Here is a 115,343-nt window from a genome sequence, read left to right as displayed (position 1 = left end):
TTGACTTGGTAGCCAAGCCGTAATTGTTGGAGATTGGAAGGACAAGGCGACAAACGCTTCAGAAACTGTTGGTAGAACATTTAAGGGATTGTCGAATTGAGGAGATGTTCAAGGAGTTAATTTGGGTGAATTGGATGGTTTAATTTTGGACAGAATAGACCGAATCTCTATAACTTCAGAAGGAGTAAAAGACTCTAGAGGACATTTCATAAAGTGAAATTCAAAATACAACCCAACAATCAAGATTAATTAAAGATTCTTGCGGAATTGTTACCAATTCAATACTTTTTGCCTTTGGTAATAATGGGTGTAGGAGGAGCTTTTGTAGCAGGTACCTTTAATAGATTACAAACTGAAACTAGAATTGATAGATCAGAATTTGAAAAAACAGATTCTGTAACAGATATACATAAGGTAACGTCATCTACAGTTAAATGATTTCTTGGAAGAAACACTAAAGCGAAAGGCAAATAACGAGCTAAAGAAGAAGATAGTTTTATGAAGATAAGTGCTTTATCTTTATTCTTTGCTTCAGGCGGTGCTATTGCAGGAGGTAGTTTTGTACTTCCAGAAATATTGAGATTCGATGACAATGTAATCATGCAAATTTCTGGAGCAGGCATAAGTGATTCTTCAGGAAAAAATTGAATTAAGATAGGGGGAAAAGAGGGAGAGGGAATTTTTGTCCAAATTAAGGGAGCTTACAGCACTAAGGGAAATCAATTTAGTGACAGTACTTTGTTTGGGCCTGCTCGAATCGGTTCCAAAGTAGGAAATGAATCAACTTTAGCTGATGAAGAAAAACCAATTATGATTTGGTCAGGAGAGAAAGGGATTGTGATATTTAGAGGCAAGAGATTTTTTAAAAACAATAGAGATGAAAATACTTTAAACGAAGCTAAAGCAATACTAAGTGAGGCTTGAAATAAAGGGCATAGCACTAAATGAGGAGATGAAAAACCAGATTATTATTGCAAGCAAAGAACTGAAAATTGGAAAAAGCTATTGAACGAAAATGTTGTAGTTTATGCAAAACACACAAACTCTACAGAAGGGTCTTTGGGAGTAATCACTCCAATTGAAAAGAAGCAAACTACTTACAGATGGTCTCAAAAGACATTCAATACTCCCTGCTTGGGGACCGAAATATTTTCCCCAGAAAAAGTAAGTTTATTGACTAAAAATTCTTCAGCAACAACAATAGAGGTTCAAGCCAAAACCAATCAACAAAAATTAGGATATAAATTCGATATCGGAGAAGTTACAGCAGTTTTATACGGAAGAAATAAAGATTTGAGAATAACTGAAAAGGGAATCGAAGATAGTCTTGGAAATAGAATCGATTGAGGGAATTTTCTTCCAAAGATTGAATTAAAGCCCGCTTAATAACAATTTTTTAATTTATAAATTGTTACCTGTCAAATATTTTTTACCTATGATAGTAATGGGAATTGGGGGTGTTTGCGTGTTTGTTTATAACAGAGAAGGTGTTGTTCCGAGTATTGATTTAACAGGAGCTCAGAAAATAGAAAGTACTCAAATTCAAAGAATTAATAATGGTAATTCTTTAGAAAGTAAGGACTTTACTAATAACAGAAGTGTTTGAGATTTGAGTTATGTTAATCAAATCACGGGGCTTTAGTCAGCCCTTAAGGGGGCTGAATTAATTACCCCTTTAAACCAACTGAACTAGAAAAGATCCTTCAGAAGTCTTTAGAAGTCTAGTATACCCACCTTTTCTATTTCTATATTTCTTAGATAGTTCTTCAAACAATTTTTTCACTAATTCTTCCCTAGTAAATTTAGAAGTTCTAAGAACTATAGAATAAGCCTTTCTTTTTGTAACTAAAGTATTCTCTTTAGCTAAAGTTATTAATTTTTCAAAATATCTTTGAGTCGCTCTTGCGCAACTCAATTTTGTAATAATTTGACCATAAGAAATTAAATCTGAACATTGTTGTCTAGTAATCATTTTTCTTCTAGCAGTATCTATTCCTTTTTTCTGAATATAAGACATACTATTTACTTACTAACTTAACTAGGGAGTATCCTTGGTTAAGTTTATTAAATCTTTTATTCTCAAAATCTGGAAAATTAAAGATTTCTATTGATTTAGATTTAAGTCATTGACCTACAGGATAAGTCACTAAAACCAAAAAGATAAGTAATTTAAATAATGAAACTATTAAATTACTTGGTTGTTTTCCTTGTTCTGAAGAATTTCCTAAAAATAATGAGATTACATTATTAACTAAAAAGTACAAAATGGCAATAAAAATTCCTATAGAAGTCAAGTAATTAGTCTTCTTTCCTTCTCTAGATTTTCACAATACTACTCCTAATATTCCAAAAATAATTAAGGAATTTAATTCTGCCAATATATCATTAATAACTCACAGTAATTCTGTTTGACCCAACAATCAATAAATTAATTGAGAGATTGTAGCTATTATCAAAGAGATTCCTATAATTTGCTTCATCAAATGAAGTCAAATAGATAATTTAATCTCTAAGCTATACTTACGATTTCCAGCATTTAAAAATCTATTTCTTATTAAATTAATTTCTTTAAAGTTGTACTTATAGTGCAACTGAATTAATTGATTTTGCCCACACATACAAGTCACATTTAAGCTAGATAAGAAAGTTAAAAAGATAAGAGTTATCAACACATCTTTGAAATTCTTATCTTCTACTAATTTCTTAAATTTCATAAAATCCCCTGTTTTCTTGTCTCCCAATAATGTCACACTTATTACAAAAAAATAAATTAGAGTAATTGTTATGAAAGACAGAGAAACTATCTTTCTAAATGAAGTCTTTTTTTGAGTTTTTTCTTTTAAAGACAGTATTGAATAGAACCCATCATACATAAAGAAGATAGAGGGAAGGCCAGATAACAAAATAGTTCATCCACTTAAACCATTTATTCCAAAATGAGAAGTTTGTGCTTGTTGTTCTTGTTGTCCGCCATTTCCAGAAAAATAGGAATGTATTCCGAACCCTAATGTATAAAGTATTGCCAAAAATATGGAAAAAGACAAACATTTTTGCAATATGACTGCACCTTTAAAAGAAAAAACATTCAGACTAACAACTAAAAAGCTAATTAAAGCAGCACATATACAGGTTTCTCAAACTCATAAAAAATACTGACCATTAATTCACTTAATTAGATAAACTGCAGTAGTTATTACTCCTATTGGGTGTAATAACTTAGTGGTAAATAAAACAACTCAATTTTTAAATCTAGTTCCGCAATATTCTTCCACTCACTCTATAAATCCTCTACTACTATTAGTATTTCTATCTACTAGCCTTGTAAAGGCTCAGCACATAGAAATAATCAAACAAGCAGAAATACAAAAGAGAACTAATATAGGTCAAAAATTGCTATGAGAGAGCTCAATTAGAGTTTTTGATTTGAGGAATATTCCTACTCCCAACATAGAGCAAATGGAAATAATGAATAGCTTCCTGCTATTCAGTTCCTTAGAAATTGAATTAAAAGAAAAGGATTGAATCATCTCTAGTAATGGCCTAGTATAAAGTTTTTAAATTCTTTGGTTTGAGGGGCAGTGAATATTTTTGGAGTTAGACCTTGTTCAACTATTTTTCCATCCTTAAGAAAAATTGTGTAATCAGCAATATGTTTAACCTGTGATAGTGAGTGTGAAACTATTATCACAGTTATCCTATTGGCAATTTTCAAAATTAATTTTTCAATCTTAGAGGCAGAAGACGGATCTAGAGCGCTAGTTGGCTCATCCATTAACAATAATTCTGGCTCCAGAATTAAAGCCCTAGCGAAGCATAACTTTTGCGCCTGACCTACAGATAAAGTACCTATGGGACAACTATCCAGCCTGTCTTTTAATTCTTCTCAAAGATCACATTCAATTAGTATCTTCTTTAGCTTAATTTCCAGTAGCTTGGAATCATAAAGTCCTCTCGCCTTTAAAGCGAAAAGAATATTCTCTCTTATTGTTAGTGGAAATAAAACTGGTAATTGACTAATTAAACCTATTTTTCTCTTCAATACTTCAACTGGAAAGGAGGTGGAAAGTAGTTCTGTTCCTTTATAAACTATTTGTCCCTCTCAACTATATTTGGAGCTATTTTCACTTTCTAATAATCCCTTAGTAATTGAATTGAGCAACAGTGACTTTCCTGCGCCAGAAGGCCCAACAATACCAAAAACCTTATTCTTGGAAAAAGACAAATTAATATCTGTTAACATCGTTTTTTTCTTATTCTTCTCTTCTTCCAGAAAGAGAGAAAAATTTTTTAAATATAGAAATTCTGATTCTTCTTCGGAATTAAATAACTTGTAAGGTGGAGGTTGTTCAACTCTTTTTCTTTTAGTAAATTTCACAAATTACTGCAAAATTCTTGACTGTACTAAGAATTGAACTTTTTTCTTAGTATTTCAATTCCAGTAGTAATTTAAATTAATTCTCAAATAGGTTTTCTTGCAACACTTAATAAGTTTTTTGAATAACCTTATTCAAAAAGTAGTCAAAAGAGAATAAAGAAATAATGAGAAAACAAATATAAAAAAGATAGTTTCATAAACTATTGACTTTATTTCCACTACTCTGTATTTGTAAAAAGTTGCAAATACTTTAGTTGTTAATGTTTGTCCGGGGCCTCAAAGAGTGAATCTATCTGAGGGAGAAGCACCCATAGTAATAAATAACAATCCACTTTCCCCATTTAATTTTGTGGCTAGACCAGATAAATGTTTTTTGATCTTTTCCCTTCCATCTCTAAGTATTAAAAAAATTAAGTTGAAATTCTGTAAACCTAGATAAGACAAGGTTTTACTGTATTTCTGTGAATAAATTTCAAATAGATTAGAAAATCTATTAAACAAAAATGGAAAGCTCAATATAGTAAAGGAAAGAATTCCTGACAATACAGAAACTTTTCCAACTCCTAATTTCAGATAACTAATAAAAAATAAAGAGCTAAACATAGCTCAAAGCATAGGTGGAGCTGTTCCTATACCAGAAATAACAGAAATTAAAAAATTTTTAATTTTTCTATTTTTTATGAAATAAACATTTACAAAAAAAGCCGATAGAAAGCTTATAGGTAGTGATCAAGAAATAGAAAAAAACAATAAAAGGGCGGTGTTCCAAGTTGGAACTACTATTCCCTCTAAACTATATGTTTCATAAGAGCCGATTGCGATGTTATAAAAAATAAAGTAAAGTCCCCTAAATATTATTACTCCAAAGATTGAGAGAAAAAAAGAAAAAACTAAGAAAGAGAAGATTCTTTCTCTTCATTTTCTAAAGATACTTAAAAACTGCTTGTACTTAAATGTTTTCTTGTTGTAAATTTCCTTTTGTAAATATCTAGAAAGATATACAAAGGAATTGGAATACTTAAGTTTTTCAAAAAAATTTTTAAATCTGCAGGATCATTTTTCTAGTCTTTTGCTTAATACATTTTGCTTGTAAATGATTGCTGAAGATTTTCTCTTAAGAAATCAATTAATAAATATTGAAAATAACAATAAAACTGAACCAAACACAAACATAGATTCTTTATTTTTTTTGCCTCCTCCTTCTGAAAAATAAAAAGAAGAAATCAAGCTAGAAATGGTATGGCTACTTGAACTTAAAAAGTGTTTTAGAGATTTAAAGGGATTGTCATACCTATCGCTAGATAGAAATCAACTTAAAGCTACACTTTCCCCTAAAGCTTTTATTAAAGAGGTTGCTCAAGTTAAATAAATTATTTTTTTTGAGCAACGCAAGTAAATTTTTTCTCTATATTTATCATCTAAAGCTAAACTCAGCAAAGCTGAGTTCATGGTTTCTATTTCTCTAGAGTTAAACCAATCTATGTAAGTTAAGCAGGAAGATGGAAATAATATTGAGAAAAAACAAATAATTACTCAAATTAATGAGTGATTAGGGACAAATCAAAATGCTTTTATCAATAAAGGGGATATGGCCTCAAACAGAACAAAAGAAGTTATAAAAGAAGGTAATATTGAAACTAATCTAAGCAGACCAATAAATATTTTTTTGTAAGAATCTTTAAGCTTTACAAGATTTTTGGCTAGTTTTAGAGATAATTTATTAGTGACTCAAACTGAAATTACAACAAGAATTAAGGTGTATATCAAAGGGGCATAAACTGAAACAAAGGGCGCTCCTTTTTCAGTTTTTCAATTTCAAAAAAAATTTTTAGGACCAAATTCAATAACAGAATTAACTGATTTGTGAAAAATAAACCCTAAGAAAAGAGCTAAAGAGCCAAATAAAAATACAAAACAAATGAAGCTGGCAGATTTAAGTATTGTATTTCTCCCCTCCTCAGGGGAGAAAGTTAAGCTGGCCTGCCTAATTAGAACACTTAATTATTAGACCACTAGGTAAATGTGATATCCAAACAGTAGTAAGAATAGAGATGAACTTACTAGCATAGTGTAGAAAGGTCAACCAGAAATATCGAATTTATAAATAAAACTTCAAACTAACAAAAAAGCATAGCTTAATAGTAGTAAGAGCAAATTAACCATTCACTTAGATAGAGGTGAAGAGAACATTCAAAATAATCCTCAATTCAAAGTTTTAAGGTTTTGAGGTGGTTTGAAGTATTGTGAGCTCATGGCAAAATTAGAGGCTGGAATAGCCCTAATTACTCGCTTTGGTTTAGGTGCTAATAATTCAGCTCAAGCTTTTCCGAGTTTGGCATATAGCTTAACTCAATGTTTTCTGAAATAATTATCTCAACCAAACCAAGAAAGTATCATAACATGTCAAACAATTAATGCATAGAAAGCTCAGCTAAATGCTCTCCCAACACCGATACTTACTGTATAGGAAGAGCCAATTAAATCATCGAAATCATAAGCATAACCTCAAATCGTAATCAAACCAAAGGAAATTAATAATAGGCAAGAATTAACTGCTTTTCTATTTGATTGTGCGCTTATAGCATTAAAGAAAGCATTATTAATTCTTCAAATTCCCTTAAAAGGCTTTAAAAATACAGTTGCAACAGCTAGCTGAGCTGTTGAAGCTATATAGCTGAAAATATGTAAATCTGACCAAAGTTTTTTAAGAAACTTAATGCTTCTTCCCAATCAACCTGCAGAAATCGCACTCAGGGATTCTATTTGGTTCCATTCTTTAGTTCTCTTTAAAGCTCATCATTTATTGAATCTTTCGCTCTCATTTCTCATTGATAATCAATAAATGTACATAGGAAATAGTCCTCCTGACAATATCGAAACAACAAAAAAGAAAATATTTCTAAATGAGGGTTTTCTCAAGAATTTTGTTTGGATCGTTGAAGATAATGCAACCTCTCTGAAGGCGCATTTCAAACAATAGTTAATATTGTGAATACTGTCAAATTCATATTTCTGTCTAATTAATTCAGTTAAATATTTTTCAAACCTTTCTCCTTCAACAACATGTTTCGTTAAAGCGCTATCTAAAAACCTATATTGAGGATCTCTACTTTTTTTGAATATTCAATAAAAAGTTATGAATCCTCCTGTAAACAAAAAAGCAATAACAATTGCATAAATATGAAGAAACCTTATGTAAGGATCTTTGTTCTTTTTTTCAATAATTTCTTCATATTTGCTGAATGGCATAGAAGTTAAGGAATAGGAAACTATTTCTTCTGATCAAGGCTCTAATTCTTTTTCCTTATTTCTGGCATAGCCTTGTTCGTTATCTTGAATTTTTTGAAAGTAATTCTTAGCCTCTTCAATTTCCTTTCTTCTAGATTCCAGAGACTTTAACTCTTTTATAGAAGAAGATCCTCTTATCCTTGGATTAACTAATAAAGAGATAAATGGAGCTAATCCAAAAGTACTGAAGAATAAACCAATATTTTTAAGCTGTCTAACTAAAAATCGTGACTTATTGCTGACGATCTTTTTGTCATTTGTTAATGAAAGAAAATTAGCTGAGTTACTTAATCAATCGCTCCTAAGCTCCCATTCTCTTTCACTTAGTTGACTTAATACTTGATTTTTTTGCTCTTCAAAAGCCCTTCTTCTGAACCTAAATACAAGTCTCTTAAGAGTCCTATACATTTACTAATTCTTTGAACAAACTAAGAGACTGGTACTTCCAGCAATAATTCCAACACCTATGGAAAAGAAGATTAAAGTTCCTATTGCATCCAATATAGTAGTTAACGCAGGAGTAGTCATAGAAGCCGGATCTTTAAAGAATTTGTATGCAAAAAAGGGAATAAACACTCCTGTTAATTTAGAAAGAATAATAACTACGAATAAAGATAATGAAGAAATTGCAGAACCAATATAACCCATTGACTTTGGGTTATATGTTTTTTGTTGAGCTTGAAGAAATATAGGAAAATGCTTCCATTGTTCCGAATGAATAGGAAGCAAGGATGAGCTATTTGCTTGTAATTTAACAACTTTATCCGTCGAGATTGGAAAAACAGCAAAATAAGCCAAAAGTCTTAAAAAATTAACTATTGAGACTATTCCTCCCACAATTACAGAAACTTTTAATTCTTTTTTTGTTACAAATCACAAATCTTTAGAGCTTAACTCATTACTCGCAAAAGACTGAATTATTGAAGTTGCAGTCTGACTTCCAGAATTCCCACACATATCCGTTATCAGCGGAATTAAAGGGACTAATATTGCCGAAGAGAGCCCAGTAGTTCACTGTACTCCTAAATGTTCAAACTTATCTATTATTAGTGTAGTTAAGGTTGTTGAAAACAACAACACTATTAATCAGAAAAGTCTAGATTTCACCACTTCTCAAGCAGTGGATTTAATATACGAATGTTGTAGGCTAACAATTCCATAGAATCTATGAACATCTTCCATACTTTCATCAACTATCTCTGGAAGAATGTCTTTGCTAGTAATAACTCCTAATATTTGGTCTTTTTCATTCAATACAGCTGCAGAAGTGAATGGATATTTCTGAAATAGATCAACTGCCTCTCCAATCTGACCGCTCGCGGAGATAGAGATATAGTCTTTATCTACTATTTCACCAACAGATAAAGAATTTTTAGTTGAGAAAAAGAGATTTTGAATATTTACGGAACCAACAACCTCTTGATTCAAATTGACTACAAATAATTCATCACCAATTTCAATCTTGTTTCTCTTTTTTTTGATATAGTTAAGAGCTTGTGGAATCTTAAAGTTTTCAGGTATTGTCAATATTGAAGTATTCATGATACTACCCACTTGAGAGTGGGAGAAACTACTTATTATGTTTAGTTCTTTTCTTTGTTGCGGGGAAGAAAGATAAATTATTTTTTTAGATAAATCGCTATCTACTATAGAAAGAATTTCTGCAATCTTGTCGGGTTGTAATTGAGTGAGAAGTTTAGAAAGTAATGCTGGTCTAATAGTTTTTAAAATGGTTAACCTGTTGTATTCTGAGAAAGAAAAGAAAAAGTCTTCTAATCTTTCTTCACTCAGAGTTATAAAGATAATGTTTATTAACTCAAAGTTAGAAAGTTTTTCTAAAGCTTTAACTAGAGTTGGAACGGAGTAGGCTCTTGAAAGTTCTTTAATCGAAGCGTAATTTTTTAATTCGAAAGCCCTTATTAATTTAGTTGAGAGTCTACTAGAATATTTATCCCTTTCTAGGGATTTATTTTTACGGAATAACACCTATCCAAGGTCGCGTAGACAATAATCCCCTTTTCCCCAAATTCATTTTAAGTAAAAATTGACTTATTCTATGTAGTAACTAAGAACCTGAGAGAGTGATTTTGCCAATAACTTAACATTCTCGCTCTCAAGTTCTTGAAATTTTCCCCCCTCAGAGAATAATATCTTTCCAGTGGTTTCAGAAACTAATAATGCTATCGCATCAGTTTCTGTTGTAATTCCCAAAGCTGCTCTGTGTCTTGAGCCGTATTCATGTGGAATATTTCTATGAGAATAAATTGGAAAATAACAAGATGCAGATTGAATTTCAAGTCCCCTAATAATTACTCCTCCGTCATGCATTGCAGACTCTTTATTCTGAAAAATGTTGTACAAAAAATCTGAAAAAAAATTTGCTTGAACTTTGTATCCAGTATTAATGTAATCCTGTAAATTTTGAAATTTTTCTATAACTATCAAAGCGCCTACTTTTTTCTTTGAAAACTTAAGTAGTGCAGAACTTAAAGAGAAAATAAAGTTTTCAAATTCTGAAACTGAAATATTTCTTTTTCTAAAGAACTTTCAAATATATTTCTTAAATCAAACTTTTTTGATGGAAACATAGCAAAAAATCAGAATAAATGTAAAAAAAGAAATAATAAATGTACCAACTTCTAAGCCCATAAAGATCTATTTTTTAATTCCAAAATAATCTCAATAAATTTTTAGATATTTCACAAAAGACTTAAAGCTGAATAAAAGAGAAATAATGAAAAACACGTTTAATATCTCTTTTCCTCATGAACTTGATACTAAAAATCCTAGTACTACTCCTGCGAATTGAATTGTGGTTTTTCACTTAGCAGTTTTGCTAGCCGCCAATCAAACTCCTATTTTTTTCAATTTATATCTAATGAACTCTATAGAGATTTCCCTATAAATAGACAAAACAGGTATTATTCAGTGAACTAAAGAGGAAGCGCTAAATAAGACTAAAAAAGATGAAACTAATATCTTGTCTGCCAAAGGATCGAAAACTGCTCCAAAATTAGATTCACATTTCCATTTTCTAGCCAAAACTCCATCATAATAGTCAGTTATTATGGAACAAATTAAAAAAATAAAACTGACTATTAAAAAGGCTCCTGCTTGTTTGTGATTAGAATAACTTACGCTAAATAAACCTTTTTGTTTTTCACCTAAAACAACAAATAAAAAATAAAAAAATATTGAAAGAAAACCTAAAAAGAATCTAGACTTTGTTAATAAATTTGGGATTGATTTTTTATCTAAACTAAAAACTCTAAACTCTCTTTTTAACTCTTTTTCTTGTCTGAACTAGAATCCTTATTTTTTTCTGAATCATCAGACTCTCCTTCTTTCTCCTCCTCCTTAATTTTTTTATTAAAAGAATCAAACAAATCCATTACATCAACTCCTCTATCTTTTAAGGTGTCTAAAACACTTTGCATTCTTTCTTCAATCTTCTTCATTTTTTCCTCTCCGGCGGAAAAATGTTCTAAATAAAAAACAATTAACTGTTCAATGGTTTCAATGTCTTCAAGACCTTGAACATTATTATCCTTTAAGAGTTTTAGTTGATCTTTTAACTTTTCATATAGTTCTTTGGAAATTGAAATTTGAAAATTTAACATGTTTTTTTTGGGTGAGCCGTCAGTCATCTTAAGAAAATTAAAAACTTATCAATTTTAATTTAACTTTAAATACCAAAGTAATTTTTAATATCTTGGGATTATATGTAAGTGAAAGTGAAAAATTACTTGCTTAGCTTTCGAACCTTGATTAGAAACAAAGTTAAATCCCTGAATTTTGGGATTTTCTTTTTGCAATTGTTTTGAATATTCCTTGGCAAGAATAACTGCCTCTTTTAGAGCCTCATCAGAACAAGAGCTAAAGTCTTGATAATGTTCCTTAGTTATTACCAAGGAGTGGCCCTCAGTTACAGGATGCTTATCTGGTATTATGAAAACATGTTTTCCCTCTTTAATTAGATTTGATTGTTCAGATAAATTTGAAGATATATCGCAGAATATACACATAATCTATCTATTACTGAATATTTAAATTAAATTTTCATTTCTTTTATTATTTTTATTCACTTCTAACTTAAAAATAGATGAAAACCTTTAAATATAAATACTTAGAAATTTAAAATTTTTTAGGAATTTTTGTATCAAATGAATACTTTTAGAAAAATTTAGTTGTTTTTTATAGAAAATTTTTAATTATTAACTATTCCTACATTAGCACAAATAGCTAAACACGGGAGGCAGAGAAAGAAGAAAAAGTCTAAATCACAAGCTTTACAAGAGAGCTGAAATTCTCTTAGAAATAGATCTATAAAAAGACCTAATCCCTTGAAAAGAGGGGTTTGTATTAAGGTTTCTACTATGACACCAAAGAAACCTAACTCCGCTCTAAGAAAATTTGCTAAGGTTAGAGTTTCCAATAACCATGAGGTTCTTGCATATATCCCTGGCGAGGGGCATAACCTGCAAGAACACCATGTAGTAATTATTAGAGGTGGTAGAGTTAAGGATCTTCCTGGAGTTAAATATCACATAGTGAGAGGAAAGTTGGATGCCGCTCCAGTAGATAAAAGGAAAAAAGAAAGATCTAAATATGGAGTTAAAAAAGAAAAAAAGAACTAGTCGACAATTAGAAAAAAAAGAAAGCTTAAAAAAAGAGAGATTCTTCCAGATATTGCCTACAACTCTCTTGTTGTCGCCAAAGCTATCAATTTGGTAATGTGAGAGGGAAAAAAACAATTAGCTAGAAGAATTATCTATAACGCTTTAGAGAGAGTTAAAGAAAAAACTGAAAAAGATCCTTTAGAAGTTTTTGAACAAGCTATTAAAAATGTTGCTCCTAGCATTGAACTCAAAAATAGAAAAGTTAGAGGGGCTAACTATCAAGTTCCTGTAGAGTCTAGTAAAGAAAGGAGAGAGGTTTTAGCTTTAAGATGGTTAATCAAATATAGTAGAAAAAGAAGTGAGTTGACTATTGTTGAAGCATTAGCGGCTGAAATTATTGATGCTTCAAACAATACTGGACTGGCCATAAAAAGAAAGATAGAAGTTATTAAGACAGCTGAAAGTAATAAGGCTTTTGCATATTATCGCTTTTAGATAATGTCTGATAAGTTACTAAATCTTAGAAACTTTGGGATCATGGCTCACATTGATGCTGGAAAGACAACTACTAGTGAAAGAATACTTTATTACACAGGGAAGATACACAAAATGGGAGAGGTGCATGAGGGTAGTGCAACTATGGACTGAATGGAGCAAGAAAGAGAAAAGGGGATCACTATTACTTCCGCAGCTACTACCACTGAGTGAAAGGGAGTTGTACTTAACTTAATTGACACACCGGGTCATGTAGACTTCACAGTTGAAGTTGAAAGATCTTTGAGAGTTCTTGATGGTGCTGTGGTGGTACTTGATGGTGCAATGGGAGTTGAACCGCAAACTGAAACTGTTTGGAGGCAGGCGAATAAGTATGCGGTGCCGAGAATTATCTTCTGCAACAAGATGGATAAAGTTGGTGCTAGTTTTCAATCTTCTATGAAATCTCTTAAAGAGCGATTGAATATTAAATTCTCTCCAATTCAACTAAATATTGGGAATGAATCTAGTTTTAGAGGGATTATTGACCTAGTAGGGCTTAAAGCTTATACATTTAAAGCTGGGGTGGATGAGGAATTTGAAGAAATTCCAATTCCAGAAGATCAAATAGATGAAGTTAAAAGTTTAAGAGAAATTCTCTTAAATGAAGTATTGGTTTATGATGATGAAATTCTTAATAGGTTCCTGTCTGGTGAAGAGGTTAAAGAGAGTGAAATCAAGATGTGCATTAGAAAAGCAACATTAACTGGTTCTTTCTTTCCAGTTTTATGCGGTTCTTCTTTTAAACATAAGGGAGTTAAGTTTTTACTGGATGCAATAGTTGATTATCTACCCTCTCCTCTTGATATTCCCGTTACAAAAGCCTTTACTAGAGGCGGGGAAGAAATAACTATTGCAAATAAAGATGAATCTGGTTTAGTGGCTGTAGCTTTTAAGATTGCCACAGACCCATTTGTGGGGAGACTTACTTTTATAAGAATTTATGCAGGTAAGTTGAAGAAGGGAGATACTATCTACAACTCTACTAGAGATGTGAAAGAAAGAGTTGGTAAGTTAGTGAAAATGCACTCAAATCACAAGATTGAAATTGATGCAGCTAGCACTGGAGAAATTTGTGCTTTGGTGGGCCCAAAAAGCTTAAAAACCGGTGATACTATCACTGAATCCCCTCAATCAGATTTCTTACTTGAAGCAATGGCATTCACTGAGCCAGTTATCTCTTTGGCTATTGAGCCAAAGACTAAATCAGACCAAGAAAAACTCTCAATAGTATTGAAAAAATTAGCAGATGAAGATCCAACTTTCAAAATCTCTTCAGACTATGAAACTGGTCAAACTATTATTTCGGGGATGGGTGAATTGCACCTAGAAATACTTATAGATAGAATGCAAAGAGAGTTTGGGCTTCAAGTAAATGTAGGGGCTCCACAAGTTGCATACAGAGAAACCTTTACTTTAACGAAAGAAGTTGAGGGGCAATATATTAAACAAACTGGCGGTAGAGGTAACTATGGACATGTATGAATTAAGTATGAACCAAATCAAGAGAAAGGATTTGAATTTGTAGATAAGATAGTCGGGGGAAAAATCCCTAAAGAATACATCAAGTCCATTAGAGAGGGATTAGTAGATGCTATGAAAGCTGGTCAACTAGCTGGTTATCCAATAATAGACATAAAGGCAACTCTTTATGATGGATCCTTTCACGAAGTTGACTCAAATGAAATGGCTTTCAAAATAGCAGCATCTCTTTCTCTCAAGGAAGCGAGTAAAAAATGTGGGTCTATCTTATTAGAGCCAATTATGTCTATTGAAATTAATTCTCCTCCGCAATATTTTGGTTCTGTAATGGGTGATGTTACATCTAAAAGGGGATTAATAACTTCTACAGAATTGTCTTCTTCTGTTAGCACTATTAGCTGTAAAATACCCCTGAAAGAAATGTTTGGATATGCAACTACTTTAAGATCCTTGACTCAAGGTAGAGGTGTTTATTCAATGTCTTTCTCACACTATCAACCTCTTCCAAAACATCTATTGAAAGATATTCCAGGATTTATAGCAGAAACCAAGTAAATATTTAAATAGTTCTTCTTTCAAAATTTGTTTGAGATTAATAATTAATTAGTTAATTATGAGTGGAGATTTTTATGAGGTCTTAGGTCTAAATAAAAATGCCACTCAAGATGAGATTAAGAAAGCCTACAGAAAACTAGCTAAACAGTATCACCCTGACATAAATAAATCTGCAGGAGCAGAAGAAAAATTTAAGAAGATAAACGAAGCTTATGAGGTTTTAAGTGATCCTCAAAAGAAATCCAATTATGACAGATTTGGTGCTGGTTTTGAAAATGCGGGTGGAGCCCAAGGATTCGAAGGAGGGGCTAATCCTTTTGACATCTTCAGTAGTTTCTTCTCTAGACAAGAAGGAGAAGACTCTTTCTTCTCTTCTTTTCAAACTTCTGGACATAGACAAAGTAGAAGAGAAGCTGAAGCCCCTAGAAAAGACGTAACTATTAGTTTCTTGCAGTCAGTTAAGGGATGCAACTATGAATTAAGCTATAAGGCAAACAAATTATGTAGTGAATGTAATGGAATTAGAACTTTTCAGGGAAATAAAAGTTATATTTATGATTGCTCCGCTTGCAGGGGTTCAGGGTATGAAGTTATCAGAACAAAGAGTTTATTTGGGATTATAGAGCAAAAAAATGTCTGTAGATATTGTAGAGGATCTGGAGAACAGATTACAAAATTATGTACAACTTGCAGGGGACAAGGATATAACACGGAAAATAAGAGAGTTACTATAAAAATCCCAGGGGGCGTTAAAACCGGAGACACTCTTTGGTACAGAGATAAGGAATCTTATGATGAAGGGAGAATTTATCTAAAAATTAATGTAAAAAGCTCCGATATCTTCACTAGAGAGGGAGATAATCTTTACACTAAAGTGTTCATTAACCCTTTGGTGGCAATACTAGGAGGAAGTATAGAAGTTCCAACCCCATATGGAATAAGAAATGTTAAAATTCCTCCGAATTCTAACAGTAAAGAGTTATTGAAACTTAAGGGACTTGGAATAAATTTTGAGAAAAAGGGGATAGGAAATTTATTCGTAAAGATAGAGATAGCTACTTTAAAGCTTTCTCCAGCAGAAATAGAGAAAATAAAATCAATAAAGTTGACTGATTCTAAGGAATCGAAGGATTGAATCAAACTTTTTAAAAAAGAATACGAAGAAATTTAATTCTTTTTTGATTGAATCAATAAATCTTTTATAAGTTCAATGTGTTTTAAAAAGAAAACTAAGGAGGAAGAGAAGAAGACAAAGGCTAAAACAACAGAAAATTTAGATCTTGAACTTTTAAGTGAAAAATCTGAAGACATAAAAGACAAGAAGATTCAAGAGTTAGAAAAGAGGATTAAAGAATTGGAGGCAAGGGAAGAACAGTTTAGAGAAGATTTAAATAAAAAGTTTTTGGACACTATTCAAAAGAAAAGTGAAGAGGCTTCGGCACTTATTAAGGAAAAAGAGAAGGAAATAGAAAAGAAATATAGTCTTCAGCAAGAAGAGCAGAAGAAATACCTTTATGAATCTCAATTAACTGAATTAGTAAATATTGTTTCTAGATTGGAGAGTGTGTTATGCTCAGCCCCTAGCAGTGAAGAAGTGAAAAAATATCTTTCTGGATTCAAAATGTTCTTAACTCAATTTGAATCTTTATTTCAGTCTTTTAACATAAATCAAATAATTCCTGTAGTTGGTCAAGAGTTTGACTCAGAAATTATGGAAAGTTTGGAAACTGATAAAGTTGAAGAGGGGAAAAGAAACAAAATACTAGAGGTTTTTAGTAAAGGTTATAAGTTAAATCAGAGAGTAATTAAGTTGGCTCAAGTTAAGGTGGGAATATAAGAATATGCCAATAGTTAATGCAATAGAAGTTTCCAATAAGGCTTTAAAAGAGGGATATGCTATTGCACAAATAAATACAAATAATCTAGAGTGAACAAAAGCTATTTTGTTGACTGCTCAAAAATGTAATTCTCCAGTAATTGTTGGAGTTTCTGAGGGGGCGGCAAAATACATGGGAGGATACAAAACTGTTGCTTCAATGGTTAGGGGAATGACCGAAGACTTAAAAATTACTGTTCCAGTAATATTGCACCTAGACCATGGAACTTATGAAGGTTGTTTTAAGGCATTGGAGGCTGGTTTTTCTTCAGTAATGTTTGATGGCTCTCACTTGCCTTTCCAAGAAAACTGTCAAAAATCTAAAGAAGTTATAAAGGCTGCAAATGCAAAGGGAGCTTCAGTTGAGTTAGAAGTTGGAACTCTTGCAGGGGAGGAAGATGGAGTTATTGGGCTTGGAAATCAAGCTGATGTTAACGAATGTGTTGAAATAAGTAAGTTAAATCCAACTTTATTGGCTGCTGGAATTGGAAATATGCATGGTCCTTATCCAGAGAATTGAAAAGGACTAAATTTAGATCTTTTGAGCAGAATTTCTAAAGCTATTAATAGACCTTTAGTTCTCCATGGGGGGACTGGGATCAAAGATGACATTATTAAGAAGTCTATTTCTTTAGGAGTGACAAAAATCAATATAAATACAGAGTTGCAAATGAGATTTGCATCCGAAACTAGAAGATATATTGAAGAAAAGAAAGATCTAGATATGAAGGGAAAAGGTTTTGATCCTAGAAAATTACTTAATTATGGTTTTCTAGGTATTATGGAAGTTATTGAAGAAAAATTTAATTTGTTTGGTTCAGTGAATAAGGCTTAATTAAGTAGTGGGATTAGCGATAACTCTTGGTTTCAACTCTACTAAATTTACAGGCATATTTTTCATAAAGTAATTTTTCAAATTACCAATAGAATCTTTTTGGGCTATTAAGAACACAGTATCTGATCTTTCTAATTTATCAGAGATAGCAACAGGAATTATCGTCTCTCCTCCCTTTTGTCTCTTTATGCTCACAATAACTGATTTGTTTTCCCTCAAAAAAATCATTGAACCTACAGGTCTACCTCACAAGTGTGGGTTATAAACTGGCAATCTGGCACAGAAAAAGTCACTCTCTTGAAATTCTTCTTTATTGCAAGGCAATCTTTCTACTTCTAAATCAAAAATTGTTTGATATGCAAGATTTTCAACTACATACAATTCTGGAATAATACTATAAGAGACTCCTAATAGTTTTAAGATTCTTTTATGCAATTCATCTTTAGCTTTTGCAAGTATTCTACCTACTTTTAATTCCTTTAGATTGGAACAAATAATAATAGATGTTCTCATGTCATCTATTCCTACAATGACATAGTCAAAATCTTTAATTCCTACGTCTTCTAAGTCCCTTATATCTGTGGCATCGCAACTGATAGAATTGACAAATTCAGGTCCTCAACTATCTATAACGTTAGTGTCATTATCTATGACAGTAACGCTTTGATCTTCCTTTATTAGTATTCTTCCAATTTCTAAATTGAACTTACTTAGTCCAATTAAGCAATAATCTTTCTTTTGACTTTGTTTTTTTTTGCCTATCACCAAAACTACCCTAAATACTTATAGAGAGTAACTCTTTGACCAAAATATTTAATAATTTAATAGAGTTTACTAGATAAAAATTTAGTGCTAAGCAACTAAATTAAGTGAGGAGGAATCGGGCAACAAAGTCCTCTTTCGGTGAAATAGTAGGTGGGTGAATTTTTGGATCTACTGTTTCTCAGCGAATTGCCAGAATCTATATCCTTATTATTTTAGCCGGTTTTGGAGCCCTAAATCTTCCTTGAGTAAAGACTACAAATGGTCAAAATGGAAGCGATAACTGGTTTTCAAAACTTTTTACTTCAGTTAGTGCTGTAACTACAACAGGATTACTCTCAGGTTCTTCTCTCAACTGTTCTTTTAATTTTGCTGGTCAATTAATAGTACTTATTCTAATTCAGATTGGTGGTTTAGGTCTTGTAACTATCTGAACGATTTTAAAGCAAACATTTCTTAAGAATAAGAAATATTCTATAGAAGATAGGATAAATATCCACTCAGAGAGAGGTGGAGTTATCCAAGGAAGTTCTTATGTAGTAACTAAGTCAGCATTAATTACTCTTCTTTGAATTGAATTATTTGTTGCCTCTTCATTAACTTTTTTTTTTTACTTTGTAGACACTAATTCAGATTCACAAAAAACAAATCTTAAAGGAAATTTCTTAAGTTCTTTCTGAGCTGGAATTTTCCATTCCATCTCTGCAATTAATAATGCTGGCCTAGATACTCTAGATAAAACTTCAATTAGCTCCTACTCTAGAGGTTGGGGGGTTGTTCTCTCAATTGTTTTTGCAGCTTGTTCTATGGTTGGCGGGATTGGTTATTCAGCCTTATATGAAATTAAAGAATGATTACACAGAAAGAGAAATAGGGAAAAAACAAAAAACATATTGAGTTTGTTTACAAAAATTTCAATACTAATGTATTTATCTATTACATTATTAGCTGGTGGTGGGGTTGTATTAACAGAATTATTGGCTAATGGAGCACAAACAACAAGTAATGGAGCTTGCTCTGATAACTGTACCAAACTTAAAAAGTCTGAAAAGATTTGACAATGAATATACCTAGTAATTTCCAGCAGATCTGCTGGGTTTTATGGAATAGATCCTAAATGTCTTCATGAAAAATCTCAATGAATTCTACTAATACTAATGTTTATTGGGGCTTCTCCTGCTTCAACTGCCGGTGGTATTAGAAGTATTACTCTTTTCTTAATGATGGGAAAGATTTGAACTACTATGAGAGGCAGAAGAACTCTATCTATATTTTCTAGATCTGTTGAAGATCAAACTATAGATAATTCTTATATGGTATTCTTTGTATCTTCAGCATTAATAACTTTATGCTCATTGGGAATAACGCATAGTGAGGCGGGACAGGGGAAAGGAGGATTTAGTCATGCCTCACTCTTTGAAGCCTCTTCTGCATTTGGTACTGCCGGATTATCCTTGGGAGTTTCCAGCAAAACTACTTGAGTGGGTCACATTTTACTGATGTTCTTAATGTTCATTGGTCAATTAGGAGTTCCTAATTCTCTTGTATATTACAACAAGCCTAGGGCAGCTAGACAAAATTTCTCTTATCCTGAAGAGAAACTAAGAATTGCTTAAATTTAATTTGATTCTTAACTTTCTTCTGGAGTCTCTATGTTTAAAAATATTTCAGGACAATAATTAAGGTAATTTTTTTAGACAATTAGCAACCAAGAATTACTGTTAATAGATTTAGGATCCCAATATAGTTCTGTTCTTGAAAGGAAGCTTCAAAATTTTCAAATAAAAATTCAAAGACTGATAGTAAATAGTCAGATAATACCAAATTCTTCCTTTTGTTTTTCAAATTACAAAGCCATAATAATCTCTGGAAGTCCTTTTTCAGTAATTAATTTTTCTAAAACTCCATTTTTTGGTTGAATTAAAGAACAAATTATTAATTACCAAAATACTCCTATTTTTGGAATTTGCTTTGGAATGCAATTAATTCACTATATTTTTGACGGAAAAGTATCTTCTTCTCTTGGTCCTTGATATGGACCGATAGAGGTAACTAGAGATAGAAATCATCCAATATTTCACAATGTTCCACTTAAATTTAGAGGTTGAGCATCTTTTACAGATAGTGTAACTAAATTAGGTTTAGGATATTATTCTTTAGCTACTGGAGAAGGAAAAAACTTAATATCTGCTCATACTACTAAACCTATTTATACTATTCAGTATCATCCAGAATTAGATGAATCTGATTATGGGGAACAGATTATTAGAAATTTTCTGATTTTGTCTGGATTAAATACTGAAACTACAGCAATTACTGATTTAACAAAAGAATCAGAACAACAATTAGATGAATTAGTAAATAAATATTCAGAACAATTAAGAAATAAAAAAATTCTTATTGCTGTTTCTGGAGGATTAGATTCTAGTGTACTTATTCATCTTTTAGGAAAAATAATTCCCTCAAAAGATATATATCCAATATATATCTCTACAGGCCTGTATCCCGAAAACTATGAAAAAGAAGTGATTGATTATTTTTCATCAAAATTTGAAAATTTTGAGGTAATTAATTGGGGAGATAGTATTTTTGAAAGATTAAAGGGAGTTAAAGTTGCTGAGCAAAAGAGAAAAATAATCTCTGAAGAGTATTGAAAGAGTATTAGTTCTGTTGCTAAAGAACTGAAACTTAAAGGAGTTGATTCATTTGCTCAAGGAACATTGCGTTCAGATAAAGTGGAGACTGGCAAAGAAGGGGAAGAGAGTGACACTATTAAATCTCATCACAATGTTTTACATTCTGAGCTACTACAAGATATTGAGCTTGTAGAGCCTTTTTCTAGTTTATTTAAAGATCAAGTCAGAAAGTTAGGGTTACTTCTAAACATTCCTAATTTTTTAACTTATAAACAACCTTTTCCCGGTCCAGGCTTGGCTATTAGAGTTATTGGTGAAGTAACAAAGGAAAAAGTTGAATTACTTGGTTCAATTCAACAATTTCTTGAAAAAGAATTTTTAATTAGAAAGTTAGAGAAATATAGTGATCAGTATTTCCCTATATTACTATCTGATAAGTCTGTAGGGGTTAAGGGAGATCAGAGATTATTGGGCTATTCTGTTGTAATTAGAGCAATTAAGACTAGAGACTTTATGAGTGCAAATGTAAGTCATATTTCTATAGATAACTTAATAACTACAGGAAATAAACTGGTTTCTTCTTTTAGTGAAGTGAGTAGAGTTCTTTATGACTTAACTACTAAACCTGCAGGAACTATAGAGTGAGAATAAATTAATTAATAATTTCTTTAATAAAACAAAAGATTTAGACCTTAAGAATAACTTTCTAACTTTTGTTCTTTAAGGTCACTGTTCTCGGGAACTCATAGAAAATCTTTCCATCGCTGGTCCCGATTTTTCGATCACCGACTCTAATATTACTTAGACGATCTCCATATGCTCCTTTAAATGCACCTCAGCCACTGCTTCCTGCTTGTCACTTTTCTCCTGTTCCATTTTTTGTGTAAATAGTCATTACTTGATTGCTGAACACCTGATCTTTACAATCAGGAAAGCTATTTAATTTAATTTTTCTATTGTCATCATCTTTAATTTTTTCATCTGAAAAGGCTTTTTTCAATGGTTCACTCAGAAGAGGCAATTTCTTATTAAAACACTTGTCATAAGGCTTTAAATCGATTTCATTTGCTTGCTCTGATTTTCATTTTCCAACTTTATCATCTCAGCTAATTCATTCCTTTTGTCCCTTTTTGTGTTCATTTGTATAGGTTCCGACTTGCAATAGCTCAACAACAACATTTTCGTAATCCAGAACTCCATACCAAAAATTAGCAGGATTTCCAGCAATTTCCAATTTACTCTCTTTTGTGCAACCGACAGGAACCAAACCTCCTTTAATTAAGTCACCTACTACTTGTTTGCTATTAATTTCTGACAACAGACCTATTCCAAACAATTTTTTCTGATTTTCAGATTTTGTGCAATCTATACTTCCATTTCCACTCTTAATCTTGTTATTATTCGCCACTAATATTGCTACCTTTTTCTGGCCAGTCACTTGGGTTGCCTCGTCACTCATAACCTCCAGCTTCGCTCCTTTGCTGTAAAAGTCTGAAAAAACTAAAGAGACTGGAGCGCCCACAACTCCTCCCAAAATAAGAATTTTTTTAAGAAATAACAATCCAAATGCCATAAGCACTCTTTATTGTAGTGATAACTAAAAATTCAGTTCTTCAAAGTGAATTTTGAAAAAAAGAAGATGAATTACTAAATTTTCGCCAATAAATTTTCTTTTAAAAGCAGTTTTAAAGCTAAACTAAAACTTTTTGATGTGATTAATTTACCTTTTATTTCAGTGTTATTTGTTGCCTCCCAAAAACCTTTTAATCCCCGCTCCTTGTGCTTTATAAATATTGCTTACGGAGATTCCTTGTTCAAACTCTGATCTATCAATTCTAGTTTCAGTTTGTAATCTATTAAAGGTACCTGCTACAAAAGCTCCTCCTACACCCATTATTACCAAAGGCAAAAAGTATTGAATTGGTAACAATTCCTAAAGAATCTTTAATTAATCTTGATTGTTGGATTATATTTTGGATTTCACTTTATGAAATGTCCTCTAGAGTCTTTTATTCCTTCTGAAGTTATAGAAATTCGATCTATTCTGTCCAAAATTAAACCATTCAACTCACCTAAATTAACTCCTTTGACTGCATCAATTCCTCAATTTGTTAATCCCTTAAATGTTCTACTTACATTCTTTGTAGCATCTTTTGTTCCTTTCTCTCAATTTCCAACAATTACAGCTTGACTACCCAATCAAGCAAATCCTTGTGCATAATCACAACCAGTTTTCCCGAAATTCACTGAAGAAGTACCACTATTCTTATTTGCAAAAATCTTAATTTCTCCTCCATTTGTATTTCCGGCAAAAATTGGCTTTTCCTTCTGAATAACTATCTTCAAAGGACCAGTCAAAAATCCTTTGTATTTTTCAAAAGCTTTATCACATCATACATCTGGACCCACACTATCTTCATTTTTTGTAAATGTTGTACCCATAAATCAGTCTTTTCAAGTTTTGTATTGCCTATTAATTTTTCTCGCAGCTCCTGTTCAATCAGTTACTCTTCAACCAGGTATGTAGAACATACCGCCTTCAGCACTTCCGATCATCACTCAAGGCTTACTTTCTTCTTTGGTCTGATCTGTAACAGAACTTAATTTAATTCCTAAAGCTCCCTTTAACTCTGAACCTACTCCACCAAATCGTTCTGTTTTAAGTGTGGTTTTTATGAATAAGCCTGAATCGTGATCGGAACTTCCGTTAAAGTCTTTAAAAAAACTAATATACTGTTTATCTCCATTACTTGAATCTGAAGAAATCTTTATTTCTCTAGAAAAACTTCCATCCAATACGCCCCCCCCAGCGAAAGCTAGAACAGTAACTGGCACCCCACTTGCAGTAAGAATTCCAATTAACTTACTCATGTTGAAAATATTTACAGGTAAACCTATATCTTTTCTATAATTCTTAGAAACTTCTAATTAACGCCCTTTTAAATTCCGTGTTCTGCTAGTATATTAACCAATGAATTAGATAATTCTTCTTCATCTTCCCCTTCAATATGAAATACAACTTTGGATTTACCAGTAACGCCCAAGGACATTAGATTAATAATAGATTTAGCATTAGCTCTCTTCCCTTCAAATTCCAAAAATACAGCTGATTGATATTTAGAAAGAGATTGAACTAATTTAGAAGCAGGTCTTGCATGAAGGCCCACTTCATCCTGAATTACATATTCAACTGCTTTCATAGGCTATACTAGTAGTTTATCAACAGATAACAAGAAACTTCGAACAATTACTAGTAGAATTTTCTTCTCATGTCAGCTCTTTTCTTTTTTTCTTTCTTTTGAAGAGCAGGTCTTAAGTGAAAAAGATATCTCATAGCCGTTCTCTTAACTTCAATAGCAAGTTTCTTGAATTCAATTAAAGCTTGTTCTAATTCACTGTCTTTGACCTTTATTACTGGCATATTTATTTTTTAGTTTTAGGTTGATTAACTGTTTTAGCCTTTAATCTTTTTAGTTTAAGAGGAAGAGATTCAGGGTTTCTTAAATAGGAAAGGTAAGCTCTTCTAGATCTTCCATCTCTTATTTTTTCAATCTTGTGAACTAAAGGGGAATGAATGAAAAAAGCTTTTTCAACTCAATGGTTCTTTAATTTTTCTCTCAAAAGAATATTTTCCGCTAACAAAGAACCCCTTTTTCTTATAAGTATTCCCTCAAATTTTTGAATTCTTTCTTTTTTCTTTTCATCAATAATTTTTTCTTGAACTAAAACAATATCTCCCGATTTTATTTTCTTAAAGACTTTGCTTTTTTCTACATCTCCTTGCAGGTTGTAGAAATTTTTTTTAGTCTCTAGAAGCAAGTCCATACAACTAGATCTTAATTTACCTTAATTTGGGTATTTTTTTGTTTTTCCCGAGATGCCCTTTTCGAAATAAATGGAGAAATTAATATATTCTCTCTAGGATATTTCCCCAGTGACAACTCCTCCTTGAATTAAATCAATTTATCAAAAAAAGGTTATTTGTGGACTCATAAAAAACTTATAAATGAATGAATTTAAAGAATCACTTTAAGACAAAAAAACTAATCGATCAGATTATTATGTTTTTTTCTTCGTAGCTTCAGGAATAGTACCTTCTTTTAAAAATTTTTTCATATGTTCTAATAATGTTTTTCCGTCCTTACAAATAAAACAAATACCTAAAGGAAGATTTGCCTCTTTCCCCTTTTTTCCTTTCTTTCCTGCCCCGTTACATTTCAATTTATCCTCTTCGACTTTTCCATCTTTCGTTCCTCTTTTTAAGATATTAATGGTTCGTCTGGGATTAACCATCAATCTCAAATATAGTCAGTTAATCATATCTTTTTCTCCATTTTTCGCAACTTCCGTTTTACTAAGAAATTTTGCAAGAACTTTAAACGTTTTAAAAGCATCGGGAAATTTAGACAAAGATTCTGAATCAAATAGTACTCCAAGTCACGCGCGAACAGACGTGTGGAAATTAAAAACTATATTTTTTGCAAAACTGAAATTTCAAAAGCTTTTAAGAAAATCTACCAAAAACTTAGAATTGTCACTTTCTTGGATCCATTGATAACTTGTGGGAACGATCCCAACCACACTCTTCGTCACTTCAGATAATTTACCTCAAGCTTCTTTCATAGGAGTTATGGGATCCAGTGGCTTAGAAGATGTTGTTGAAGATGATGAAGATCCTTCATAGTTAAATACCTTGGCAACTCAGCCACCAAGTTTTCCCAAAGCACTAGATACTCCTTGTTGATAAATTTCTGTACAGGCCAATCCTGTAACAGTAGTGCCACCCAACAATAATATGCAACTTCCGGCAATCTTTTCCTTTATAAATGCCCCCCCCGAAAACCTCAAACTATTTATTAATTAATTTGTTTCTCTTGTATTGAAAAACTAATTAAAGACCCTTAGAAAATTAGTTTTTCCATGCGCTATAGTCGCTTATTTGTAAAAGGAAGGGAAATCCCTGATAAGCGCTGAATAAGACATGTTAATAAATCCTCTTTTTCGGCCAGTCAGTTGTTTATTTCCCCTCCCCACAATATTCTAGTTGGGGACATAATTATGAAAAAATCTGACGTAGAAATATAAGTCTTGAAGATATAAAAATTATCCAGAAAAATATCAAAACCAAGATATTTTTTGTAAATTAACAACTATTGAAGAATTAAGAAAATTAGTAAAGAATATTTCTTATTCCCGAATCAATATGTGCCTTATGAACATAATTGGAAAAAAAGAAATAGAACAATTTCTTAGATCTAAAAAATGAAATTAAAAAAATCAGTTAAAGCCTAAACTAACCTTTTTAAGTTATAAAAGTTCTTCTGATCCGCAATCACTTAATTCTCCAAATACATAAATATTACTTTGTGTATCTTTTTGTAAATTTGTGGTTAATTTAATTGCTTCTTCATCCTGCTTCAAATCTTGTCAAGTAGTAATTAGTAGGTTTGAATCAGTAAATTTATCACTTTTGAAGACTACTTGATTTTTATTTCAAACAACTTCATAAGTCATATCTATTTCGTTTTCAACATTTTCTCCTACAGCAACATCATCCTTAAATAAAGATTTTGGAAATCATGCCATTAAAACATCCCCCTCTTCTTCATTCAAGAATTTATTAGAACAAGAAAATAAGAACAAATCGCTAGAAGATATTCCAACGACCTTTGGAAATGATTCAGAAGATGCGATGGTTTCCAGTAAAGTGCATGCACCAGAATCTTCATTACTAATTTCCGTTTCCCGACTATATAAGTTGCTAGAATCAACTTTATTTCCAAAAAATGTAATGGGTAAAGTTAATAATCCAACGCCAAAAATAGAAGAAAATAGAAAAAGTTTAGATCCTAGAAAAGACAAGAAATAACTCTAAATTTCGAGGTTTCTTAAAGAAACTTTATTCCTGCAAGTTTAAGAATTTTAAGAACAATTCTATTAATTAACCTAGTTTTGTTTTCCAAATATTGTTCGTTATAGATATACAGCGAAAACCAATTATCTTTTTAATTGTTGGAAATCAACTCATCCTCAAATAACAAAAAGATTTCTGGAATATTTTCTTTCATTTTTACAACTGTAACTTCCTTTCCACTTATAACCTCTGACCTTTGAGAACATTCTCCAACTAAAGAAGAATGTTCAAATTTATTTCCACTAAAGATGATACTTAAATTTCCGGAATCCAATAAAGTAGTTTTAGTTGTAATATCAAATGTATTTCCTGACCTCAAATTTCAAGAATTGGTTATTACCGATTTTGGCAATAATCCTAACCAATCACTAGGGATTTTGCTCTCTTCTTCATCTGATTGGTTGGTATTTTTACACACAATTGTTAAATAGTCATCTTGTCGTTTATAAGAGTGATTTCAAAGAATATTAGATTTTTCTTCGGAAGTGTCAATAACCTTGCAATTCCCACCCTTCCCAATAATATTGGGTTGCACAGAATCTTCTGTAGGTTTTTGAACTTCTTCCAGTTTAGTTTCAGCTTCTGTTATAGGTTCTTGCCCTTTAGCTTCTACTTTTTCTCCTCGAGAACTGTTTTCCTCATGAGTTTGTGGATTGTCTTGTTGAAGTGTAGAGCTCACAGAACTATCAGTTTTTCAAAATAGTAATGGTGCACCTACACTTCCTCCTAGGGTTGTAACGGTGGCTACGACTTTAGGAAGAACAGCCATATTAAAAAATAAAACCTCTTATGGAAGTTTTGAGTGTATGTTAATAAAAATAAGGATTTATTTTATATTTTTAATACTTAACTAACAATTATTAAAAAAATCTTTATTTAATTCTTTTTAAATCGGAATATCTAAGAAAAAAATTAAAAACCTTTGAGTAGAAAATTAAGTCATTAATTTTTAATTCTTGACTTTCTTTGATGTTCTCAAAAAGAAATAGATTTTGCGATCATTATTTTCTAAATCGAGAGGTGTTAGTAGGTATGCCACATCATTTAAAACTTCTATAGATGTTTCTCCCCATTTTCCATATATAGATTTTTTAAATTGTTGACTTTCAAACTTAGTGTAATTTGTATCTCCAGTTAAGTCATCGTAAAATTCAGCACTTCTGTCTTCAGTTGTTGTTTTAACTTCAAACTTCTTATTTTCTGTAAGTTATTCTCGTTTTTCTTTAAATATCTCCTTAGGAAATCATCCTGTCCATCTAGAAGCTTCCAGCACTTTATCTTTATTTTTGTTGCCATTCTCACAATAAACAACAAGATATTCAAGAGATGTTTCAGATAATTTAACCTCTTTTAGATCAATTCATTCAACAAACGAACAATTTTCTAAATCCTGTTTACTTAATGTTTGTTCTAGCGACTTAACTCCTTCAGCTTGGCTTGTCGAAGGAACAGTAGAAGTTTGTTTTTGTTGAGAATCACCCTCTAGAGTAGTTTGATATTTTGGTGTACTAGAAATTTCTGATAAGGAACTTTCTCCTGTAACAGTTTGAAGGGCTTGCCCATCTTTTCCAGTTGATGTATTAAATAAGCTAACTTGATTATTAATCAAAGAAAAGGCTCCCGCAGAAATACCTCCGGCAATCACAGAATTTAAAAATAATGTTTTTAAGCTAAACAAATCAAAAAACTAACTGTTGAAAGTCAAAAATTAAACGGAATCTTAAATAACTAAAAAACTAATAAATTCTTATTCTTCAGTGAGGGGAGGGAGGAGGAGATATATTACATTATCTTTTCAACCTCCTTCTTGTATTGTTACCGAAACTGCTCTTTTATTTTCTAACTTCTCATCCGTTTCTTCCCATTTCCCTTTTACAGTATCTTTTAACCCTTTTCCACTAAAAATAGCTACCATAACACTTCCTGAAACACCCTCTTCTTGTTTTGTCTCAGCACTTATATCTAATTTTTGATCTGAACCACCTCCAGCAGTTTGTGCAGAAAGAATAATTTGCGGGAATAATCCTGTTCAAGTGTTGGGAAGAGTTATATAACCATCATCTTCAACGCTAGAATTTTTACAAATTACTTCTTTTTAATCCCCTTCTCTTTTGTGTTGTTTTGTAAGAAAATCTCCGACTCCGGCTTCAAAGGAGGTAATATCGCATCTTCCTTTAACGACACTCTTTTTCTCTTTAGGTGTGTCAGTAGTTCTCGCCGTTAAAGAAGTTCCGCTTAAAGGCTTGAGGGATTGCGATAAGTCCATTGAAGAACTTTGTGCCCTCCACAGACACAGAGGCACCCCGATACAACCACCAGCCATAGAGGCTACTGCAATTAAAGCTTTTGGACTAATAGTCAAAATAAAAATTATTTGTATTAACTAGTTCTTTCCCCCTAGAGACTTTAATTATATTTAGTCCTACGAACGAACTAATCTAAAGTCTCAACTATACATTTTTGCAATCTCAAACATTTAGTAATTATCTGTTCATTATTTTTTTGTAGTTCAAAAATTGGATTGCAAATTTGGTTGAATTTATTGATTAAGTTTTTTTTTTTGGGGGGGGCGTTTAATGGGGTGCAAAAATAATTCATCTTTGCGGATAGTTTCCATGGTCGTGGAAGCTGTTGACTTTCTCAAAATGCATTCAACATTTCTTTTCAAAGAATAAAAGAGAAAGGGAAGACCAACGTTTGAATTTGTCATAAGACCTCATAATTCTCCTGCTAAACATACTTTTATTTCGTTTATAGTAATGTTTTGAATAGTTTTGAAATTTCCATGATGACAAAAAATGAAATGCCCCCCCCAACAAGAGTACCTTTACATTTTTTAAAGCCTTCCTCCGTTAATTGTTCTGAAGTTGAACTTACAAATTTGCATTTAGATTTAGAAATATCTTTTACTTGGAGGAAGGGGATTCCTCCTTCTTTGCAGAAATAAAGCTTTTCCAAATATTTATTAGATCTTGGAGGTCTCCCTCCCTTCACGATTGCAAACAAATTCCCAAAAGTTTCATTGGTGAATTCTTCTAAATTGTCAAACAAAATATGGTAGTAAGCTTCCATTCACTCTTCAAGTTTCTCGTTTATTTTTTTCTTTAGTTGAATGATTTTATCTAGAGTTTCGTATTTATTAACTACTTTTTTTTGAACCTCCAAGGGAGGTACTGAAATGGGCAGTTTTATGAAATTCTGTCAAGAAAGTTCACTCCGAACTCCTCTACCTGCCATATACAGTGCTCACGAATTATTCAAAGTGCTTTTTAAAATCATCATTAGATATTTGCTCAAAAGTAATGGGTTATTCACCTTGAAAACTAGATAATTCGGACTAGTTATTGCATCGCTTTTTCCCTCATAAAGAGCAATTGCTAACCTCCTGTCCCTTCCGGCATTCATCAAATCTGAAATGAAAAAGTTGGTCTCGACAATCTTGGAGCTTTTTAAATTCAGATCATTAACTATTGTTTTTCCAGAAATAATTTCCTTATCCGCGACCCCAATCCTCGTATATTTTTCTAAATTCTTATTCTTCTTATTAACTAAGGAGATGAAATCTCCTAAAGTGAAAATATTATCGTTAGAGCTTAGACTAAAAACTACTGTTGAATTCCTAAATAAACATTAGCTTTAGAACTAAAGTATCCTGTTGTCTGTTCTTCTATTATCAAAATTTATAGGTAAAGATTTTTATATCTAGAGGAGAAGTCAGTTAATTTATTAATAATTAATAAAGCAAGAATCTTTTATCTTCTTACTCCTTTTCCCGCGGAACTTACTAATTGGTTAATTCACTTTGTCGCTTCAAAAGCTTTTTAAGATCTCCCTGTTGAATACATGGTTCTAAACATCAGGTAGCGATGAAATAAACAAGTTGATTCTCCTTGTTATGCTCAGCCCAAAAATTCTTAAATTTAAAAACTCTTGAAAATCTAGTAAATCCTTCCAAAAAAAGAATCTAATTCTAAACCCACAAATAAAAAAGAAATAATGAGTTAAAAACTTTTGAGGGATCTTAAGCAAAAATAAAAGAAACTGTTTTATAGTAAACTCACTCTTTCGAAATTCTATTTTGAATCTACTTCTTCCGTACGAGGAAAGACTAAATATATTACGTTAGATTGGTAATTCCCTTCTTGAATTGAAACAGAATCTACTCGCTTGCCTTTTGGAGATTTATCATCTCAAAGATCCAGTCTTCCTCTAATGGTCTCTTTAACTCCTGTTCCACTAAAAGTTTCTCATGTAATGCTCCTTTTTTCTAAATCGCTTTCTTCTTGACTTTCTTTAATTGTTAATTCAAATTTCTCTCCGCCCCCTTCAAGAGATTGTTTCGACAAAATGACCTTGGGAAATAAACCTGTTCAAACATCTGAAAAAATAGTATCTTTCTCTTTGTCAACACCAGTACTTTTGCAAATAACTTCGACATAATCATCTTGTTTTTTACTCTTATCTTTAAGGAATTGTTCTAATTCCCTCTCTAAATTAGTGATATTACACCCTCACCAAACAATACTTTTAACCTCTTCATTTTCACTAGTATTTCCCGAACTAAAAGTGGTGCTAGTTGTAGATTGAGAGGAAGTTGATTGGAGACTAGGTAGCTTGGCTGAATCTTCTTGAGTTGGGGTAGTCGATGAACGAAGAAAAAGCGGAAGACCTATACAACCTCCAACGGCACAAACTACAGCAGAAGTAGAAAGGAATTTTACAGCTACAGACATGTTAGAAAAGGTATTGTAACAACTCTTTTATATTTTCTATCAATTGTAGTTAGTCCCGAAAAGATTTAATCAAAGGTTTGTATATATTTGTTTAACTTGTAAAATTAAGTTTTCTAATTAATTCATGAAGGACATGAGTTTATTCCGGATTTATATTTTCAACTAGTATTAGCTATTAATAACCTTTCCGAAGATCCACAAAAGACCAGTTTTATTTGTTGTAAATTAATTCTTATTATTAAAAGAGCCTTAGTCTAAACAAAATAAACTTTCTCCGTTACTTCACTTTATTTGAATAACTGAGACCATAGCAAATAATGAAAAGAATTTTTTAATCTTCCTAAAATACTACCTTAAACTCAAAAACATTGACTGGAAGAGTTTTTTTCCAAAGAAAGATAAATATATCCCTCTACTAATAAATTTCTTTACTTTTTAAGAAAGTTTGTGAAAATTTAAGAAGTTTTGTTGCTTTCCAAAATGACGATACATAAACTCTTTAGTATTTCTCTCCTCCTTTTAAAAAGTTATTAATAATTCCTTTTTTAAAAGTAAACGACTAGTAATAGTTGTTTATAACACATAAAGGCATTTAATTAATTTTTTAAATACAAAAAACAAATTAATTAATAAACAGTTTGAGATTTTCGGGGGGGGCATTCATAAAGGAAAAGATTGCCGGCAGTTGCATATTATTGTTGGGTGGAACTGCTGTTACAGGATTGGCCTGTACAGAAATTTATAAAAAAGGAGTATCTAGCGCTTTAGAAAAACTTGGAGGATGAGTTGCAAAGGTATTTAACTATGAAGGATCTTCAACTTCTTCTTCATCATCTTCCACACCTTTGGATCCTATCGCTCCTATTAAAAAAGCTTGAGGTAAATTATCTGGATTAGCGACAACGGTTGTTGGAATCGTTCCGGCGGGTTATGAGTGAATCAAAAAAAGTGAAAATTCACAATTTTTAGCTACTTTTTTTAAAAGCTTTTGAAATTTCAATTTTGCAAAAAATATAGTTTTTAATTTCCACACTACTGTTCGCGCATGGTTGGGAGTACTATTTGATTCAGAATCTTTATCTAAAATCCCCGATGCTATTACAAAATTTAAGTCTCTTGCAAAATTTCTTAGCAAAAGTGAATCTTTGAAAAATGGAAGTAAAGACATGATTAATTGACTCTATCTAAGATTTTTTGTTAATCCTAGAAGAACTATTAATGTCCTTTGGAGAGGCCAAAAAGCAAATGAAAAGGAAGGAGAAGACGGCCTTAAATGCAATGGCAAAGGAGGAAAAAAGAAGAAAGGACAAAATTTACCTTTAGGAATTTGTTTTATATGCAGTACTGGACAACAATTAATAGATCACATGATTAATTTCCTGAAAGAAGGAACAATGCCACCTAAGGAACAATAATATTTGGAAGACAATTAATGCATTAATTTAATAATTATTTGTATAAATAATTTCTGTAATTTCAATTTATAGCTCTATTAATGTAGAATTTCCTTCAAATTTTTTTGTACAAGATTTTTATTGATTGTTTCTTCTAAAGTAGGGAAAAACAAAAAATTATTAAAAGACGTTAAAGGCTACAACTAATGGGCGTAGCTAGTATTATTGTCTCTGTAGACTAGAGTTAAAGCGAGGGAAATAAAGGAAATTAGAAGAGACAATGATTATTCTTTAAAACTACTCTTTGGTTTATAATATAGATAACGTCTTTTAGGTAATAATTATGATTCTTGCTCTTAAGGCTCTTATTGGAGTGGCCGTTACAGGCATGGGAGCTATTGTTCCTATGGCGATTAAACAGGCGGGGGGGGACATTGGTGTCACTCAACAGGTTGCTGAATTCCTTAGGGGATCTAAAACTTTACAAGAAATACAAAAACAAGTTGCTGAAAATAAAGCTTTAAGTAAGAAACATGCTAATATCTCTTTGGCTCTTGGCACGTTAAGTGTCAAAAAATGTCAATTAATGCAAAATCATAAAAATCCAAACAATTGATTCAATTCTCTATATGGTTGTAAGTTAGATGACAATAAGTTTGAGTTTTACTATCTTGGATCTGAGCATTCAATCGCCAATGCCGATAGCTCTTCTTTAATTAAGAAGGTTACTTCTGTTGATTATCAAAGAAGCTGGAATTGAGATGGTTCAGACGCTCATCTTCAATTAACTTTGGAAGACGGAAGTAAGGTTGATTGATTAATTTTTGCTAATAGCGGTTGGGAATACTTCAAGAATGTTAAGTTGGAAGATAGTTGTAAGATTGTAACCCCTATGGCTGGTAGGGACCTTCTTAGATGTGAACTAAAAGATTCTAAAGATGGCTCCTCTTTTGTTTACGCTTTTTCAATTTTTTAGTTAATTCAGGTTTTTAGTAAGTTATTTTTTCTAATCACTTTGAATAGTCTCAAAGAAAAACTAAAAAGCTCTGGTCTTTTATTAAATATCTAATTAGATAGTTATTTATTTTGTTTTCTCTAAGAACTTTTTTGTTTCTCGGAACTATAGGAGTTCCTGCAGTAACTTCAACTGTCTTTTTCGGCACTAATTTGTTTGGAAACTTTTATACACCTCCTGCAACGAGAATATTTCAAACTTCTACAGAAACCACTCAGCAAGGAGACTGTAAAGCAATAAAGTTATCTGATTCCGCAAAATGAAATAATCTAAAGTTGTGGGTATGTTCTGATGAGAAAAGTCCAAATATTCCTGTCTTCTATCTTTTTTATAAATAACACTCTCAACAGAGAGATACACAAATACTAGAGAATCTTACAGCGCACAAGGTTTCCAAGATAGAACTAAAACAAGTCAAAACTTCTTCTCATCAACTCGGAAAATATGAGTTAAATATTTTCTTATCTAATGGAGAAAAAACATGAGCTAGACTATATCCTTCGCCAATTTACGATTATGAAGATGAGGTAATGACGGAAGAAGAATTTAATGAAAAAGATGGTTTCTTTCTGAAAAATTCCTTAGATGTTTTAAATGTAAAAGACTGTCAAATGGTTACTACACAACCGAGCGGAAACTGAAATTCAATAAAGTGTTTGGAGAAAGAATACTCCCTAACTGATAACAATCAAGTATTTTTCTAGTTATCTCGAAAGATAAGAATTAATTACTTTAAGAATCTCCCTTTGTCGGGAGAGTTCTTTTAATGCATAGAAAGTTTATGACTTAACTAATAAACCTAAAGTAACTGTAAAGTGATAATAAATTAATTAATAATTTTTTTAATAAAGCCAAAGATTTAGACCTTCGAAATTACTTTTTAATTCTTGCTTCTTAAGGTAATCTTTCTTGGGAATTCATTAAAGATCTTTCCATCACTAGTTCTTATTTTCCCATCACCAACTTCAATATTATTTAGACGATCTCCATATGCTCCTTTAAATTCGCCTCAACCATCACCCTCTTTTCATGTCTCACCATTTCCATTTTTTGTATAAATAGTCATAACTTGATTGCTGAATACTTTGTCCTCACAATCAGGTAGGCCATTTAATGAAACCTTTTTAGTCTCAACCTTAATTTGTTCTCCTGAAAAAGCCTCTTTTAGCTTTGCTCCCAATAAAGGTAATTTTTTATTAAAGCACTCATAATATGGTTTTAAAACAGATTCGCTTTCCTTTTCTGTTTTATAAGTCTTCGCTTGCAATCATTCCACGACAACATTCTCATAATCCAAAACACCATACCAAAAATTTTCAGACTTTCCAATTACTTCCAATTTATTGCTTGTTCCGCAACCAACTGCAACCAAACCTCCTTTAATAAAGTCACCTACTAATTGTTTGCTATCAATTTCCGATAACACTCCTACTCCCAACAATTTCTTCTGTTCGCGGGAACTTTCACAATTTAATGAACTTAAATCAACAGACTGAATCTCGTTCTCCTTTTTTACTAATATTGCTACTTTTTTCTGGCCAGCAACTGTAGTTGCCTCACCACTCATTACCTCCAATGTTGTTCCTTTGCCATAAAAGTCTGAAAAAACTAAAGCTACAGGGGCTCCCATAACCACGCCCAAAATAAGAACTTTTTTAAGAAATAATCAAAATGCCATAAGCCTTCTTTATTTTAGTGATAACTAAAAATTCAGTTCTGCAAAGTGAATTTTGAAAAAAGAAGATGAATTACTAAATTTTTGCCAATAAATTTTCTTTTAAAAGCAGTTTTAAAGCTAAACTAGAGTTACTGACTTTTAAAACAAAAAAACCTAAAAATAAAACTTACTAAAACTTTTTATGTAAACTAATTTATCCTTTATTTATCTTTTGATTTAACTAATTTATTTTCCTCCTAAAAACCTTTTAATCCCCGCTCCACTCACTTTATAGATATTATTTACAGTACTTGTTTTTTCAAATTTTGATCTATCAATTCTAGTTTCGGTTTGTAGTCTATTAAAGGTACCTGCTACAAAAGTTCCCCCTACACCAATTAGTACTAGAGGCAAAAAATATTGAATTGGTAACAATTACGAAAGAAACTTTAATTAATCTGGAATGTTGGGTTATATTTTGGATTTCACTTCATAAAATGTCCTTTCGAATCTTGTATTCCTTCTGAAGTTATAGAGATTCGGTCTATTCTGTCCAAAATTAAACCATCCAATTCACCCAAATTAACTCCTTGAACATCTCCTCAATTCGACAATCCCTTAAATGTTCTACCAACAGTTTCTGAAGCGTTTGTCGCCTTGTCCTTCCAATCTCCAACAATTACGGCTTGGCTACCAAGTCAAGCAAAACCTTGTGCATAATTACAACCAGTTTTTCCAAAATTAACTTGAGAATTTCCAATTGCCTTATCTGCATAAATCTTTGCTCCTTGATTAGTGTTTCCTAGGAAAATTGGCTTATTTTGTTTAATGACTATTTTCAAAGGACCAGTCAAAAAACCTTTGTAGGATTCAAAAGCCTTATCGCACCATACATCCGGACCAACGCTATCTTCATTCTTGGTAAATGTTGTACCCATAAACCAATCTTTTCAAGTTTTGTACTTCGGAGAAGAATAGACTTTTCTCGTAACACCCGTTCAATCAGTTACTCTCCAACCTGGTATATAGAACATACCGTTCTTGGCACTTCCAATCATTACTCAAGGCTTATTTTCATCTTTGGTTTGATCTGTTGCTACAGAACTTAACTTAATCCCTAAAGCTCCTTTTAACTCTGAACCTACGCCACCAAACTTCTCTGTTTTAAGTGCGGTTTTTATGAATAAACCATTATCGATAGAAAGTCCATTAGAGTCCTTGAAAAAACTAATGTAATTTTGACTATGACTGGAATCTGAAGAAATTTTTATGTCTCTGGAAAAACTTCCATCTAGAACGCCCCCCCCAGCGAAAGCTAGAACAGTAACTGGAACTCCACTTGCAGTAAGAATTCCAATTAACTTACTCATAATTGGAATTATTTTATCACAACTTCTTTGTTATTCAAAATTTAGAAAAAATTCATCACTTTTATCTTTTAAGACGTATTAATAAATTGGGATGTATCACATTAAACACAATCTTGGAGCTTTTGTGGAGAAGATTATGTCTCACACTGCTGAGTACTACATTAACAACAATATAGCTTACTTCAAAAAGTCTCATCCAGAATATATTCATGTATCAAAAAAATCAATGAAACACACTAATTTATTTGATGTATCAGAACATACATACTCAATGAAAGTGTGTTCTAAAGGAGACTTAGACTTCTATGGAGTATACAAGGGTAGGTATTTTTCCATAGAACTAAAAGAAACTAAAAAAGAAATATTCACTCTTTCTTTGCTAAAACAACATCAATTAGAAAAACTAGAAAAAATTAACTCCTGTGGGGGTGTCTCTTTACTTTTAATTCACTTTTTTCTACAAAATTCTCACTTTGTCTTAATAAGTTACACAGAGCTTTTAAAGTTGTTGAAGCTCAACAAATCTAAAAGATTTTCTTTGTCTGATTTAAGAAAAATAAAAAGTTATGAGTTAAAAATAATATTTCCCAGTATTTTTAACTTAAAAGAAACATTAGATCAAATTTTGTTAGACAACTAAATATTTTTTGGAGAAATTATTTTTAAGTTTTCAAATAATTTCAAAAGACTCACATTTAACTTAATTCTAGACTCTAAATCGGCTCTATCCTTATATATTCCATTTCTTTCTCTTTCTTCCTCTAATTGAGCGGCTGTTATTGCACCCAATCCGAGAATAGCTGAAAAAGGTATTAGTATAGTTTTGTTAACTCTGTCAGGCTTAAAAGTTGAAGCTAAAGATTCATTTAGCTCAACCATTCTAAAACTAATTCCCCTGCAAATCATTTCTAAAGCCACTTCATAAATCATTACTAGGTATTTGGATTTCTCTGCATTTTCCCTACTTGCCTTATTTTTGACTATTATTTTGTATTCTTGATGTTTTCTCTTAATCTCTAATAAATCATTAGTGATTAGAGTCTCTATATCAAAATGTTTGTTAGTGATTGTGAAATAAGCTGCATAGAATTCCACGGGGTAATACAACTTAAAGAAAGCTATTTTTCAACACATCAAAACATATGCAGTTGCGTGTGCCTTTGGAAAGATATAGGTTATCTTGTTTGCACAAGCTATATATCACTCTGGAACTTCAACTTCTTTTAGAGTTGGAAGATCCTCTGCGGGAATTCCCCTTCCACTTCTAACACTTTCTGCTATTTTGAAAGCCTTATCAATTCCTATTTTTTTCTCCAATAAATAGTTCATAATATCGTCTCTACATGTAATAACCTCACTCAGTGTTAGTCCATGATCAGAAATTAGTCTATCTATATTACCTTTCCAAACATTTTTTCCGTGGCTAATTCCAGATATTCTGATCAAATCTGAGAAATGACAAATCTTATTTTTGCAAGATTTAACTATTTCTCTAGTTTTTTCTGTTCCAAATTCTGGTAGACCTAAAGTTCCAACTGTTTCTCCAAGAATTTCTAATTTTTCTTGTGGTATTTCAAGAATTGAAATATCACTAAACATTTGCAAAATCTTTTTATCTCTATAGCTAATGGTCTCTAAGTTCAAATTTGTGAACTTAGAGAGTAAGGCGAGTATAGTTGGATCATCTTGACCCAAGATATCGAACTTAAATAATGAATCTTTTAGTGCATCTTTTTCAAAGTGAGTAGTCAATCACTCAGTTTCAGTGTCATTTGCTGGATAGTTAACTGGAGTATATTTGTAGATTGAATCACCTTTAGGAATAACTATTATTCCACCTGGGTGTTGCCCTGTTGTTCTTTTTATGTCAGTTAAGTTACAGGAAAGTCAATGTAACTTTCCCTTATTGAATTCAATCTCGTTATCTACTAAATAATTTCTAGCTAATGCGAAGGCTGTTTTTTCCGCAACAGCTGAAATAGTACCAGCTCTAAATGTATGTTCTCTCCCAAACAATTCTCTTAGGAAATTGTGGGCTTTTTGTTGATATTGACCTGAGAAGTTTAAGTCAATATCTGGAACTTTTTTTCTTTCTAGTCCTAAAAAGGTTTCAAAGGGGATATTTTGACCATCTGTTTGTAACTCTATGTGGCAATTAGGACACTGTTTAATTTCAAGATCAAACCCAGATTCCTTAGTGTTTTCATTTATTGCGAAGTGAGAGCATTTACTACAAAAATAATGAGGTGGTAGAGGATTAACTTCACTTATTTCAAGAATATAAGCCAAAAAAGAGGATCCAACTGAACCTCTTGAACCTACTAAGAATCCTTCGGCCTTAGATCTCTTAACTAATAGATGGGCACATCAATAAACAGTTTCAAATTTATTTTCTTGAATTCCAATTAACTCCCTATTAAGGGTAGTCAGCAAGTAAATATTTGGTTTACTTCCATATTTAACTTCCAGTTTTTTGTTGACATATTCCTTGATATTTTCAAATGCTCCAGCAATTTTTGGAAGAGAAAGAGAAGAATTATTAATTTTGATATTTGAAGAAATAAATTCAACTATCTCTTCTCTGTATTTGAAAAATAATTCTTGAATTTCCGATTCTGAAAGTTTTAAAAAGTCAAACTCTTTAATAAACCTCTCAGTAGTTCTTAGTGAAAAATCTGGTAAGACATCATTACTTGATTTTGCAGAAAATAACGGATGTCTCTTCCCACCAATACTTTTTGCGTGAACTAAAACTTTGTATTGTTCTATTTCTTCATATCACTTAAATTTCAAACAGTAATTTGCTAGTAATTTGAAATTGCATTCCTTAGATCATCTATAAAACTTACTCAATAATTCTTGGATTTCTTCTAGAGAATATCTTCCCCTATTAATTTCATGTGCAAAATGAGAAGGAGGGGGAAGACTTAAATAATCTAATTTACTTCCTTCCTCTTGGAAGAGTTCAAAGTCATCTTTAAATAGTGCATTTAAAACAGTGCTATTTGTAGGGGAAGAGAGCAATATCAAATTGCTTCTCTTTGATTGGATAACTTCTCAATTTAATTGAGGCTTATCGATAAAAAAATCTATATGTGCTTTAGAAATTAATTCATATAAATCTCTAACTCCTTCTTGATTTTTAGCGAAAAAAATTACATTTGATCCAAAATAATTTCTCAATATTTTCTTTTGGTCAAAGAAAGTATTGATACTTTCTAGTTGTTCATATGTGTATGGATCTATAGATAATTGACTTAGTTGTTTTTCTCATAATTTTCACAGTCTAACTAGACAAAGTGTGTCATATTCTGCAGATTGCATATCTCTTTCAACTGCATTTATGGACATTTTTTTAGATAGTGCAAAAAGAGAATAAGACTTAGATTTCTTTTCCCCCTCTAAAGCTTTCGCTAATAGAATAGTGTCTAAGAGTGGGGCTTGAATGGGCTTTAGTCCAGCCTTTTTGTATTGTGCATTTAAAAAAGGCAAGTCAAAATCTAGTCCATTGTGTGCCATCAAAACAGTTCCTGCAACATATTCTTTGACTTCCTTCAGAACTTCTATTTTGTTTCTTCCCAACATATCAAGTTTTTCGGGTGTGATGTTTGTTAGTTTTATAACTTCACTACTTATCTCCCTATCACACTTTAGATAGCTGTGGTAATTGTCTATTGCAACTCCCCCACTATATTTGACTATGTAAATTTCCATTATTTCATCAAATAATGGATTCAATCCTGTAGTTTCTAGGTCAAAAATAGAAAAAACAATAGATTTATCCGGATCTAATAAGTGAAGATTGGAGACAATCTTTACATTCTCCGGAATAACTTCTATTTCAGAACCATATAAGGGTTTAAGTCCATGTTTTTTTACATTTTTTTCCGCTTCAGGAAAAACATGGACATTATTAAAGTCTGTGAATGCAATCACTTCATGTCCCAAATCTTTAACCATCTCCGCTCACTGTCCGGAGCTAAATAGTCCATCAAAACTGGAATATTTTGTATATACATTCAAAGAAAAAGCTTTTTTGGGAGAATCATCTTTTAAAACTAAACCGTTGGGGTAATCAACTAGTGAACAACCTAACAACCAACCATCATAATTGGTCATCATTCTTGATCCAGAGGAAGAAGTATTATTCAACTGAAATTCCATTTCATATCAACTTTCCACTTTCAGTATCTTTATATATTGTTCCCTCTTATCTGCGGGAACAAATCTTCCCAAGACTAAGAGATAGTGTTCTGAAAAATTAGTAATTCCAACTCTGTACATTTTTTGATTTCTATAACCATAGCCATCAACTTCTTCGAAAGAATAAAGCTTAAAAATACCTTTTACCTTAGAATCCAAAGTTCTTATGGAACTCGAAATAATAGAGTCTTTTTTAGTTATTGATGACTTATTTTCGCTAAATAATTCCTCAGAAATAACAACTTCTGATGGAATTGTTGAAGTATTAGAGGAAATATTTTCTAACTTTGCGATTGATAAGTGGATTTGTTTTTGTTCAAATATGTACTCTAAAAAGCTTTGTAGATTAGAGAGATGTTTTTGAAAATAGTTTTCTTGAGCAACATTAAGTGATTTCAAAATAATTTGGGGAAATTCAAAACATATATTTGCCTCCTTAAAGTTTGATAGAAAAGCTTGTAGTTTTTCTTCTTCGAGTGGAGCGAAATTCTCAAATCAACTTAATAAAAGTCGATGAAAAGATATTGAGTTGTATAGATATTTTTGCCTAACAACTATAGAACAAGTCCTAGAAAAAAAATTAAAGAACTTAAATAGTTCTTGTGGTTTTGGCTCTTTGAAATATTCAACTATTAAAAAGAAATGGTCTCTATTGGGTGAAAACTCCCAATTAAGACTGGATCTATCTAATAGCTCCTGAAACTCGTCATCATTAAATAGTTCTAACTCCTCAATTAACAGTCATTTGAACTTATCCATTACTACGTTTTTTCTAACTAAAAATTTAGAAAATTAAGTCCTAAACCACGTGCCGAAAAAAGACGCTTTAAAATTAAGAATAGTCGAAGGCAGGATTATCTGATAATTTTGGAGGGGGGGCTATTTATTTTTAAAAAAGGTTCTTAAAAACTCATGGGTTTCAAAGGTAAACCCGTTTTAAGAGCCTTTCAAAGATCTTGTATTAACTTTGTTTGTTTTTTGTATTCCAGAAGAGATGGAGTGCAAGAGGGGATGGAAAAGCTTTTGAATTGTTGAATTTATGAAATGATTGCTTTTTTTGCATTAATTGGTGGTTTTGTTGCACTAGGTGTTCTTAGTGATTGAACAACTGCCGGTTTTCTTTGGATAGGTCCTCTGATTTTCTCATTTGTTTTAAATGTCTTTTTAGTTTTCAATTATCTTTCAGTTATTAAAAGATCGACAAGTGAAGAAAGAGAACTTTACTTTCCTGAAGGAATTAGTAATTTACTAAAAATAAATGCTCTCATTGGATTCTTCCTTCCTTATGGTATCTATGCAAAGGGAATGCTGTTTAAACATTTTTATATTCTTTATAAGAAAGACAAGCTTCCTTGGGCTAGCCCTAAAGATACTTCTAAGGAAAGAAGAAAGAAATTTAGACAAGCAAGAATTGCGAAAAGAAGAGCTTTGGATCGTGTTTTAGATGAAGGGTTAATAAAGAGCTGAAGAGCAAGTAAATCTAAAGTTTCTAGTGACTCGCCTCAAGAAACAACATAAACCTTATTTAATTTAGTTTTTTTAAGGAAAAAAGAAATATAGAATAGATTTTTTCCTTAAAGGTCATTTCCTCTTCTATTAATAAATCTCACTCACAAGTTTCAGATCATTTTTTAATTTGATTTGGATGAGCATGTGGCAAACAACATAACCAAAGTTTTTTATTTTTTCAAAGATCTGGTAATCCATTCAAAATAGAAATAATCTTTTTTGAGCCCAATCCAGCCAAAACAATAATTATTTCTCTGTAATCTTTAATGCCTTCGAGTGGAATGTCCTGAAACCCATCAGAGAAAATGAATTTTGCTTGGGAATCTAAATTTTTCTTTAAATAAATCTCTTTAGAATCTTTCAATGAAACTTTGCTTAACTCCACATTTCAAACTTCTTTAACCATGTCTCTTTTTAACAACTCTATTCCAAGAAAACCTAAATCTGAACCAATATCAACTAACAGGAAGTCGTGCTTGATAGGAAGAATAGCAGAGATAAACTCTGCTATCTTTTTTATTCTTATATCAAAGTTATTTAACTAGCTATATCTCTTATATCACTCTGTAGCAGAAACTTCATTAAGCTCCAGATTTAATTCAGATCTTTGAGGATATCTTTTATATATAGTCTTGTATTTTCCCTGCGATTCTAAAAATGGTAAAGGAACAAACTCAGGAAAAAAGTTAACTATTGGAAGTCCTCTACTTTTCTCCACAACTTCAATAGTAGAGCCCACAGGAACTATATAGGAAGGTATATCCACCTTTTTTCCATTTAAAAGAATGTGTCCGTGTGAAACCAATTGTCTGGCACCTCTTCTAGTGTTCGCGAAACCAGATCTAAATACTAAATTGTCTAACTTACTTTCCAAAAGCAAAAGAAAATTGAATGCCAAAGCCCCTTTCATATTTTTGGCAATGTTGAAAAATCTTCTCATTTGTTTCTCTCTAAGTCCGTAAAGTAAAGCGAACTTTTGCTTCTCTTTAAGTTGCTCCCCGTACAAGCTTTGCTTTTTAAATTTAGAAGTTCCATGTTGCCCGGGAGGATAATCTCTTTGTTTTCCCTTGCTAAACTCTCTACCATCCTCATAAAAAGAAAAACCATATTGTCTGGCTTTTCTATATAAAGGTCCTAAATATCTAGACATATAAAAACTATTTAATCTTTCCTTGTTTTCTTCAAGTCCTTACAGTCTTAACAGATGTCCTGATTCTAACTTTCTCTCCAGTCCTAGCATCAACTAATTGAAACTTCTGAATATTTAAGTTTCAAGCTCTTTTTGTAGCATTCATAGCTTTAGATCTATTATTCCCAGTCTTTGCACATCTATTGGTAACTCTATCTAATCTATTTCCCATTAGATATTACCTCTAGATTCTTTAATCTCTGCAATTAATTTTCTTCTAGCTTCTAATCTTCTATCTAATTCCTCAAAATTCAAATCTATCATATCAGAGGTATCTGCAAATATCTTATTTAATTCATCTTCTTCCTTCTCTAGATATTTTCTCAAATCATTTAAATTCTCTTTCATTTCTGAGAATAATAATTCTCTTCTATTTCTTTCCATTTCACATGCTTCTCGGTAATTTCCAGAAACTTTTTGAAGTGTTTGAATTTCCTTTTCGAGCGATTGTAGACCTTCTTTAATTTCTGTGATATCTACCTTCTTCTTTTCTTCCCTATATTTTTTCAGATTTAGTTTGGATCAATCATCTAATTTAGGAATTAAACCTTTCTTAGGCTGAGCCCTGAAAGAAGTATGTCCTTCATCTAAAGCCTCTAGAATTGAAAGATAATCTTCGTCTTCCAAATCATACAAGTCTGTTTCTTCCGCCTTAAAAGATGAAAGTGGACAAGAATCAACTAAGCTAAGTTTTTCACTAGTCTTAACAAAATAGTCAAACTCGCTTAGCTTTTCCACTATAGAAGGATCTTCAAGTTTACCTTTATCTGTTATGTTTATCTGATCTCCCCAAGGTTCAACTTCTTTTAGGGTAAATAATTTTTTAGACAAGTGAGTAAGCATATCTTTGAACTTATATCTAAGTTCAGAAGAAGTGAAATGCATTTCTTTTCAGTTATGGAAACTAGCTTTTTCAAATGCTTTCAATTTCTTGTATCTCTCTTCTTCATCAACCTCTTGAGGGAAATCTTTCTCGATAGTCAGAGTTTTAAATTTGTAGTTTTTTGCTTCCAATCTTTTATACAAATCGTCTTGTGCTTTTTGAATAAGTTCTTCCAATTTTTCTTTCTCCTTTTCGTTAGATTCCTTTGCAATTTTTTCTCTTAACTTATGTTCCTGAATTGGAGTTAATTTAGTTCAAACTTGGTCAATAACTAAGAATTCATCATCATTAAGTAATCTAGGAGAGAGTCCAATTAGCTCATTAACTTTGGGCTTAGTGTATTTGAAATTTGGTCTGTAATAAATAAGTTTTTGCATCTCTGGAGAAAGGTTAAATAAAGATTTATCCATCTTAGGTAAATATTTGTGATAATTCTCTGAAGGTTTTGGAGTTTCAAGAAAATATCCCAAAGTTTTGAATTCATCCACCATTTCTTGATAAACTCTTTCTCACTCTTTTTTTCTAGCTCTCGATTCTTCTAATAAATTGTCTTGGTTTAGATACATATTTTTTAATTCCAAGACAATAATTTCAGAAAACTCTTTTATTAACTCTTTTTTTCTTGCCAGTATTCTTTCTATATGGCCTATTCCCTCATTAGTCCAGTCTTCTCAGACTTGGTTAATTGAGCTGTGTATAAGACTTAAATGTCCTGAATAAATATCACTTATTTCTTTTTGAAACTCTAGAATTTGCTCTCTAATAGCAGTAATGAAGGAATTGTATTTTTGTTCAATTAATTCTGCCTTTAGCTTTAAGCCATAGATCTCCCCTCTATATTCTTCAATTTTTTTTCTATGAGCAGCTTTTTGACTTCTAAGATGTTGAGATTGTTCTTCAAAGTCAGGATAATAGTCTAGTTGTTGAAGTCTATCTAGATAGTTGGATAGTTTGAATTTTTCTTCTTCAATTTCCTTTTGAATAGTATTTTTTGTTAATTCAAGGGCACCTTGAATTTCCAATCTCTTTAACTCTTCAGCTCTATTTCTTTGGTCGATTGATTTTTGTTGAGCAAAAACTAACTTAGATAAACTATCATCCTTTTCTAAAAACTCCAATTTCATCTCAGCTTTTCTTGCTTGATGAAGAGCGCTCAATCTTTCAAAAAGAAGTCTCTCGACTTCTTGTTGATAAAAAACTATTTCATTGATCTGTTCATTAAGGTCTAAGAAGGCATCACATACTAAAGAGTCATATTTAGTTAGTATTGAATTAGATCCAAAAATGGAAAGATAGAAGTTAGGGGAAAATTCTGGATGTTTTTCGGAATATTGTTTAAGTTTGTCTGAGTAGTTACGTAAAACCTTAAAGGTATTTTCTATTTCTTCCAGTAACTTTTTTTTCTCTCTCATTGATTGGAGGTATAGGAGATCTGTATCAGGATATTTTCCTTGTTTCAGGAGATTCTCGCGCAAAACATTTAATTGAGAAGTTAATTGTTCATTTTTGGATTGAAGACCTTCTAGCTTATTGTCAAGTATTTCCTTAAATGAATTGGATTTAGAATCGTAACTATTTAAAGTTGTTTTTTGTTGAATTTGCAGTCATATGTGTTTTGGTGTGAACTCTTGAGAATTAATTAATTGTTCAATTTCATAAGCACTTAGAGAGCAATAAAAGTTCTTTAATTTGATTCAAAAGCCCTCTACATCTTGATATTGTGGAGAAATTAATGCTCAAAAATGGTAAGAGTTATTTAACTCTACGACTGATGAGATTGGAAAATTAGGGTTAAAATACCTAGCTCTCATTTTCTCCCTAGGGAGATTGGATATAAGCTCTTTATAACTATCCATTGGAGTTGGCAAGAGTTCAATAAGGTTGTCTCTCAATTTTTTTTGAATTTCATTTTCTGACTCTTCCTCTGATTCAAACAAGATTTCTTTGCCATCTGGTTTTTGATCTGAATCAGAAGAATCTCCAGCTCCAGAAAAGGATATATTCGAGAATAAATCCTCTGGAGACTCAAAGGGAGAGGAGAGATTAACTGATTCTTTTACTCCCCTTTCCTTTTTCTTTAAATGCTTTTGTACTTCAAGAGCAAATTCCTCATAGTCTTCTTGATATACATAAATTCCTTTGCCTTGTGAATCAGATAATTGATTTTCTGCAGACCAACTTAGATAAAAGAAATTTTTGATTTCTCTTTGCTCCTTGAAATTTAATTCTTTAAAAGAAAATAGATGAAAAAGTGCTGGAATGGAGTAATTTCAAGTTAAATTAGTTGAATCTTTAGATTTTTTAAAAGCTTTTTCTTTGTCTACAACTTTTTGTTTTAGAGTTTCTTCTAAATAAATAATCTTTACAACTTTCTTAACTTCTGAAAGTTTGTTTAATTGGGAAAATGCTTTTGAAACAATTGACCTATGACAAAGAATAAAACATTCATTGTCTAGTTGTTTTAATAAATACTTTCTACTTTTGTGAGTTAAAGAATATTTGAAGTCAGGAAAATTTTTGTCTTTTAATGGAGAAAAGAGCTTTAAATTTATTCAACGATCTACTAATTTTTGAGATAGTTGAAAGACAGATTCTTTCGGGCTAGACTCTAAAACTGATAATGCAGATTCAATTACGTATAGATCTTTCTTGTTCACCAAAACCCTAATTTATCCCTAAAAGGCTAAGAAATATATTAAAAAACTAATCTTACTCCTCGTAATAGAGGGTAAGACTTTACCAGAAGAGATAAAGACTAAATGAATTTAGAAATTAAGACTTTGATTTCTTTTTGTTTTCTTTCTTTTCATCGTCAACTAATTCTTCTGGCTTAATGGAGTGAATCTTAGAAGGGTCTTCTCTGGAGGGATCAAATATTTTGTCTGTTTCAATAGCACTCTTGTCAAAAACTGTCTTGTCTTCTTCAATTTTTGCTTTTTCTCCCCCCGCAAAAGGCTTCACTTGAGAAGGTTGGATAGACTCCTTCTTATTTACTACCTTTGATGCTGGCTTTGCCCCTTGAGCTCTATTAACTGTTGCTGTTCTTATAGTTCTTTGGCTATCTGGTCTTGCAACAAAAACTCTTGCATTTTCAGATACAGGTTGTGATCTCAAAGGTGGCTTCTTTGGTTGAACCTTAGGAGTTCTTGGGTCTTGAGTTGGAAACTTAATGAAAGTTTCATCTGAATCTTCAACTTCACCAATTATCTTGCAAGAACTATCCTTTTCGCAAGAGAAAAGACTACCCCACTTCCAATTAGCATGAATATCCATCACATTTTTGATAATGCACGTCAAAAAGTAAACAGAAGATATGGCTGGTAAAGCTATCAAAGAGGCAAGCGAAATCCAGAACAACAAGAAAAGAATCAGCAAAAGAACAAACAACTTTTTCCAAGCGCCAAACTTTGACCACTTGGACTTCATTCTGTCCATAAAAGAACTCTTATTGAATTTCAACATAGTCGTTATATTAAATAATTAAAAACTCTTGCACGCTTCAATTTAACAATTTTATTGTCTGCTAATTAATCCAGAGATATTATTTACCAATTCTTCCTCGGTTTTGCTGGAAGGCAAAGACAAAGAATATTTTTGATTTAACTCCCTTTCCACCTGAGAAATAAAGGGAGGACTTAAGGCTAATTCAGAAAAAAATGAGTCTGGTAATTGAAACAATTCGCTTTTGTCTTTTAAGTGTGAAACGATCTTTCCATTCTTAAAAATAATTATTTCATCAGCTTGTAAAAGTTCCTCCATATCGTGTGTAATAGAAATAACTGTTTTTTTATAGTCTACAACTAATTTTTTCATTAGTTGAGTTATTTCTACTTTTTCTATTGGAGAGAGCATTGAACAAGATTCATCAAATAAGAATAAATCAGGGTTTAAAGCTAAAGTTGATGCAATGGTCACTTTTTGCTTTTCTCCCCCAGATAAATTTACAGGGGGCTTATCCCTTAAATTGTGTAACTCCAAAGCATCTATGAGATGTTCAATTATTTTTCTTATGAACAATGATGGAACTTTCTTGTTTTCAAGTCCAAAAGCTAATTCTTCCTCTATTGAGGAAGTAATGAATTGACTATCAGGATTCTGAAAAACTACTCCCAAAAAGGAAAAAATCTTTTGATAACTTATCTTCGAAATGGACTTATCAAATATTTTTATAGAGCCAGAGTCTGGCTTTAATAATCCTGTTAATAGTTTTGAAAAAGTTGATTTTCCAGAGCCATTATGACCTACTATGCAGTAGTATTTGGATTCTACAAGAGAAAGAGAGAGATCATGAATAAATTTTTGACTCTTCACATAAGAAAAAGACAATCTATCAACAACTAAGGCATATTTTGCCTTTTCTTCTTTCTCTAAACTCACTATTTATCAAATGGTGACTTAAAAGATACATCTACAGAAGGAACAGATGGCTCATCTCCTCGAGAATCTTTCTGTTTCTTTGCTTCTCCCAACTTTAACCTCAAATACCTAATCACATAGATAATTGCAACAAGCAAGGCAAGTCCAACAGCTACTCAAATCTGACCTTGAACTGCTAGTGCTATGAAAACAATTATCAAAAAAATTCACAGTACTATTGAAAATATTTTTTTAACCATAAATCTCAGAAACTTAAATAAATATATTCCAATAGTCTTCGCACTTCAGTTAATGGCCATGTTTAGTAAAAGACTTTTTGTTAATTAAGTGACTACCAATAGTAACGGATCTAAGGGGCCAAAAGCGGATAAATATGAATGAGAAAAAACGAAGTAATAGCAAATAGATATAAATAAAATTGCCCCGCCAAATATACCTAAACTAAATTGGTTTATTGGGTAAGTTCTATAGCTGGTTCTACCAGATTTAGGTAAATAGGCTCTAGAAATCATAGCATTTGACAACTCCCTAGATTTAATCATTGAAATAATGAATAGGGGAATAAATAAAGAGAGGAAGGCTGAAGCCTTATCTCTAATTCTCCCATTTTTAAAGTCAATTCCCCTACTAGATTGAGCTTTCACTATTCTTAGAGTTTCTGTTAATAATGAAGGAATAAATCTAATTGCCAAAGAAATAACCAAGGTTATTTCCTTAACGGGAACCCTTAAAACTTTAAATGGTCTTATTAATTGACCTATTGCATAAGTGAATGAAGTCAAATCAGTAGTGTATCTTAATGCACTTGACAATGCAATAATCATTACTAACTTATTAGACATATTGAATGCAAAAAGAAATTGAAAGAGAGTGATTGCATATCACTTAGGAATAAAACCTACTATTTTTTTGCCTTGGGATCCAGTAACATAAAAGGTTTTAAGACCCTTTAAATTTTTGGAAATATTGCAACAAGTTATTCCTTCGGTATTCTTGCAACATTCTTTGCTTGGTTCTTTGCCAGTGCATTCACAAGCTTTTTTTAAAGCTTCTACAGAATCTGCAGCAAAAACATTGAAAGATCCTGTGGCATTTTTGGTACATTTTTCACAACAATCTCCCCCAGAACAATGTTTCACATAATCCCCGCCTAAATGTCACCCTACTTGAATGTCAGAAGTTCCATTTCCATTAGAAGTGGTTACTCCCCTAAAACTAAATGGAGATATAGAAGTTAAATCCAAATAATTAGAACTCAAATAATTCTTGTCTCAGAATCCTGGATTTTTGTTAAATATTCAGTTAACTGTGAACAAAAAAACATATATTCCTAAATACAAACAAAGTAATTTTTTATACAGGAATGCAAAGCTTCCTGAAACATAAAGAATTACTAGAACAAAAACAAATAATAGTAAGTGAAGTAAAAGTCCAATTTTCGAAAAAATTAAAAAAGTTAAGAGTATAAAGACAATTAACTTTAGTAACGGATGTATTGAGTGTGCAGAATTCCCTACTAACCCACCCAGATTTTTAGTCTCTGGGTGCCTATTAACTAAAATTTCTAACTACATTATTTATAGATTCAGCTAATTGAGAAATATTTTTAGGTTGATATTCTCATAATTTTTCAAAACAACTATTAAAGGAAGATAGTTTTTCAATAAAACTAACTACCTTTGGCTTGATTAATTCTTTGGGACATTCCCTAAAAAATAAATAGGTTGGTTTAGATGCTTGTAATCTTCCAGAATTCAGAAAAAGAATTTGATCAGTACTTTCAAAAATGAAATCCATATTGCTAGAGACGAGAATAATAGTAACTCCCTTGTTGTTTAATTCTCTAACTAGTTCTATAACTTGCTCAGTAGATTGTGGATCTAAGCCTAAAGTAGGTTCATCAAAAACTATTACTTTAGGCTCTAATATCAAAATCCCAGCTAAAGTAACTTTTCTCTTTTGGCCCCCAGATAATTTAAAGGGAGAAGAGTTAACTAGTTCTAATGGAAAAGAAAGTTCCGAAAGTATCTCTTTGGCCTTCTCTTCTCACTCAGGCAACTCATCTTTCGGCAAATTAAAGAGAATCTTTGGTCCAAATATTATGTCCTGAAGAACAGTTTCCTTAAATAATTGATATTCTGGTTGCTGAAAAACTATTCCAACTTCTCTTCTAATAGATTTATAGTTTTTTAGCTTTGAATTAAAAAATAGAATTTGTTCCCCATTTGCATAATAGATATTGGCTGTCTCAGATCTATGTAAGCCATTTAAGTGTTCGCAAAAAACACTTTTCCCTGAACCGCTAGGACCAACAATTCCATAAACTTGACCTTTCTGAAATTTAAAGGAAAGAGAGTTTAAAACTTTCTGTCCTTTAAAAGTTGAGCTTAAATTATATACCTCTAAAGCGTTTTTGGGATCGATCTTATGACTTAGTGCAATTTTTTTTTATATCTATATTCAGATAATTTATCTTTGTTGAATCAAATAGATATCTTTTCTATTCTTCTCAAGGGGGAGGCTAATTTTATTTTTTGATTTTAGAGAATATTTAGCTTACAAGAGAATTAGACTCTGAGATTCATTAGAAAGATTATTTAATACACTTATTTCTTCATTCTTTGAATTAAGAAAATCTAATTCTCTTAAAAAGTTGGAGACTCTTGGAACTTTTTCTTTAAAGCTGTTTAATCCAGCTCTACTAGGTAGTGATTTATTGCTTATATATAAATCACTAACTATATACAACTCTTTTTTAGCTCTAGTAATTCCCACAAATAAGATTCTTCTCTCTTCCTCTATATCTTGCAATGTATTTGCATAATGTTTTGGGAATTTACCCTCAACTAAGTTGAGTATAAATACATAGTCAAATTCACATCCCTTTGCGCTGTGAACAGTCGAAAAATTCAAATATTGATCTTCTGTAACGTGACTCACAAAGTGTTTAACATAAGCCAGCAATAATTCAAATAATTCTCTCAAACAGAAAGTTGTTTGGCCACTATAGTAAGACATCACTCTATAGAAGTGAACAATATTTTTAATTGCTTGATATTTTTGATTGGAAATATATCTGGTCAATTTAGGATTTAGAGTCTTTTTGATTCACTCTTCCAAAGACTCTCGACTAACAATTATTGTTTGTCGAGATTCTTTTTGATCTTCTTTATATGAGCTTTGCCTATATTCAGATTTCAATAATTTTCAGAAATTCTTAATTTTCTTAATTCACTTTTTGTCTTCTTCAGAAGTTCATCTATCTTCAAAATTGGAAGAAGTTAAAGAATTAAGACTACTAATCAAATCATTTGAATGATCCTCTATTTGTTCATAAAAATAATCTGGCATCTCTTCTCTCTGAAACCAAAATTCAACTATATATTTGATAGCAAAGGGATCAAATTTAAATTTCAGGGAAAGGAGGCAAACTAAAAAATAACTCTCATAATTTCAAGCTATATGTTTTGAAAAGTTAAAGTCCAAGAATTTAACTCCCTTAGATCAAAACTTTTTTCTAAGATTTTTGGTTTCTAAGTGAGTTCTTGAGATAATAGCTATTTGATTTAAGTTAACTCCTCTAGATTCCAAATTTCTAATAATTGAAAAGATTGTTTTGGTAACTCCTCCTTGCTTGTCATTCACTAATCATTGAATTTTGTCTCCTATCTCATTTTTAGTATGCATTTCATTCAAAATATCTTTTTGATTATTTTTTGAAATTAGTTTTTGAGATAGATCTAATATGTTCTGTGTAGATCTGTAATTTTGTGAGAGATTAAAGAATTTAGTAGTTAGATCTATATTGGTTTTGAAATATTTAAAAATCTCGGGATAAGCTCCTTGGAAACCATATATAGCTTGATTTGGATCTCCAACAAAAAAAATATTTTTCTTGGAGCCGGAAATCTGTGCAATAATCAAGAGTTGAAGAAAGTTCATATCTTGAAATTCATCAACTAATATCTTTTCAAATTGACCTTGAATGAATTTCTTCTTGGCTGGATTGTGATCCAAGATGTAATGGAAATAAATTATTAAATCATCAAAGTCAAACATTTCTTTTTTATCTAAGTATTCTTGATAAAGAAAAAAGGTATTTTTTAATACTTGAATAACTTTTCCCTTTTCAAAACTACTTATTTTTTCCGTCTTTTTGTTTAGCCTAGAAGAAAATCAATCATATTTAAAAACTTTCAGCTGAAAATCATTATTAAGATAGTTTTCTATCTTATTTCTGGAAATAGAATTTTCAGTCTCCTCTAAAACTATTTCGTAAATATATTCACTAAGTAAGGCGTTGTAGTCTTCCCCGAAAACTATATCTACTTGTTGTTTTACCTCTGACTCTAAAAAAAAATATCTTTCCCTTCCCTCAAATATTGAAAGTCTATTAATTTCTTTCTTAAGAAGTTTTGAAAGTTCCTTTTTTAATTCTGTTTCTAAAAACTTCTTACAAATAGAATGGAGTGTTCCGGCAAATTCAAACTCTCTTTTTGCCTTTACAAATCTATTAATTCTTTTTTTAATCTCAATAATCCCCCTGTTTGTGTAAGTTACCAATAATATTTTTCTAGGTTCAATTTTTTGAGAAAGGTAAAATCCAATTTTTTCAATAATTACAAAAGTTTTCCCTGAACCTGGTCCAGCTATTATCCCTACATTCTTGTTTTCATTAAACCTGATTACATTTAATTGTTGTTGGTTTGGAGTTTGTTGAGAAATTAAATTAAATGACACTATTAAAAATTTTCTTTTTTAATAGTTTTTCTTAAATGTTTTATCTAAATGAAAAAAACATTAAGGAATACACAGTGGTGGGTTATTTAGTCTCTGAAAAATTCAAAACTCAGATCAAGCCAAAACTTTTTAAACTAATCAGACCTACTTGAATTTATCAAAGTGGATTGAACCCTTTATTTTCAACTAGTGAGAAAATTGTTGATCCTCTGAACACTAAACTGGACTCCGAAGCTCTGCAAAAAATAACTAAATATTCCAGTTATTTAGGTAAATGAAGTGAATTCTTTCTAGAAAAATTAGTTGATCTTTGAAAGAAAAAGAAATACAAGAGTTGAGAAGAAATTGAAATAAAAGAAAACTGAGAAATAGTTAAAAAAGCTACCGAAGAGAGCAAAAAATATTTTAGTTCTAAAAAAAATAAATCATCAAATTGAATGTGATTTTGAGAATTAAGTAATCTCACTGAATACAAATATTCTTTCTTCTTTGAACAAGAAGAATTTAAGAATAATGAAGATTTTGAGTTATTCACAGAAATTATGAATCACTTTAAATCTTTTCTTCCGTATTTTGAAACTTGCATCAGTTGAAACAAATTTACCAAGTTACACAGACTTAAAAGTTATTTAGAACATAAGCAAGAATGTGAAATTACTAGATGAGAATTTGACTTTTTTGAACCAAAGAATCAGGAACTTATAGAGCTTAAATTTCACAAAAAAAGTTGAGATATCAACTGAATCTGACAAATTTTAATTTACTCTTATCTTCTTGATTTTTACTATGGAATGAGAGTAAAAAGAATAAGAATTATTAATACCTTTACTGGAGAGCAACTTTCTTTTTCCATCTCAGATCTATTTATAGAGGGGGGAGAAGAATATTTTTACAAGTTAATGAAACTTGAAATTTCTGATTATGAAAAACTTAAGTTTATGAACAGAATATTATCTTGTTTTAAGGAATGAAAAGAAGATTCAAATTTAAAAGAAATAATTTCCAATAATTTCTTTTGCGATATCAAAGATTTAAAAATAAATAAATATCACCAATTCATAACTGAATTAGACAAAAATAGACAACAATCTAATTTTTTATCCAATATTCACTCTCCCAAATGAGTTTGAGAAGAGTGGACTAAATTTTCAAATTAAAAGCATTAGAAAACTTCACATTCTTAGATTTTTGCGAATGTTGTTCCATTAAATTCTTAAGAATTTCCTCAGAAAACTGAACATTGTTGTCTTTGCATATTTTTCTAATAACTGGAAGCGGGGACCCTTCTCTTTCAACTAAAGTGAAAATTTGCTCTTCCAACTTTTCTTTATTGCTCGACAAAATATGGTTTATTTTTCCGTAGCAATTATTTAGTACTTTTTGGAAAGACAAGTTTTCCTTCAGAAATTCTGCAAGCATAGAAGAATATCTATCCTGAAGTTCTGGATAAAGTCCAGATAATACATTTAAAGTTTTTTGAATTAAAGTAGGGAGATGTTCTTCAAAATGCTTGACATCTAACAAAAAAAGAGCCACAAAAATTCTTCTCATTAATTTTCTAAGAACATAACCTCTTCCCTTTCCTGAAGGAGTTAATTCTTCTCCTAAGAGAATTATTGAAGTTCTCAAATGATCTGCAATTACTTGAAATTGAGCATCTTCTTCAGTCAATTTAGAGCTGTATTTTTTTAAAGAAATACTCTCAATCTCTTGTATTATTGGGTAAAACAAGGAGCTAAAGAAAACATTTTTTGAGTTTTCTAATATAGACACTACTCTCTCTAGTCCAGCTCCTGTGTCAATATTCTTATTTTTTAGCTCTATATAGTTTCCATTTTCGGCCCAATACTGACTAAAAACAATATTTCAAATTTCTATAAATCTCTCATTATCAATAGATTTTTCAAGTAACTCTAAGTACTTATTTTCTGGATCAAATTCTTGACCTCTGTCATAATAAATCTCTGTGCAAGGCCCGCAAGGACCGTCTCCTACCTCTCAAAAATTCTCTTTGTCCATTTTCAATATCTTGACTTCTTCCCCCAATAAATTTCTTCAAATAACTTCACTTTCAAGATCATCTTTATGAACAGTAATTACTAATTTACTTAGATCCAGCTTTAAAAATTGATCTAAGAACTCCACTGAATAACTAATTGCCTCTTTTTTGAAATAAGAACCCACTGAAAAATTACCCATCATCTCAAAATAAGTGCTGTGTCAGCCATCTTTCTCTATACTTTCTATATCTACAGTTCTTATTACTTTTTGAACGCTAGTGAAAGATTGGCAAACCCTTTCCTCCCCTTGAGAGATAAATTCTTTTTTTAGAACACAAAGTCCAGCATTCACAAATAAAGTAGATTTATCTTCTTTTGGGGGAATTACTGAGTGGGATGCTATTACCTTGTGGCCTCTAGATTCAAAAAAATGAATTCAACTATCTCTTAGACTTTTAGCTGTTAGTTTCAAATTTAAATGGATTTATGATAAGTTCCTGAACCTAAACATCTCTTCTTATCAATCGAATAAAAAACTACATATTGACCTGGAGTTGATGCACAACTAGGTTGGTGAGATAATCTAACTAAATGATTGTCAACATCTTCTATCTTTCCCTCCACAAAATTAGAAGTGTGTTTAAATTTGACAAAAATTTTTTCTCCTATTTTTGGAGAATCATAAATCCAATGTAAATTATTGACCAAACAACCTCTTTTAATTAAATATTTTTCTCTAACACTTTCTCTGCAAACTAACAGAGTAGAATCTCTCTCTTCCTTTCCACATACATAGTATTTTTCAGATTTTCCGGATACACAAGTTCCCTTCCTTTGATTAATTGAGTAATAGCATAACCCTTTGTGTTTCCCCAAAGACTCTGTTTTTTCAACATCTAATATTTGACCCTCTTTCCCTTGAACATATGAAGAGACAAAAGAAATAAATTCTCTCTTCCCTATAAAGCAAATTCCAGTACTACTCTTTTTGTCCCAATTGGGAAGTCCAATCTCTTTAGCTAATTCCCTAACTTCAGATTTACTTTCAAATTCACTTAAGGGGAAGACAATTTCCCTTAATTGATCTTGAGTTAATCTAGAAAGAAAATAAGTCTGATCTTTTTTAGTATTTTTACAAGTCTCTAAGTAGTATATTCCATTCTCCTCTGTAACATTGGAATAATGGCCTGTAGCCAATTTAACTTCCGATCCAAATTCCTTTTTAACGGTATCTAACAAGATTCCAAACTTAATTTTGGAATTGCAACTCAAATCTGGATTTCCAATTAAATTATTTTCAAAATCTGAAAGATAAGGTTTAAAGACGTCATCTCAATATTCTTTAGTAAAGTTGTAAAAATATAGTGGAATCTCTAAAAATTTTGCAACTTCTTTAGACATTAAGCTGTCTTTTTGTCCTTGACAATTTCCTTGATCTTCAAATTCATTAATTTGTCTATCTCAATTATTCATGTGAACTCCGAAAACTTCATAACCTTGTTGTTTTAATAAATAAGCTGCAACTGCAGAATCCACTCCCCCAGAAAGAGCGACAGCAACTTTTTTATGTTGTTCCATTATTTAAGTAATATAGGTTTATTTAACTAATTATTAAAAGCTTCTATTAATTACTAAATGGAACAAGATCAAATAAAAAAATTCAAAGAAATAATAAAAAACCAAGAGGAGGCTTATTACAAAGGAGAAGAGACTATTTCTGATGAACTCTATGACTTCAAACTAAGAAAACTAAAGGCATTAGGAGTAGATACAGATAATTTACCAATTGGAAAAGTTCACTCAGAAAAATCCAATCTTAAATATCCGCACTCATTTCCAATGCTTTCACTAGATAACGCATTTAATGAAACTGAACTCCATAGATTCTTTGATAATCACTTAAAAGAATTAAAAATTTCTGAAAAACTAGAGTATTTCATAGAGCCCAAAGTTGATGGGGTTAGCATTAGTCTTCATTACAAAAATGGTGAATTGATCCAAGCTCTTAGTAGGGGGAATGGAAATATGGGAGAAAGTTTAATTGAACACATAAGGCAAATTAATTCAATTCCTAAACGTATTGATTATCCCTCTGAATTATTAGTCAGAGGAGAAATATTTATTAGTGATTCAGATTTCAAGGAAATTCAGTCTAATACTTCAGAGTCACAAAGACAATTTTTAAGTTCTAGGAATTATGTGGCAGGGGCTTTAAGACTTAAAGAAACTCAATTAATTAGATACAAAAAACTTTCTTTTTGTGCCTATCAAGTGTTATTTCCTGATAGTGATCGATCTTTGACAAATCAATCTGATGCCATAGAGCTATTTAGATCATTGGGAATTCCGACTCATCAAGAATCATTTACATTAATTAGTTCTGATATTTCCAAAATATGAGATTTTCTAAGAGACTTTAGGGAGAGGAGAAGAAAAATAGAACTTCCTAATGATGGTTTGGTTATTAAGCTAAACCAAACTAGATATTACTCACAAATAGGTAGTACATCGAAATTTCCAAAATGAGCAATAGCCTACAAATATCCTAGCTTAATTAAGGAAACTACTTTGGAAAAAATAGAGGTGACAGTAGGTAGGAGTGGAAGAATTACATACTTAGGTAAATTAACACCTGTATTCATCAACGGAAGTTGGATAAATTATGTATCACTTCATAATTTTGAAAATATTAAAAAACTGAACTTAAGGGAGGGAATTAAAGTTCAGGTTTACAAATCTGGTGAGGTGATTCCGCAGATTCTTGGAAGAGTTGATGAAGAAGATTCAAATTACCAAAATAATGAATTTCAATTAATTGAATATTGTCCTTGTTGCAATACTCATTTGGTTTTTAAAGGGGGAAATAAATTACAGTATTGCGTTAATCCAAATTGTGAGCGAAAAGAAATTTGCAAGATTTGTCATTTCTGTTCTAAGGCTGGACTTGATATTGAAGGTCTTTCAGAGATGACTATTACTAAATTATTTAAGGAGGGGATTCTGAAAAACATCTTGGATATCTATTCTTTGTGACAACACAAAGAAAGAATTTTTCAAATTGAAAACTTAAACATTAAAGACAAGTCATTTAATAACCTAATTACTTCTATTGAAAAAAGCAAGAAAGTTACCCCAAATCAGCTTTTATCTGGATTGGGAATTGAACATTTAGGACCTGAAGTAGTTAAGTTGCTTTTAGAGAAATTTCAATCTATAGAAAAAATATTTGAAGCTTCCGGAGAAGAAATTCAGTCAATTATTGGAATAGGTCCAAAAGTTTCGGCCTCACTTAAAGATTGAATATCTAGAGAAGAAAATGTTTTTATTCTCTCAGAACTAAAAAAAATAGGTTTTAAATTTGAAGCAATATCTTCTTCAAAAAATGAGAATCACTTAAAAAATCAAAACCATTATCTTTACGGAAAAAGTGTATTAATTACAGGAAGTTTTAGCATTAGTAGGGAAAAATTGAAAGAGAAGCTCGCAGAAAAATATAACTTGAAATTCAAGTCTAGTTTTTCCAGTGAAATTAATTATTTATTGGCTGGAGAAAGTCCAGGATCTAAACTTCAAACGGCAATTCAAAATAATATTCCCGTAATTTACAGTTCAGAAGTGGAAAGTCTCCTGTCTCTCTAATCTAGATTATTTGCATTGACAAAAACAATTTTTTGTCTACTTAAAGATGCAAATAATTTAGACCTAACACAAACTTATTCCCTTTTAGGTTGAATTAGATCGGTTCAAAAATTCAATTCAATTGGTTTCATCTCTCTAAATGATGGGAGTAACTTAAATGGAATTCAATTGATTTTTTCTCCCGAAATAATTCAAGAAAAAGATTTAAGCCTCGGAGATGCTATTCAAGTAACTGGTTATCTGCAAAAATCCAAGGGAAAAGAACAAGAATGAGAATTCAGGATTCAGGAATTAGAAATTCTCAAAAAAAGTACTAAAAAATATCCATTAATCCCTAAGCAACTTTCTCTGGATTTCCTGAGAACTCAACAATTAGTTAGACATAGAACTTCAATCTTTCAAGCTGTATTTGAGATAAGGAGAGAATTAGTTCAATCAATTCATACCTATCTATATGAACATAAATTTTTTCCTTGTTTTGCACCAATCTTAAGTACTAACTCTTGTGAAGGGGGTGCTGAACTTTTCAAATTAAATTCTGATGGTTCAGAATTTTTTAAAAAAGAGGAGGTTCTTCTGAGTGTTAGTGGTCAATTCTATTGTGAAACTATCTCCAATGGTTTGGGGAAAAGTTATTCTTTTGGGCCAACTTTTAGATCGGAAAAATCTAATAGTAGTTCTCACTTAGCTGAATTTTGAATGCTTGAGTTAGAAATGGCTTTTGCAAATCTAACTCAATTAATCGAATTTATATATAAATTCTTTATTTACCTTATTCAACAAGTATTAAAAAACTGCAGAAATTGCTTGAAAGAATTGTCTGTTAGATTATTTCAAGAAGAAAACACTCTTATTGAAAAGTTAGAGAACATCTCCTCAGAAAAATATATGACTCTTAGTTATTCTGAAGCGTTAAATATTCTTGGTGCAACTAAAAAATTGTCTTGGGGATATGAATTGAGCAAAGAAGATGAGAACTTCCTGCTCGAAAAATTAAATACCAAAGTTTTATTTATAACCAAATATCCAACAGAACAAAAACCTTTCTATATGAAAAATTCCGAGGATGGAAAAGTTACACATTCATTTGATATGTTAGTTTGGGGGATTGGGGAGTTAGCTGGGGGATCAGAGAGGGAAGATAATCTAGAAGTTCTAAACCAAAAAATTAAGGAACAGAATCTTAAAGCTGATGAGCTGGAATGGTACCTGCAACTTAGGGAGTTTGGTTATGCTTCTTCAGCTGGATTTGGATTAGGGTTTGAAAGACTCTTAATGTTCTTTACTGGTTTAAAAAATATTAAAGATGTTTCTATATTTCCAAGATCTTATTCCCAACTATCTATTTAAGCTTGGCAAGAGCAACATTCAGTTGGTTGTAGATTTTTAGTTCTCACATAATAAAGTGACTTAAGTCCCTTGTGATGAGCATATAGATACAACTTAGCCAAATCTCTAGTTGTTGAGTTGTTAGTCACATAAAGAACGGTTGAGATTCCCTGATCAACATGCTCTTGAATAACTGCAGATAAATCTATTAATTTCTTTTGATCTAAAAGATAAGCAGATTTGTATAGGTGATAATTGTCTTTACTTAAAAATGGCATTGGAAAATAAGTAATAGAACTTCCATACATTCTGGTTTCAATTGGAGAGATTATAGGTTGAATAGAAGCTGTTGCCCCTTGCAAATAACTAATGCTTTGAGTTGGTGCAATAGCTAATCTGTAAGCATTGTAAAGACCATTCTTTTTAACAAAATCTTTCAAATTAACTCAATCTTCTTGTGTTGGTAACTTCATATTTTTAAAAATTTCTATTACTTTTGGACTCTTAGGTAAGTAAGAATTAGAAATATATTTTTCAAAATAAGCACCTGTATAGTAATCTGTGTTTTCAAATTCTTTGAAACTAATTTTTCTCTCCTGAGCTAATTTTGAGCTCGCTAATAAAGAATAGTAATTCAAGGCTGCGAAAAATACATTAGCAATTTCTAAAGTTTCGGGAGCATCATATTCTAAGCCATTTTTCAATAAAAGTCCAGTAAAGTTCAATACTCCAAGACCTACAGACCTAAACTCTTCATTAGCTTTTCTAATGCTGGGAGCATTAGTGATTGAAGTTAAGTCACTAACTGCACTTAAAGCTCTCATAGAAAGGTCAGTTATCTCCTCTAAATTTCCATTCTCAAAGACATTAACTAAATTAAGAGAAGCTAGATTACAAGAAACATCATTTCTTATGATGTCTCCTAAACCATAGTCTCCTATAGTAGAACTCTCTTGATTTTGGAAAATCTCTGTACAAAGATTGCTCATTTTGATTTTTCCTATATTTTTTAGTGGATTCTTTTTATTGGCATTATCTATAAAAATCACATATGGATATCCAGATTCAAATTGAACTTGAGCTATCTTAGTTAAAATCGCTCTGGCAGATAACTCCTTTTTTAAGAGAGACTCATCGTTAGCTAAAATATCGTACCAATAATTGAAATCTAAATCTGGCAAAGACAATCTATATTTTTGATAAACAGTATTCGGCTCAAAAATAAAGAAATTCTTATTTTCAGTAGCTAGTTGCAAAAATTTATCAGGAACAATTAAACCAATTGACAATGTCTGAATTCTAGATTTCTCATCTGCATTAATTTTTTTGCAGTCTATGAAGTCAATTAAGTCATAGTGAAAAATATTTAGATACACAGCTCCACTCCCTCTTCTCATGCCCAGTTGGTCCGCATAATCAAATACATTCTCAAGTATTTTTAAAACTGGCAAAATCCCAGATGCTGTACTGTCAATTTGCTTAATTGATGCCCCTCGCCCCCTTAACTTACTTAAATTAATGGCAACTCCCCCTCCTATCTTTGATAGTTGCATTGAGGTGGAAATAATATAGTTAATTGAATTAATAGAGTCTTCGGCTTCCAAAAGGAAGCAAGAAACTAACATTCCTGATCTTTTTTTCCCCGCATTTGAGAAAGTTGGTGTTGCGGGTTGATAAATTTGTCTAATAATTAAATTTGCTATTTTCTGAGCTAATTTAAAGTCTCCATTTCCCAAAAACAATGAAGTAACAATAACTCTATCCTCGTAACTTTCCAAAATGTACTTACCACAGTTACTTTTAAGTACAAAACTTTCAAAGAATTTAGAAATGGATATATAACTTCTTCATTGAAAACCTACTCCATAAACTTCTTCTGTTAATTGATTAATTTCTTCCTCACTATATTTCTCTATTAATTGAGGTAAATAGTATTCAGTATCAATTAATCACTTAATTCTTTCGTAACCTCTTTTTTTATGGGAATATTTTTCTTGTTCAGAGATATATTTTTGATACTCTTGGATTGCAAGAATATCTTTGTTTAAGCAAAAAAAACCATCTTCACTCTGAAGAGTTACTTGATTATTAAAAATTAGTGAGTTGTAGTAAGAAGGGTTAGTAATTTTTTGAGATTTATTAATCACCGATGAAATTTATTTAGTGAAGATTTAGTTTTTGCAATAATTCTCTGAATTCTGAGATTAATTGATTATTTCCGCAAAGATCAAATTTTTTTAATATGGGAACTCCGTATTTTTGGCTAATTAAATTTACAGCATTGCAAAAATTTTTTCCAAAATTAATATTTCCGCTCCCAGCCACCCCTATTAATAAATTGTGATTTTTAGAAAGAAAATCTTCTACGATGGAAGGAACCTGTCCATAGCCATCTGTGTAGGTGAAAATTACAAATTTCTTATTCGCTTTTTCTTCCCCTGAAAGTAATTTGTTTACGTTTTTAAATCCTAATTTGGAGACTATTTGTTCGACTTTTCCTGTTCTACTGGCATATCAAAGTTCTATCAAAAAACTTTAAATTTTTATTTGTCTGTATTAAATTTTGAAAGATTACTAAGTTAATTTATTCGAAAAGTAAACTAAATTTTATTCCCGAATTTAGTTCAATTAGAAAATCTTAAAAATACTTTAATTCAGGTATGAATAAGTCTTTCGATCTTAGTTCTATCGATTGTTGAGAGGGTGTTAATTGGAATGAAATTAGTTGCAAATTTAACAAAGAATTTTGAGATCAAAATGTAAGACAATTTTGAGTTGATGAGGAAATTCCCTTAAGTGGTGATAAGTTAATTTGGCAATCTAAGTTATCTAAAGAGGAAAAAGAAGTATACATCAAAGTTTTGGGCTCTTTAACTCTTTTGGACACACATCAAGGTGCAATAGGTATGAACAGAATATGTCTGGCCGTGCCAGACCTTCCAACTAAAGCTGTTCTTCAATTTATGGGAATGATGGAACAAATGCATGCCAAAAGTTATTCTTCTATCTTTTGTACTCTGTTAAGTACTGAAGAAATTAATGAATTATTTGAGTGAGTGAAAAAAGAGCCTACTCTACAAAAAAAGATCAGTATTGTTGTTTCATACTATGAAAACATTAAGGATACTAAAAGTCTTTATTTGGCAATGGTTGCTTCGGTATTTTTGGAATCCTTCTTGTTTTATTCTGGATTTTTTTATATGCTGTTTCTCTCTTCTCAAGGGTTAATGATTAACAGTGGAGAAATAATCAACTTAATCATTAGAGATGAAGCTATTCATGGACTATATGTTGGGAATTTAGCATCAAAACTTTTTCAAACTTTTAGTTCTGAGGAACAAGCTCAATTGCGAAAAGAAGTAGATAAGTTGTTGGAGGACTTAATGGCTAATGAAATTGAGTACACTAAAAAAATTTATAGGTCACTTAATTTGATTGATGAAGTTCTCAAGTTTCTTCAATACAATGCCAATAAGGCATTACAAAACTTGGATTTAGAGAACAAATATGAAGTTACTGAAAGAGACATTAATCCAATGATTTTTAACGGATTAAATACTTCCACAAAAAATCATGATTTCTTTTCAACTAAGGGTAATGGTTACATAAAAACTACTCAAGTTGAGATGATTCAAGACGAAGATTTTCTTTTTTAACGTTTTAGGTTATGGGAGAGGCGAGTTAATTTTTCTCAAGTTTGTAGCCAAAACAGTATTAAAAAACTGTGTCTCTTGCAACCAAAGTGTTATTAGGATTTCTTGGTTTAGGCGGTGTTGGAACTACGCCTCTTATATGAGTCAGTCCAGCTCCTCCGCCTCCGCCTTATATCCCGCCAGAAGGATATAAACTTTGTCATCGCTTAACAACTGGAATCAAGAATTATAAAGTTGCTTTATATATTTGCTCGAGAAACGATGGAACTGATAAACCATCATTTTTCAAGAAAAAAGAATCCAAAGAGACTATTGAAAAAACAAAGAATAATAAGGATCAATGGAATCAAGTGACAAATATCGCAAGACTTTCTTATACTGATTGGGAGTTAAGCTTCAAAGACGGAGTTAAAGAGAAGTTGAAATGACCTCCTTACTGAACAAGAATTTCTTGAGATATGAAACCTGAGGAACATTGTCTACTTAAAAATAAGAAATCTGCATCAGGTTATGATGAATTAACCTGCAGAAAAGATAATAAAGTGGTTTTAACTCAATCAGTCTATCTTTAAAAATGTGTCTTTAATGAAGGGGATTTTGAAATTCTTTTAGATAGTAGAATTCATTTTTATTGTTCCACTTTAGTTAACTCTTTCAAAATAAAAATGAAAAATTAATAATTAAAGAATTAAGGATTTTAAACATAATAGATCTAAAAATACATGCTCCTTGAATTGAAGTTATGGGCCCAGAGTCAACTTAAAATTAGTTTTTAATTGGGTAATGTCTATTTCAGGAAGAGCTCTACAGGGCTTTGCAGGTCTAGTGGCTGTTGCCACAACTCCTTTAGCTATATTTAGTACACAAAAATCATCAGTAGAAATTCAGAGTTATCAAAACAATCTAACTGTTGCGGGGGGGGCAAAGATCAGCAGACTCAACAACAAGTGATACAAGAAATGGAAAAAATATTGGAAAAAGATGTTAAAAAAACAGAAGATCAAGGAAAACATGGATATTTTGCATTAGAGGGATTAGACAAACATGTCTTATTTGTCTTCATGCAAGAGAAATCCTTAAATACTCCTGTTTTCTTCTACTACGATTGAAAGGGTAAAACTATTTCCGAAAGAATCCATAAAGTTGAAAAAATAACCTACCAAAATTGACGAGATGTTACATTGAGTCTCAAAGGCGGAACACCAAAGAAATTGCCAACTGTTGCGCCAAATTGAATGAGAAAGTTAACAAAGGGCACAGAGTTTATTCCGCAAACACATTGCAACATAACTAAAAAAGACAGTTCTGCTGAAGAATATACATTAACTTGTCAAGTTTCTGGACAATCATGAACACAAAACGTTAAAAAAGATCAAATAACTTTTTCAGAAAAAACTTCTAAAGCAAAAAAATAATTTAACTGTCTAGGCTTTAAAGACTAAATTAACTTCTGCAATATTAATTAGGTTTTTTCAAAAGATAACCAAAGGTCAGTTATATTAACCAATTAACTAAAAATCTTAAAAACTTCGATAATTTAATAGTTTGTGGCTATAGCTATACTGTTCATTCTTGGGAGCAAACAGATGTCACAAAAAGAAAAATAGAAAACAAGTTACGGCCATAACAATAAAAAATGCGAAAAAAGATAGTTGAAAGTTGTAAGAAATTGATAAAGAATTATCACCATCGCTTACGCCATTAGCTTTCTTTCCTCAATATCAATTAGAGAATGCTCCATAAGCTGAAGGTTGGTTAGGATCTATGGAAAAATATATATTACCTAAAAGTTGTATCATTCAATAAATTTTGTACCTAAATCAAGCTGTTTTTCTTGAAATTGTTCATCTAGAACTTTTATTTTTATTTGAAAATCTGTAAATCAATAACCTTAGAAAAGTTAATGGTGTAACTACATGATTTCAAATATTTCAAAAAATTAAAGGAGCAGTTGGAGTGATTAATGATTGATACAACTGTTCCAAATTTAAAAAAGCTGGCAATAAAACAAAAAAGAAAATAACTGCAGATGTAAATAATAAGGTGGCGACAAGAATAAAAAGATAGTTAGAGTAAAAAATTAATAATTTTGGATTCCATAAATATAAAAAGGCTAATAGAAAGGCATAAAAATTAGATTGTCAAGTTATTTGTCTTATTATTAATAAGACTTTTTTGACTGACATTTCGTAGTATAAATCAACTACTGTTCCTGCTAAGAAAACTAATCCGGTAAAAAGTACTAACTTATAGGGATTAAGCTTTTTTAAATTGGCAAAAAAGTAATTATTGAAGGGGGTTGCATTTAATTTTTTAGTTATTCTCAAATTCTGTATTGCCCCCCCGAAAACAATCAACCAAAAATTAATTACTTAACGATTGAATAAAAACTTTCTGAAAAATATTAACTTATCGAAAAATAGCAAAAATTATGAATATTGCTATTCCAATTGATATTAAAGCTGTAAGTCAAATTTTGTATAGAGCTCTCGCTCCTTTTTTATCTGTTACTTTTCGATATAAATATGAATCGACTCTATATTTTTTGAATAAAGGAAAAAACTTTTTTAACTTGTCCTCTATATAAAGAATTAAAACATCTTTTTGTTTCTGTAATGTCCGCACTTACATACTCTATGTAATCTAACGTGTTCTGCACATTTTGAGCACTTAGAGAGTGGAGCTAAGGAATGGATGCCGAGATGAGAGTTTCTCATTCCCTTTCTAGATTTAGAAACTCTCCTAGGAGAAACTGCCATACTCTACGATAATGCGATTTTAAATTTTTTGAAAACTAATGAGCCCAATCCAGCAATTACTCCTGCGCCGGCTCCAGCACTGCTAATAGCTATTGGAAGAACCATACTGGAACCATTTTCATCACTACCAAAATTTGATGATCTTCTCGCTGAAGATCAATCAGAAGAGTAATACTTGATAGGTGTTCTTCTATTTCCTACCAATAAATCTTCTGAATCATCAAAAGTTTTATTTTTATTTCATTTGAATCTTGCTTTTCCAGTAAATACAACGCCTTCATAAACTTTTTCTGTTGTGTGTACTTTTTTTGTTCCTTGATGTCCATTGTATTCAGCTTCGATTTCTAGTTCATTATTATCTTCAAAAACTTTTCTGAAGGTGAAATCAGAAAGATTCAGTCCTACTTCATTTTTTCCTCTATCTGAAATATCGAACAATTTTTGATAATTTGAATAGTGTACTGACTTATCCAATACAACATTTTCTTTCTTAACTAAATAATCACTTGACCCGCCTTGAACCAATATTTCAGTACCTCTGTAATAATCTATTCAATCAGATATATCCTTATCTCTAGCATTTTTAGGTTGTAATACATACTTTTCTGTACCATTAAACAAATCCTTTTCTTTTAGTTGTAATTTCATTTTGTTTCAGAAATAACTGCCTATCTTGTGAGAGTTTTGCTGACTTACAATTTCTTCAATCGAAGTTACACTATCCTTTCTAGTGTACTGTTCTTGGTCAAAGGTTGGAAGTTTAAGTAGATTTGATAACTCTAATTTTTTAGTTTTCCCCTCTATGAAATCGTAATATTCTAGAGTTGCAGAATTGCTATAGTCAATTCCTGAAAGCTTAACTTTCAATAAATTGACTCATTCTTTTGGAAGATGTATTAATTTAACATTAGGGTTTCCTGCATTTCTACTTATTAAATAGAAGAACTTATACAAATCCTCTTTCTTTCTTAACTCTGAATAGTACATACTCTTTAGTTCTTCTTGATCTAGTAATAAGCCGTGAATCAAGCTAAATCTGGATTCCACTATAGATAAATTCACCTTATAACTGAATTCTTTTTTATTTCCCAGAGAATTTAATTTGATATTTGAGTTTTCCGAATAAACTTGAAGTTCAAAGTTAGAAAAAGATCCTAAATTTGTTCTTCTCAATACTGTGTCTTCTTCAAATGAAAATTTGTTCCCCTTAAGAACATCTTTTATAGTGAATTTTTGTTCATAATCTTTAGCTTTATATTTGAACTTCAACTTGAAACTTAGTTGTGTACTTATTTTCAGGAAGCTTTTAACATCCTTGACTTTTTTGTAATCTATATAGAAAGAAAGTTCAAACTTTCTCTTACCTAATGGCGCTCTTGCTGTTCTAGAAGCTTCATGAGATAACTTAATTTCTGGAACAAATACATTGTCATAATCTACAAATCACAAGCTTCTTTCTTCATTGTCTTTATTTACTCGATATTTAGAAGGCTTGTCTAAACTTCAATCTCCTAAAGAATAGAAATAAGTGTGAGTATTTCAATAAGCTGGATAATCATACTTGTAGCCAACAAATCCGGAGGAATAAATTCTTCTATTTTGGTGTTGTTTGAAAAGAGAGCCGAAATCCAATAAATTGATTTTTCCGCATTGAGAATCAAATCCTTCGGACATTCTTTTTCTTGAAACTTTCAATTCATCATCCCCGCTTTCTTCGAGTTGACTGCAAGTTTTATTTTTCCCTCTGTCATAGTGATATAAGTCACTTCATTGAACTGAATTAGCTTTTAGGTTTCCATATTCCACTTTTTGAATAACATTGTTAGATTTACCTAACTCTCCATTCTTTCAATAACCAGAGAATAGTGAAATAACAGGGCTCATCAAAAATGATTGATCCAATTCAATTATTTTTTTATGCATCTCAAAAGAGCCCTTAACACTTTGAGGTAGATTCAAATTCAATATGCTTCTCAAACTATGAGAAGATGCTCCTCCGCTTATTCAGTTCACATTAAAAGAATCTTTTTTCTGAGGATACTTATAAACTGAGGCCATTAAATAGTGATAATTCTTTGAATGGACTAAGTTGTTTAATCAGTGCTTTTTATAAATCCCTCCTTGATTTACTTTTTTGGCATCATAACTTTTCTTGTCAAAGACTAATACTGTCTTGTCATAGTGATATTTATCTAGATATTTCCATTCAGAAATTCTGTGATAATACTTGTCGTAAATTATTAAATTGACAGGAATTAATAATTCGTTTTTAGTCGGAGAAATTAATTTTTTAGGAGCATCAATTCAGTCCTTATATATCCCCGAATAGTGCTTGTTTTTGGTTTGGTTTTCTGCAACAATCTTGTTGTAATCCAATAAAAGATCTCCTGTAGGTCTGCCTGTTGCTAAAAGGACTGATTGAAGTCCATATAAAGCTTTTAGACTCATGTTTTACGAAATAATTTTTTTGATCCCTCATTAAGTTAATTACTTCTCCTCGCAAAAATAGCATAAAAAGTTTTATTTTTGAGGTAATTAATTGGATCTTTTAGTTCTTTTTCGCCAAGAGAGAGAAACCTTTTGACCACTTCAATAATCGAAACATTAAGTTGATCCAAAGTTTCTTTTTCTTCGAAAGTTAACTCCCCCATCACATAATCCCTGATTACTAAACTTCTGTTGATTTTGGGCCTAATTCCTACTTTTAACTTGAGACATTCTGAAAGTGGAAATGATAACTCTACATTTCTAACTCCCAAATGTTTTATTTTGTTTTCCTTCCTTTTGAGTAACTTGTATTTACCCATTTCAATATCCAGTTCATCATAGATCAATAAAACATTTTCAAAGTTAAGTTTCAAGTACCTTAATGTTTTTTTTAAGGCTTCTCCTGAACTATTCATATATTCATAAGGTTTGCAGAGAATAAAAGAATTCCCTTTTCAAGAATTATTCTGAGAAACTAAAGATCCTCCGACTAACCCAAATGGGGAACACCCCAATTGGGAATGTATTTGATCTAAGACTTGGAATCCAACGTTATGTCTAGTATTCTCATATTCTCTAGTTGGATTTCCTAATCCTACTATTATTTTCAACTGAAAGAGTAAAGTCTGACAAGCTATATTTAAATTTAATTTCGGTCTGAATAGTAGATAACTTTAGGCATTTGTCTAAAGTTTCTAAATTTTCTTGTAAAGATCTTTTAATTTTTCCCTCTGGTAATTTACTCAATGAGGATACAAGCCTTTCTTTGGTTTGATATTCCTTAACTAATTTATTTGCATTTTTTTCGCCTATTCCAGGTATTCCCGAGTAGTTATCGCTGGAATCTCCAGATAAAGCCTTAAATAAAGGTATTTGCAAAGGCAAAAGCCCTTCATTAAGTTCTGCAAAATTCATATGATTATTCACCTCCAGCTGAAAAGAGCTTTTCACCCTAAACATGGAAATTAAATAATCAACTAATTGAAGTAGGTCTTTGTCGGTGGAAACAATATCCACTCTGTAGTCCGCTTTAGCTAACTGCTTAGAGACTGTCCCAATTAAATCATCTGCCTCAAATCCCTTGGGGGCGAAGGCATAGTTTATGCCTATTGCTTTTGATTTTTCAAGAATTTCAGGAAATCAATCTAACAATTCTTGAGGCATTGGAGGCCTTTGATCTTTATAGCTAGGAAGAATTTCTGTTCTAAAACTTTTTCTATCAATATCAAAGGCTAACAGTCCAAAAATATATTTGTTTAAGTTGATTAACTTTCTCAATTGATAAGAAAATAAGCTAAAAAAATTCTCCCTTAACTTTTCGGAACTTAAATTATTTTCTTTAGTATTCACAGAGTGAAAACATCGATGTATCATAGAACTTCCATCTATGATTAAGGCTCTCTTAATCAATGTTTAAATTGGCAAATTAAAAACTCTTAGATCAATTCTTAAATTTTCATTCTGGTGTTTTTTAAATTCATCTATTTCCTCTTTAGTGAAAGATGTTTTTAAGGAACTTGTTTGTTGAGTAAATCCAAAAAGCCACTCATCTTTTAAAGAATCTAAATTATAGTGCAGAAAAAGTTGCGACTCTTCTAACTTAAATATTTTCCTAAATCAATTGAAATAATTTAAGGACAGAATTTCACTTTGAGAAAAACCTTCATCCAGAAGTAGAAAAATAATTTCTTTTAAATTTTTTCTCTTTATTTCTTGATTAGTTTTGGTTAAAAAATTTTTAAGTCTATGACAAAATTCGGAATTAATGTTTTTTAAAACGTTAAATCCTATTTGAAAAATTTTTTGGTCTTGGTAAAAATTCCCCAAATATTCTACTTTAGTGGATAAATGTGGTATCTCCAATTGATATCCTACTTTAATTAATTCCTTTAGAAATTGATCAGTTATTCCCTCCTTTTCTACAAGAGTTAAAAAAAACTCTTCACTGAAATTGGCCTTTAAATATGCCGCCTGATAAGCTGATAGTGCATAGCCAATTGCGTGTGCCTTATTGAAGCTATACTCCCCAAAAGATTTAATAAATTCTCATATTTGAATGTGTTCTATCTTGGAATAAGAAGAATTTTTAGATATAAGACTTAAAAATTCTTCCTTAAGTATCTCTAGCTTAGATATGTCTTTCTTTTGTAAAGCCACTCTATATTTATCCGTTTGATAGAGGGGAATATTTAGAACAATAGAAATAATGGACATTATTTGCTCTTGATAAAGTATTATTCCCCTAGTTTCAGAGAGAATCTCATTAACTTTGGCTCCAAAAGATAATTTTTGGTTGGGACTATAAGTTAAAAATTTTCCAATATGTTTATTAATTCCAGGCCTTATGACTGAAATCAATTGTGCTAAATCTGAAATTGATTTGGGCTTAAATTGATTCAAAGATCTTTTCAGCATTGCATTTTCTAAGTGAAAAAGATAATAAGTAGCTCCGGAAGCTATCAACTCATAAGTTTTTGAATCAGTGAGATTTATTTCAGAAGTCTTTAACTTTATATCCCTATTTTTGTGTATCTTTTTGAGAATTGCAGAAATGAAATCTAAATAGGGGGAAGAAAGAATGTCAAACTTTTGAAGATGAAAGTAAGAAGATAAATTGTATTCCAGATAGGCGACTGGAAAGGAGAGTACAAATTCATCGGAAATATGTAATAAAGGGGGAACATTGGAGTTTATGGGAATTAAAGAAGAGGGGTGAGGTTGATAAAGATAAGGCAAATTAACTAATTTGTTCAACAGTTTCTTATTAGAAGAATCTTGATAATTAGTAATCACTTTAGATAAAGTGTGACTAATTAAGTTGATATTTTTTATCTTCTTTTGAATTAGAGGGATTACAAAGTTTTCTCTCCCGAAGTATTGTCCCAAATAATCTAATAATTCCTGTTTTCTAAGACTTTCAATGTCTAAGTCCAAATCGGGAACTCTTTCGGAAGATATATTTAAGAATCTATCCAACAATAATCCATATTTCAAAGGATCTACTTGGGTAATTCCCAATAAAAAAATAATTAAGCTACTTGCAGCTGAACCCCTTCCTGCACTAGTTAATATTTCTTTTTCTTTGATGTATTGAAGTAACTTGAAGAAAATGAATAGATAATTTCAATATTTTTTGAGATCAAATAGTTCTATTTCTATCTCAAATCTTTTAAGATATTGAGTTTGATTCTCAATATTCTTAAGATATTCAGATAATCTACACTTACAAAAATGAATTATTTCCTCTCTATTATCCTCTTGTGAATCTAAATTATTTGTTTGACTTATCGGATAATACTCACAACTTTTAAGTATCTTCAGAAGATTTCTAACTCAATTTCTGTGAGTATTTGGAGAATAATCTTCTTGAATTAAGAAATTATTCCTTAAGTAGGAATTAAGTTCTAATTCCTGATCAAAAGAAGATTCATTCTTAATTGCATTAACTAGCGCAAAAGATTCATAATCCGATTTATTTAAGAAGAGATTTTCTCTTATATAAATTCCATTTTCCAAATCAGAATTAGCTAAATAATATTCTTGGTCTCCTCATGGCAAATGTTGGGTTTGACCGGAAATAAATATTTTGACAATATTCTCTCAATCTGATGGTTCAATATGTCTTTGGTGAGTGAAACTAACTAAAGATTTATAACCCTTGAAATTCTTGGGAATTAAAAGTCACTCTGAAGAATTATTTCAGATGTAATGGAGGGATAAAACAGGTATTAAATTGTTTTTGCTTGCGAGTGAGTGAAAAGAAGGGAAGTGTTTTATATGTTGTGATTCAGAAAATACAGAATGTTTGTGTTTATTAGTTAAGCTAAACCCAGCAATTTCATCTATTGAAATAGTTGACTCGAAAACAGAATTACTAGATCTAACGAAAAGTTGGGGAAGTTTTAATCCCCTTATTTTTAAAAACTAACCCTTAAGGTATGGAAAAGAAATTACTTCTTTAATAGATTTGCTGTCCAAGATCAACATCATCAATCTATCAAGCCCTATTCCCACTCCTCCAGTTGGGGGTAACCCATATTCTAGGGCTGAAAGGTAATCGTAGTCCAACTTAAGTTCAAATTCTGATTCAGAATTGATTTGTTTTTTAAATTGCTCTTCTTGTATGGCTGGATCATTTTGTTCTTCAAATCCATTTGCAATTTCTTTTCCTTCAATATACAACTCAAATCTTCTGGAAAAAAAATTATTTGAATTGTCTTTTTTTGCCAATGGCGAGCATTCAGAACTAAATCCATATACCAACGTAGGGTTTTTTAATTCTTCTGAAGCAAGTTCCTCAAAAAATTTTTCATATATTCTAGACAAGCTTTGTTTGTCTTTTTCATTTAGTTCTATACCTAGTTCATTTGATTTTTGTATAGCCTGCAACAGTGTTGGAGGATTATTGTAAAAATCAAATCCTGTTTTTTCCTTAACCAATTCTCACATAGGTTTACGATCAAACTTTTTAAATAAATGTTTTCTTTCTGGAGTTAGAAATTTATCAAATAAATTGATAATTATTTTCTCAGTGAGATCCATAGTTTCATCGAGACCTAAATAAGTACTATAGATTTCTATAGAACTAAATTCAGGATTATGAAAATTATCTATTCCTTCATTTCTAAAAGACTTACCTATTTCATAAATGTGTGTTCACCCTGAAATTATTAGTTTTTTCAAATACAGTTCAGGAGCAATTCTTAAATAAAGATCTTCTTTTAAAGTATTATGGTGAGTTTTAAATGGTCTTGCAGAGGCTCCTCCGGGGATTTTGTGTAAAGTTGGAGTCTCGAATTCTAAGTAACCTAAATGATCTAAATATCTTCTAAGTTCACTAATAATTTGAGCTCTTAGGCTCAACTTATTAAAAAGTTCTTCATTAAGTATTAAATTACCTACTCTGTTTCTGATTGCCAACTCAGGATTTTGTATTCCAGATCATTTTTCTGGCAAAGGCTTTAATGATTTAGAAATTATTTTTAATTGTTGAGCTTTTAGAGAAAGAGTTCCCTTGTGAGTTACAAATAATGTTCCAAATGCATATACATAATCTCCTATATCTATATATTTCTCAAAATAACTGTGTATATTTTGAGAATTTTCTTCTTTTAAATTTATATAAATTTGTATCTTCCTATTATTTTCCTTAATTACAAAGAAGGGGCCTCTAATGGCAATAACTCTTCCACATAAAGATAATTGTTGATCTAAATACTTATCTGATAAATCTGTAACCTCTTTTATTGAGTGACTAGGAACTAAATTTTCAGATGAATAAGCATCTTCTCCAATGGCTTTAAGTTCCTCTAATTTCTTTCTTCTAACTTCTTCTTGATCGTTGATCTTTCTTTTAGTGTTTTGATCTTCTTGCAAATCTTAGACTATCTTTCTTATCGTCTCATCAATTAATTAGGAGGGGATTAAATGCTATCTCTTTTCACGATCAAAAAGATTTTATTTTTTGGAACCTTGGGGGGTGGAATCCTCGGTCCAATTATTGCAACTTCTCCAATAGTTAGAGAATTTGCTTGAAGTTCAGATATCTCCCCACTAAAGGAGGGAATTACTAACTGAAATCTTGTAGATATATATGAAGGGGAGAGCATTCCCTCCTTCTTTAAAAGAGTCTTGATGTACAAGGAAGGACAAGAAGGTTTAGTTGAATCTTTCTCTCAAGAACTTTCAAAACAATGATATTTCTCTCAGCCCGAAATTTGAACTTCTCATCAACGAGAAGAATGGAAAAAATTACAAGAAAAACAATTTAAAGATGCATGAGAACATCTAAAACCCAAAAATCCTCAAAGAGATTTTTGAGATAACTATTGAGGGTCAAGGGAAAGCATGCTTTCTTTTTGACTAAGACACAATAGTCATAAATTAGTTAAGTCTTTTCTTACAGAAGTGGACAAAAATGATTTTTCTCTAAATAGTTCTTTCCAAAAAAATCAAGAATATAAAAATGGAAATTTATCTGGTTTATTTACTAACAATTCTTCGAACACTGATGAGCTGGAGAAAAAAACAACAGATTGAGAAAAAATTGGATTCTTTCCCTCTAAATCTGCATTAAAGTTGCAGGACAATAAATGAGAGAAATTTATTTGAGGAAAATATCAATTTCTAAATTGAAGTTACAGAAAATGATTTGATACAAATCTTCCTACATATTTTTGAAAAATTAGTTGATTCTATGACAAAAAATCAAATGCCAAAAAATTAGAAGGGAAATATAAAAAAGACCAATTAAAAAATAATTTCCCTAACAAAGCTAATTATTTCTTTCCTATTTTTTCTGAAAAGACAAATAAGAAATTTCAGGAGTTTATTAAGAAAATTGCTAATGATGGAGCACCTAATGGAGGTGGTGGTGGTCAAGATTTAAAGCTAGAAGAATATTTTGTTGAAGGTTGAAATGGAGAGCAAGCCTCCACATCCACTCTACTTGATATTCTTAATTCTTTTGGCAACGTCTCTCCAGAATATGCATCAGCCGCTTCCTATCTAACCAGCAAAATATTTGAAACTAATGGAAATGGGGCTGTCGGGGGCAATTCTCCAATCAACAAACTTGAATTAAAAAAGGAAAAAGAAGGAAATGGGAATCCTAAAGATCCCACTGAAGTATTTCTTTCAGAAAATGGCACAGGGGGAAAAGACTCCAATAATCATTCAATTTCTTTTGAATCTGAAATTCTAGTTGAGTCAGAGGCACAAAAGAAAAAACACATATATGACGCAAGAGAAACCAATTCTAATTGACTATTCTTCAGAGATGAACAAGGAGTGCATGCCTTGGCTTTAGATGGACATAAGTATTTAAAACAAGGTCAACCACAACCCGCAAGTAATGAAAATAATGCAAAAGATAAATTATTCAATTGATTCAATTTCAGAAATCTTCAATCTAAGGGAGTAAGTAAGAATTGATCTACTAATAAAAAGTTTCTTTCTTTAACGGAAAAAGAAGATTGATTTACTAGATTTTTCAATTATTTAACTAGTAACTTTGATTGATTATTATCCGAATACTACATCAAAGAAGGAGACAAAAGTCTCTTATTTGATGAGTTGAAAAATAAAAGTTATTTTGATAATTTCAAAGATTCATTGAGTCAAATATTTTCTTTAAGGGGTAACGATGAATTGAATTCCAAACTCTTTAACTTAAGAAAGAACATTATTGAAAGATATAGTTCTAGAGATTGGACTACTAGTGGCAATAATGGCGCAAAAGAGATTAAGGTGGCGAAAGAACAAGGATTGGCCGCTCCTTTTCCCTATGAGATCAACCTAGATGACAAAAAAGATGGAAGATTCCCGAAACAAGAAAAAGTATTTAATGAATTTTTAAAACAGGCAAGTAGTGCCTCTCTTGTTGCAGTTAAAGGAAGTGCGCCACCCTCACCTCCAACATACCAAGAATCTGAATATTCGAAAATATTTGCAACTTATTTTCAGTCCGTTAACACATTAATAGATGACAAAAAAATTGACTTAAAGATTAGATCTGATGGTTTTGATTTTCAAAATAGTCAAAGATTATTCGTTGTTGATTCAATTTTTGACTATTTATTAGACAAGTTATTTGCTAATAAAGGTTTATTGAATCACAGAGTCAAAGAAAAAAGATTATTAGAAGGTAGTTTATTTAGTGGTAATGGTTTATTGCAAGAAAGTAAAGGTACCTCGGAAGAGAAACTTCCATGAGTTGCGCCCATTAACTATGAGAACAAGATTAATGAAATTCTAAAAACTGGATTTACATTAACTGCCGGAGGGGGAGCTCCTCCGGCTACAACATCAACAGCCTGAGAATGTAAAGGGGTTATGTTTGATCAGGAAAAAATTAAAGAAAATCTTAGATCTTTGCTAAATTCCCTCTTAAAAAGTTATTTCTTCAGAACTTATTTAAGAGGTCTTAAAGATAATTATTTTGGTTTTCTTGCTGACTACCCTGAAGGGAAGCCTAAAACAACTCAAGATGGAGTGCAAGTTAGTGGGGGAACTACAAGATTTTCTTTCTTAGTAAATGATTTATTTGAAAAATGAAGACAGTCTTACCTAGCGGATGTAAGGGAAAGAGATAAATTTTTAGATTTTTTAATTTCTCTTAATTTCCTTACTAAGAAGAACTTTGAAAAACTAAAGGAGATTTTGAGGGGAGACATGTCTTCAAACACTAAGTATCACTATTTATTCTTTGAATCTGTTTCTGGCAATGAAGAACAAAAGAAACAAGAGCAACAAAGTCATACAGATGGGATTCATCCTTTCTTAAGTAACGGAAAAAAAGAAGACAATAATAAAATTTCCTTTGAGAATCGTTCTAAGGCTAGAACATATATCCGAGAAAACTGAAAGCCTAAGGGGGAATTAAAAAATATGAATGGAGGTTCCAGTAGTAGTGGAGCTGAATCATCCGCCCCTGGCGGTAAAAACGAGGCTATGTTTAAAGAATTATTAATTGAACAAACCGGATTACCAAATAAAAAAGAAAATCTTTTTAATTTCAAAGATCTTCGAGGATTATTGACAGCAATCAATAACACTACAAATTATTCAGATTTTGAAAAAATTGTCTCACTTCTATCTAAAATATCAGGAACAAATGTAAATGTTGATTTTTACAGATCTGACAAGATATACATCACAAATAGTAAAGAAAAAAAGATATATCTAGAAGAAAAAAAGAAATTATTAATTTATCAGTTGTTACATACTGATAAAAATAATTTTTATAGTTCTAATACTTTTGAAACAAGTGTAGAAAACGATATCTTTAAACAAACATTTGAAAAATTCGTTGGTGAATTAACAACAACACCTACAGTTGTTTCAGTTTCCGCTCCAGCTAATGGGAATGTTAAAAATCACTTAAAAGCAGACCATTTCAAGAGAGGAATGGAAAAAACTGAAGGGGGTTATTTCATTCAAGTTTCTTACCAAGACTTTGAAAGTGATGTAAGTCTTTGTGCTTTCTTCAATTTACTTCCAATGGAATTATTGTCTGAATTCATAATGGATCAAGCAGATAAACCTTTAAATAAAGAAAAAGCTCAAAGTGACTTCTTTGAAGCAATACGTAAGTTAAAGCCAAGAGACATGAAATTCAAAAATCATATAGATTCAAAATATATAGAGTAGTTAATGCTTTTAATCAAAAAGTTAATACTAGCTAATGTTTTGGGAGCAGGAATAGCTGTTCCTACTGTTACTTATACGAAACAGGGGGAAAAAACTGAAACATTAGAGCTAGGTTCAACTCTTAAAAGATGAAATCAATTGTTAAACCATATTTCTGGAAAAAATTCCTTTGAAAAGATTTCAAAGGTATTCAGTGAAAACTTAACTACATTTTCTAATTCAGCTGTAGTTAATGCTGTTAAGCATATATTGATGAAATGAGCTACTGAGATATGGGAGAATCAAGAAGCTTATTTTCCCATTTCTCAAAGACTTAATAAGTTCTTTTTTTACTATCACATTCATCAATGGCAAGTCAAAAAAGAAATAGAAGAGCTTTCTTGGGAATTAATCAAAAAATTTTTTATAGATTTCTTTTTTAAAGACAAAGGTTGATTCCTTCTAGAAAATTTTGGCGATTTTAGTTCTTTCGCATTACAAGAATGAGAAAAGAAGGAAAGACCTATGAAAGTTTATGAGTGAACTTTGAAATATTCAAATGCTGGAGAGAATCAACAAGTGTCTTCTAGTGAAGATAGTTTATATGACTCATCTGTTTTGGACAGTGCGAAGAATAAACATTCTTACTTATTCCCGCAAATTCAAGCTAGTGAAGAATATTCAAGTTTTATTTCCAAATTCACCCATACTGGAGAAATTGATTTAAGTTATTTCAAGAAAACTTGAACAACTGTCTCTGAACTATCTACTCTGACAGATGGTTATAAGCTTGGCTCTCTAATCCATCTTTATTCAAAAAAGGATTCTTTCAACAGTGAAGAAAGTGTCGTAGACGATGCTGTTATCACTGAACTCAAACTTAAAAAAAGTCCTTCAGAGAAATTACAAGCCTCTGAAAATCCTTTGTATTTATTCCTAAAGGAAGATGCGCAAAATTGCTTAACTATCCAAAATTCTCTCTTTAATGAAAAAATAAACAAGCAACTCAATGGCAACAAGGGAAAACCTACATGCTTGTATGGCGTGCGATGACTAACACCTGAAAATGGAGACAGTGGTTCCAAGAAGACAATACTTGTCTCTAGAGAACAAGACGGAATCAGTTTTTATTACCTTACTGATGAATCAGGTCTTAAAAATGGAACTGGAAATCAAAAATCCTTAACGCAACAAGAGACTGAAGTAATAGAGAAGGTCACAAAATTTGTAGAAAAGAATTTTGAAAATTTATTCTTAAAGTTTTTGTTTTCTAAAAGCAACTGTAATTATGATGAAAGTTCATCATATCAATCTACTTTTTTTTCATTCAAGTCAACTGGCACTGTTTCCAGTAAAACTTGAGATTTTTCTGAATTTCTTGGAAAAAACTTAAAAATTCTTTGTGCCTCTACAGATTATTTAGATTCACTTTATTGAGGCCAAACTATCCAAAAACTTCAATCTATATTACTTAGTGTCTATAAAAATATTCCTCAAGAATATGAATCACAAGATCGGTCAAAATCTAAAGGATTTCAATTACCTACCAAAGCTGGGCTTTTTAGCCCTTTAACTTATAAAAGAAATTCAAATGAAAATAATGGCCATAATGAAGAAATTGATTTTTTTGCTCTAAGAGAAAATGGAGAAGATCGAGATGGAAGATTTTTTGCAGACATCATGCACTTTTTATTTAATAATCAAAAAGAGAAAAAAATATTTTCATTAGAGGAAAAGGCTCATAATCTTAGAGAATTATTGCTTGGGGAAAAAAATGAAAAGAGATTGTTTCAAAGTGATTCTTTGGATAATTTATTTCTGAGTGAATCCTTCTATAGAACTCAATTAGAAGCGATTGCAGGAGATAAATTAAAAGCTTCTCACACTATTTTTGTTTCCAAATCAAAAGACATATTATCTACTACCAAAAACGCAGAAGATTTAGAAAAAGGTAATTTCTCTAGTTGACTATCTCAACTTATAAATTCTTTAGGTCAAGATACAACACAAACAGAAAATTCTGAAAGACAACAATATCAATGATCAGATCTGATAAATAAAAGTCTTTTCTTGGAACCTTTACTTAAAAGACCTCTAGAGAAAAAAATATTCTACGGAACATTCGGGCAAGTAAGTAGTGAAGAGTCAGAAACGGATTCTTCTAACTTAAATAATCTCTCCATAAGGGCTAAAAATGATTGAATATTAGACAACTTTTATCTAAGTGATTCTGCTTATGAAAGTTCTTCAGAAGCTTATCAAGACTTTTTAGCTTTTCTTGTCTCAATAAAGTGGATGACCCACAACAATTATTCAAACATAGCAAAAGTTATAAATTACATACTAAGCAAAAATGAAAACAAAAATGCTTACTTAATTTGAACTAAAGAAATTACTGAAAAACAAAAAGAAGAGATTGAAAAGGGAAAAGAGGAGGAGGGGGGGGACAAAAGTCTGAAGAAAAACTTAAAAAAGTCTTAGAAACAGCAGGTTTCTCTTCAGATATATTCAATCCTTTATTAAAAGAAGGATTCCATTTAACTAGTTCTGATGAAGGATCTTCATCCTCAGAAGCTCAAAGTTTTTCTGCAGACGGTTCAGTCTACAAGGTAGAAGCTTTTAAAAATGGTAATGGTGCAGGAACAACAAATCATAAAACTAAATTAAGTGGATTTGCCGGTTTAGTAACAGATTCATTCTCTACTAGAGAACTTCCGAAAGCTCTTAAGGATTATTTGTTTAAAGAATTTTTAAAACTTAATTCTCCAGATAACAAAAATTACTCATCAGAGGATGCGGGTTCATCGCCTGCCCCCGCCCCAGCAGCAACAAGAAAAAAATTCGTTGAAGGGGCTTTCTTTTCTGAAAATCAAAAAAGAAAACTTACTAAGAATGATGACATTCTAGAAATATTACGAAGAGTAAGAAAGAAAGATAAATTACTCAAATATTTTGATGAAACTAATAATTCTCTTAGAAATGTTCTGGGAGACAAGGCTGAAAGCCTTGAATCCTTAACTATTGACGAATTAATAAAAGCATTGAAGGGAAAATTCAATGGAATTCTCCAAGTTGCTGAGGGGCAACAGAATCAAAATGATGAAATAAAAGATTTATATAAGCTCTTCAATAGATTCTCAGGTTACATATATTCTTCCAAGGGGCAAGAAAAATCTCCTTATGTCTTTTCTGAAACTCAAGAAGGAACAGAAGAGAAAAAATACTATATAGGTTTTGTCTATCAAATAAATCAATTTGATTTTCAAAAAGAAGGAATTACAGAATTCACAAAAGATCTTTCTGAAAACACTCTACACACTCTAATATCTTTATTGGCTTCCAATAAAGAAATCAGAGATTGAATTTACAACAGTGAAATAATCAAACAGTTAAGTATTTAGTCTAAGTAAATTACTGATTAACCTAAAGGAGATACGTAATTATACATAATAGAATTTGCCAATCTAATAGCTTCCTCCTTTCCGCTAAATAGCTCCACTACCAAAAAAGCTAGTGGTAAAGAACAAGCGGCCGCTTGAGCTGTAATAAATTTCTTCTTTTGATCAACATAAATTGGAGTATCTACTCAAAGTTTGGAGTAATCTCCAATTAATCTAGGATCGTTATAACAAGTGAACTTTATATCTGGATCTCACTCTCTTTCTATTATTGACATAATTGCCGCTGGAGCGGCGCAAATAGCAACTAGTCACTTATTCTCATCTTTATAAAACTTTTTCACAGCAAGGTGTAACTTGGATTCACCCATATCCTTGGCTGTTGCAGGGGGAGCAAAGTAAGCTCTAAATCCAGGACCTCCCGGAAAAAATAACAAATCATATTGATCTAAGTTAGTTAACTTCAGTCTTAAATTAGAAGTAAATTTGATATCTGTGTAATTAAGGGAAGCAACATTTTTTACTTCACAAGAAATAGTTTCTACTACATATTTGGCTCTTCTCCAAATATCAAAGGGAATGATGAATTCCATATCTTCAATTCGATTGGCAACAATTATGCCAATCCTAACTATCCTATTAGACTCTGAACTCATTACTTAACTGATAGATGTATATTGGTGGAAGTAATGGGTTATACTCCCATCTCCGTTAAAGACTCCTATTTGTCTTACTCCTTAAATGCGACTAAGTTTTACCTCTGCCTACTAAAAATTAAGAAAAACTAAACGGTTAAAACGTTCAGTTGTGGGCCTCTACCGACTAAAAGATTTAAAACTTTTGGATTTATTTTTAACAGTTCAGGGCACTGCTAGGCCCGCCGCGGAGTAAGTTGAGCCTTTCCGTCAACTATATAAATACTCCCATAATAAGATTAAGAAATAATTTTTTTTAACTAAGTTACAGAATTCGCTAATGTACTGAATAATGCTATGAGATTGTGCAGAAAGTGTGCAAATATACTAATTCAAATATTCCTATATTTCCTATAACTTCAAGCGAAAACTAATCCTCCTAGGAAATAAGGAACTATGTGGAAGATAGTATCTCCCTTAATTCCATCTAGGTGAATTAACCCAAAAATTATGGCTGAAGACAATACTGTTGAAAAGTGAAAATCAGAAGTTTTTAGTATTGATCTTCTATAAATTAACTCCTCAAACACAGGAGCAAATATCAAGACAGAAATAACTGTCATTATTAATCTAGTCCCTCCTAGTGCTTCCTGTATTTGTTTTTGATTTTCACTTTGATTAGCTTGACTGCTTGGTAAAAGTAATTGAATTAATTTAGTGAATGCAACAGTCACAATGATCTCTGTGACAAAAACTAAACCTATCTTAGATCCAAAAAATCTAAATCTTTCTCAGGAAAATTGTCTATCTGCATCCCAGAACAAAAATCTGAAATTGGAACTTAAGACATTCATTGATCTCTTGATATAGAGATAAATCGCAACGAAATATAAGACAAAAGAAATTAATGAAATTATCTGTGCTATATCTGTGCGTGAAGACTTAGAGAGAGAGTGAGCGAAGAAATCTAATGCAGGTTTAAAAATTGCACTAAAAAACCATAATTTTTGTTCATTATTGAATTTGGGTAAAAATCTAGTTGTACCTCCCTCTGAGTCTTTAGTTTTAAAAAACCTACAGTATGCTAAACAAACAACTCCAACAAGACATCTCCAGCCTAAATTAAGATAATGGAAATAATTAAGTTGAAATCATTTGGATGTTTGTGCTTTTTGGGCTTGTTGTACTTGAACTAAAGTATTTGATAACAAAGAATGCACTGAACTTGATGATGCTGTTGACGAAGATGTTGTAGCACTTGTTGAACTTCTTCCATACATAAAAAAGTCAACAGTAGAGCACATCAATAAAAAGAATTCAAAAGCAAATGGGAGTAAAAAGAATACTTGTAACTCTCATAAGCTAAAAATCTTTTTATTATAGGGGGGGGTGTTTTTCTCTTGAAAGGGGGAATAAGAAGTAGAAGATCTATTCTCTCTAAACTTAGAGGATTTAATTCATTTGACAATACTATGGAACTTAGGGAATCTAATATGGGAATAAATGATTAAATTTACTTATAGTGGATGAATTGACTTGTGTTCGTCATTTGGCAACAAAACAAACGTACCACTCCCTAATAACTATTTAATTAAAAATCAAAAATACTGAGGTTGCAGTTATCCTTCCCATTCAAAACTAAAAAGCGTGATTTAGACCTCAGTCTAGGATTAGAAGCCCTCTATCCGAGGGTCTTTCTAATGTGATTGTCTTTATTCTTGGGATACTGTCTCTTTTGCGCTAATTGACTTATTTTCTCTAAATTAAAGGGATCTAATGGTTCTGGCGGATGAAATGAAGATTTTCAAGCGATTTCTACTGGCGTAACGGAAGAGGCTGTAAACTACTCAGTAACAATAGCGAGGGGAGTCTTCACGATTCCAGCCTCAATGATTCTAGTGAAACTAGGTTATAAAAGAGCTTGTTTACTGGCTTTTGGATTATCAACAATTGCCTTGCCTCTTATATTCAGCCCTCACTGAACAGTACTAATCTTAGGGAGATTAATAATGGCCGCTGGAGGCACTTTAACCATTATTTATATTTCTCCCTTATTGGCAAAGCTTGCTATGCCAGAAAAAAAACAAAAATTAGCCATGCTGAATGGCTTCACATATGCTATTTCAGGATTGATTGTCAATGTTTTATTCATGATTCAACCTGTTTCTACATTTCTAATTCAAAACTGAAAATGAGTTGCAGCTTCTGTTGCAACTTTTTCATTTTTTCCCTTAATACTCTTTTACTTTTGTGGAGAGAATTTTGAAATTGTTTCTCTCTCTGAGAAGTTAAGAGTAGGGGTTCCAGAAAACTACTCTACTTTATTGAGAGAAAAAGAATCTTGAGTGTGAATTATTACATACAGCGGAATGTTAGTTGTCTCAATTCTTTGTTCTAGCTTTGTTCCAAGGAGGCTAACTACATTAGTCCCAATGCTTTCAAGCTCAATAGCAGGTATGGAATGAAGTTCTCTATACACAGTAATTTTCTTCATTGGTACTTTCTGTGGACTTTATTTCCTTGGAAGACTAAATCCAAAAGACATTAAGAGAACTAGTATAGCGCGATTCTCTATCGCGCTTGTACTAATTCTTTGAGCACTTATAGCATTGTTCACATTAATAACACATTTTGCCAAAAGTAATGGATTTGCAATATTTGCAAACATTTTGATATTTATAAGTACTTTCTTCCTAGCATTCTTTGGTCTAGGAATTCAATCTGTATTACTATACATTCCACTGGAATACAAAGACTATACTCCTCAAAAAACTTCTATATTCTTTAGTTGTCTCTGAGGAATTGGATATATTATCCTAACAGGATACTATATCCTCGCTTCAGTAATAGATCAATGTGTACATCAAATAGCTTCTCTAACATTCATAACTATTTTGTTAGTGATCTATTACTTATTAGTGGTTAGATTAAGAGAGTCTAGATCAGAATATATGGAATTTAAGGACTGATTAAAAGAAAATATTTTTTCTAGAAAAAAATCTGTTCTTGAAAAATTAACTTAATTGATTTTTTAAGTATTTTTTAACTTTTTTGTGCAAAAATCTATATTTCTTTTGTTCTCTGATAGCTGTTGATGAGTGTGGTAAACACTTATTTTGGAGAAAAATTACTTTTTGCAGTAACTTTTTATCCAAATGTTTTACCGAACTTAATTCAGCAGAACTTCCTTTCCTCTTAAAGATAACTGGAGTAGTTAGATGAAAAATTTCTTCTATTCCCTCTCAAGTATTTAAAGTGGGGCAGTGATCCGCTCCAATCAAAAAATAAAGATCATCATCTGGAAATTTTTTCTTAAAGTGTCTGACTGTAATTACAGACTCAACTGGTTCTTTTAAATCTAACTCGAAATTAGAGATTACAAATAGATATTTAATTTTCGAAAGAGAGAGCATATAAGCTCTTTTTTCTCCATCTAAATATTCTTGTTCTAATTTCTCTACAGACTTAAAACTAGGAATAAAAATCAAAAGATCTAATTTCAATTTCTTAATAGCAAAGTTTGCTAATAAAGTGTGTGCTAAATGTGGAGGATTAAAAGATCCTCCAAATAAACCTATTCTCCACTTTTTATACGGATACATCTAGGATTCTTGATCTTCTGATGTTGGCAAAGCCATTAAATTATCTTGATCATCAAAACTTAAACTCAATGTTTTCCATTCTCCCCATAAAGCAACATTTTTCTCCTTGACGTTATTAAGAGCTTTTTCGGATTTCAATAACTTATTCTTAATTTGCTTGAATTTTTTATCCAAATCTTCAAGAAATTTCTCTACAACTTTAATAATTCCCAGAGAAACTCCCTCAGCTTCTGAAGTCATATTGTGACACTCTCTTATAAAGTCTGCCATCTTTTGATCTAATTTTTCAAAGTTTTCTTCATCATTTACTACATTTACTCTTCTAGTGGTGGGAGCCAATCAGAATAACAGATAAAGCATTCTAGACCACCTAAAAGAAGCTTCTGGAGTCATAATTGCAACAATGGGTTCTCCTTCAGATCTTCCTAAACCTAATCCAAACTTTCTATAGTCTCTGTCTGAAACAACCCAAATTGTTTCACTCTTACTATATTCCTCCATCTCAAATTCTCTATTTGTAACTAAAAAGATAAAGTGATAAGGCTCTGAACTATATTTAGCAACTTCTAAGGCTTTTTTTAAATCAGCTTTAGTGTTGCTAAATTGTTGTTCTAAACTCATATCTCCAAATGAATATTTGAGCTCTATCATGATTCTGATACTGTTTGTGGAGTTTTGTTTATTTCTACTATTTCTAAAAACTAATTTGTAATCTGCTTTTTCTCCTCTAGAGCAACTAGGTTGCTCTTCTAAATCTATGTAGTCTAACTCTCCAGAATTGAATAATTGACTAATTCTTTCTCCTCAATTTCCTTCATAGATTTTTCCAGCTCTTACTCTATTTTTCTCTAGGTCTATTTGAAGTTTCCAATCTTCAACTTTTTGAAAATACTCTCTATAAAAGTCTTGGTATTGAACAAGATTATCTAGATTTGTATCTAATCCTTTACTCAAAAATTCTTCATAGAATTTTGAGGAATTTACTGAAACCTCTTGTAATTTCTTAGCGCCCTCTGATTCAATCAATAATTGTTGATTGATCTTTTCAAGAACTTCTATTTTTTTCTTGTTATCTTCTATCTCAATTAATTGATTATTTTTTTCCTCTTGTAGTTGTTGAATTTTCTGTGTTTTTTCTACAACAGAAATAGATAAATCTTTGTTGGAATCTTCTAATTTTTGAAGTTTTTGATAGTAATTTTCGGCCTTAATTAATAGTTCTGCATTGGAACTTTCCAACATCTTAAGTCTCTGGTTATCTCCCTCAGACTTAATTAATAGCTCTTTGTGAGAAATTTCTATTTCCTCTAATTTTTGTTTGTAGCCTTCCAAATCATTCAACTGATGTTGACTCTCTTCTTCTAGTTGCTGGAGTCGCTGTTGATCTCCCCTGAAATTAACTAGTAGTTCTATTTCTTTCTCCCTAAGCTCTTCAATAACAGCATTTAATTTTTCTATCTTTTGATGAAATTCCGATTCTCTTGACTTGTTCTCTCTTCGTTCTTCTTTTTGTTTAACGAATAAGTGAGTTACTACAGCTAAAGATAGAAAACAAGTTAAACCAAGAGAGATATAGCTTACGAAATTCTCACTCAGGAAGAGCATAAATACTATAAAGGTTTTAATCACCTATATAGTATTTATCTGTTTAAATTTAAACTTGGTTATAACAAAGATTTAGAGTTACTGAGAATTGACTATCAACCAAGAAGAAAGACAACTAGTTTCTCTAGAAAAGATGGTTGAATTTGATTTGCACTTGGGAGCCAATACTAGACTTTGAAATCCTAAAATGTCTCCTTTTCTAATTAGTAAGTACAAGAGGAGACATGTGATAGACCTAGAAAAAACATCTAAACATCTAAAAGATGTTTATTCCTATCTTTTTGATCTTTCTAGATCTGGGCTGGAAATAATGTTTGTTTCCTCAAAAAATAAAGTGATTTCAGAAATTGTTAAAGAATCAGCAAGAAGAGTTAATGCTTTTTATATTACACAGAGATGATTGGGAGGTTTACTTACCAACTTTAAGCAAGTAAATAAAACTCTAAAGATGTTGACTCAATTGGATGAAATGTTGGAACAAGACAATATAAATCAACAACTAACTAAAAAGGAAATTATTCAATTAAAGAAGAAAAAATTAAAAATTGAAAAAAACTACGATGGAATTAAGGGCTTAACTAAGTTGCCCAATGTTTTGATAGTTTTCAATCCTATTAATGACTTGATTCCTATTCTTGAAGCACAAAAAATGAATATCCCAGTAGTTGGGATAGTTAATAGCAATAACAATCCAGACTTAATTAACTTTTCAATTCCAGCAAATAATTATTCTCCTAAATCTATTTATTTGTTGGCTAATCTGCTGTGCGATGCAATCGCTGAGGCTGTTGGACAAGAAACTTTAATCGCATATAAAGAAGATAGTCTAATTAATTTACCTGAACATCTAGAGATATTGAATGTCAATTCCTCTCAAAGACAATAAATTTAGTGACTCTGTGGAAAAGAGCAAAAAACTCTCTAGGCATAGGAAAAGAATTTCTATATGTGAAGCTATCTACTCAAATTTAGTATTAAATCAGTTTCAAAATACTTTAACCTCAAATAGTACTAAACATTTAGAAAGTGGTTTTGAAAAAAGAATATATAAAAAATATATTGAGCAAAAAGAAATATATCTCTCTGAAATTAGTCAACTTTTAAAGAGTGGTTGGAATGTTGATAGACTTAATCTTTGTATTCTTGCAATACTTTTGGCAATCTTTACTGAATATGAAGTATTTAAGACAGCGCCAGCTGTCTTAATAGATCAAGCAGTAGAACTAGCTAAAAAATATGGCGAAGATGACTATAAGCTTGTTCACGCTTTAATAAACAACTACCTTAAAAAATTCAACAGTCAGTCGAACAGCCAACAGAACAACTTGGGAGTAACAGATCCCAACAACTAGTACTTAGATGAAAACACAAATATTGATATTATTTGGCAATCAGCATTTTTGCTCCGGCTATTACATTAGCAATTGTTGTAGCCTTGAAAAGTAAAAGTATAATCTCGGGCTGAGACTGCAAAGAAAGTTGAGCAACTCTAAGTGCCAGCACTCCTATTTTTCTAACTTTTTTCTTTACTTATGTTTATAAATCTTTTAAGGAAAATGCTCCTTGTAAAGAGTGCATTAAGCCAACCAGAATGAAATATTTTCAATCTGGATTATTAACTTCATTCATATTATTCAGTTGTTATTTATTTTTGTGGGTAGTTGCTTTTAAGACAAAATCTGATGCTCCTATGTATGTCGCTCTAGGTCTTGTTATGTTCTTTGGATTAGTGACTATTATTTATCTTTCTTTGTATGAGTTTTGCGTTTCTTTTGATGTGTTTTACAGCAAAAATAAAGAACAAGTAGTTCATAATTTTTTGGAGAGAGTTTCTGGTAAAAAATTAAAAATAATTAATGATTAATTAAATGGCAAAAGGTAGATTAGCTATTAACCAAAAACACTTTTTGGATGCAGTGTCCAAACTGTCTGCTCAATATGCCATAAGTACTTCTAAAATAGCCTCATTCTTGGAAGAGGCTTTTAAGTATGTTTTTGAAAAAGAAAATGATGAAAGTAAGCTAAGAGCTGAGATCAATTTAGAAAAATGCACTATAGGGTTGTGAAAAGAACTAAAAGTAGTTAGTGATAACTACTTTTATGGAGAAGGAATGGAAGATGATAGCTGTTTTATTCCGGCATCTGCTCTAACTAAAAAAGAACAAAAAGAATTTAAAGAGGGGGATATTTATTTAGAGGAAATTCAATTGAATCAACTAGATACCAGAATAGTTAAAAACATCTTATTTCAGTTTCAAAAGTTAACTCTTGAAACTGCAAATAAAAAAATTTATGACAAGTGAATTGAAAGAAAGGGAGAAGTTTTTGAGGGAATGGTTGAAAAAGTATTTGAAACCAAAGAAAAGCTTCCTAAGGAAGCTGTGGTTTCTTTAATTGACCCCAATAATGTTATGGATAACACTAGAGGAGTAGTTCACAGAATTGACTTTGTTCAAACTCTTTCAAATTCTGGTTACAGGATTTACGAAAGATTGGTTCCAGGTAAGATCTATCAATTTCAAATAAAAGATGTTCTAGAGGAATCTGCAGGACATCCAATTTTGTTATCCAGAACTAGTCCCGAGATAGTTAGATATTTGATGAAAAAACATATCTCAGAAATTCATGATGGTTTAGTAGAAATTAAGGCCATTTCTAGAATTTCTGGAATTAAAAGTAAGATACTAGTTAGTACCAAAAACAACAACATAGACCCTGTTGGTTGTTGTATAGGTCCAAGGGGAAATAGATTAAAGATAGTTTCATCTCAACTATTAAACGAAAGAATTGATGTAATTCTTTGAAATTCAGATCCAATAAGAAATATTGTTAATGGGTTTGCCGGAGCTCAAATATTGGGTTACAAAATTCTAGAACCGGAAGTTGAAGTAGAAAATTCAATTCTTCTTGTTACTACTTTGGAAAATCTATTGTTAGCTATTGGTAGAAGAGGTATTAATGTGAAATTAGTTTCAATGCTTACTGGTTGAAAGATTTTCCTTAAAACAATTCAGGAAGCTAAGGAAGAAAGAATTGAATATACACCTATAGATGAGAATTGAGATTCTAAGACTTCAGATGTTGCGGGAAGACTTTATAAATCTCATAAATTCAAATTTGAAGAAGAAACAAATAATCCAAATAGCTAGATAAACTTTTAATTTTTCTATTTAATTGGGAAAGGGGGCGAAAGACTTAGATAGTTAATGGAAAGTTTTCAATACAACAACAAGGCAGTTTCTGTTAAGTTTTTCTCCAATCAAACAAAAATACCAGTTGTAGAAATTATCAAATATTTCTTCTTAAGGGGGATTGAAATGCAAATCAATTCTTGATTAGACGAAAAATATTGTAGAGAATTATGTGAAGAATTTGGATTTAAGTTCATAAAGGCTGAACAGGCTCACAGAGAAAATCTCTATTTTGAAGAGCTTTTGGCAAAAGAAAATAGTGGAAAAGAGTGAGTTAAAAAATATCCAGTGGTTGCTGTTATGGGTCATGTAAATCACGGAAAAACTACTTTGCTTGACCAAATAAGAAAAACTAATGTTGCTGAAAGTGAATACTCAAATATAACTCAACATATTTCTTCTTATCAGGTGAAAATGAAGGATAACTACATTACATTTTTAGACACCCCAGGTCACGAAATTTTTCAAAAGTTAAGAGAACTTGGGGGTGTAATTGCAGACATTATTGTCCTAGTAATTTCCATAGAAGATGGCGTTCAATCCCAAACTAAAGAGGTAATTCAATACTTTAAGAAAAATAACTTAAAGTTAATTATTTTTGTCAACAAGATTGACCGAGGGGAGGGGGGCCTAGGAGCTCTTAAGGAGTCCTTGACTCAAGAAGGAATAGAGTTGGAAGAATATGGAGGGGATGTTGTTTTGGTCAAGGGATCTGCCAGATCGGGTTTAGGTATTCCTGAATTATTAGAAACCATTATTGTTATTTCAGAATTAGAAAATTACTGTACTACCTTAGAGCCTCCGGCAATAGGGATAATATTAGAATCTCGAATTGAAAAGGGGCTTGGCCCTGTTGCAGAGATTATCACTATCAGGGGAACTTTAAATTCGGGAGACTATATTGCTGGGGAAAAAATCTTCTGTAAGCTCAAAACTATTCAAGGAGAGAGAAAAGAAAAACTGTCTAAATTGATTCCTGCAACCCCAGCAACTATTGCTGGATTTGATCAACTACCTATTCCTGGAACTAGATTTTTCTCTTTTGCAAATAAAAATGAAGCTCAAGAGCACTATAAGTCTCAAACTCAAAATTTACAAGAGGGTTTTGACTTCAAAGATGACTTATCAATAGCTGAATCAAACAATCCAACACATTTTTCATTCATTATTAAGAGCAAAGTTTTGGGGTCCTCTGAAGCAATCAGGTCTTTTCTTTCTAAATTCAAGTACTCTATCTTGTCTATAGGCTCAGGGGAATTAAATGAAGCTGACTTAAAAGAAGCTTCAGTTAAAAAAGCAATAATTATTAACTTCGAACAAAAGATTCCGAAGAAATTGGAATCACAAATAGAATTCCTAAATATTCCTATTTGATCTATCAGATCTGTTTATGAATTAGAAGAGAGAATACTAGATCATAAGGAGAAAAATAGAATCATTGAAAGAGTTGAAAAGGTGGTTGGGAGATGTAAAGTTATTAGACTCTGGACTCACTCCAAAATTGGTACGATTGCAGGTTGTTCAGTTATTTTCGGATCTATCAAGATAGAAAATAAAGTCAAACTCATTAGAGAGGGTAATCTTCTAACCAAAACTTCTATCAAATCTTTTAAGACAGAAAATTTTGAGATCAAAGAAGCTAAAGAGGGGCAGGAATGCGGTATTGTTCTACATAACTGAAACAATATAGAACTTGATGATGTAATAGAAAGTTTTGAAGTAACAGAAAGAAAAATCTAGTGAAATGTCAATAATTAATGAAAGACTTTCGAAAGATATCTATGTTGTATTAAAAAGAATCTGACTCACTGAGTTAGATGAACAGATTTATTCCTTCATAGGAATTAATCACATCAAACTTAGCAGAAATCTAACTAACATAACTATCTTTATAGATTTAGAGTTACTAAAGCAAAAATATCAAAATAAAGACATTTTCTATAAGTTAGAAAAATTAACTCCTTTCTTTAAAAGGCAACTGGTTCATAAATTAAATCTTCCACCTCATTTAAAACTCAGCTTTAGGGAAGATTTATTTATTCAAAAGGCAAGAAAAGTAGAAGAGTTAATAAATAGCTCTTTGACTTCTAGTTAATGGAAGAGGAGCAAAGAACTCTAGAGCAAATAGAAGATAATGAATTAGCCAAATTATTCCTATATAAAAACCACGAGTCTCAAGATAATAGTTCAGCTTCAATCTCAAATATCTTTGTAAGTTCTAGAGAAGAGTTTTTCAAAAAAAATCCAGCTCCAAGTCCAGAGTTACATTCCAGACTCGAAAAAGAAAACTCTGAAGCTACTATTACTGCCAGTATTGAAAAGGTAATTCAGGGATACCACAAGAGAAAGTTAATTCTTAAAAAGATATCAGAAATATTTAGTGTAAGAGTTAGAAAGAAGGGAGAATTGATGGGACTAAATATTCCCTTTTTGGGAGCAAACTATAGATATTTCTATACATATCTAGAGAACTATAAAAAATCAATTAAAAATGCTTGAACAGAGTTCAATAGCTTTATAGAAATACTATTTAAGGCTCCGGGAAACTTTGATAAATTAAAAAAATTTGAGTTCAAAAGTGCTGGAATTCTACTTGGACTTCTCTTCTTTCTTTTAATAGCAAGAATATTTCTTAATAATTGAGATAGTGTTAGATCAGTGAGCCCGCACTCTCAATTCTTCTCAAATTGAATTAGCTCCATTGTTATTATCTGTTCCATTGCCTGCATAGCAATATTATTTCCGTATATAGTTCTGGGAATATTCTATTTCATTAACATCAACTATCTTTATCAAACGAAATATTTTCACTATTTCTTGCTTTCTTGCACGTTCTTAGCAACAGTATTATTTTCTGTTGCCTTTTGTAACTTTTTGATTTATCAGGCGGCTCAACTGTGAGGAGGTTGAGGAATAGTGAATATCACAGTTCAAGAAAAGTAAATAGATTAATGAACTATATAAGGCTGGAGCTGAAAGCTGGGAGGGGAGGGGATGGAATTATTTCGTGGACTAAGACTAAATATAATTCTCGATTAGGTCCTGCTGGAGGTAATGGTGGAGATGGCGGAAATGTTTACTTAGTTCTAGATTCAAAATATTCTGACTTTTCTCACTTAAGAACTTCTGAAAAAAAAGCTCAAAATGGTTCTAATGGACAAAGAGATAATAAGTCAGGAAGTGCTGGAGCAGATATTTATCTCAAAATTCCAGAAGGGACAGAAATATATGACTTAAATAAAAAAGTTAAAAGATTGAATCTTGAAAAGAAAGATAAAAATCTTTTAATTTGCAGAGGGGGAAGAGGGGGAAGAGGAAATTATTCATTTAAAAATGCTCAATTTCAAGCCCCTTGACTATACGAGCTGGGAGAAGAAGGAGAAATTTCTAATGTTCTGTTAATAAAAGAGGAAGTAAATTATGTAGGAATTATTTCATTGTCGGGAGAGAGCCTCTCAACTAACTTGATTGCAAGACTACAGGAAATTTCCTCCAAAAAAGATCACATTAACTTTTTTTCTTTTCCATTTACAATTTTTGAGAAAGATCGCATAAAGAACTTCTACTTAAGAGATTTAGAGATTTGCAAAACTATTGTTATTGTTGCTGAATTTCCAGATGATAAATGAACTCAAAAACAAATTAAATTGGAGAAAATACTAAAGGAGATAGGATTTAATTCCAGTTCAACTATCTTTTTTTCTGAAAATGCTAACTCTACCAATTGTCAAAATTCATCTGTAATTCTCTGCTCCTGAAAAAATTCAGAGATTAAAAAAATCTATCAAAAAATAGTTAAGGATTTAGCCAATATAAATGGATTACCTTGTTTTAAGCCGAAAGGATTAATTGAAGATGATGACTATATTGAATATTCAGATGATCTATTGACGGAAAAAGGGGACTACCAAATAATCAAAATTCCAGAAGGTTGAGAAGTTAACTCCAAAAGATTGAACTATTGGAGTTCCAGAATTCCACAAACAACATTACACAATATAGAAAGATTAAAGACAAAACTAAGAGTTGAAGAGATTATGAAAAAGATTAAAAAGTCCGGAGGACTTAAAGGAGAAACTTTGAGAATATATAACTATATAACCAATATTTACTAATCTAAATTAATAGATATGAAAATTATTTTTCTCACTGGGGGAGTATATTCTTCCTTGGGGAAGGGAGTTATTCTCTCTTCCATAGGTAAAGTTTTACAGTTTGAAGGTTACAAGTGTAATGTTCTCAAGTTTGATCCTTATCTAAACTACAACTCTAAGTTTCTTTCTCCGTTGCAACACGGTGAAGTGTTTGTAACTAAAGATGGAGAGGAAACTGACTTAGATTTAGGTCACTATGAAAGATTCTTAGATATGGAGTTAAATTCTAATTCTTGCTTTACTACTGGAAAAATATTTCACAGACTACTTGAAAAGGAGAGAAGTGGTAAATATGATGGTAAAACTGTACAGATAGTTCCACACCTAGTCAATGAAATTCTTTCAACTTTAGATAATTTCAGAAACTCTGGTACTGAGATTCTCTTAATTGAGTTAGGAGGTACTGTTTTTGATTTAGAACAAAAACCTTTTATATTAGCTGCATCTCAATTAAAACAACGGCAAGAAGATGATCTAGCCTTTGTTCACTTGGCTCCGATGTTGCATCTAAGCCACAATAATGAAAAAAAGACCAAGCCTGTCCAACATTCTTTGGCTTTGTTAGGACAATTAGGTATTGTTCCCGACTTGCTAATTCTCAAGGGAGAAAAGGAAATTAGTGAAGCTGAACTTTCGAAAATAAGCTTTAATTTTCCTGCAATTCCTAAAGAAAATATTCTTTCTGCTCCCTACGCATTAGATATTTATGAAATTCCACTTCAACTTTATTTTTCTGAGAGATTATTTGAAAAAATCTCTCCTATTTTGAAACTTGATTTATCTTCCAGAAATATTGCAAAAGGGAAAAGATATTTAAAGGAATGAACAGACTTCAATGAACAAATTAAAGAAGTTAAGAAATATCACATTAAAGTGGCTATAGTTGGTAAATACTCTGATTCTCCGGAGTCTTACTATTCTATAATCCAATCTCTTAAATTTGCAGGCTACAAATTATCTGCAGATATTTCAATCAAAATTATTCACTCCTCTGACTTGACATCTCCAAAACAACTATCTAATTTTCAAGTAATTTGTGTCCCTCCAGGTTTTGGAAGCAAATCTCTGAGTGGTATTTTTCTTGCAATTAAATATGCTAGAGAAAACAAGATACCTTTCCTAGGTATCTGTTTTGGAATGCAACTGGCTGTTATTGAATATTTCAGAAATGTCTTAAATCTTCTAGGGGCTGACAGTGTTGAGCTGAACCCAAACACAACATTTCCTGTTTTTGTCCCGTGAAAAGAAAATATGGATATGAGACTTGGAAATAGAACAATCAAATTGGAAGGGTTCAGTAAGATGCATCAGATTTATGGTACTTTAGAAAAAGAGGCTAGACATAGAAATAAATATGTTCTGAATTTGAAACTTGCTAAAGAAAAATTGGTTAATGACAAGGAATTAATTTTTTCTGCATATGAAGGGGATATTGTAGAGGCAATAGAACTCAAAAATCATCCATTCTTCATTGCAGTTCAATATCACCCAGAATTCAATTCAAGACCAAATAATCCTGAAAAACTTTTTGTCTCACTAATTCAAAAAGCTATTGATAAACACCATTAGTTACACAACTTTTTCTCAATTTCACTAATTTTGAAAGAAGAAAAAGTAATCAAAATTCTTAAAAAACCTAAGGGAACTAGAGCTCTCTTTGAGGAGGAAATAAATAAAAGAGAATTTCTTGTTCAAAAGTTAAGTTATTGAGCAAGATCTATTGGATTCAAGAAAATTCAAACTCCAACTTTTGAAAGAAGTTCTATTTTTTTGGACTCCAATAATCCCGAAGGAGAGATTCTAAAAAAAGAATTATTCTTTCTGAAAAATGAAGATTATGTATTAAAGCCAGAGGAAACTGCTATTGTTGCTCGAACAATAGCTTCAGAAAAATTATTATCCTGTAACCCTTCTCCACTGAAATTCTTTTATTCTTCACAATGTTTTAGGCACGAAAGGCCACAGAATCAAAGATTCAGAGAATTCACTCAATTTGGATTAGAAATAATTAAGGCTAGTTCTCTAGCTTATGAAGTTGAACTTATATATATGTTGGACTCTTTTTTTAAAAATACTCTTAATTTAGGACTACTAAAGTTAAGAGTCAACTTTCTCTCAAATAAAGAGACTAGGAGAAAGTGAACCAAAGAACTTACTAAATACTTCTTAAAAAATAATGAAGGTTTAAGTAATAATTCACTAGAAAGAATCAAAAATAATCCAATAAGAATATTGGATGATGAAAAAGATTCTTTGCTAGATATAGTAAAAAAAGCTCCTAAAATTCAACAATTCTTAAGTGAGGAAGAGTTGGAGAGAATAAAGAAAATAAAAAGATTCTTAAGTGAACTGGGAGTTGATTACACTTGAGATGAAACTCTAGTTAGAGGTTTGGATTACTACACTGGAATTGTGTTTGAGTGGAATTATAGAGGTCTAGGAGTTGCGGGAGGGGGGAGATATGATGAATTGTTTAATAAATTCAGTCATTTATCAAAAGACTTAAAAGATGTTCCTTCAGTTGGATTGGCTATTGGAATTGAAAGGTTAATTCACTCGCTCGAGAAATCAGAATATGAATGACCAACTCAACCTAATAAAAAAGTCTATTTATGTAATTTATTCCCAGAAGTTGAATCCAAAATTATTGAGTTAATAAAAAAATTAAGAGATAATGACTTAGAGGTTGAGTCAAACTGAGAGTTGAAAGACTTGAAGTCTCACTTTAAGTTCTCTGAAAAACAAAACATAAAGTGGTTATTGATTTACGGAGCTAAAGAAAAAGAAAACAATGAAATTATTTTGAAAGAACAAAATAAAAGCTTTCAAATTTCTTTTCCTTTAAGTAAAGATGAGGATCTGATTCGAGAGTTACAAAACTTAGTTGAACATTAAATCTAATTGCTCTCGGAAAGAGTTTTAATTTCCAAACTTCCTGAATTTCTCTCACAAAAAGTTGTTATTGCAGGATTTTTAGAGAGAATTAAGAAATTTAAAAACCTAACTGTCTTAGTTGTCAGAGATTGTAGCGATTGAATCTCAGTTAATTTCTCTCTAGATAAATTGGAACCTAACTGTTTAGCTAGAGAGAGTGTAGTCTTAATTCAGGGAATTCCAAAAATCTCAGAAAACAGGAGTGTACTAGAAATGGAGGGAGAAAAATTAAAGTTAATCTCCAAAGCTAAGACTATTCCTATTGATCTGAATGAAGAGAGAGTCAGTGAAGAAAAATATAGAATGCGATACAGATATCTTGATCTAAGGAGAAAATCTTTACAGAAAAATCTTTCTTTCAGTTCAAAAGCAAAATTAATTACATTTGAATACTTAAGCTCTTTGGGTTTCACAGAAGTTAATACACCCATATTATCTTTTCCGGCAAAAGAAGGTGCCAACACCTTCTCTACATTGATTAATGATCAAGTAAAAGAAAGTTTTACTTTAGCTCAATCTCCTCAAATTTATAAGCAGTTATTAATGATTTCAGGATTTGAATCTTATTTTCAATTTTCTAGAAATTTCAGAGCTGAAAAATTAAGGGAAGATAGGCAATATGAATTCACTCAATTGGATATTGAAATATCTTTTTCTACATCTAAAAAATTATTTGAAATAATTGAAAACTTATTAATACTTCTAATAGATAAACTTTTAGGAGTTAAATTAGAAAATCAGGATTTTCAAACTTTAAGTCTTTCAGATTCTCTTCAAAAATACGGAACAGATAAACCTGATTTGAGAAATCCTTTAATTATTCAAAGATGAGAATCTAGGGATTCTCACTCACAAATTTATCACTATATAAAGTTTCAAGGGGTTAAAATAGAACCCACACAACTCTCATCTCTGTTGAGTCCAAAAATCAAGTACATATTTAAGGGAGATGATTTGGAATTAGGTGGAGAATTAGATGATTTAATAGATGAATTCATCAATTCCCTAAACTTAAAGCCAAATTCCCATGTTTTCTACATAACAAGTTCTTTAAGAGAAGATAAAAAGCCCTTGTATCTTCTGGGTTCATTGAGAAATAAGCTTTTTAAATTTGGATTAACTGATTCAGATAAAAACAAACCTTACAAGTTTGTTTGAATAGTTGATTGAAATTATTTTGAAAAAAACAAAGATGGTGAATTAGTCACAACACACCATCCATTTACTATGCCAATCAAAGAGTCTGAAAATATTTTTGATTGAAAATCTACTGGTTATGACTTGGTTTTGAATGGTGCCGAGATTGCTTCTGGTTCTGAGAGAATTACAGATTCTCAACTACAAAAGGAAATATTTAAACTATTGGGTCATTCAGAAGAATCTATTAACCACGATTTAGGTTGATTCATTCAGGCTTTAGAGTTCGGAACTCCTCCACATTTAGGTATTGCAATTGGTTGAGAAAGATTAATAAAAGAACTGTTAAATCTTCCAAGCATTAGAGATGCAATTGCTTTTCCTAAGAATTCACACGGAATTTGTTCAATGTCCTCCCTAAAGTCTTCTTAATTTCTTCTAAAAACCAATAACTCAACAAGAGACAAATTTTTCTTCTTTCACTACCGACCAGAAAAAGGAATTTTTTAAAAAGATTGAAGAGAAATGAATTGGAACGTGAAAAGAAGAAAAAACTTACTCTTTTGAGGATGATTTAACTAAGCCTAAATACTACATACTAGATATGTTTCCCTACCCTTCTGGGGCAGGGCTTCATATAGGGCATGTAAAAGGTTACCTAGCTACAGATATTATTGCTAGATACAAAAAAATGAAGGGATTTTCTGTTTTGCATCCAATAGGTTGAGATGCTTTTGGGCTCCCCGCAGAACAATTTGCAAATTTAAACAAAAAACCACCACAAGAATTCACGCTTCAAAATATCAATAACTTTAGAAGGGAATTAAATTCCCTATTTTTTAGTTATGATCCTGAATTGGAAATAAATAGTACTGATCCAGAGTACTACAAAATTACACAGTGAATTTTTATTCAACTCTATAAAAAAGGTTTAGCTAGTTTAGAAGAGAGAAAAGTTAATTGAGTTGATGAATTACAAACTGTTCTTGCTAATGAAGAAATTTATCAAGGTTCAGATGGTAATTTTTACTCAGAAAGGGGGGATCACTTAGTCAAGCAAAAAAAACTTACTCAATGAGTCTTAAAAATTACTAATTATGCAGAAGAGCTAAATTCTTCTCTTTCAAAATTAAACTGACCTGAAAAAATAAAAGCTATTCAATCCGAGTGAATTGGAGAGCGCGAGGCCTACCAAATTGAAATAAATATCAAAGGTAAAACTTTTTATCACTATGAAACTGATTTAGACAAAGTGAGATCCATATCTGGCTTTCAAATAAATCAAGAATCTGAAATTTATAGTCTCTTGGATTTGAAGGAAATTCCGAAAGATAGAGAGGTTTTGTTTCACTACTATGACACTCAAACTATTCAAAAAATTCCATTTAAATTCACAACTTCAAATCTAAATTCTGAGAATCAATTAGAGCCAATTTATGAAGACTGAATTGGTGACAAAAAAATTCCTTCTTTTTTTAATTGAAAGATTCTTCCGAAAGTTAAAAGATTTAAATTACAAGATTGAGTCTTCTCGAGACAAAGATATTGGGGAGAGCCTATTCCAATTTACTATGACTCAAGTGACAATTTCTATATAGAAGATAATCTTCCTCTTAAACTCCCAGAATATAAACCGATAATAGTTAAATCTTCAAACAAAACTTCTCCATTGGAATACTATGAAGATTGAATTTATTGAAAACAGGGTTTTAGAAGAGATGCTAACACCATGCCAAATTGAGCTGCCTCTTCTTGATACTATTTAGCCTATCTTATCAAGAAAAATAATCATTATCTTCCCATTGATAGTGAAGAAGCGAAGCGAAAAATAGAAAGATGAATGCCCGTAGATCTTTATATTGGGGGACAAGAACATGCAACTATGCATTTGCTATATGCCAGATTCTGATATAAAGTTCTTTATTCAGTTCTTGGTTTGCAAATAGATTCTGGAGATGAGCCTTTTTATACTCTCAAAAATCAGGGAATGATCTTGGGGGAAGATGGGAAAAAAATGTCTAAATCTAAAAATAACTATGTTTCAATCTCCTCTCTACTGCAAGAATGGGGAGGAGATGTTATTAGACTAAGTGTGGCTTTTTTAGGGCCTTTGGAGTTAACTCAATATTGAGATAGTAGACAACTACCAGTATTTCAACAATGAATTGAAAAACTCTACAAATATTTTTTAGATATTAAAGGGGTTTTGAGCTCTAAGGAGTTAAATCCAACTAAAAAACTTTCTCAATTCTTATCTAAAGTTGAATACAATATTCAAGCTTTTAAATTCAATGTTTTAGTTTCTGAATTAATGGTATTTTTTAAATATCTCCAGAGGGGTGAACCAAAAAATTGACTAGAACATTCTGCCTTAATTCAAATGATTAGTTTGATTGCTCCAAGTATTGCAGAAGAGATCTGAAGAAATCTTTTAAAACAACCCAACTCTCTTTATTTTTCAAGTTGACCACAAATTTCTGAGAAAAATTTTTCAGAAGAGTTCGCTAATTATTCAGTTCAACTTAATGGAAAACACAAAATTATGGTAAGGCTTCCAATTAACTTAAAGACTGAGGAACAAATCTTTAGTCACTTCAAGTCTTTGCCTGAATACCTACAAGTTTTAAGGGAAAATAAATTAAAAAGATATGTAATTATTTCAGGAAAGGTAATTAATTTAATTACTTAAATTTGAAATTTAAAAATTATTCCTATCCTGAAGATTTTTATTTTGCAAATAATCAAATTTTCTTAACTAAATTAGGCAGACAAAAGTCTGCCAAATATAAGAGAAAAATTACAGGATCCAGAATTGCGGCTGTTATTGGAAGGAATAAATATAAATCTCCTTTTCAATGTTGATGCGAAATGTTAGGTTTTGTGGAAATGGAAATTGAACCCTTCTTTGCGGAAGCGGGGGTAGTGATAGAAAAAGTCTTGCTAAGATATGCTGAAAAGGAATTAAACAAAAAGTTTACTTCATATAACAGCAAAGAAGTAGGATATGATATTTTTCCGGACAATGAAATATTTGGGGGAATTCCAGATGGTGAAGAAATCACAGGAGATTCCGTTCAAACAATACTTGAAATAAAGACTACTCCGCTAGACAAGTATTGTTATACATTTGAAGAAAATGAGTTAAGACTGGTAAGAGATAATTTTGGAAAACCAATAATCAAAGAGCTTAAGGGAAATATACATAAGTGATTTTCAATTGAAACTAAAGAATTGCAAATTCCAGAAGAATATCAATTTCAATTGGCTTTGTATCTTTACTTAAGAAATATTGAAAAAGGTTATTTTTGCATAGCCTTCTTAAATAAAAATCACTATCTAAAGCCTGATAATTTCAACCCAAATGCAAAAGAAGAATGGAGTAAGGAAAATCCACAAATGATAGTCATTGACGAAATGAAGATTAATTTAGGTTCTTTTCAAGAAGTAATTGACTACTCAAAAGAGTGGTATCAAAAATATATTATTGGCGGGATTAGTCCTCCTTTGACTCCCCAAGATTTAAATTGAATAAGATTTGGATTTCCCTCTCTTTAGTTTTCGCTAACTATTTCTCAATTAGTAGAAGTAAAAACTCACAGTAAGGTATTAGAAGATTTTGGAGAAAGATTTCTCCAAAAAATTCAACAATACCAAAATATTTCATTATTCCTACACTTAAAACCAGATTTTGATGCCTATGCTTCTGCATTCACTATTTATCAGTGAATTAGCATTAATTTTCCATCAAAAAAAGTTGTTGCTTGAATTCTCCCAGAATCTTTAACTCAAAATGAAAAGGAACTTTTTGATTGAAATGGAGAAATAGCCACTGAATTCACTAATCAAGAGCTAAAACAAAGTTTAGGAATAGTTTTAGATACTCCCAATGAAGAGAGAATCTTAACTCAAAAACATATTTACTGTCAAGAATTAATTGTCATAGATCACCATCCAAAAATTAATTCTTTTGCCCAGTTGGAATTTATAAATCACCTTTATTCTTCCACTGCGGAAATACTAGTAGAATTATTACTTTATTTTGAATCCAACTATGGATATGCCTTTACTCCCCAAATGTCCCAATATCTCTACGCAGGAATAATCACTGATACTAATCACCTTAAAACACACATAACACCATCCACCCATTACTTTCTCTGAAAGCTCTTAAGTAAGGGAATAAGAAGAAAAGCTATTAATGAATTGATTATTGAAAATAGTCTAAATAAAAGACTTTTTGATCAAGAGGTAATCAGAAATATAAAAATAACACCTAATGGTTTAGCCTTTTCAATAGTTAGTGCAAAACTATTGAAAAAATATTCAATTCAAGATTATGTATCTGCAATATCTAACCTTGAAAATATCTCAGGTATAGAAATTTGAGTTATTTTTATTGAAGATAAATTTCTTAAAAAATGGAAATGTTCCATTAGATCTAAAAGACTTCCAATAGATAAAATGGCCGCTCGACTTGGAGGTGGGGGACATAAACTAATTGCATCTACTGTTTTGAAAAAAAAGAGAGAGTTCTGGGCTTCTTTGCTTCTTTTAGATGACTATTTAGTTAAATTTGGGTTTTCTGGATGTTCTGATTACGGAAAACTAGGATTTTCTTGAAAACTAACTTTATATAGATTGTGAATTTGCTGAAAACAATCTAATTAGACAGATAATATAAAATAGTGAGTTCTATAACGGAATAGTACTCAAGTGATTTAAGAGGGCAGCTTGGAGAGCTGTTAGATAGAGTCTTTCTCTATGCGGAGGTTTGAATCCTCTCTATTCCGCCATTTTATTAACGTTTAAATTTAGTTAAGATTTCTCCCTGTTAATTTGGGGGTGTAGTTCAATTGGCAGAACAGCAGTCTTCAAAACTGCGTGCTGTGGGTTCGAGTCCTGCCACCCCCGCCATAATAAATTAATCTGTCGTCGTCTCTCCTAGAAAGTCCATTTGTATTACTATTCTCATTTTTATTAACTAGTACAGGAGTACTTGCACTATCTTTCTTATTTTCTGAATCAATTAAGGGTGTACTTAACAGATTTAATTTATCTGAAAGATTTGTAGGTTCTAGTTTATTAGCTACTGGGACTTCGTTCCCAGAGGTAATAAATGCTATTACTGCTGGTATTTATGATAGAAGCAATTCAGATTTCAAATACTCAATTGACTCTTTCTATAACCTAACGGGAGCCAGCTTAATCCAGATAATCTTTTTATCTGGATTAGGCATTTGCCTTTACTTTTTAGTTAAAAGAAAAAGATTTACTGAGGGAGAATATAAGAGCTTTATTGAATCTATTTTTCAAAGTAAAACACTTCTGTGACTTTTGTTTACTGTGGAATTAGCAATTTTGCTAATTGCTGTTTCTTGGACTAGTCTATCTACGAAGATAAACATTGGTGCCTTAAGTCCTTTACCTTTTTTGTTTTTTATAGTTTGAATTTGTTACCTCACCTTTACTAAAAAAACTCAAGAAGATTTCAAAAATTACTCCAATATGTTTGACAAGTGAAGTAATTCCAAATTTCTTGGCATATTTGGCTTTATATTCGTCTGTTTTTCTGCACTATCATTTCTAAATTTCAATATTGTTACTAAATTTGAAAAAACATTTAATATTCCCAGAAATATAGGATTAGGGGCAATACTAAGTTTGGTAACTTCTTGTCCTGAATTCTTTTCTTTCTTTTTTCTATTTAAGTCAAGACATTTTGGATTGGCAAGTGCAGGAATCTTTGGTTCAGCTCTGTTTAATTTATTTCTACCCTCATTGACTCAATCAATTCAAGGGGGTTGATTTTTATCTAAATTAAGTACAGATTCAAATCTACAAAATTCTCTTGTTAGTTGAATAGGTCTATCCTTAGCTCTAAATATAGTATTTTTAATCTCCTTCTATAAAAACGAAAAGGGAAACTATATTTTGAACTTCCAATTTAAAAAGTGAAATGTTTCCTGAGATTGAGTCTTGATGATTAGCTATTTAACTTTTTCTTTCGTTGTTTTCCCTGTATTCTTGAAGGGATAAACAGCAAAAATGGCATAAATTGTGTTCTTCCTCTTCAAATTGTTCTTTAATTAATGATTCACAAGAGCAAAGACATCTTTGACATCTCGGCTTTTTAGTTAGTTCAAAACTAATTTCCTCATCCTGACTTTCTTCTATTTCTGCGACCATCAATAATCTTGTTAAATCTTCATTTTCAAAGTACTTAATTTTTTTCTTAGGCAAAAATACTTTTTGTTCTTTCAAGAGTTGAAGCTTCTCTCCAGAAGATTTATTGTCCATCTGCTTTTCTCATTGACTAAGAATTTCACTTCTTAATTGAAAGAAATAATTTCATTTTTCAAATTCCGCTTCTCCCATTAAATTCTTTTTTTTAGGAAGATTTCAATCTTCTAGAAAAATGGACAATTGTTTATTTGGAATATCCAAAAATCGGTAAACTTCCTCCGCAGTTTGAGGGATAAATATAGAAAAAAGAATTAAAGAATATTTAAAGATTGTTGAAATCACCTTTACTGATTCATTTCTATATATATCCTTTAAATCTCTGGAATATAAAGCTGATTTAACCAGCTCTAAATACCAACTGGAATAAAGTTCTAAAAATTCTTTGAATTTACTAATGACTTTGTAGAAATTAAATGAATTTAGTTCCACTTCAGCACTAATTAGAAGTTTTCAAAAATACAAATACATATATTGGTGTTCGGGGAATTGAAAATTTCAATCTGATAACTCAATTTCTCCTCAATGATTAGTTCCAATAATTCCAAGAGAAAACCTAAAAATAATATTTCTTATTCTCCTATAGTCTTGTTGAGAAATTGAAATCTTCTCTTCTCCAAAACTAATATCTTTGGAATAATTAACACTTGCTATTCAAAGTCTGAAAATATCTGCTCCAACTTTCTTGATTAACTCAACTGGATCTATTACATTGCCCTTGGATTTGGACATCTTTTCTTTGGAGGCATCCAAAACAAATCCATGGGAAACTATAGAAGAAAAGGGCAAACAATTATTACTGGCAATGGAAAGAATGGAGGAAGAATTAAATCAACCTCTAAGTTGATCTATTCCCTCTAAATAAACTATCGAACTCTCAGAGTGATTTATTAATTCTTCATCTCTTGAAAAAACAGAGCCGGAGTCAAACCAGACATCCAGAACATCATAAGATTTTGTAAACTCCTCCAAATTATCTTGTTCTCCAATGAAGTGAGAAATTGGTTTGGTATATCAAGCATCGACTCCCTCTTTAAGAAGAATGGAAACATTCTTTTTTAATTGATTGAGTCCCCCGAACTCTTTTCCATTCTTAAAAATAATTGGAATAGGAAGTCCTCAGGCTCGTTGTCTAGATATACATCATTCTTCTCTAGAAAATACTGTTTCTTTTAGTTTTGCAAAGAGCCAATCAGGATTAGAAAAAGTTTTCTCTGCAAAAGATTTGTTTAATTGGTTTTTCAGATCTTTTAAGTTCAAAAATCACTGTTCCGTAGCCCTATACAAAATTGGTTTTTTTGTTCTTCAATCTTTCCCGACTTTATGAGTTATTTTTTCTGTCCTGAGCAAAGAATGTGTTTTTTTTAAGAATTCAATAACTATTTGAGAGGCATCTTTATAAAATTTCCCTGAAATTTCCGAAAACTTAACTCCTTCTTCAAAAAATCCCTGATGATTAATCAAGCAATAAGGAGAAATATTATTTTTCTTGCAAATTAAATAATCTTCTGGGCCTAATCCTGGAGCTAAGTGCACAAAACCGCTTCCTTGACTTTCTAAAACAAAATCTGCAGAAAAAATAGGTTTTTTTTCTCCAGTTACATTATTTAGATATTGGGAATTCAATAAGTCTTTTGCAGAGATTTCTCGGATTATCTCAAAACTATTGCCCTCTCTGAGAAAAAAATTTTTTGAGGCAATATAAATTTTTCCAAAAACATCCCTAGCCAAAGAATATTGAAGTTCTGGGTTCAAGGCAATTGCTAAATTGCTTTCCAAGCTATATGGAGTTGTGGTTCAGAGTATTATCCTCGAACCTAATAATTGAGAATTGTTGGAATTAACTATTTCTCACGAGAAGTAAATGCTCTCGCATTCTACTTCTTCATATTCAATCTCTGATTCTGCTAAAGCTGTTTGGGAAGAATAAGATCAAGCAACTGGCTTATATTCTCTAATAATTAATCCTTTTTCTCAGAGTTTCAAAAAAAGGGAATACTCCCTTTCTATGAAATCTATATCAGAAGTTGAGTAGTAATTATTTAAAGGATGAATTAAATGAAGGCTTTTTAATTGAGAAAGTTGAAGATTTAATTGTGACTTGGCATAATTGAAAGCTTTTTCTCTTCTCTCTGGTAGAGATAATCTCTTAAAATCCTTGGTTTCTGTTTCCACTTTATGTTCTATTGGAAGGCCATGAACATCTCATCCAGGTAAAAATGGACTTTTAAAACCTGAAATATTCTTTCATCTGACTATGAAATCCTTCAAAATCTTATTAAGGGCATGTCCCATGTGAATAGCACCATTTGCATATGGCGGTCCATCAATAACTAAAAATAAAGATTTATTGGAATTTTTTTTAAGTCTAGACTCATAAACTTTTTCTCTAAGTCAAAATTGGGAATAATCAGCTTGTCTTTCAACTAAATTAGCTTTCATAGGAAAATCAGTTTTTGGTAATCGAAGTGTTTTTCTAAAAATAGACAAGGCAGAACTGATTTTTTAAATTAAATGTGAAAATTTAAAGTGGCACTAGTTCCATTAAATATTTAATTAATAATTGGCTAATAAAAGCAAAATATTCATTGTTTGCGGACCTAGTGGAGTTGGCAAAAAAACATTATTGTCACAACTCATTAAGATTGAAAAATTTAACTTAACTGTAAATATTTCACATACTACTAGAAGGCCTAGAGAGGGGGAGGAGCACGGAAAAGATTATTACTTTATTTCAAAAGAAGAATTTGAGGACTTAATAAAAAAAGATGGTTTTTTGGAACATGCTCATTTTTTTGGGCAATATTACGGAACTCTTTGGAAGAATTTCAAAGATTTGATCGATGCTGGAAAGAATATTATTCTAGAAATTGAAACAGATGGTTTCAATCAATTAAGAAGAAAATTAAGCGATTTTGTTTCTATTTTCATTTATCCCCCCTCCTTGGAGAACTTGAGAACTAGATTAGAGTCGAGAGAAACTGAGAAGCAACAAGAAATCAGAGAAAGATTGGAAAAAGGAGAAGAGGAAATAAAGGAGTTACCTTTATTTCAATATAAAGTTCTGAATGACTCTATTGAAAGAAGCTTGTCTGAATTAATTGGAATCTTCGATAGAGAATTAGGATTTTCACAGAAATAATTAAATTTCAAAAGTTAGTTTAGATAAAACATAACTAACCTTTTGAGTTTTTAGCAATATATGAAACCAGAAATAAAAGTAATTTTTTCAGACCTTGATGGAACTCTTTTATCTCCTAAAAAATACTCTTGAAAAAAAGTAAAGACTTACACTCTTTCAACTGTAAGCGCTTTTCTAGAAAATACTAACAATCAATTTATTTTGGCCACTGGAAGAAATTTAATTAGAGCGAAATCCATTGCTAATTGACTTGAAGACAGATTGGGGGGTTATAAAATCCCTTATCTTATTTGTTTAAATGGTGGTTTACTTTTTGACAATAGAGATGAAAAAATTATTCACCTCCAAACTTTTCAAACCACTCAATTACTTAAATTATTAAGTTTTTTGAAAAGACATTATTCTTTTGTTTTTTTAATAGTAGATTCGGAAAATCAAGTATTTGTAGAAAATAATTGGATTTCAAGAATGGTTGCAAAAAAATTTATCAAAAAATACAACGCAACTATAAGAATAAATACTACCGAAAACTACCAAAATGGATGGGAAAATATACAAAAAATAATTCTATTTACTTTTCATAAAAACTCAGCAAAGCTGAGAATCCTAATTGAATCCAAGTTTTCTGAATTTTATGTATCTATACATGGCCCTTGATTGCTGGAAATAATAGATAGAAAAGTTAATAAATTTTTTGCTATTCAAAAAATTAATGAAATTGAAGGTTGGAAATTAAGTGAATGTTGTGGAATTGGCAATGAACACAATGATCTATTAATGATTGAACAATGTGGTTTTGGAGTTGCAGTGGACTTTTCTCCTGAATTTACAACTTTTGGTTACAACTCCAATCTAATTAACCTACACACTACCAATAAACATGGTATTGCTGTTGCCAATGCTATTAATTATTTTTCTTAGTATTTAGAAACTTTGTTAAAGAAGTTAATTATTTGCGGAAGTAATAGTAAAAAATCTAAAAGTTTTGCTTTATCCGAGGTTCTTTCGAGAGAGCTTTTGACTTGGGCTATTTACTTAAATTCATCAGAAAATATTCCCCTTATTAGTAATGAAGTAATAGAGAAAAATGAATTTCCACCTACAATTTCTTTCTTAGTAGAAAAAATAAAAGAACACCAAATACTAATTTTTGTATTTCCGCAATACAACTACAATTTTTCAGGTTTTATGAAAAATGTGTTGGATTGGTGCAGTATAAGTTCAAGAAAAATATTTCACTCCAAGAGATTAATACTTGTAGGAGTTAGTCAAACAAAAATAGGAGAATCTGAATTTAAGCAAATTGTCTCATGAACTTTTAGCTCCTTAGGGGCGAGCCAAATAATCTTTTTAAATTACACCCCGAAAACCGAACAACAAGAAATTATTCAACAAATAAAAAAATATGTCTAACATTCTTCAGGCCTATTGTAGGCCTGCAGAATATATATACAATTTCAAACTATCCAAAGAGTTAAACCATAAGCAATTTAACTGAAATTCACTTCTCTCAAATAAGAAAGTTTTAATTCTACTTCTTTCACTCATATCTATTTCCCTAATATTTTTGAATCTTTCCAGAAATATTGAGAAATGAGATTTAGAGCAAATACTATCTCCTTTTTTTGGTTTTAGAGCTCCAGCACAAGGCGGAAAAGAAACAGAAGGTATTGGCTTTTTGTCATATCAAAGAATCTCCTGAATTCTCATTGCCTCTGCTATTGCAGCAACTTTATTGGCAATTTCAGGAAATATTTCTCAATCCTTACTGCAAAATCCGCTGGCAGACAGTTCCACTTTAGGAATGATGGATGGAGCTGCATTTGGATTAATTATCTTAAAGGCTTTTTTAGGAGCCAGTATTGGAAATTATTACTGAGCTTATTTTGTAGTTTCATTATTCTTTTCATTTATTGTTTTCTCCTTAATACTGTTCCTATTTAACAGAAATCCTGTTTGAGAAAGGCAGAATTTCTGTACTATGTTGATACTTTTTGGATTGGTGCTAAATATTTTTTTTCGAACTGCTGTTCACCTAATAAAGGAATATAGTGAAGTATCTTTGAAAACATCATTTGCTTTGGCAATGGGAGGGGCTGAAAATATCTATGATTTATTTCCCTCCCAATATCCATTAATTCAAATTGCATTTCCAATTGCATTAATTCTCTTACTTTCAACTAGATTATTAGCAAAAAACTTAAATCTAGCAGAATTAGGTTTTGATCAAGCCTTTTCATTGGGAGTCAATGTAAAGTTACTGCAATTTATTGGTTACCTAATTATCTTGTGTTGTAACACTTTAACTATTAACTTAGTTGGAAATATTGCTTTTTTGGGCTTAATCAGCACGCATATCGCTAGAAAGGTTTTGAGAACCAGAAAATATGAACAAATAATTCCTGTTTCAACTATGATCTCTATTTGCTTATTGCTTTTAGCAATAACTATTAACTCTTTTGTACCTTATATTTCTAGTTCGAATTTAATTGTGGCTTTAGGTGCCACATTTCTACTATTTTTGATCAAGAAATAATGAAAGTCTGTTTTTCCTGTAATTTTTCACACTAATTGAGTAGGGCGGGAGCTCTACAAATTAGGGCACAAAATGAGCTTTCTAAGTGAATTTGTTTAGTTTTAGTTCTTTTATCAGCTTCTTTTTTTACTCTTTTCACATTCAATTGAAAATATGACTTTTCCTATAAAGCCTTAAATCCTAGATTATGGCAATACTTTTTAGCAATTTTCAGCGGAGGAGCATTAGGGGTATCGGGATTAATGTTACAAAAGTTAACCAAAAACCCATTGGCCGACATTTCTTTGCTGGGAATAGGGTCTCTAAATATCATTGCGATAAGCATTTTTATTTTCTTGAACTTTGATGGAGAAAAGTCTTCTCTTCCCTTTTTAAAGGCGGTCTTGCCAATAATTTCTTTGTTTGCATCTATTTTTGGTACTGCAATAGTTTATTGACTATCTAAGAAAAAGAAATCCTCTAAATCATTTGTAATTTCTGGAATTGTCTTCCAATTTCTTTGTGAAGCAATTAGTGTAGCTATTTTGAGTTTCATAACTCAAAACAAAGATAACTCACAACAAATATCTGTAGAAATTTCCAACTATAGTTATGGAAAACTTCCAGACATTAGTAATATTTCCATATTTCCTGAGTGAAGAATATCCACTATAGTTTCATTCTTGCTAATTGCAATCATCTCAATTACTATCTGAATTTTTAGAAGAGAACTAGAACTTATGGAAATTGGAGAGGATTATGCAACATCTCAGGGAATAAAAGTTCACAGGTTAAGAATTATGTTATTTGGAGCTATTGCTTTATTAGCTGGGATTGAAAGTGCTTTAGTTGGAACTATTTCACTGTTAGGAATAATAGCTCCCCATATTTCAATATTTCTGTTCGGCAATAAAGCATCTTCTAATGTAATAGCTAGCTTTATTATTGGAGCTTTACTGGTAGTTTTAGCTACTTTCTTATCAGTAAATCTAGCTCAAAATGTTCCTATTGGAATATTTTCGACTGCCATAATAACTCCAATTTTCTTGGTGTTATTACTTAAAAACAAAAATCTCTAATGAAATTCTTAACTTTATCTATTTGCTCTTTAGGCTGTATAACTTCTGGAATTGGTTTGAATCAGATTACTCAACAAATTCAATCAAACTTTCAAACACTTAAGCAAGATGAATTTATGAAAACAACATCACCGTCTGACTTCAGCTCTTGAAATTTAATTTACTCTTCAGGAAGTCTCTCTTATCTTAGAAAAACAATTAGTCAAATTCAACTAATGCCTGAACCAACTCTTGCGAAAATTGATTCTCAAGCGCAAAATTCAGGCTCAATGATTACTTCCTCCTTGGCATATCTCCCCAAACTAAAGAATTTATTGAATTCTTTCTTTAAGGACTTAGATTGAAAAACTCTAATTGAACCGGAAACAATAAATTCAGGAGAACAAGAGCAACAGCAGCAAATCTACCAACATTTTGCTCCATTTAAAGAAAAATTCTTTTCTTTTAACAATTGAATAGAAATAGGAATTTTTGGACTAATTATTGAATCAATATTTACTATTTCTCTAATTGCTTCAATATTTTTCATATTCCTAGATCGCAAATTAAATAAAAAAGAGAAGATTAAGTGGATTCTCTTTTACTCAATTACCAACATATTTGGATGAGCATACTTGCGTTTCCTTAGAGTTAAACTCCTAAGGCTAGCTGGAAAACAGATTTACAAACCACAAATTCAAAACAAATCCAATAGTTATCAATTTCTAAGTTCTGATAACTCTAAGTCAGAAATCGTATTATCCAATCTGAGCTTTTCTAAGGCAGACTACAAGATACTAAAGAATATTAACTTGAAATTGAAAAAGGGTGAATTCTATTCCATCATAGGACCCAATGGGGCTGGAAAAACAACTTTATTGAAAAACATTGGAGGAATTTTGGAATCAAGTTCAGGAAAAGTTCAAGTAGGTGGAAAGCCAATTCAATTAATACCAAGAAAATCTCTATGGCAAAGAGTTGTATATATTCCTCAGGAGTTGGAAATTCAACCAGATACTCCTATTTATGATTTCTTACTCTATTCCAGATTTATTTTTCTGAAAAGAACTCAAAAGGCAACTGCAGAAGATCACCTCAAAGTATTGGAGGCAATGAAAAAGTGTGGACTAGAAGATTTTCGATATTCTAGAATGGGAGAACTGTCTGGAGGGCAGAGACAAAAAGTTATTTTGGCTAGCATAATGATCAAAGAAGCTGAAATAATTCTCTTGGATGAGCCGACAACACACTTAGATATAGAAAACAAAATTTTTTTAATTTCCTTCTTTAAAGAATTGAAAGATTCCAAAAAAATTGTTATTGCCAACCTTCACAATTTTGCAGAAATATCTCAATTATCTTCCCAGATAATTGCAATTAAAAATGGAATATTGCAAAAATTTTCTAAGACAGGAAAAGTTTTAAAGCCGAAATTCTTAAATGAACTCTATGATTTAGATCTTTCTGAAAGCAAGTGAGAAAGAATATTAAATTCCTCTCTAATTGGCTATTAAACTTTACTTTTCACTTCTTTTAAATTCTTGGAGAAATTTTCCATTTAAATTAAGTCTCAAATGGGCCACAGTGACCCATTGATCAATTGCCAGTTTATTTCTAATTTGATTATCTTTCAATTATTTAAGCTCTTTTTCTCTCCCTTCTTTTGGATTTATTGAAAGATGAAAGATCTTTTTCTTAGTAATTATTGGATTACTTTTTTTATTCAAAATTATCTTTCTTCTAAAAATCTATACCTCCAACTTAAATATCAGCAATTTATTTAAGTTCTTTTTTTGAATAGAGGGCTTACTAAATCCATTGGGATTAGTTTTTATGAAATATGCTATTCAATCATTACCAGTTAAATCATGAGATCAAATGAATCAAAATTCTTTAGAAATAAACTTCAAAACTCCATTATTAAAAACTGCATTCCCTGAAATTTCTCTTTCTAGTTCTAAAAAACTATTAGTAATCTCAAATCTATCTTTTTCTTATAAAACTTTTTCTTCAGCTTTTTACCCAATATATAAATTCCTTGCTAAGAGGGAAAAAATATCTCAAAAGTGATCTAAATATCTTGCCAATAAAAACAAGGAAAAATTAATCCAATCTATTAATTTAAGCTTGATGTCTAAAAAATTTATTGCTGTAGTGGGTAGAAATGGTTCTGGAAAAAGTACTATAGCAAAAATAATTGTGAATTTGTTATCAAATTATGAAGGACAAGTCTATTGAATAGGTAAAAATTTACAAGACATCTCCATTAAATCCTTTGCCAGAAATGTTGCATATATACCGCAACATTCAATTATGTATCAAGATATTTCATTGTTTGACTTTATTTCTGTAGGTTTTGCTCCTAGCGAAGGATTAATAACTTCAAAGTTCTCCAAAGAAGAGAAAGAAAAAAGAATTTATTCAATCATTCAGGAATTAGGGCTTGAAAAAGAATCTGGCAAATCTCTCAATGCCCTCTCTGGAGGGAATAGACAAAAGGCAATAATTGCCAGATCTATAGCCCAAGGAACAAAAATTATTGTGTTAGATGAACCTCTTAACTTCTTGGATATTAAAAGTCGAATAATGGTTTTGGATTACTTAAAGTTTTTACAAACTGAAAGGGGAGTGACCATTATTATGATTCATCACGATATAGAACAAATTAGAGAATATCTAGATGAAGTGGTAATAATTGATCAAGGATTTTTAGAGGCACACCTAAGACTAAACCTTAACTCTAAGTAATTAAATAGCTATTGTTTTAAATTGAAATCTTCTTTACTCAAA

Annotated in this window: 111 protein-coding genes, 2 tRNA genes and 1 pseudogene (2 of these 114 only partly in view); 56 read left to right on the top strand and 58 right to left on the bottom strand. The window is 31.2% G+C overall.

Annotated elements, in window-relative coordinates:
* The 4 genes in view from MR07_RS01585 to MR07_RS01570 are tightly spaced (at most 24 nt apart) and all read left to right on the top strand, a layout consistent with a single transcriptional unit that may run on beyond the window.
* Positions 1-253 carry the final stretch of a hypothetical protein gene (locus tag MR07_RS01585; protein WP_024071128.1) on the top strand. It extends 668 nt beyond the left edge of the window, so 253 of the gene's 921 nt are visible here — the last part of the coding sequence; the start codon falls outside the window, past its left edge; the stop codon is at positions 251-253.
* A 14-nt stretch (positions 254-267) separates the two neighbouring features.
* Positions 268-474, top strand: coding sequence for a hypothetical protein (locus MR07_RS01580; RefSeq protein ID WP_158432913.1), 207 nt, complete (start codon positions 268-270; stop codon positions 472-474).
* A gap of 24 nt (positions 475-498) precedes the next feature.
* Positions 499-1,386, top strand: coding sequence for a hypothetical protein (locus MR07_RS01575; protein ID WP_043901172.1), 888 nt, complete (start codon positions 499-501; stop codon positions 1,384-1,386).
* A gap of 22 nt (positions 1,387-1,408) precedes the next feature.
* Positions 1,409-1,642 carry a hypothetical protein gene (locus MR07_RS01570; RefSeq protein ID WP_144079551.1) on the top strand — a complete coding sequence of 78 codons (234 nt, stop codon included), beginning with the start codon at positions 1,409-1,411 and terminating at the stop codon, positions 1,640-1,642.
* 33 nt (positions 1,643-1,675) lie between these two features.
* Here the strand turns inward: MR07_RS01570 and rplQ are convergent, their stop codons facing one another.
* From rplQ to MR07_RS04100, 4 genes are read right to left on the bottom strand one after another with little or no spacing between them, the layout of a single operon-like run.
* Complete coding sequence (rplQ, locus tag MR07_RS01565) at positions 1,676-2,017, bottom strand: 50S ribosomal protein L17 (protein WP_024071124.1); 342 nt, start codon at positions 2,015-2,017, stop codon at positions 1,676-1,678.
* A gap of 1 nt (position 2,018) precedes the next feature.
* Positions 2,019-3,527, bottom strand: coding sequence for an amino acid permease (locus MR07_RS01560; RefSeq protein ID WP_024071123.1), 1,509 nt, complete (start codon positions 3,525-3,527; stop codon positions 2,019-2,021).
* Positions 3,528-3,529: 2 nt separating this feature from the next.
* Positions 3,530-4,375 (bottom strand): phosphate ABC transporter ATP-binding protein, encoded by an 846-nt coding sequence (locus MR07_RS01555; RefSeq protein WP_024071122.1) that lies wholly within the window; start codon positions 4,373-4,375, stop codon positions 3,530-3,532.
* A 3-nt stretch (positions 4,376-4,378) separates the two neighbouring features.
* Positions 4,379-6,142 (bottom strand): ABC transporter permease, encoded by a 1,764-nt coding sequence (locus MR07_RS04100; RefSeq protein ID WP_024071121.1) that lies wholly within the window; start codon positions 6,140-6,142, stop codon positions 4,379-4,381.
* Positions 6,143-6,236: 94 nt separating this feature from the next.
* On the opposite strand from MR07_RS04100, the gene MR07_RS04355 reads away from it, so the two are divergent.
* Positions 6,237-6,383, top strand: a complete 147-nt coding sequence (locus MR07_RS04355; RefSeq protein WP_024071120.1) for a hypothetical protein — start codon at positions 6,237-6,239, stop codon at positions 6,381-6,383.
* Here MR07_RS04355 and MR07_RS01545 read toward each other — a convergent pair.
* The 6 genes from MR07_RS01545 to MR07_RS01520 form a co-directional block, all read right to left on the bottom strand.
* Positions 6,380-8,071: a hypothetical protein gene (locus MR07_RS01545; RefSeq protein WP_024071119.1), complete on the bottom strand. Its 1,692-nt coding sequence runs from the start codon at positions 8,069-8,071 to the stop codon at positions 6,380-6,382. The two genes, MR07_RS04355 and MR07_RS01545, sit on opposite strands and share 4 nt — an antisense overlap.
* Positions 8,072-8,074: 3 nt before the next feature.
* Positions 8,075-9,649 carry a magnesium transporter gene (locus MR07_RS01540; RefSeq protein WP_024071118.1) on the bottom strand — a complete coding sequence of 525 codons (1,575 nt, stop codon included), beginning with the start codon at positions 9,647-9,649 and terminating at the stop codon, positions 8,075-8,077.
* A 63-nt stretch (positions 9,650-9,712) separates the two neighbouring features.
* Positions 9,713-10,312 carry a diadenylate cyclase CdaM gene (cdaM, locus tag MR07_RS01535; RefSeq protein ID WP_024071117.1) on the bottom strand — a complete coding sequence of 200 codons (600 nt, stop codon included), beginning with the start codon at positions 10,310-10,312 and terminating at the stop codon, positions 9,713-9,715.
* 6 nt (positions 10,313-10,318) lie between these two features.
* The gene (gene pgsA, locus MR07_RS04095) at positions 10,319-10,897 is read right to left on the bottom strand and encodes a CDP-diacylglycerol--glycerol-3-phosphate 3-phosphatidyltransferase (protein ID WP_327084509.1); all 579 of its coding nucleotides are present in this window, start codon (positions 10,895-10,897) and stop codon (positions 10,319-10,321) included.
* A gap of 47 nt (positions 10,898-10,944) precedes the next feature.
* Positions 10,945-11,310 (bottom strand): hypothetical protein, encoded by a 366-nt coding sequence (locus MR07_RS01525; RefSeq protein ID WP_043901171.1) that lies wholly within the window; start codon positions 11,308-11,310, stop codon positions 10,945-10,947.
* Positions 11,311-11,367: 57 nt separating this feature from the next.
* Complete coding sequence (locus MR07_RS01520; RefSeq protein WP_024071114.1) at positions 11,368-11,688, bottom strand: HIT family protein; 321 nt, start codon at positions 11,686-11,688, stop codon at positions 11,368-11,370.
* A 195-nt stretch (positions 11,689-11,883) separates the two neighbouring features.
* On the opposite strand from MR07_RS01520, the gene rpsL reads away from it, so the two are divergent.
* The 6 genes from rpsL to fba are packed head-to-tail and all read left to right on the top strand — an operon-like array spanning position 11,884 to position 17,564.
* Positions 11,884-12,300 (top strand): 30S ribosomal protein S12, encoded by a 417-nt coding sequence (gene rpsL, locus MR07_RS01515; RefSeq protein ID WP_024071113.1) that lies wholly within the window; start codon positions 11,884-11,886, stop codon positions 12,298-12,300.
* A gap of 6 nt (positions 12,301-12,306) precedes the next feature.
* The gene (rpsG, locus tag MR07_RS01510; RefSeq protein ID WP_024071112.1) at positions 12,307-12,777 is read left to right on the top strand and encodes a 30S ribosomal protein S7; all 471 of its coding nucleotides are present in this window, start codon (positions 12,307-12,309) and stop codon (positions 12,775-12,777) included.
* A 3-nt stretch (positions 12,778-12,780) separates the two neighbouring features.
* Positions 12,781-14,853 (top strand): elongation factor G, encoded by a 2,073-nt coding sequence (fusA, locus tag MR07_RS01505; RefSeq protein WP_024071111.1) that lies wholly within the window; start codon positions 12,781-12,783, stop codon positions 14,851-14,853.
* A gap of 58 nt (positions 14,854-14,911) precedes the next feature.
* Positions 14,912-16,024, top strand: coding sequence for a DnaJ domain-containing protein (locus MR07_RS01500; protein ID WP_024071110.1), 1,113 nt, complete (start codon positions 14,912-14,914; stop codon positions 16,022-16,024).
* Between the two features lie 39 nt (positions 16,025-16,063).
* Positions 16,064-16,690: a nucleotide exchange factor GrpE gene (grpE, locus tag MR07_RS01495; RefSeq protein ID WP_024071109.1), complete on the top strand. Its 627-nt coding sequence runs from the start codon at positions 16,064-16,066 to the stop codon at positions 16,688-16,690.
* Positions 16,691-16,694: 4 nt separating this feature from the next.
* Positions 16,695-17,564 (top strand): class II fructose-1,6-bisphosphate aldolase, encoded by an 870-nt coding sequence (fba, locus tag MR07_RS01490; protein WP_024071108.1) that lies wholly within the window; start codon positions 16,695-16,697, stop codon positions 17,562-17,564.
* On the opposite strand, the gene MR07_RS01485 is transcribed toward fba, so the two are convergent.
* The gene (locus MR07_RS01485; protein WP_024071107.1) at positions 17,565-18,329 is read right to left on the bottom strand and encodes a potassium channel family protein; all 765 of its coding nucleotides are present in this window, start codon (positions 18,327-18,329) and stop codon (positions 17,565-17,567) included. It lies immediately after the preceding gene.
* A gap of 104 nt (positions 18,330-18,433) precedes the next feature.
* On the opposite strand from MR07_RS01485, the gene MR07_RS01480 reads away from it, so the two are divergent.
* Entirely contained in the window at positions 18,434-19,942 is a 1,509-nt protein-coding gene (locus tag MR07_RS01480) for a potassium transporter TrkG (protein WP_043901169.1), read from the top strand.
* Between the two features lie 84 nt (positions 19,943-20,026).
* Positions 20,027-21,613, top strand: coding sequence for a GMP synthase (glutamine-hydrolyzing) (locus tag MR07_RS01475; RefSeq protein WP_043901168.1), 1,587 nt, complete (start codon positions 20,027-20,029; stop codon positions 21,611-21,613).
* Between the two features lie 55 nt (positions 21,614-21,668).
* On the opposite strand, the gene MR07_RS01470 is transcribed toward MR07_RS01475, so the two are convergent.
* The 10 genes from MR07_RS01470 to MR07_RS01430 all read right to left on the bottom strand — a co-directional run bounded on the left by MR07_RS01470 (position 21,669) and on the right by MR07_RS01430 (position 28,554).
* On the bottom strand, positions 21,669-22,535 hold the full coding sequence (locus MR07_RS01470) for a hypothetical protein (protein WP_024071103.1): 867 nt from the start codon (positions 22,533-22,535) through the stop codon (positions 21,669-21,671).
* Positions 22,536-22,700: 165 nt separating this feature from the next.
* Entirely contained in the window at positions 22,701-22,892 is a 192-nt protein-coding gene (locus MR07_RS04350; RefSeq protein WP_158432911.1) for a hypothetical protein, read from the bottom strand.
* A 14-nt stretch (positions 22,893-22,906) separates the two neighbouring features.
* The gene (locus MR07_RS01465; protein ID WP_024071101.1) at positions 22,907-23,833 is read right to left on the bottom strand and encodes a hypothetical protein; all 927 of its coding nucleotides are present in this window, start codon (positions 23,831-23,833) and stop codon (positions 22,907-22,909) included.
* 68 nt (positions 23,834-23,901) lie between these two features.
* Positions 23,902-24,162, bottom strand: a complete 261-nt coding sequence (locus MR07_RS01460) for an HPr family phosphocarrier protein (protein WP_024071100.1) — start codon at positions 24,160-24,162, stop codon at positions 23,902-23,904.
* Between the two features lie 50 nt (positions 24,163-24,212).
* Positions 24,213-24,383: a hypothetical protein gene (locus MR07_RS01455; protein WP_024071099.1), complete on the bottom strand. Its 171-nt coding sequence runs from the start codon at positions 24,381-24,383 to the stop codon at positions 24,213-24,215.
* 2 nt (positions 24,384-24,385) lie between these two features.
* On the bottom strand, positions 24,386-24,787 hold the full coding sequence (locus tag MR07_RS01450; protein WP_024071098.1) for a 50S ribosomal protein L19: 402 nt from the start codon (positions 24,785-24,787) through the stop codon (positions 24,386-24,388).
* A 234-nt stretch (positions 24,788-25,021) separates the two neighbouring features.
* On the bottom strand, positions 25,022-25,810 hold the full coding sequence (locus tag MR07_RS01445) for a hypothetical protein (RefSeq protein ID WP_024071097.1): 789 nt from the start codon (positions 25,808-25,810) through the stop codon (positions 25,022-25,024).
* A gap of 459 nt (positions 25,811-26,269) precedes the next feature.
* Positions 26,270-26,824: a hypothetical protein gene (locus tag MR07_RS01440; protein WP_024071096.1), complete on the bottom strand. Its 555-nt coding sequence runs from the start codon at positions 26,822-26,824 to the stop codon at positions 26,270-26,272.
* A gap of 143 nt (positions 26,825-26,967) precedes the next feature.
* On the bottom strand, positions 26,968-27,645 hold the full coding sequence (locus MR07_RS01435) for a hypothetical protein (RefSeq protein ID WP_024071095.1): 678 nt from the start codon (positions 27,643-27,645) through the stop codon (positions 26,968-26,970).
* 438 nt (positions 27,646-28,083) lie between these two features.
* Positions 28,084-28,554: a hypothetical protein gene (locus MR07_RS01430; protein ID WP_024071094.1), complete on the bottom strand. Its 471-nt coding sequence runs from the start codon at positions 28,552-28,554 to the stop codon at positions 28,084-28,086.
* A gap of 79 nt (positions 28,555-28,633) precedes the next feature.
* Between MR07_RS01430 and MR07_RS01425 the strand changes: the two genes are divergently transcribed.
* On the top strand, positions 28,634-28,930 hold the full coding sequence (locus MR07_RS01425; protein WP_024071093.1) for a hypothetical protein: 297 nt from the start codon (positions 28,634-28,636) through the stop codon (positions 28,928-28,930).
* A gap of 41 nt (positions 28,931-28,971) precedes the next feature.
* Here MR07_RS01425 and MR07_RS01420 read toward each other — a convergent pair whose 3' ends face one another.
* The 4 genes from MR07_RS01420 to MR07_RS01405 form a co-directional block, all read right to left on the bottom strand.
* Entirely contained in the window at positions 28,972-29,238 is a 267-nt protein-coding gene (locus MR07_RS01420; protein ID WP_024071092.1) for a hypothetical protein, read from the bottom strand.
* A gap of 71 nt (positions 29,239-29,309) precedes the next feature.
* On the bottom strand, positions 29,310-29,534 hold the full coding sequence (locus tag MR07_RS04575) for a hypothetical protein (RefSeq protein WP_144079550.1): 225 nt from the start codon (positions 29,532-29,534) through the stop codon (positions 29,310-29,312).
* 93 nt (positions 29,535-29,627) lie between these two features.
* On the bottom strand, positions 29,628-30,281 hold the full coding sequence (locus MR07_RS01410) for a restriction endonuclease subunit S (protein ID WP_024071090.1): 654 nt from the start codon (positions 30,279-30,281) through the stop codon (positions 29,628-29,630).
* A gap of 668 nt (positions 30,282-30,949) precedes the next feature.
* Positions 30,950-31,609: a hypothetical protein gene (locus MR07_RS01405; RefSeq protein WP_024071088.1), complete on the bottom strand. Its 660-nt coding sequence runs from the start codon at positions 31,607-31,609 to the stop codon at positions 30,950-30,952.
* Positions 31,610-32,247: 638 nt separating this feature from the next.
* On the opposite strand from MR07_RS01405, the gene MR07_RS01400 reads away from it, so the two are divergent.
* Together MR07_RS01400 and MR07_RS01395 are read left to right on the top strand one after the other, a co-directional pair.
* Positions 32,248-33,024, top strand: coding sequence for a hypothetical protein (locus tag MR07_RS01400; protein WP_024071087.1), 777 nt, complete (start codon positions 32,248-32,250; stop codon positions 33,022-33,024).
* A 322-nt stretch (positions 33,025-33,346) separates the two neighbouring features.
* The gene (locus MR07_RS01395) at positions 33,347-33,979 is read left to right on the top strand and encodes a hypothetical protein (protein ID WP_024071086.1); all 633 of its coding nucleotides are present in this window, start codon (positions 33,347-33,349) and stop codon (positions 33,977-33,979) included.
* A gap of 13 nt (positions 33,980-33,992) precedes the next feature.
* On the opposite strand, the gene MR07_RS04345 is transcribed toward MR07_RS01395, so the two are convergent.
* On the bottom strand, positions 33,993-34,166 hold the full coding sequence (locus MR07_RS04345) for a hypothetical protein (RefSeq protein WP_158432909.1): 174 nt from the start codon (positions 34,164-34,166) through the stop codon (positions 33,993-33,995).
* 4 nt (positions 34,167-34,170) lie between these two features.
* Here MR07_RS04345 and MR07_RS01390 point away from each other — a divergent pair, with 4 nt between their 5' ends.
* Both MR07_RS01390 and MR07_RS04340 read left to right on the top strand, forming a co-directional pair.
* Positions 34,171-34,356 (top strand): hypothetical protein, encoded by a 186-nt coding sequence (locus MR07_RS01390; protein ID WP_158432907.1) that lies wholly within the window; start codon positions 34,171-34,173, stop codon positions 34,354-34,356.
* A gap of 192 nt (positions 34,357-34,548) precedes the next feature.
* Positions 34,549-34,722, top strand: a complete 174-nt coding sequence (locus tag MR07_RS04340; RefSeq protein ID WP_024071084.1) for a hypothetical protein — start codon at positions 34,549-34,551, stop codon at positions 34,720-34,722.
* Positions 34,723-34,898: 176 nt separating this feature from the next.
* Here MR07_RS04340 and MR07_RS01385 read toward each other — a convergent pair whose 3' ends face one another.
* From MR07_RS01385 to MR07_RS01375, 3 genes are all read right to left on the bottom strand, one after another.
* On the bottom strand, positions 34,899-35,696 hold the full coding sequence (locus tag MR07_RS01385; RefSeq protein WP_024071083.1) for a hypothetical protein: 798 nt from the start codon (positions 35,694-35,696) through the stop codon (positions 34,899-34,901).
* 225 nt (positions 35,697-35,921) lie between these two features.
* Positions 35,922-36,089: a hypothetical protein gene (locus MR07_RS04335; protein ID WP_158432905.1), complete on the bottom strand. Its 168-nt coding sequence runs from the start codon at positions 36,087-36,089 to the stop codon at positions 35,922-35,924.
* Between the two features lie 35 nt (positions 36,090-36,124).
* Positions 36,125-37,045 (bottom strand): hypothetical protein, encoded by a 921-nt coding sequence (locus tag MR07_RS01375; RefSeq protein WP_024071081.1) that lies wholly within the window; start codon positions 37,043-37,045, stop codon positions 36,125-36,127.
* A gap of 91 nt (positions 37,046-37,136) precedes the next feature.
* On the opposite strand from MR07_RS01375, the gene MR07_RS01370 reads away from it, so the two are divergent.
* The gene (locus MR07_RS01370; RefSeq protein WP_043901166.1) at positions 37,137-37,685 is read left to right on the top strand and encodes a Holliday junction resolvase RecU; all 549 of its coding nucleotides are present in this window, start codon (positions 37,137-37,139) and stop codon (positions 37,683-37,685) included.
* Here MR07_RS01370 and MR07_RS01365 read toward each other — a convergent pair.
* Entirely contained in the window at positions 37,682-42,007 is a 4,326-nt protein-coding gene (locus tag MR07_RS01365; RefSeq protein ID WP_024071080.1) for a PolC-type DNA polymerase III, read from the bottom strand. The genes MR07_RS01370 and MR07_RS01365 overlap by 4 nt on opposite strands.
* Before the next feature lie 153 nt (positions 42,008-42,160).
* Between MR07_RS01365 and MR07_RS01360 the strand changes: the two genes are divergently transcribed.
* On the top strand, positions 42,161-42,766 hold the full coding sequence (locus MR07_RS01360; RefSeq protein ID WP_024071079.1) for a hypothetical protein: 606 nt from the start codon (positions 42,161-42,163) through the stop codon (positions 42,764-42,766).
* A 7-nt stretch (positions 42,767-42,773) separates the two neighbouring features.
* Here the strand turns inward: MR07_RS01360 and MR07_RS01355 are convergent, their stop codons facing one another.
* The 10 genes from MR07_RS01355 to MR07_RS01310 form a co-directional block, all read right to left on the bottom strand.
* On the bottom strand, positions 42,774-43,268 hold the full coding sequence (locus tag MR07_RS01355; protein WP_268743534.1) for a tRNA (adenine(22)-N(1))-methyltransferase TrmK: 495 nt from the start codon (positions 43,266-43,268) through the stop codon (positions 42,774-42,776).
* A 30-nt stretch (positions 43,269-43,298) separates the two neighbouring features.
* Positions 43,299-43,907: a 30S ribosomal protein S4 gene (gene rpsD, locus MR07_RS01350; RefSeq protein ID WP_024071076.1), complete on the bottom strand. Its 609-nt coding sequence runs from the start codon at positions 43,905-43,907 to the stop codon at positions 43,299-43,301.
* Between the two features lie 7 nt (positions 43,908-43,914).
* Positions 43,915-44,118, bottom strand: coding sequence for a large ribosomal subunit protein bL28 (locus MR07_RS01345; protein WP_024071075.1), 204 nt, complete (start codon positions 44,116-44,118; stop codon positions 43,915-43,917).
* Complete coding sequence (locus MR07_RS01340; protein ID WP_075047535.1) at positions 44,118-47,486, bottom strand: coiled-coil domain-containing protein; 3,369 nt, start codon at positions 47,484-47,486, stop codon at positions 44,118-44,120. Before MR07_RS01340 ends, MR07_RS01345 begins: the two co-directional genes overlap by 1 nt.
* 115 nt (positions 47,487-47,601) lie before the next feature.
* Positions 47,602-48,186 (bottom strand): hypothetical protein, encoded by a 585-nt coding sequence (locus tag MR07_RS01335; RefSeq protein ID WP_144079548.1) that lies wholly within the window; start codon positions 48,184-48,186, stop codon positions 47,602-47,604.
* 156 nt (positions 48,187-48,342) lie between these two features.
* Entirely contained in the window at positions 48,343-49,206 is an 864-nt protein-coding gene (locus tag MR07_RS01330; RefSeq protein WP_235062738.1) for an ATP-binding cassette domain-containing protein, read from the bottom strand.
* Positions 49,206-49,505: a hypothetical protein gene (locus MR07_RS01325; RefSeq protein ID WP_024071071.1), complete on the bottom strand. Its 300-nt coding sequence runs from the start codon at positions 49,503-49,505 to the stop codon at positions 49,206-49,208. The genes MR07_RS01330 and MR07_RS01325 overlap by 1 nt, the downstream gene beginning before the upstream one ends.
* 24 nt (positions 49,506-49,529) lie before the next feature.
* Entirely contained in the window at positions 49,530-50,546 is a 1,017-nt protein-coding gene (locus tag MR07_RS01320; protein ID WP_235062737.1) for an energy-coupling factor transporter transmembrane component T family protein, read from the bottom strand.
* Between the two features lie 211 nt (positions 50,547-50,757).
* A complete protein-coding gene (locus tag MR07_RS01315) occupies positions 50,758-51,522 on the bottom strand; it encodes an ATP-binding cassette domain-containing protein (RefSeq protein WP_235062747.1) in 765 nt (254 codons plus the stop codon).
* Between the two features lie 240 nt (positions 51,523-51,762).
* Positions 51,763-53,946, bottom strand: a complete 2,184-nt coding sequence (locus tag MR07_RS01310; protein ID WP_024071067.1) for an ATP-dependent helicase — start codon at positions 53,944-53,946, stop codon at positions 51,763-51,765.
* Positions 53,947-53,981: 35 nt separating this feature from the next.
* On the opposite strand from MR07_RS01310, the gene MR07_RS01305 reads away from it, so the two are divergent.
* Positions 53,982-55,103 carry a hypothetical protein gene (locus MR07_RS01305; protein WP_024071066.1) on the top strand — a complete coding sequence of 374 codons (1,122 nt, stop codon included), beginning with the start codon at positions 53,982-53,984 and terminating at the stop codon, positions 55,101-55,103.
* Here the strand turns inward: MR07_RS01305 and MR07_RS01300 are convergent.
* Together MR07_RS01300 and mnmA are read right to left on the bottom strand one after the other, a co-directional pair.
* On the bottom strand, positions 55,087-56,418 hold the full coding sequence (locus MR07_RS01300; RefSeq protein ID WP_024071065.1) for an alanine--tRNA ligase-related protein: 1,332 nt from the start codon (positions 56,416-56,418) through the stop codon (positions 55,087-55,089). The genes MR07_RS01305 and MR07_RS01300 overlap by 17 nt on opposite strands.
* 2 nt (positions 56,419-56,420) lie before the next feature.
* Positions 56,421-57,524 (bottom strand): tRNA 2-thiouridine(34) synthase MnmA, encoded by a 1,104-nt coding sequence (mnmA, locus tag MR07_RS01295; RefSeq protein WP_024071064.1) that lies wholly within the window; start codon positions 57,522-57,524, stop codon positions 56,421-56,423.
* Positions 57,525-57,581: 57 nt separating this feature from the next.
* Between mnmA and ligA the strand changes: the two genes are divergently transcribed.
* Together ligA and asnS are read left to right on the top strand one after the other, a co-directional pair.
* Positions 57,582-59,585: an NAD-dependent DNA ligase LigA gene (ligA, locus tag MR07_RS01290; RefSeq protein WP_024071063.1), complete on the top strand. Its 2,004-nt coding sequence runs from the start codon at positions 57,582-57,584 to the stop codon at positions 59,583-59,585.
* A 15-nt stretch (positions 59,586-59,600) separates the two neighbouring features.
* On the top strand, positions 59,601-60,935 hold the full coding sequence (gene asnS / locus MR07_RS01285; RefSeq protein WP_024071062.1) for an asparagine--tRNA ligase: 1,335 nt from the start codon (positions 59,601-59,603) through the stop codon (positions 60,933-60,935).
* On the opposite strand, the gene nrdE is transcribed toward asnS, so the two are convergent.
* On the bottom strand, positions 60,932-63,061 hold the full coding sequence (gene nrdE / locus MR07_RS01280) for a class 1b ribonucleoside-diphosphate reductase subunit alpha (RefSeq protein ID WP_024071061.1): 2,130 nt from the start codon (positions 63,059-63,061) through the stop codon (positions 60,932-60,934). The two genes, asnS and nrdE, sit on opposite strands and share 4 nt — an antisense overlap.
* Before the next feature lie 13 nt (positions 63,062-63,074).
* The gene (nrdI, locus tag MR07_RS01275; RefSeq protein ID WP_084289617.1) at positions 63,075-63,443 is read right to left on the bottom strand and encodes a class Ib ribonucleoside-diphosphate reductase assembly flavoprotein NrdI; all 369 of its coding nucleotides are present in this window, start codon (positions 63,441-63,443) and stop codon (positions 63,075-63,077) included.
* 131 nt (positions 63,444-63,574) lie between these two features.
* On the opposite strand from nrdI, the gene nrdF reads away from it, so the two are divergent.
* From nrdF to MR07_RS01255, 4 genes are all read left to right on the top strand, one after another.
* Positions 63,575-64,570 carry a class 1b ribonucleoside-diphosphate reductase subunit beta gene (gene nrdF, locus MR07_RS01270; protein ID WP_024071059.1) on the top strand — a complete coding sequence of 332 codons (996 nt, stop codon included), beginning with the start codon at positions 63,575-63,577 and terminating at the stop codon, positions 64,568-64,570.
* Between the two features lie 68 nt (positions 64,571-64,638).
* Positions 64,639-65,139 carry a hypothetical protein gene (locus MR07_RS01265; protein ID WP_024071058.1) on the top strand — a complete coding sequence of 167 codons (501 nt, stop codon included), beginning with the start codon at positions 64,639-64,641 and terminating at the stop codon, positions 65,137-65,139.
* A gap of 211 nt (positions 65,140-65,350) precedes the next feature.
* Positions 65,351-65,596, top strand: coding sequence for a hypothetical protein (locus MR07_RS01260; RefSeq protein ID WP_144079546.1), 246 nt, complete (start codon positions 65,351-65,353; stop codon positions 65,594-65,596).
* On the top strand, positions 65,527-65,982 hold the full coding sequence (locus MR07_RS01255; RefSeq protein WP_158432903.1) for a hypothetical protein: 456 nt from the start codon (positions 65,527-65,529) through the stop codon (positions 65,980-65,982). The genes MR07_RS01260 and MR07_RS01255 overlap by 70 nt, the downstream gene beginning before the upstream one ends.
* Before the next feature lie 105 nt (positions 65,983-66,087).
* On the opposite strand, the gene MR07_RS01250 is transcribed toward MR07_RS01255, so the two are convergent.
* From MR07_RS01250 to lysS, 8 genes are all read right to left on the bottom strand, one after another.
* Positions 66,088-66,924 carry a hypothetical protein gene (locus MR07_RS01250; RefSeq protein ID WP_075047534.1) on the bottom strand — a complete coding sequence of 279 codons (837 nt, stop codon included), beginning with the start codon at positions 66,922-66,924 and terminating at the stop codon, positions 66,088-66,090.
* 52 nt (positions 66,925-66,976) lie between these two features.
* Positions 66,977-67,192 (bottom strand): hypothetical protein, encoded by a 216-nt coding sequence (locus MR07_RS04260; protein ID WP_043901162.1) that lies wholly within the window; start codon positions 67,190-67,192, stop codon positions 66,977-66,979.
* Positions 67,159-67,284: a 50S ribosomal protein L32 gene (gene rpmF, locus MR07_RS04090; protein ID WP_235062746.1), complete on the bottom strand. Its 126-nt coding sequence runs from the start codon at positions 67,282-67,284 to the stop codon at positions 67,159-67,161. The genes MR07_RS04260 and rpmF overlap by 34 nt, the downstream gene beginning before the upstream one ends.
* A 45-nt stretch (positions 67,285-67,329) precedes the next feature.
* Entirely contained in the window at positions 67,330-69,774 is a 2,445-nt protein-coding gene (locus MR07_RS01240) for a hypothetical protein (RefSeq protein WP_024071054.1), read from the bottom strand.
* Positions 69,775-69,809: 35 nt separating this feature from the next.
* Complete coding sequence (gene pth, locus MR07_RS01235) at positions 69,810-70,424, bottom strand: aminoacyl-tRNA hydrolase (RefSeq protein WP_024071053.1); 615 nt, start codon at positions 70,422-70,424, stop codon at positions 69,810-69,812.
* Entirely contained in the window at positions 70,390-71,223 is an 834-nt protein-coding gene (locus MR07_RS01230; RefSeq protein WP_024071052.1) for a 5'-3' exonuclease, read from the bottom strand. The genes pth and MR07_RS01230 overlap by 35 nt, the downstream gene beginning before the upstream one ends.
* A gap of 3 nt (positions 71,224-71,226) precedes the next feature.
* Positions 71,227-73,371 (bottom strand): DNA polymerase III subunit alpha, encoded by a 2,145-nt coding sequence (locus tag MR07_RS01225; protein ID WP_084289615.1) that lies wholly within the window; start codon positions 73,369-73,371, stop codon positions 71,227-71,229.
* A 366-nt stretch (positions 73,372-73,737) separates the two neighbouring features.
* Positions 73,738-75,189 carry a lysine--tRNA ligase gene (gene lysS, locus MR07_RS01220; RefSeq protein ID WP_024071049.1) on the bottom strand — a complete coding sequence of 484 codons (1,452 nt, stop codon included), beginning with the start codon at positions 75,187-75,189 and terminating at the stop codon, positions 73,738-73,740.
* A gap of 51 nt (positions 75,190-75,240) precedes the next feature.
* On the opposite strand from lysS, the gene MR07_RS01215 reads away from it, so the two are divergent.
* The 3 genes from MR07_RS01215 to MR07_RS01205 are packed head-to-tail and all read left to right on the top strand — an operon-like array spanning position 75,241 to position 82,343.
* A complete protein-coding gene (locus MR07_RS01215) occupies positions 75,241-78,963 on the top strand; it encodes a DUF3713 domain-containing protein (protein ID WP_024071048.1) in 3,723 nt (1,240 codons plus the stop codon).
* Between the two features lie 3 nt (positions 78,964-78,966).
* Positions 78,967-81,423 carry a DUF3713 domain-containing protein gene (locus tag MR07_RS01210; protein ID WP_024071047.1) on the top strand — a complete coding sequence of 819 codons (2,457 nt, stop codon included), beginning with the start codon at positions 78,967-78,969 and terminating at the stop codon, positions 81,421-81,423.
* A complete protein-coding gene (locus MR07_RS01205; protein WP_327084508.1) occupies positions 81,420-82,343 on the top strand; it encodes a DUF3713 domain-containing protein in 924 nt (307 codons plus the stop codon). The genes MR07_RS01210 and MR07_RS01205 overlap by 4 nt, the downstream gene beginning before the upstream one ends.
* A 17-nt stretch (positions 82,344-82,360) precedes the next feature.
* Here MR07_RS01205 and MR07_RS01200 read toward each other — a convergent pair whose 3' ends face one another.
* Both MR07_RS01200 and MR07_RS04215 read right to left on the bottom strand, forming a co-directional pair.
* The gene (locus MR07_RS01200; protein WP_024071045.1) at positions 82,361-82,996 is read right to left on the bottom strand and encodes a DJ-1/PfpI family protein; all 636 of its coding nucleotides are present in this window, start codon (positions 82,994-82,996) and stop codon (positions 82,361-82,363) included.
* 299 nt (positions 82,997-83,295) lie between these two features.
* Complete coding sequence (locus MR07_RS04215) at positions 83,296-84,279, bottom strand: CPBP family intramembrane glutamic endopeptidase (RefSeq protein WP_084289611.1); 984 nt, start codon at positions 84,277-84,279, stop codon at positions 83,296-83,298.
* A gap of 414 nt (positions 84,280-84,693) precedes the next feature.
* Between MR07_RS04215 and MR07_RS01180 the strand changes: the two genes are divergently transcribed.
* Positions 84,694-85,998, top strand: a complete 1,305-nt coding sequence (locus MR07_RS01180; protein WP_235062736.1) for an MFS transporter — start codon at positions 84,694-84,696, stop codon at positions 85,996-85,998.
* Here MR07_RS01180 and nadD read toward each other — a convergent pair.
* Together nadD and MR07_RS01170 are read right to left on the bottom strand one after the other, a co-directional pair.
* Positions 85,990-86,577, bottom strand: coding sequence for a nicotinate (nicotinamide) nucleotide adenylyltransferase (gene nadD, locus MR07_RS01175; RefSeq protein ID WP_024071041.1), 588 nt, complete (start codon positions 86,575-86,577; stop codon positions 85,990-85,992). The two genes, MR07_RS01180 and nadD, sit on opposite strands and share 9 nt — an antisense overlap.
* A complete protein-coding gene (locus tag MR07_RS01170; protein ID WP_024071040.1) occupies positions 86,578-88,182 on the bottom strand; it encodes a hypothetical protein in 1,605 nt (534 codons plus the stop codon).
* Positions 88,183-88,270: 88 nt separating this feature from the next.
* Here MR07_RS01170 and rpsB point away from each other — a divergent pair, with 88 nt between their 5' ends.
* From rpsB to MR07_RS04690, 18 genes and pseudogenes are all read left to right on the top strand, one after another.
* On the top strand, positions 88,271-89,068 hold the full coding sequence (gene rpsB / locus MR07_RS01165; RefSeq protein ID WP_024071039.1) for a 30S ribosomal protein S2: 798 nt from the start codon (positions 88,271-88,273) through the stop codon (positions 89,066-89,068).
* The gene (locus MR07_RS01160) at positions 89,043-89,534 is read left to right on the top strand and encodes a transcription antitermination factor NusB (RefSeq protein ID WP_235062735.1); all 492 of its coding nucleotides are present in this window, start codon (positions 89,043-89,045) and stop codon (positions 89,532-89,534) included. Before rpsB ends, MR07_RS01160 begins: the two co-directional genes overlap by 26 nt.
* A gap of 32 nt (positions 89,535-89,566) precedes the next feature.
* Positions 89,567-90,046, top strand: a complete 480-nt coding sequence (locus MR07_RS01155) for a hypothetical protein (RefSeq protein WP_235062734.1) — start codon at positions 89,567-89,569, stop codon at positions 90,044-90,046.
* A 4-nt stretch (positions 90,047-90,050) separates the two neighbouring features.
* Positions 90,051-91,331: a NusA N-terminal domain-containing protein gene (locus tag MR07_RS01150; protein ID WP_024071036.1), complete on the top strand. Its 1,281-nt coding sequence runs from the start codon at positions 90,051-90,053 to the stop codon at positions 91,329-91,331.
* Between the two features lie 57 nt (positions 91,332-91,388).
* Positions 91,389-93,113, top strand: a complete 1,725-nt coding sequence (gene infB, locus MR07_RS01145) for a translation initiation factor IF-2 (RefSeq protein ID WP_024071035.1) — start codon at positions 91,389-91,391, stop codon at positions 93,111-93,113.
* A gap of 4 nt (positions 93,114-93,117) precedes the next feature.
* Entirely contained in the window at positions 93,118-93,468 is a 351-nt protein-coding gene (gene rbfA, locus MR07_RS01140; protein WP_024071034.1) for a 30S ribosome-binding factor RbfA, read from the top strand.
* A complete protein-coding gene (locus MR07_RS01135) occupies positions 93,468-94,316 on the top strand; it encodes a hypothetical protein (RefSeq protein ID WP_024071033.1) in 849 nt (282 codons plus the stop codon). The genes rbfA and MR07_RS01135 overlap by 1 nt, the downstream gene beginning before the upstream one ends.
* A complete protein-coding gene (locus tag MR07_RS01130) occupies positions 94,271-95,488 on the top strand; it encodes an Obg family GTPase (protein ID WP_200863561.1) in 1,218 nt (405 codons plus the stop codon). Before MR07_RS01135 ends, MR07_RS01130 begins: the two co-directional genes overlap by 46 nt.
* 15 nt (positions 95,489-95,503) lie before the next feature.
* Positions 95,504-97,096: a CTP synthase gene (locus MR07_RS01125; RefSeq protein ID WP_024071031.1), complete on the top strand. Its 1,593-nt coding sequence runs from the start codon at positions 95,504-95,506 to the stop codon at positions 97,094-97,096.
* 30 nt (positions 97,097-97,126) lie between these two features.
* Entirely contained in the window at positions 97,127-98,422 is a 1,296-nt protein-coding gene (gene hisS, locus MR07_RS01120; RefSeq protein WP_235062733.1) for a histidine--tRNA ligase, read from the top strand.
* Between the two features lie 6 nt (positions 98,423-98,428).
* On the top strand, positions 98,429-100,030 hold the full coding sequence (locus MR07_RS01115; protein ID WP_024071029.1) for an amino acid--tRNA ligase-related protein: 1,602 nt from the start codon (positions 98,429-98,431) through the stop codon (positions 100,028-100,030).
* A gap of 172 nt (positions 100,031-100,202) precedes the next feature.
* Positions 100,203-102,287 (top strand): class I tRNA ligase family protein, encoded by a 2,085-nt coding sequence (locus tag MR07_RS01110; RefSeq protein WP_024071028.1) that lies wholly within the window; start codon positions 100,203-100,205, stop codon positions 102,285-102,287.
* A 2-nt stretch (positions 102,288-102,289) separates the two neighbouring features.
* Positions 102,290-103,153: an MPN551 family DNA-binding protein gene (locus MR07_RS01105; RefSeq protein ID WP_024071027.1), complete on the top strand. Its 864-nt coding sequence runs from the start codon at positions 102,290-102,292 to the stop codon at positions 103,151-103,153.
* Between the two features lie 12 nt (positions 103,154-103,165).
* On the top strand, positions 103,166-104,266 hold the full coding sequence (locus MR07_RS01100; protein ID WP_327084507.1) for a DHH family phosphoesterase: 1,101 nt from the start codon (positions 103,166-103,168) through the stop codon (positions 104,264-104,266).
* 31 nt (positions 104,267-104,297) lie between these two features.
* Positions 104,298-104,391, top strand: a tRNA-Ser gene (locus tag MR07_RS04305).
* A gap of 45 nt (positions 104,392-104,436) precedes the next feature.
* Positions 104,437-104,512 (top strand) — tRNA-Trp (locus tag MR07_RS01095).
* A 6-nt stretch (positions 104,513-104,518) separates the two neighbouring features.
* A pseudogene (locus tag MR07_RS04695) lies at positions 104,519-104,857 on the top strand (sodium:proton exchanger); the annotation flags it as partial.
* A gap of 99 nt (positions 104,858-104,956) precedes the next feature.
* Entirely contained in the window at positions 104,957-105,634 is a 678-nt protein-coding gene (locus MR07_RS04690; protein ID WP_235062732.1) for a hypothetical protein, read from the top strand.
* On the opposite strand, the gene ileS is transcribed toward MR07_RS04690, so the two are convergent.
* Positions 105,590-108,328: an isoleucine--tRNA ligase gene (gene ileS / locus MR07_RS01085; protein ID WP_024071022.1), complete on the bottom strand. Its 2,739-nt coding sequence runs from the start codon at positions 108,326-108,328 to the stop codon at positions 105,590-105,592. The genes MR07_RS04690 and ileS overlap by 45 nt on opposite strands.
* A 73-nt stretch (positions 108,329-108,401) precedes the next feature.
* Here ileS and gmk point away from each other — a divergent pair, with 73 nt between their 5' ends.
* The 7 genes from gmk to MR07_RS01050 all read left to right on the top strand — a co-directional run bounded on the left by gmk (position 108,402) and on the right by MR07_RS01050 (position 115,301).
* Positions 108,402-108,980, top strand: coding sequence for a guanylate kinase (gene gmk, locus MR07_RS01080; RefSeq protein ID WP_024071021.1), 579 nt, complete (start codon positions 108,402-108,404; stop codon positions 108,978-108,980).
* 60 nt (positions 108,981-109,040) lie between these two features.
* Positions 109,041-109,901, top strand: a complete 861-nt coding sequence (locus MR07_RS01075; protein ID WP_024071020.1) for an HAD-IIB family hydrolase — start codon at positions 109,041-109,043, stop codon at positions 109,899-109,901.
* A 12-nt stretch (positions 109,902-109,913) separates the two neighbouring features.
* Complete coding sequence (locus MR07_RS01070) at positions 109,914-110,393, top strand: NAD(P)H-dependent oxidoreductase (protein ID WP_024071019.1); 480 nt, start codon at positions 109,914-109,916, stop codon at positions 110,391-110,393.
* Positions 110,386-111,516: an iron chelate uptake ABC transporter family permease subunit gene (locus MR07_RS01065; RefSeq protein ID WP_024071018.1), complete on the top strand. Its 1,131-nt coding sequence runs from the start codon at positions 110,386-110,388 to the stop codon at positions 111,514-111,516. Before MR07_RS01070 ends, MR07_RS01065 begins: the two co-directional genes overlap by 8 nt.
* 35 nt (positions 111,517-111,551) lie before the next feature.
* Positions 111,552-112,574 (top strand): iron ABC transporter permease, encoded by a 1,023-nt coding sequence (locus MR07_RS01060; RefSeq protein ID WP_024071017.1) that lies wholly within the window; start codon positions 111,552-111,554, stop codon positions 112,572-112,574.
* Positions 112,574-114,067, top strand: coding sequence for an ABC transporter ATP-binding protein (locus MR07_RS01055; protein WP_024071016.1), 1,494 nt, complete (start codon positions 112,574-112,576; stop codon positions 114,065-114,067). The genes MR07_RS01060 and MR07_RS01055 overlap by 1 nt, the downstream gene beginning before the upstream one ends.
* Positions 114,068-114,371: 304 nt before the next feature.
* Positions 114,372-115,301, top strand: coding sequence for an ABC transporter ATP-binding protein (locus MR07_RS01050; RefSeq protein ID WP_235062731.1), 930 nt, complete (start codon positions 114,372-114,374; stop codon positions 115,299-115,301).
* A 16-nt stretch (positions 115,302-115,317) separates the two neighbouring features.
* Here MR07_RS01050 and tsf read toward each other — a convergent pair whose 3' ends face one another.
* Positions 115,318-115,343 carry the 3' end of a translation elongation factor Ts gene (tsf, locus tag MR07_RS01045; RefSeq protein ID WP_043901154.1) on the bottom strand. 859 nt of this gene lie beyond the right edge of the window, so only the last 26 of its 885 coding nucleotides appear in the window; its start codon lies beyond the right edge, outside the window; it ends in the stop codon at positions 115,318-115,320.

The sequence above is a fragment of the Mycoplasma ovis str. Michigan genome (assembly GCF_000508245.1).
Taxonomy (GTDB): Bacteria; Bacillota_I; Bacilli_A; order Mycoplasmatales; family Mycoplasmoidaceae; genus Eperythrozoon_A; species Eperythrozoon_A ovis.
Note: the sequence above shows the minus strand (reverse complement) of the source record. Positions and strands in the feature narration are given on the sequence as shown.